Annotated in this window: 111 protein-coding genes, 1 tRNA gene and 2 pseudogenes; 60 read left to right on the top strand and 54 right to left on the bottom strand. The window is 60.7% G+C overall.

Features of this window, described 5'->3' with window-relative positions; all coding sequences use genetic code 11:
* The first annotated feature begins 190 nt into the window (after positions 1 to 190).
* From B8991_RS12230 to B8991_RS12200, 7 genes are all read left to right on the top strand, one after another.
* Positions 191 to 853 (top strand): glutathione S-transferase family protein, encoded by a 663-nt coding sequence (locus tag B8991_RS12230; protein WP_084353274.1) that lies wholly within the window; start codon positions 191 to 193, stop codon positions 851 to 853.
* Between the two features lie 51 nt (positions 854 to 904).
* On the top strand, positions 905 to 1,327 hold the full coding sequence (locus B8991_RS12225) for a VOC family protein (RefSeq protein ID WP_084353273.1): 423 nt from the start codon (positions 905 to 907) through the stop codon (positions 1,325 to 1,327).
* 84 nt (positions 1,328 to 1,411) lie between these two features.
* Positions 1,412 to 2,224 carry an alpha/beta fold hydrolase gene (locus B8991_RS12220; protein ID WP_218673223.1) on the top strand — a complete coding sequence of 271 codons (813 nt, stop codon included), beginning with the start codon at positions 1,412 to 1,414 and terminating at the stop codon, positions 2,222 to 2,224.
* Between the two features lie 62 nt (positions 2,225 to 2,286).
* Positions 2,287 to 2,769, top strand: coding sequence for a VOC family protein (locus tag B8991_RS12215; protein WP_084353271.1), 483 nt, complete (start codon positions 2,287 to 2,289; stop codon positions 2,767 to 2,769).
* Between the two features lie 4 nt (positions 2,770 to 2,773).
* The gene (locus tag B8991_RS12210) at positions 2,774 to 3,127 is read left to right on the top strand and encodes a GFA family protein (RefSeq protein WP_084353270.1); all 354 of its coding nucleotides are present in this window, start codon (positions 2,774 to 2,776) and stop codon (positions 3,125 to 3,127) included.
* Between the two features lie 24 nt (positions 3,128 to 3,151).
* Complete coding sequence (locus B8991_RS12205) at positions 3,152 to 3,529, top strand: DUF1428 domain-containing protein (protein ID WP_084353269.1); 378 nt, start codon at positions 3,152 to 3,154, stop codon at positions 3,527 to 3,529.
* Positions 3,530 to 3,681: 152 nt separating this feature from the next.
* The gene (locus B8991_RS12200; RefSeq protein WP_084353268.1) at positions 3,682 to 4,110 is read left to right on the top strand and encodes an SRPBCC family protein; all 429 of its coding nucleotides are present in this window, start codon (positions 3,682 to 3,684) and stop codon (positions 4,108 to 4,110) included.
* Between the two features lie 430 nt (positions 4,111 to 4,540).
* Here the strand turns inward: B8991_RS12200 and B8991_RS12195 are convergent.
* The 9 genes and pseudogenes from B8991_RS12195 to B8991_RS12155 form a co-directional block, all read right to left on the bottom strand.
* Positions 4,541 to 4,927, bottom strand: a pseudogene (locus tag B8991_RS12195) (transposase family protein); the annotation flags it as partial.
* A gap of 139 nt (positions 4,928 to 5,066) precedes the next feature.
* Positions 5,067 to 5,438 (bottom strand): Na+/H+ antiporter subunit G, encoded by a 372-nt coding sequence (locus B8991_RS12190; protein ID WP_179141482.1) that lies wholly within the window; start codon positions 5,436 to 5,438, stop codon positions 5,067 to 5,069.
* An 8-nt stretch (positions 5,439 to 5,446) separates the two neighbouring features.
* Positions 5,447 to 5,716, bottom strand: coding sequence for a K+/H+ antiporter subunit F (locus B8991_RS12185; protein WP_084353267.1), 270 nt, complete (start codon positions 5,714 to 5,716; stop codon positions 5,447 to 5,449).
* Entirely contained in the window at positions 5,713 to 6,204 is a 492-nt protein-coding gene (locus B8991_RS12180) for a Na+/H+ antiporter subunit E (protein ID WP_084353266.1), read from the bottom strand. Before B8991_RS12180 ends, B8991_RS12185 begins: the two co-directional genes overlap by 4 nt.
* Before the next feature lie 3 nt (positions 6,205 to 6,207).
* Complete coding sequence (locus tag B8991_RS12175; RefSeq protein ID WP_084353265.1) at positions 6,208 to 7,848, bottom strand: monovalent cation/H+ antiporter subunit D; 1,641 nt, start codon at positions 7,846 to 7,848, stop codon at positions 6,208 to 6,210.
* Positions 7,845 to 8,207, bottom strand: a complete 363-nt coding sequence (locus B8991_RS12170) for a Na+/H+ antiporter subunit C (protein WP_084353264.1) — start codon at positions 8,205 to 8,207, stop codon at positions 7,845 to 7,847. Before B8991_RS12170 ends, B8991_RS12175 begins: the two co-directional genes overlap by 4 nt.
* Before the next feature lies 1 nt (position 8,208).
* Positions 8,209 to 11,067 carry a monovalent cation/H+ antiporter subunit A gene (locus B8991_RS12165; protein ID WP_084353287.1) on the bottom strand — a complete coding sequence of 953 codons (2,859 nt, stop codon included), beginning with the start codon at positions 11,065 to 11,067 and terminating at the stop codon, positions 8,209 to 8,211.
* 567 nt (positions 11,068 to 11,634) lie between these two features.
* On the bottom strand, positions 11,635 to 12,297 hold the full coding sequence (locus tag B8991_RS12160; protein ID WP_084353263.1) for a nucleoside triphosphate hydrolase: 663 nt from the start codon (positions 12,295 to 12,297) through the stop codon (positions 11,635 to 11,637).
* Positions 12,298 to 12,468: 171 nt separating this feature from the next.
* The gene (locus B8991_RS12155) at positions 12,469 to 14,085 is read right to left on the bottom strand and encodes an alpha-glucosidase family protein (protein WP_084353262.1); all 1,617 of its coding nucleotides are present in this window, start codon (positions 14,083 to 14,085) and stop codon (positions 12,469 to 12,471) included.
* A 318-nt stretch (positions 14,086 to 14,403) separates the two neighbouring features.
* On the opposite strand from B8991_RS12155, the gene B8991_RS12150 reads away from it, so the two are divergent.
* The 7 genes from B8991_RS12150 to B8991_RS12125 all read left to right on the top strand — a co-directional run bounded on the left by B8991_RS12150 (position 14,404) and on the right by B8991_RS12125 (position 20,697).
* Positions 14,404 to 15,441 carry a TRAP transporter substrate-binding protein gene (locus B8991_RS12150; RefSeq protein ID WP_084353261.1) on the top strand — a complete coding sequence of 346 codons (1,038 nt, stop codon included), beginning with the start codon at positions 14,404 to 14,406 and terminating at the stop codon, positions 15,439 to 15,441.
* Between the two features lie 5 nt (positions 15,442 to 15,446).
* A complete protein-coding gene (locus tag B8991_RS12145) occupies positions 15,447 to 15,947 on the top strand; it encodes a TRAP transporter small permease (protein WP_084353260.1) in 501 nt (166 codons plus the stop codon).
* 10 nt (positions 15,948 to 15,957) lie between these two features.
* On the top strand, positions 15,958 to 17,313 hold the full coding sequence (locus B8991_RS12140) for a TRAP transporter large permease (RefSeq protein WP_084353259.1): 1,356 nt from the start codon (positions 15,958 to 15,960) through the stop codon (positions 17,311 to 17,313).
* Between the two features lie 2 nt (positions 17,314 to 17,315).
* Positions 17,316 to 19,013, top strand: coding sequence for a thiamine pyrophosphate-requiring protein (locus B8991_RS12135; RefSeq protein ID WP_084353258.1), 1,698 nt, complete (start codon positions 17,316 to 17,318; stop codon positions 19,011 to 19,013).
* A 23-nt stretch (positions 19,014 to 19,036) separates the two neighbouring features.
* Positions 19,037 to 19,195, top strand: coding sequence for a hypothetical protein (locus B8991_RS21920; RefSeq protein ID WP_235866616.1), 159 nt, complete (start codon positions 19,037 to 19,039; stop codon positions 19,193 to 19,195).
* A complete protein-coding gene (locus B8991_RS12130) occupies positions 19,196 to 19,729 on the top strand; it encodes a uroporphyrinogen decarboxylase/cobalamine-independent methonine synthase family protein (protein ID WP_235866615.1) in 534 nt (177 codons plus the stop codon).
* Positions 19,730 to 19,959: 230 nt separating this feature from the next.
* Entirely contained in the window at positions 19,960 to 20,697 is a 738-nt protein-coding gene (locus B8991_RS12125) for a sulfite exporter TauE/SafE family protein (RefSeq protein WP_084353286.1), read from the top strand.
* A gap of 89 nt (positions 20,698 to 20,786) precedes the next feature.
* Here B8991_RS12125 and B8991_RS12120 read toward each other — a convergent pair whose 3' ends face one another.
* The gene (locus tag B8991_RS12120) at positions 20,787 to 21,854 is read right to left on the bottom strand and encodes a metal ABC transporter solute-binding protein, Zn/Mn family (protein ID WP_084353257.1); all 1,068 of its coding nucleotides are present in this window, start codon (positions 21,852 to 21,854) and stop codon (positions 20,787 to 20,789) included.
* A 102-nt stretch (positions 21,855 to 21,956) separates the two neighbouring features.
* Between B8991_RS12120 and B8991_RS12115 the strand changes: the two genes are divergently transcribed.
* Genes B8991_RS12115 through B8991_RS12105 form a run of 3 tightly spaced genes read left to right on the top strand, consistent with a single transcriptional unit; the run spans position 21,957 to position 23,973 of the window.
* Positions 21,957 to 22,439, top strand: coding sequence for a Fur family transcriptional regulator (locus tag B8991_RS12115; protein WP_084353256.1), 483 nt, complete (start codon positions 21,957 to 21,959; stop codon positions 22,437 to 22,439).
* Positions 22,436 to 23,185, top strand: coding sequence for a metal ABC transporter ATP-binding protein (locus B8991_RS12110; RefSeq protein WP_084353255.1), 750 nt, complete (start codon positions 22,436 to 22,438; stop codon positions 23,183 to 23,185). The genes B8991_RS12115 and B8991_RS12110 overlap by 4 nt, the downstream gene beginning before the upstream one ends.
* Positions 23,185 to 23,973: a metal ABC transporter permease gene (locus tag B8991_RS12105; protein ID WP_084353254.1), complete on the top strand. Its 789-nt coding sequence runs from the start codon at positions 23,185 to 23,187 to the stop codon at positions 23,971 to 23,973. Before B8991_RS12110 ends, B8991_RS12105 begins: the two co-directional genes overlap by 1 nt.
* Positions 23,974 to 23,982: 9 nt before the next feature.
* On the opposite strand, the gene B8991_RS12100 is transcribed toward B8991_RS12105, so the two are convergent.
* Positions 23,983 to 24,450 carry a MarR family winged helix-turn-helix transcriptional regulator gene (locus B8991_RS12100; RefSeq protein WP_084353253.1) on the bottom strand — a complete coding sequence of 156 codons (468 nt, stop codon included), beginning with the start codon at positions 24,448 to 24,450 and terminating at the stop codon, positions 23,983 to 23,985.
* 144 nt (positions 24,451 to 24,594) lie between these two features.
* Between B8991_RS12100 and B8991_RS12095 the strand changes: the two genes are divergently transcribed.
* From B8991_RS12095 to B8991_RS12080, 5 genes are all read left to right on the top strand, one after another.
* Complete coding sequence (locus B8991_RS12095; RefSeq protein ID WP_235866614.1) at positions 24,595 to 26,286, top strand: AMP-binding protein; 1,692 nt, start codon at positions 24,595 to 24,597, stop codon at positions 26,284 to 26,286.
* Complete coding sequence (locus B8991_RS21915) at positions 26,286 to 26,438, top strand: hypothetical protein (protein ID WP_235866613.1); 153 nt, start codon at positions 26,286 to 26,288, stop codon at positions 26,436 to 26,438. The genes B8991_RS12095 and B8991_RS21915 overlap by 1 nt, the downstream gene beginning before the upstream one ends.
* 85 nt (positions 26,439 to 26,523) lie before the next feature.
* The gene (locus B8991_RS12090; protein WP_084353252.1) at positions 26,524 to 27,540 is read left to right on the top strand and encodes a TRAP transporter substrate-binding protein; all 1,017 of its coding nucleotides are present in this window, start codon (positions 26,524 to 26,526) and stop codon (positions 27,538 to 27,540) included.
* Between the two features lie 61 nt (positions 27,541 to 27,601).
* Entirely contained in the window at positions 27,602 to 28,141 is a 540-nt protein-coding gene (locus B8991_RS12085; RefSeq protein ID WP_084353251.1) for a TRAP transporter small permease, read from the top strand.
* Position 28,142: 1 nt separating this feature from the next.
* Positions 28,143 to 29,435, top strand: coding sequence for a TRAP transporter large permease (locus B8991_RS12080; RefSeq protein ID WP_084353285.1), 1,293 nt, complete (start codon positions 28,143 to 28,145; stop codon positions 29,433 to 29,435).
* A gap of 156 nt (positions 29,436 to 29,591) precedes the next feature.
* Here B8991_RS12080 and B8991_RS12075 read toward each other — a convergent pair whose 3' ends face one another.
* The 7 genes from B8991_RS12075 to B8991_RS12045 all read right to left on the bottom strand — a co-directional run bounded on the left by B8991_RS12075 (position 29,592) and on the right by B8991_RS12045 (position 38,383).
* On the bottom strand, positions 29,592 to 31,784 hold the full coding sequence (locus B8991_RS12075; protein ID WP_084353250.1) for a 3-hydroxyacyl-CoA dehydrogenase NAD-binding domain-containing protein: 2,193 nt from the start codon (positions 31,782 to 31,784) through the stop codon (positions 29,592 to 29,594).
* Between the two features lie 66 nt (positions 31,785 to 31,850).
* Entirely contained in the window at positions 31,851 to 33,062 is a 1,212-nt protein-coding gene (locus B8991_RS12070; RefSeq protein WP_084353249.1) for an acetyl-CoA C-acetyltransferase, read from the bottom strand.
* Positions 33,063 to 33,166: 104 nt separating this feature from the next.
* Positions 33,167 to 33,805 carry a glutathione S-transferase family protein gene (locus B8991_RS12065; RefSeq protein WP_084353248.1) on the bottom strand — a complete coding sequence of 213 codons (639 nt, stop codon included), beginning with the start codon at positions 33,803 to 33,805 and terminating at the stop codon, positions 33,167 to 33,169.
* 367 nt (positions 33,806 to 34,172) lie between these two features.
* Entirely contained in the window at positions 34,173 to 35,312 is a 1,140-nt protein-coding gene (locus B8991_RS12060) for an acyl-CoA dehydrogenase family protein (RefSeq protein ID WP_084353247.1), read from the bottom strand.
* Between the two features lie 261 nt (positions 35,313 to 35,573).
* Complete coding sequence (locus B8991_RS12055; RefSeq protein WP_084353246.1) at positions 35,574 to 37,352, bottom strand: acyl-CoA dehydrogenase C-terminal domain-containing protein; 1,779 nt, start codon at positions 37,350 to 37,352, stop codon at positions 35,574 to 35,576.
* 31 nt (positions 37,353 to 37,383) lie between these two features.
* Entirely contained in the window at positions 37,384 to 37,791 is a 408-nt protein-coding gene (locus B8991_RS12050) for a MerR family transcriptional regulator (RefSeq protein WP_084353245.1), read from the bottom strand.
* Between the two features lie 220 nt (positions 37,792 to 38,011).
* Positions 38,012 to 38,383 (bottom strand): MerR family transcriptional regulator, encoded by a 372-nt coding sequence (locus tag B8991_RS12045; RefSeq protein WP_084353244.1) that lies wholly within the window; start codon positions 38,381 to 38,383, stop codon positions 38,012 to 38,014.
* 118 nt (positions 38,384 to 38,501) lie between these two features.
* On the opposite strand from B8991_RS12045, the gene B8991_RS12040 reads away from it, so the two are divergent.
* The 3 genes from B8991_RS12040 to B8991_RS12030 are packed head-to-tail and all read left to right on the top strand — an operon-like array spanning position 38,502 to position 40,796.
* Positions 38,502 to 38,930 (top strand): PaaI family thioesterase, encoded by a 429-nt coding sequence (locus B8991_RS12040; protein ID WP_084353243.1) that lies wholly within the window; start codon positions 38,502 to 38,504, stop codon positions 38,928 to 38,930.
* The gene (locus B8991_RS12035; RefSeq protein ID WP_084353242.1) at positions 38,927 to 39,436 is read left to right on the top strand and encodes a PaaI family thioesterase; all 510 of its coding nucleotides are present in this window, start codon (positions 38,927 to 38,929) and stop codon (positions 39,434 to 39,436) included. The genes B8991_RS12040 and B8991_RS12035 overlap by 4 nt, the downstream gene beginning before the upstream one ends.
* Before the next feature lies 1 nt (position 39,437).
* Positions 39,438 to 40,796, top strand: coding sequence for an MATE family efflux transporter (locus B8991_RS12030; RefSeq protein ID WP_084353241.1), 1,359 nt, complete (start codon positions 39,438 to 39,440; stop codon positions 40,794 to 40,796).
* Here B8991_RS12030 and B8991_RS12025 read toward each other — a convergent pair.
* From B8991_RS12025 to B8991_RS12015, 3 genes are all read right to left on the bottom strand, one after another.
* A complete protein-coding gene (locus B8991_RS12025) occupies positions 40,740 to 41,927 on the bottom strand; it encodes a class I SAM-dependent methyltransferase (RefSeq protein WP_084353240.1) in 1,188 nt (395 codons plus the stop codon). The two genes, B8991_RS12030 and B8991_RS12025, sit on opposite strands and share 57 nt — an antisense overlap.
* A 66-nt stretch (positions 41,928 to 41,993) precedes the next feature.
* Positions 41,994 to 42,299: a DnaJ family domain-containing protein gene (locus tag B8991_RS12020; RefSeq protein WP_084353284.1), complete on the bottom strand. Its 306-nt coding sequence runs from the start codon at positions 42,297 to 42,299 to the stop codon at positions 41,994 to 41,996.
* Between the two features lie 179 nt (positions 42,300 to 42,478).
* Positions 42,479 to 44,038: a bifunctional metallophosphatase/5'-nucleotidase gene (locus B8991_RS12015; protein ID WP_084353283.1), complete on the bottom strand. Its 1,560-nt coding sequence runs from the start codon at positions 44,036 to 44,038 to the stop codon at positions 42,479 to 42,481.
* Between the two features lie 147 nt (positions 44,039 to 44,185).
* On the opposite strand from B8991_RS12015, the gene B8991_RS12010 reads away from it, so the two are divergent.
* From B8991_RS12010 to aroE, 5 genes are all read left to right on the top strand, one after another.
* Positions 44,186 to 44,524, top strand: a complete 339-nt coding sequence (locus B8991_RS12010) for a DUF952 domain-containing protein (RefSeq protein WP_084353239.1) — start codon at positions 44,186 to 44,188, stop codon at positions 44,522 to 44,524.
* A gap of 37 nt (positions 44,525 to 44,561) precedes the next feature.
* Complete coding sequence (locus B8991_RS12005; protein WP_084353238.1) at positions 44,562 to 45,620, top strand: quinone-dependent dihydroorotate dehydrogenase; 1,059 nt, start codon at positions 44,562 to 44,564, stop codon at positions 45,618 to 45,620.
* Complete coding sequence (gene arsC, locus B8991_RS12000) at positions 45,620 to 45,958, top strand: arsenate reductase (glutaredoxin) (RefSeq protein WP_084353237.1); 339 nt, start codon at positions 45,620 to 45,622, stop codon at positions 45,956 to 45,958. Before B8991_RS12005 ends, arsC begins: the two co-directional genes overlap by 1 nt.
* A gap of 182 nt (positions 45,959 to 46,140) precedes the next feature.
* Positions 46,141 to 46,578 carry a type II 3-dehydroquinate dehydratase gene (gene aroQ / locus B8991_RS11995; RefSeq protein WP_084353236.1) on the top strand — a complete coding sequence of 146 codons (438 nt, stop codon included), beginning with the start codon at positions 46,141 to 46,143 and terminating at the stop codon, positions 46,576 to 46,578.
* A gap of 157 nt (positions 46,579 to 46,735) precedes the next feature.
* The gene (aroE, locus tag B8991_RS11990) at positions 46,736 to 47,554 is read left to right on the top strand and encodes a shikimate dehydrogenase (protein ID WP_084353235.1); all 819 of its coding nucleotides are present in this window, start codon (positions 46,736 to 46,738) and stop codon (positions 47,552 to 47,554) included.
* Positions 47,555 to 47,645: 91 nt separating this feature from the next.
* On the opposite strand, the gene B8991_RS11985 is transcribed toward aroE, so the two are convergent.
* Positions 47,646 to 48,644, bottom strand: a complete 999-nt coding sequence (locus B8991_RS11985; RefSeq protein ID WP_143514583.1) for a hypothetical protein — start codon at positions 48,642 to 48,644, stop codon at positions 47,646 to 47,648.
* A 107-nt stretch (positions 48,645 to 48,751) separates the two neighbouring features.
* Here B8991_RS11985 and B8991_RS21470 point away from each other — a divergent pair, with 107 nt between their 5' ends.
* The 4 genes from B8991_RS21470 (at position 48,752) to B8991_RS11965 (ending at position 51,203) form a co-directional block, all read left to right on the top strand.
* Positions 48,752 to 48,946 carry a hypothetical protein gene (locus B8991_RS21470; protein WP_179141481.1) on the top strand — a complete coding sequence of 65 codons (195 nt, stop codon included), beginning with the start codon at positions 48,752 to 48,754 and terminating at the stop codon, positions 48,944 to 48,946.
* A 37-nt stretch (positions 48,947 to 48,983) separates the two neighbouring features.
* Positions 48,984 to 49,057: transfer RNA gene (locus B8991_RS11975), tRNA-Gly, on the top strand.
* 646 nt (positions 49,058 to 49,703) lie between these two features.
* Positions 49,704 to 50,129 carry a PRC-barrel domain-containing protein gene (locus B8991_RS11970; protein WP_179141480.1) on the top strand — a complete coding sequence of 142 codons (426 nt, stop codon included), beginning with the start codon at positions 49,704 to 49,706 and terminating at the stop codon, positions 50,127 to 50,129.
* Between the two features lie 15 nt (positions 50,130 to 50,144).
* Positions 50,145 to 51,203 carry an AI-2E family transporter gene (locus B8991_RS11965; RefSeq protein ID WP_084353231.1) on the top strand — a complete coding sequence of 353 codons (1,059 nt, stop codon included), beginning with the start codon at positions 50,145 to 50,147 and terminating at the stop codon, positions 51,201 to 51,203.
* 84 nt (positions 51,204 to 51,287) lie between these two features.
* On the opposite strand, the gene B8991_RS11960 is transcribed toward B8991_RS11965, so the two are convergent.
* The 3 genes from B8991_RS11960 to B8991_RS21100 are packed head-to-tail and all read right to left on the bottom strand — an operon-like array spanning position 51,288 to position 53,739.
* A complete protein-coding gene (locus tag B8991_RS11960; RefSeq protein ID WP_084353230.1) occupies positions 51,288 to 53,012 on the bottom strand; it encodes a histidine kinase dimerization/phosphoacceptor domain -containing protein in 1,725 nt (574 codons plus the stop codon).
* Positions 53,009 to 53,596, bottom strand: coding sequence for an RNA polymerase sigma factor (locus B8991_RS11955; protein WP_084353229.1), 588 nt, complete (start codon positions 53,594 to 53,596; stop codon positions 53,009 to 53,011). The genes B8991_RS11960 and B8991_RS11955 overlap by 4 nt, the downstream gene beginning before the upstream one ends.
* On the bottom strand, positions 53,593 to 53,739 hold the full coding sequence (locus tag B8991_RS21100; protein ID WP_116599386.1) for a NepR family anti-sigma factor: 147 nt from the start codon (positions 53,737 to 53,739) through the stop codon (positions 53,593 to 53,595). Before B8991_RS21100 ends, B8991_RS11955 begins: the two co-directional genes overlap by 4 nt.
* A 106-nt stretch (positions 53,740 to 53,845) precedes the next feature.
* Here B8991_RS21100 and B8991_RS11950 point away from each other — a divergent pair, with 106 nt between their 5' ends.
* On the top strand, positions 53,846 to 54,658 hold the full coding sequence (locus B8991_RS11950; RefSeq protein ID WP_084353228.1) for a response regulator: 813 nt from the start codon (positions 53,846 to 53,848) through the stop codon (positions 54,656 to 54,658).
* Positions 54,659 to 54,731: 73 nt separating this feature from the next.
* Here B8991_RS11950 and B8991_RS11945 read toward each other — a convergent pair whose 3' ends face one another.
* Positions 54,732 to 54,905 (bottom strand): DUF1328 domain-containing protein, encoded by a 174-nt coding sequence (locus B8991_RS11945; RefSeq protein WP_084353227.1) that lies wholly within the window; start codon positions 54,903 to 54,905, stop codon positions 54,732 to 54,734.
* A gap of 283 nt (positions 54,906 to 55,188) precedes the next feature.
* Here B8991_RS11945 and B8991_RS11940 point away from each other — a divergent pair, with 283 nt between their 5' ends.
* From B8991_RS11940 to B8991_RS11930, 3 genes are all read left to right on the top strand, one after another.
* Positions 55,189 to 55,674, top strand: coding sequence for an Lrp/AsnC family transcriptional regulator (locus B8991_RS11940; RefSeq protein WP_084353282.1), 486 nt, complete (start codon positions 55,189 to 55,191; stop codon positions 55,672 to 55,674).
* Positions 55,675 to 55,800: 126 nt separating this feature from the next.
* The gene (locus tag B8991_RS11935; RefSeq protein WP_084353226.1) at positions 55,801 to 57,276 is read left to right on the top strand and encodes an NAD-dependent succinate-semialdehyde dehydrogenase; all 1,476 of its coding nucleotides are present in this window, start codon (positions 55,801 to 55,803) and stop codon (positions 57,274 to 57,276) included.
* 70 nt (positions 57,277 to 57,346) lie between these two features.
* Entirely contained in the window at positions 57,347 to 58,717 is a 1,371-nt protein-coding gene (locus B8991_RS11930; RefSeq protein WP_084353225.1) for an aspartate aminotransferase family protein, read from the top strand.
* A gap of 173 nt (positions 58,718 to 58,890) precedes the next feature.
* Here the strand turns inward: B8991_RS11930 and bfr are convergent, their stop codons facing one another.
* The 6 genes from bfr to B8991_RS11905 all read right to left on the bottom strand — a co-directional run bounded on the left by bfr (position 58,891) and on the right by B8991_RS11905 (position 63,074).
* Positions 58,891 to 59,376 (bottom strand): bacterioferritin, encoded by a 486-nt coding sequence (bfr, locus tag B8991_RS11925; protein WP_084353224.1) that lies wholly within the window; start codon positions 59,374 to 59,376, stop codon positions 58,891 to 58,893.
* The gene (locus B8991_RS11920) at positions 59,343 to 59,618 is read right to left on the bottom strand and encodes a (2Fe-2S)-binding protein (protein ID WP_084353223.1); all 276 of its coding nucleotides are present in this window, start codon (positions 59,616 to 59,618) and stop codon (positions 59,343 to 59,345) included. The genes bfr and B8991_RS11920 overlap by 34 nt, the downstream gene beginning before the upstream one ends.
* 12 nt (positions 59,619 to 59,630) lie before the next feature.
* On the bottom strand, positions 59,631 to 60,104 hold the full coding sequence (locus B8991_RS11915; protein WP_084353222.1) for a hypothetical protein: 474 nt from the start codon (positions 60,102 to 60,104) through the stop codon (positions 59,631 to 59,633).
* Entirely contained in the window at positions 60,101 to 60,268 is a 168-nt protein-coding gene (gene hemP / locus B8991_RS11910; RefSeq protein WP_084353221.1) for a hemin uptake protein HemP, read from the bottom strand. The genes B8991_RS11915 and hemP overlap by 4 nt, the downstream gene beginning before the upstream one ends.
* Positions 60,265 to 60,432 carry a hypothetical protein gene (locus B8991_RS21465; protein WP_179141479.1) on the bottom strand — a complete coding sequence of 56 codons (168 nt, stop codon included), beginning with the start codon at positions 60,430 to 60,432 and terminating at the stop codon, positions 60,265 to 60,267. The genes hemP and B8991_RS21465 overlap by 4 nt, the downstream gene beginning before the upstream one ends.
* A 293-nt stretch (positions 60,433 to 60,725) precedes the next feature.
* Positions 60,726 to 63,074 carry an ATP-dependent helicase gene (locus B8991_RS11905; RefSeq protein WP_084353220.1) on the bottom strand — a complete coding sequence of 783 codons (2,349 nt, stop codon included), beginning with the start codon at positions 63,072 to 63,074 and terminating at the stop codon, positions 60,726 to 60,728.
* Positions 63,075 to 63,219: 145 nt separating this feature from the next.
* Here B8991_RS11905 and B8991_RS11900 point away from each other — a divergent pair, with 145 nt between their 5' ends.
* The 4 genes and pseudogenes from B8991_RS11900 to B8991_RS11885 form a co-directional block, all read left to right on the top strand.
* Entirely contained in the window at positions 63,220 to 64,350 is a 1,131-nt protein-coding gene (locus B8991_RS11900; RefSeq protein WP_084353281.1) for an alpha-hydroxy acid oxidase, read from the top strand.
* A 121-nt stretch (positions 64,351 to 64,471) separates the two neighbouring features.
* On the top strand, positions 64,472 to 67,915 hold the full coding sequence (locus B8991_RS11895) for a pyruvate carboxylase (RefSeq protein ID WP_084353219.1): 3,444 nt from the start codon (positions 64,472 to 64,474) through the stop codon (positions 67,913 to 67,915).
* 126 nt (positions 67,916 to 68,041) lie between these two features.
* On the top strand, positions 68,042 to 68,761 hold the full coding sequence (locus B8991_RS11890) for a TerC family protein (RefSeq protein ID WP_084353218.1): 720 nt from the start codon (positions 68,042 to 68,044) through the stop codon (positions 68,759 to 68,761).
* A gap of 55 nt (positions 68,762 to 68,816) precedes the next feature.
* A pseudogene (locus tag B8991_RS11885) lies at positions 68,817 to 68,939 on the top strand (integrase core domain-containing protein); the annotation flags it as partial.
* Between the two features lie 102 nt (positions 68,940 to 69,041).
* Here the strand turns inward: B8991_RS11885 and B8991_RS11880 are convergent.
* The 3 genes from B8991_RS11880 to B8991_RS11870 all read right to left on the bottom strand — a co-directional run bounded on the left by B8991_RS11880 (position 69,042) and on the right by B8991_RS11870 (position 71,525).
* Positions 69,042 to 69,731 carry an RES family NAD+ phosphorylase gene (locus B8991_RS11880; RefSeq protein ID WP_218673224.1) on the bottom strand — a complete coding sequence of 230 codons (690 nt, stop codon included), beginning with the start codon at positions 69,729 to 69,731 and terminating at the stop codon, positions 69,042 to 69,044.
* Positions 69,728 to 70,129, bottom strand: a complete 402-nt coding sequence (locus B8991_RS11875; protein ID WP_235866612.1) for an MbcA/ParS/Xre antitoxin family protein — start codon at positions 70,127 to 70,129, stop codon at positions 69,728 to 69,730. Before B8991_RS11875 ends, B8991_RS11880 begins: the two co-directional genes overlap by 4 nt.
* Positions 70,130 to 70,427: 298 nt before the next feature.
* A complete protein-coding gene (locus tag B8991_RS11870) occupies positions 70,428 to 71,525 on the bottom strand; it encodes a D-alanyl-D-alanine carboxypeptidase family protein (RefSeq protein ID WP_084353215.1) in 1,098 nt (365 codons plus the stop codon).
* 370 nt (positions 71,526 to 71,895) lie between these two features.
* On the opposite strand from B8991_RS11870, the gene B8991_RS11865 reads away from it, so the two are divergent.
* Together B8991_RS11865 and B8991_RS11860 are read left to right on the top strand one after the other, a co-directional pair.
* The gene (locus tag B8991_RS11865) at positions 71,896 to 72,990 is read left to right on the top strand and encodes a carboxynorspermidine decarboxylase (protein ID WP_084353280.1); all 1,095 of its coding nucleotides are present in this window, start codon (positions 71,896 to 71,898) and stop codon (positions 72,988 to 72,990) included.
* Between the two features lie 66 nt (positions 72,991 to 73,056).
* Complete coding sequence (locus B8991_RS11860; protein WP_084353214.1) at positions 73,057 to 74,292, top strand: saccharopine dehydrogenase family protein; 1,236 nt, start codon at positions 73,057 to 73,059, stop codon at positions 74,290 to 74,292.
* 291 nt (positions 74,293 to 74,583) lie between these two features.
* Here the strand turns inward: B8991_RS11860 and B8991_RS11855 are convergent, their stop codons facing one another.
* From B8991_RS11855 to B8991_RS11845, 3 genes are read right to left on the bottom strand one after another with little or no spacing between them, the layout of a single operon-like run.
* The gene (locus tag B8991_RS11855; protein WP_084353213.1) at positions 74,584 to 75,612 is read right to left on the bottom strand and encodes a DUF3618 domain-containing protein; all 1,029 of its coding nucleotides are present in this window, start codon (positions 75,610 to 75,612) and stop codon (positions 74,584 to 74,586) included.
* Positions 75,602 to 76,006: a phage holin family protein gene (locus B8991_RS11850; RefSeq protein WP_084353212.1), complete on the bottom strand. Its 405-nt coding sequence runs from the start codon at positions 76,004 to 76,006 to the stop codon at positions 75,602 to 75,604. The genes B8991_RS11855 and B8991_RS11850 overlap by 11 nt, the downstream gene beginning before the upstream one ends.
* On the bottom strand, positions 76,006 to 76,476 hold the full coding sequence (locus B8991_RS11845) for a hypothetical protein (RefSeq protein WP_143514581.1): 471 nt from the start codon (positions 76,474 to 76,476) through the stop codon (positions 76,006 to 76,008). Before B8991_RS11845 ends, B8991_RS11850 begins: the two co-directional genes overlap by 1 nt.
* A 469-nt stretch (positions 76,477 to 76,945) precedes the next feature.
* On the opposite strand from B8991_RS11845, the gene B8991_RS11840 reads away from it, so the two are divergent.
* Positions 76,946 to 78,115: a pyridoxal phosphate-dependent aminotransferase gene (locus tag B8991_RS11840; RefSeq protein ID WP_084353210.1), complete on the top strand. Its 1,170-nt coding sequence runs from the start codon at positions 76,946 to 76,948 to the stop codon at positions 78,113 to 78,115.
* 16 nt (positions 78,116 to 78,131) lie between these two features.
* Positions 78,132 to 79,079 (top strand): 2-hydroxyacid dehydrogenase, encoded by a 948-nt coding sequence (locus tag B8991_RS11835; RefSeq protein WP_084353209.1) that lies wholly within the window; start codon positions 78,132 to 78,134, stop codon positions 79,077 to 79,079.
* 308 nt (positions 79,080 to 79,387) lie between these two features.
* Here B8991_RS11835 and B8991_RS11830 read toward each other — a convergent pair whose 3' ends face one another.
* Entirely contained in the window at positions 79,388 to 80,233 is an 846-nt protein-coding gene (locus tag B8991_RS11830; RefSeq protein WP_084353208.1) for a fumarylacetoacetate hydrolase family protein, read from the bottom strand.
* Positions 80,230 to 80,940 (bottom strand): GntR family transcriptional regulator, encoded by a 711-nt coding sequence (locus tag B8991_RS11825; RefSeq protein WP_084353207.1) that lies wholly within the window; start codon positions 80,938 to 80,940, stop codon positions 80,230 to 80,232. The genes B8991_RS11830 and B8991_RS11825 overlap by 4 nt, the downstream gene beginning before the upstream one ends.
* Positions 80,941 to 81,148: 208 nt before the next feature.
* On the opposite strand from B8991_RS11825, the gene B8991_RS11820 reads away from it, so the two are divergent.
* The 7 genes from B8991_RS11820 (at position 81,149) to B8991_RS11790 (ending at position 88,901) form a co-directional block, all read left to right on the top strand.
* Positions 81,149 to 82,165 (top strand): TRAP transporter substrate-binding protein, encoded by a 1,017-nt coding sequence (locus tag B8991_RS11820; RefSeq protein WP_084353206.1) that lies wholly within the window; start codon positions 81,149 to 81,151, stop codon positions 82,163 to 82,165.
* Positions 82,166 to 82,277: 112 nt separating this feature from the next.
* The gene (locus tag B8991_RS11815) at positions 82,278 to 83,090 is read left to right on the top strand and encodes a TRAP transporter small permease subunit (RefSeq protein ID WP_084353205.1); all 813 of its coding nucleotides are present in this window, start codon (positions 82,278 to 82,280) and stop codon (positions 83,088 to 83,090) included.
* The gene (locus tag B8991_RS11810; RefSeq protein ID WP_084353204.1) at positions 83,090 to 84,685 is read left to right on the top strand and encodes a TRAP transporter large permease; all 1,596 of its coding nucleotides are present in this window, start codon (positions 83,090 to 83,092) and stop codon (positions 84,683 to 84,685) included. Before B8991_RS11815 ends, B8991_RS11810 begins: the two co-directional genes overlap by 1 nt.
* 97 nt (positions 84,686 to 84,782) lie before the next feature.
* A complete protein-coding gene (locus B8991_RS11805) occupies positions 84,783 to 86,273 on the top strand; it encodes a UxaA family hydrolase (RefSeq protein ID WP_084353203.1) in 1,491 nt (496 codons plus the stop codon).
* 99 nt (positions 86,274 to 86,372) lie between these two features.
* Complete coding sequence (locus B8991_RS11800; protein WP_084353202.1) at positions 86,373 to 87,260, top strand: NAD(P)-dependent oxidoreductase; 888 nt, start codon at positions 86,373 to 86,375, stop codon at positions 87,258 to 87,260.
* Positions 87,257 to 87,982, top strand: coding sequence for an SDR family oxidoreductase (locus tag B8991_RS11795; protein WP_084353201.1), 726 nt, complete (start codon positions 87,257 to 87,259; stop codon positions 87,980 to 87,982). Before B8991_RS11800 ends, B8991_RS11795 begins: the two co-directional genes overlap by 4 nt.
* A 7-nt stretch (positions 87,983 to 87,989) precedes the next feature.
* Positions 87,990 to 88,901, top strand: a complete 912-nt coding sequence (locus B8991_RS11790; RefSeq protein WP_084353200.1) for a DMT family transporter — start codon at positions 87,990 to 87,992, stop codon at positions 88,899 to 88,901.
* Positions 88,902 to 88,926: 25 nt separating this feature from the next.
* Here the strand turns inward: B8991_RS11790 and denD are convergent, their stop codons facing one another.
* From denD to B8991_RS11750, 8 genes are read right to left on the bottom strand one after another with little or no spacing between them, the layout of a single operon-like run.
* Positions 88,927 to 89,892, bottom strand: coding sequence for a D-erythronate dehydrogenase (denD, locus tag B8991_RS11785; protein ID WP_084353199.1), 966 nt, complete (start codon positions 89,890 to 89,892; stop codon positions 88,927 to 88,929).
* The gene (locus B8991_RS11780) at positions 89,889 to 90,815 is read right to left on the bottom strand and encodes a sugar kinase (protein ID WP_084353198.1); all 927 of its coding nucleotides are present in this window, start codon (positions 90,813 to 90,815) and stop codon (positions 89,889 to 89,891) included. The genes denD and B8991_RS11780 overlap by 4 nt, the downstream gene beginning before the upstream one ends.
* A gap of 1 nt (position 90,816) precedes the next feature.
* Complete coding sequence (locus B8991_RS11775) at positions 90,817 to 91,650, bottom strand: SMP-30/gluconolactonase/LRE family protein (protein WP_084353197.1); 834 nt, start codon at positions 91,648 to 91,650, stop codon at positions 90,817 to 90,819.
* Positions 91,647 to 92,792, bottom strand: a complete 1,146-nt coding sequence (locus B8991_RS11770) for a fumarylacetoacetate hydrolase family protein (protein ID WP_084353196.1) — start codon at positions 92,790 to 92,792, stop codon at positions 91,647 to 91,649. Before B8991_RS11770 ends, B8991_RS11775 begins: the two co-directional genes overlap by 4 nt.
* A gap of 10 nt (positions 92,793 to 92,802) precedes the next feature.
* The gene (locus B8991_RS11765; RefSeq protein WP_084353195.1) at positions 92,803 to 94,185 is read right to left on the bottom strand and encodes an FAD-binding oxidoreductase; all 1,383 of its coding nucleotides are present in this window, start codon (positions 94,183 to 94,185) and stop codon (positions 92,803 to 92,805) included.
* A gap of 4 nt (positions 94,186 to 94,189) precedes the next feature.
* Positions 94,190 to 95,107: a dihydrodipicolinate synthase family protein gene (locus B8991_RS11760; RefSeq protein WP_084353194.1), complete on the bottom strand. Its 918-nt coding sequence runs from the start codon at positions 95,105 to 95,107 to the stop codon at positions 94,190 to 94,192.
* Complete coding sequence (locus B8991_RS11755) at positions 95,104 to 96,306, bottom strand: mandelate racemase/muconate lactonizing enzyme family protein (protein ID WP_084353193.1); 1,203 nt, start codon at positions 96,304 to 96,306, stop codon at positions 95,104 to 95,106. The genes B8991_RS11760 and B8991_RS11755 overlap by 4 nt, the downstream gene beginning before the upstream one ends.
* A complete protein-coding gene (locus tag B8991_RS11750) occupies positions 96,303 to 96,533 on the bottom strand; it encodes a hypothetical protein (RefSeq protein ID WP_084353192.1) in 231 nt (76 codons plus the stop codon). The genes B8991_RS11755 and B8991_RS11750 overlap by 4 nt, the downstream gene beginning before the upstream one ends.
* Positions 96,534 to 96,764: 231 nt before the next feature.
* Between B8991_RS11750 and B8991_RS11745 the strand changes: the two genes are divergently transcribed.
* The 7 genes from B8991_RS11745 to B8991_RS11715 all read left to right on the top strand — a co-directional run bounded on the left by B8991_RS11745 (position 96,765) and on the right by B8991_RS11715 (position 105,112).
* Positions 96,765 to 97,526 (top strand): SDR family oxidoreductase, encoded by a 762-nt coding sequence (locus B8991_RS11745; RefSeq protein WP_084353191.1) that lies wholly within the window; start codon positions 96,765 to 96,767, stop codon positions 97,524 to 97,526.
* A 16-nt stretch (positions 97,527 to 97,542) separates the two neighbouring features.
* Positions 97,543 to 98,469 carry an NAD(P)-dependent oxidoreductase gene (locus B8991_RS11740; RefSeq protein ID WP_084353190.1) on the top strand — a complete coding sequence of 309 codons (927 nt, stop codon included), beginning with the start codon at positions 97,543 to 97,545 and terminating at the stop codon, positions 98,467 to 98,469.
* A 25-nt stretch (positions 98,470 to 98,494) separates the two neighbouring features.
* Complete coding sequence (locus B8991_RS11735; RefSeq protein WP_084353189.1) at positions 98,495 to 99,385, top strand: phytanoyl-CoA dioxygenase family protein; 891 nt, start codon at positions 98,495 to 98,497, stop codon at positions 99,383 to 99,385.
* A 171-nt stretch (positions 99,386 to 99,556) separates the two neighbouring features.
* On the top strand, positions 99,557 to 101,338 hold the full coding sequence (locus B8991_RS11730; protein ID WP_084353188.1) for an IlvD/Edd family dehydratase: 1,782 nt from the start codon (positions 99,557 to 99,559) through the stop codon (positions 101,336 to 101,338).
* A 12-nt stretch (positions 101,339 to 101,350) separates the two neighbouring features.
* The gene (locus tag B8991_RS11725) at positions 101,351 to 102,094 is read left to right on the top strand and encodes an SDR family oxidoreductase (RefSeq protein WP_084353187.1); all 744 of its coding nucleotides are present in this window, start codon (positions 101,351 to 101,353) and stop codon (positions 102,092 to 102,094) included.
* A 374-nt stretch (positions 102,095 to 102,468) separates the two neighbouring features.
* Positions 102,469 to 104,082, top strand: coding sequence for a BCCT family transporter (locus tag B8991_RS11720; protein ID WP_084353186.1), 1,614 nt, complete (start codon positions 102,469 to 102,471; stop codon positions 104,080 to 104,082).
* A 148-nt stretch (positions 104,083 to 104,230) separates the two neighbouring features.
* Positions 104,231 to 105,112, top strand: a complete 882-nt coding sequence (locus tag B8991_RS11715) for a glucosamine kinase nucleotide-binding domain-containing protein (protein WP_084353185.1) — start codon at positions 104,231 to 104,233, stop codon at positions 105,110 to 105,112.
* 20 nt (positions 105,113 to 105,132) lie between these two features.
* On the opposite strand, the gene B8991_RS11710 is transcribed toward B8991_RS11715, so the two are convergent.
* The 6 genes from B8991_RS11710 to B8991_RS11685 all read right to left on the bottom strand — a co-directional run bounded on the left by B8991_RS11710 (position 105,133) and on the right by B8991_RS11685 (position 112,002).
* The gene (locus B8991_RS11710; protein ID WP_084353184.1) at positions 105,133 to 106,530 is read right to left on the bottom strand and encodes a 3'-5' exonuclease; all 1,398 of its coding nucleotides are present in this window, start codon (positions 106,528 to 106,530) and stop codon (positions 105,133 to 105,135) included.
* Positions 106,531 to 106,533: 3 nt separating this feature from the next.
* The gene (locus B8991_RS11705; protein ID WP_084353183.1) at positions 106,534 to 107,040 is read right to left on the bottom strand and encodes a hypothetical protein; all 507 of its coding nucleotides are present in this window, start codon (positions 107,038 to 107,040) and stop codon (positions 106,534 to 106,536) included.
* Positions 107,041 to 107,183: 143 nt separating this feature from the next.
* A complete protein-coding gene (locus B8991_RS11700; protein ID WP_084353182.1) occupies positions 107,184 to 109,007 on the bottom strand; it encodes a DUF294 nucleotidyltransferase-like domain-containing protein in 1,824 nt (607 codons plus the stop codon).
* A gap of 109 nt (positions 109,008 to 109,116) precedes the next feature.
* Positions 109,117 to 110,901, bottom strand: coding sequence for a sodium:solute symporter family protein (locus B8991_RS11695; protein ID WP_084353181.1), 1,785 nt, complete (start codon positions 110,899 to 110,901; stop codon positions 109,117 to 109,119).
* Between the two features lie 3 nt (positions 110,902 to 110,904).
* Complete coding sequence (locus B8991_RS11690) at positions 110,905 to 111,192, bottom strand: DUF4212 domain-containing protein (RefSeq protein ID WP_084353180.1); 288 nt, start codon at positions 111,190 to 111,192, stop codon at positions 110,905 to 110,907.
* 123 nt (positions 111,193 to 111,315) lie between these two features.
* Positions 111,316 to 112,002, bottom strand: a complete 687-nt coding sequence (locus tag B8991_RS11685; RefSeq protein ID WP_143514587.1) for an adenylate kinase — start codon at positions 112,000 to 112,002, stop codon at positions 111,316 to 111,318.
* Positions 112,003 to 112,109: the final 107 nt, after the last annotated feature.

Here is a 112,109-nt window from a genome sequence, read left to right as displayed (position 1 = left end):
AGCGGCGACGAAGGCGCGGGGATCATAGTCGGCTTGACCTCCGCCAGTCTCGTCGCCCACACTCAGGCGGTGCTGCAGGGTGCCTTCATACTCGCCAAGGCACCCGCGAAATCGTGCGCGACAGTTTCGATCATCTCAAACGCGACATTGAACTGCTTTTCGCGACAGGAAGCAAAACGGAGCGCTTCTGATGGCTTTCAAATCCAAACCCACCATCACCGCTTTCCAACGCTCGCCCGATGGCGGGCGCGGCCTGGCGCGCGACATGCGTGTGCGTTGGGCGCTGGAGGAGGTCGGTCAGTCCTACAATGTCCGCCCGGTCTCATTCGCGGCGATGAAGGAACCCGCTCATCGGGCGATCCATCCGTTCGGTCAGATCCCAACTTGTGAGGAGGGCGGGCTTGCGCTCTTCGAAACGGGGGCGATCGTGTTCCACATCGCAAGTCGTTGTGAAGGTCTGCTCCCCTCTGAAACCAACGCGCGCGTGCGTGCAATTAACTGGATGTTTGCCGCCCTCAGCAGCGTCGAGCCGGTGATCGTCGAGCGGGAAGTGGTCCTCTATCGCGAACGGGACGAAAGCTGGTTCGAACAGCGCCTCCGCTTGGTCGAGGATCGAATACGCGCAAAGCTGACCGACCTGTCCCGCCGCCTTGGCAATGCCGACTGGCTGGATGGTCAGTTCAGCGCCGGCGATCTGATGACGGTTGATGTGCTGCGCCGGTTGGGTGGTTCTGGATTGCTTGAAGAATTCCCCAATCTCGCCGCGTTCGTTGCGCGTGCCGAAGCGCGGCCCGCCTTCAAGCGTGCGTTCGAGGCGCAGCACGCCTTTTTCAACGCCGGGGCCAAGGTTTGAGCGACGGCAGAGCTTGACAGAAACACTTCGACAACAGGGGAGAACGCAGAAATGGAACCGACAATCTATCTTTTCTTCAAGGGCAACTGCCTTAAGGCGATGAACCATTACGCCGAAGTTCTCGGGGGCAAGATCAGCGGCGTGTTCCGGAACGACGATGCGCCGGACCCGGAAAGCCGCATGCCGGGCGGCGATGACATGATCATGAACATGGCCATGTCGCTGGGCAGTGCGTTCGTCATGGCCTCCGACAATACCGAAGAGATGTATGAGAAGCCGCAGGGCTTTCGCATTTCGATCGCGCCGACGTCTCGCGAGGACTTCGACCGCATCTATGGCGCGCTGGCGCAGGATGCGGAGAGCGTCGAAATGGCACCGGACGAGACTTTCTGGGCCGAACGCTTCGCCATGTTCACCGACAGATACGGCACGCCGTGGATGCTCAACTACGAAGGCAACAAGGCATCCGCCTGAACGAAAATCCGCTTCAGGAAAGGAGGCACAATCATGTTTCGTGCTGTTCTAGTCACTGCGGCACTCGCAGTAGCATGTCCGGCATTGGCAGACAGCAAGCCGATAGGTGACCGCGTCGATGTCAACGGCATGCAGATGTACTACGAGGTTTCCGGGACCGGCGATCCGCTGATCGTCCTGCACGGTGCCTATATGAATATCCCGTCGATGGGCGAAATCATCCCGATGCTGGCAGAGTCGCATCAGGTCTATGCGCTGGAATTCCAGGGGCACGGCCGCACGACCGACATCGACCGGCCGATCACCTATCCGAACCTTGCAGGCGATGTGGCCGCCTTCATGGATGCGGTCGGAATCGAGACGGCCGATGTGTTCGGTTATTCGATGGGGGCCGCTGCCGGGCTCCGGCTGGCGCTCGATTATCCCGAAAAGGTTGATCAACTCGTCGCGGCCTCCGTCGCCTACGATTTCGACGGCTGGCAGCCCGCGTTCAAGGACTTCGTCCCGCAGATGAGTGTCGAGATGTTCCTGGAGATGCCGTTCGCCGCGGAGTACCGCGAGTTGGCCGCCGATCCCGACGGGTTTCCGGCTCTCGTCGAAAAGCTGATCGCGCTCGAACATGAGCCGATGGCCTGGGGCGAGGCGGTGGAGGTGATGGAAACACCGGTGCTGGTCATCACCGGCGATGCCGACGTCGCGACTCTGGAACACACGGTCTCGATGTTCCGCCTGCTTGGTGGCGGCGGCATGGGCGACATGGGCCAGCCGCTGCCGGAGTCCCGCCTCGCGGTGATGCCGGCGACGTCCCACACTGCGGTCATCAACCAGCCCGAGCTTCTGCACGCGTTCATCGAACCCTTCCTTCAGGGCGAGGCACCGAAGGGATTCTTTGAATAGCGCGGTACCAGACCCTCTGCGGGCGCAAGCCTTGGATCACTCAACACTGAGAGGAGAACCAAATGACCGATCTCTTCACCTGCCTGTGGTACGATCACGGCGAAGCCAAGAAAGCGGCCGAATTCTACGCCGCGACATTTCCCGACAGCCACGTCGACCGGGTGAATACCGCAGCCTCCGACTATCCCGGCGGAAAGCAGGGCGATGAACTGACCGTCGAATTCACTGTTCTCGGGCGCAAATTCGTCGGCCTGAACGGCGGTCCGACCTTCACTCCGAACGAGGCCGTCAGCTTTATGGTCGTCACCGAGAACCAGGAAGAGACCGATCGCTACTGGAACGCGATTGTCAGCAATGGTGGACAGGAAAGCGCCTGCGGCTGGTGCAAGGATCGCTGGGGGCACTCGTGGCAGATCACGCCGCAACTGTTGCTCGACCTGACGACAGGGGCCGACCGCGACCAGGCCAGGCGTGCCTTCGAGGCGATGCTGACCATGCACAAGATCGACACAGCCGCGCTGGAAGCGACGGCAAAAGGAGAATGACCTGATGGCAAAGCATTACAAGGGCGGCTGCCAATGCGGGGCCGTGTCCTTCGATGTCGACCTGGACCTCGATCAGTCGATCACCTGCAACTGTTCGCGCTGCCAGCCGCTCGGCGTCGTCTTGGCCTTTGCACCGCGAGATAGCTTCGTCCTGCACTCCGGCGCGGAGAACCTGACCGAGTACCGCTTTAACAAGCACGAGATCGCGAATCTCTTCTGCAAGACCTGCGGCATCCAGAGCTTCTCCTATGGCCATATGCCGGACGGAACCAAGATTGCCGCAATCAACGTGAACGCGCTCGAAGGGATTGATCCGCGGGAACTGTCCCCGACCCATGTCGACGGGCGTTCGATGTAAAGGAAACCCGAACCGGAGGTCCAAATGTCATATATAGATGGCTTCGTTATCGCGGTACCGACCGCGAACAAGCAAAAATTCATCGACCACGCCAAGCTGGGAGACAGCGTGTTCATCGACCTCGGTGCAACTCGCGTGGTCGAATGCTGGGGCGACGATGTGCAAGTCGGAAAGGTCACGGATTTCGGAAAGGCGGTTCAGGCGAAAGAGGACGAAACGGTCGTCTTTTCCTGGATCGAATGGCCCGACAAGGAAACCCGTGATGCGGCGATGAAGACGATGTTTGACTGGATGGAACATCCGGAAAAGGCCGATCCACGCATGGATCCCGAAAAGAACCCGATGCCGTTCGACGGCAAACGGCTGATCTATGGCGGCTTCGAACCAGTGGTCGAAGTCTGAAAATGCCGAAACGGCTATCTTGCGCGTAATCGACACTGCGCCGGTGTGTGACCAGCCTTTGGATGGGCATCGCTGACTGCTGATGAGTAGAACGCTGCCGTTTCCCGCCAGCGGTGAATTTTGAAACACAACCAAGGACGAAGGAAAAGAGTATGAGCACCCAGAAGGTCACGATCGAGGCCACGATCGACGCACCCGTCGAACGTGTCTGGAAAAACTACACGACGCCGGCCGACATTACGCAATGGAACTTCGCTTCCGATGATTGGTGTTGCCCGAGCGCCGAAGCCGATCTGAAGGTCGGCGGCGCCTACAAGGCGCGGATGGAAGCCAAGGACGGTAGTTTCGGCTTCGATCTCGAGGCTGTCTATGAGGAGATCGAGCCTCATGAAGCGCTGACGATGGCCATGAGCGATGGGCGCAAGGCCCGAACGACATTCGAGTCCGCTGGCGGGAAGACGACGGTCACCACCACTTTCGACGCGGAAGACCAGAACTCGATCGACATGCAGCGCGATGGCTGGCAGGCGATCCTGTACAACTTCAAACGCCATGTTGAAGCAAATCCAGTCGACGACTGAGGTGCGCGGCAAGTCGATTTGTGCCACTATGACGGCTGAGTACCTCCACCATTGAGCCATGCAACGCGCAGCGCAGGAAGTGGTACCATCGGCTTGATCGTCGCGAGCCCGACCTGGGTCCATCCCTTGGCACCCCATTTGTTGGGGACGGGCAAAAACGTATCAGGAAGGCGATCGCACCAATGTTCTTGCTCTGATGGTGTGAGATAAAGGTTTTCCGTGTCGCCATCCGATACGAAGGACGCAAAGATACGGTGCGGCTTGAAGGCCCGTCTGTCAAAATGAGCCACCTTAGCCGCGCAACTCAGCAATCCGATCCAGTTCGCGGGCCACCGTCTCGCCTGAAAAAACCACGCGAGTGCTTTTCAGTATGAGGAGAGCCATCGTGCGCTGGCAGTCTGATTCTTCAAATAGAAATCGAAGCTATTTATCAAGATCGGCTGATCCAAGGACATGTTGGCAAAAAGCGCACCCAAAGTTGGATGGACGTGATGTCTATGAAGCCAAGGAAGCTTTCGGCGGCCTTATCGTAGCGGGTGGCGGCCCGGCGGGCGTTCTTCAACTTGTTGCAGCACCGCCCGATGAGATTGCGCAAGGGAGACAGCAAATGATCCAAGCCGACGTGCAGCCTGCGTGATTTGCGCATGGGAATTTGGGTGCGCAGGTCCCGCGCCTGCATCGTTTTCCGAATGCGGTCAGCATATTAACCTCTGTCTGCCAACAGGACGCTTGGCTCTGGCAGGTTGTCGGCCATGACCAGATCGAACCCAAGGTAATCGGACGTCTGGCCTGGCGTGATCTCGGTTCTCATTGACAGCCTGGATGACGCTTTCAAATAATGTCCATTCCTCGTCCGACATCTGGTCTCGTGCCAAGTTGGTCTCCATTGCAGATACCAGCTTGACTCACGATCGGTGCCCGGTGGGAATTTCTTGTGTAAAAACGGCCTAGGGCTGTCAGCTCTTGGCGGCCGGTTCGTTCTCGGGATGGTCGAAGCTTGCCCAGGGGCGCGATGTGCCGGTGGGGGGAAGGGTGTCGGGCGTTTCGTTTCGGTGGATATGGGTCTTGGCGATGAAATGTCCGGTCACGGGGGCGGTCAGGAACAGGAACACCGTGATCATCAGCTCATGGAAGGACAGATGCCCCTCGACCAGTCCGAAATAGAGCATGGAGGCAATCAGCGCGCCGCCGACGCCCAGCGTGGTCGCCTTGGTGGGCGCGTGCAGGCGCATCATCGGGTCTGGTAGTTTGATCAGGCCGAAAGACCCGACAATGCCAAAGATACCGCTGATCACCAGCCCGACGGAGATGAGAATTTCTACGATCATGTCCAGCCTCACTCGATAATGTCGCCACGCAGCATGAAGCGCGTGTAGGAAACGGTGGAAACAAAGCCGGTCATTGCGATGATTAGAGCGGCCTCGAAATACATCGTCGTGCTTTGATGGATGCCAAACAGGGTCAACAGGGCGATGGCATTGATCACCAGCGTATCCAATGCCAAGATCCGGTCGCCGACGCCGGGGGCGATGACGATGCGGTAGATGTTCATCAACAGCGCCGCACCATAGCAGGCCAGCGCGAAAAGCAGGGCATATTCGATCATTCGAAAATCTCCTTCAGGCGGCGTTCGTAACGGTCCTTGATCTGGTCCCGCACGGCGTCGGGGTCGGGTGCATCAAGGCAATGGACCAGCAAAGCCCCGCCATCACCGGACAGATCGCTGGATACGGTGCCCGGTGTCAGGGTGATCGTGCCGGCCAGGACGGTGATCGCTTCGGGTGTGCGCAATTCCAGCGGGATGGTGATCCAGGCGGGGTGGGTGTTGGCGTTGGATTTGAACAGGATGATATAGGCGACCTCGATATTGGCGACGATGATGTCCCAGATCACGATGCAGACATATGCCACGATCCCGACAGGGTTGCGCAGCCGGGCGCGGTTCGGCCAATACGCGGCAGTCACGAAAGGAATTGTCAGGCCAAGGATCAGCCCCAGCAACAGATTGCCCGGTGTCAGCTTGTTGACCAGCATCTGCCAGACCACGATCAGGGTCAGCGTCAACAGCGGGTGGGGCAGGAGTTTGCGCAACATGGGCTAGTGCTCCTTTTCAGCGGCAGGGGTGTCGGTCACGCCATGTCCATCCGTGTCGCCATAGGCGTCAGCCCCGTGGCCCTTGTCGCCCTTGTCGCCGCCGATCCGGTCCGGTCCTGTCAGCACCGCCGAGATATAGCCTTGCCGTTCGTAAAGCTGCGCGGAAGTGGCGTTCAGATAGCCCATCACCGGTCCGGCAAAAACGGTCAACAGGATGATGCCGGCAAGCAAGGAGAAGGCTGCGGTAAAGGCAAGACCCTGCTTCGGCGCGGGGGGTGTCTCTACAGGGGCATTTTCGTCGGAAGGTTCTTCGTCCGCAGGGCGGGTCTTCCAGAATACGGCGCTGCCGCCCTGCCCAAAGCCCACGATGGCCACCAAAGACGTGATCAGGATCACGGCCCAGATTGCGGCAGCGCCCGGCAGCGGCCAGACAGCTTTCAGGATCAGCAGTTTGCCGACAAAGCCAGACAGGGGCGGCATGCCAACCATGGCGATGGCCGCAGCAAAAAAGAGCGCCGCGATCAGCCCTTGCTGGTGAAAAGCGGGCAGCGTGGCGTAGCCGTCGGAACTGCCCTGACGCCGCTCTCGTACCATGTCCACGGTCAGGAACAGCAACGCGGTCGCCAGTGTCGAATGCAGGATGTAATACAACGTCGCCGAGGTGGTTTCGGGCGTGAAGGAGGACATGGCCACAAAGACAGTGCCCATCGACGCGATCACCGAAAACGCCGCCAGCCGTCCCAGCCTGTTGGTTCCCAGAACGCCGATCATGCCGATGATGATGGTGATCAGGGCCGCGCCCATCAGCAGCGGTGTCACAACATCCGCCGTCGCCCGCAGGTCCGGCCCGAAGATCAGCGTATAGACCCGAAGGATCGAATAGGCGCCGACCTTGGTCATCACCGCAAAAAGCGCGGTCACCGGGGCAGGGGCCTCGGCATAGGTTTCGGGCAGCCAGAAATGCAGGGGCAGAAGCGCGGCTTTGATCGCGAAGACGGTCAGCAGAAGCACCGCCCCGATGCGGATCAGCGCAATGTCGGATTCAGGGATCTCGGCGACACGCACGGCCAGATCGGCCATGTTGAGCGTGCCGGTGGTGGCGTAGATCGTGCCCAAGGCGAATAGAAACAGGGTAGAGCCCAGCAGGTTGAACACCACATATTGCAGCCCCGCGCGCAGACGCCGGGTGCCGCCGGCATGGATCATCAGACCGTATGAGGCAATCAGGAGGATCTCGAAAAACACGAACAGGTTGAAGATGTCGCCGGTCAGAAAGGCCCCCATGATGCCCATGACCTGAAACTGCATGAGCGCATGGAAATGGTTGCCGCGCCGGTCCCAGTCCGTGCCCGTGGCATATAGCGTGACCACAAGCGCCAGCACCGCCGTCAACAGCACCATCATGGCCGACAGACGGTCCAGCACCAGAACGATTCCGAAAGGGGCGGGCCAGTTGCCAAGGTCGTAGACCTCTATCGTGCCGCCCGAGGACTGGACCGCCAGCCCGGCAGCGATGGCGATCAGGGCAGTCAGACCGGCAATGCTGAAGATGCGTTGCAGCAGCACATGGTGGCGCATCGACATCACGATAACGGCTGCCAGAACCGCCGGCAGCACGATGGGGGCAATGATCCAATGGGTCATTCGATGGCTCCCGGCTCTGCTTCGGGGACGGGATCGGGGTCGTCCATGTCAATCTCGTCGGTGCGCGAGGACAGGTAGGCGCCAAGCGCCAGCATCACCACCACCGCCGACATCCCGAAAGAGATCACGATGGCGGTCAGAACCAGCGCCTGCGGCAGCGGATCGGTATAGCCCGTCGCGTCATCGGTCAGGATCGGCGGCATGTTCACCACCAGCCTGCCGGACGAGAACAGGAACAGGTTCACCGCGTAGGACAGCAGCGATACACCCAGGATCACCGGAAAGCTGCGCAGCCGCAGCACAAGATACATGCCCCCGGCGGTCAGAACGCCGATTGCACTGGCCATGAGAAGCTCCATCTCAGGTCTCCTTTCCGTCGGCGGGCGGGTTTTCGCGGCCCGGATTCACATCCATCGGGAAGATGTTAACCTGTTCGCCGGTACGGCGCGACATGCTCGACAGGCTGTGCAGGGCCAGCATGACGGCCCCCACGACGGTCAGGAACACACCGGTGTCAAAAGCCATGGCGGTCGCCCATTCGAACTCCTCTATCGGGGGGATGTGAATATAGCCGTAGGACGAGCTGAGGAACTGCCGACCTGCCAGCCAGGAGCCCATGCCGGTCAGCGCGGCGAGCATCACACCGGCCGCAATCACGGCATGGTAATGAAAGCGCTGGCGCTCTTCGGCCCAGGCGAAACCGGATGCCATATACTGCATCAGCAGCGCGATGGCGACGATCAGGCCCGCGATGAACCCGCCGCCGGGCGCGTTGTGGCCCCGCAGGAAGATATAGGCACCGACCATGATCGCAATCGGCATGATCATCCGGGTGATGACCACCATCATCAGCGGGTGGCGGTCGCCTGCCTCGTCTTCGTCAGGGCCCCAGTTGACCAGCCAGCGACCACCGGGACCACGCAGCACGCCCATCGTCAGGGCGTAGATCACCAGCGCGGCGATGCCCAGGACGATGATCTCGCCGAAAGTATCGAAACCACGGAAATCCACCAGGATCACGTTGACCACATTGGTGCCGCCGCCGCCCTTGTAGGAATTGGCAAGATGATAGGCAGAGATACTCTCTGCCGCGAAATCACGCATCAGGATGGCGTAGGTCAGAACCGACACTGCCAGCCCGGTGCCGCCCGCGATCACCGCGTCACGGACACGGCGGGGCGCGCCGCTTTCGACAGGCGTGCGCCGGGGCAGAAAGTTCAATGCCAGCAGCAGCAGAATGATCGTGACGATCTCGACAGAGATCTGCGTCAGGGCAAGATCCGGCGCCGAGAAGTAGACAAAGGCCATCGACACGGCCAGACCGATCACACCCAGCAGGACCAGCGCCAGGATGCGGTTGCGGTGGAACGCGATGATACATCCGGTGGAAATCACCAAAAGCACCCAGCCAATCGCCATGATCGGATTGATCGGCAGCGCGTCGCGGGTTGTCGGCCCAATCGGGCTTTCGACCCAGGCGAAGACACCGGCTGCGGTGATGGCGGCGGCGAAGATCGCCCCGTAGCGGGTGATCGACCCGTTATGCAGCGTGTCGGTCAACCAATGCGAAGACCGTGTCGCCGCACGCGTGATGGCGTCGAAGATCACTTTCGCCTCGGGGCGCGCGGCGGCATTCCAGCCGCGTGCCAGACGGCGGTGCTGCGACAGCAGCACCGCCCCGGCTGCGACCGCGATCACCGACATCCAGAAGGCCGGAACCAGCCCATGCCAATGCGCGATATGCGCGTGCGGATGACCACCGGTCACCGCCGCCGCCGTCACATCGACCAGCGGACCGGCGATCAGGTTCGGCATCAGACCGATCAGGACGACCAGAACCACCAGCAGGGCAGGAGCCGCCCACATGCCGAAGCCCGGATCATGCGGCTTCGCGGGATAGTCGTCGCGTTTGGGACCAAGGAAGACATGCACGATCAACCGCAGCGAATAGGCGACCGAGAATACCGCCCCGAATGTCGCAAGTGCGGGCAGGATCCACGGGTTGTTCAGCCAAGCAGTATGTGACGCCTCCTCCAGCATCATTTCCTTGGACAAAAAGCCGTTGAGCGGCGGGATGCCGGCCATCGACAGCGCCGCGATGGTCACGATGACAAAGGTCACAGGCATCAGATGCCGCAGCCCGCCCAGACGCTTGATGTCGCGCGTATGCGCCTCGTGATCGACGATGCCCGCGCACATGAACAGCGATGCCTTGAACGTGGCATGGTTGATGATGTGGAAAACGGCAACCAGTGCCGCAGCCTCTGTCCCGAAGCCCAGAAGCATCGTGATCAGGCCCAGATGCGACACGGTCGAGAACGCCAGCAGCGCCTTGAGATCATCCTTGAACAGCGCGATCACCGCGCCCAGCACCATGGTGATCAGGCCGGTGGTGGCGACGATATAGAACCATTCCGGCGTGCCCGACAGAACCGGCCACATCCGCGCCATCAGGAACAGGCCCGCCTTCACCATCGTGGCGGAATGCAGATAGGCCGAAACGGGCGTCGGTGCGGCCATCGCATGCGGCAGCCAGAAATGGAACGGGAACTGCGCGGATTTGGTGAAACAGCCGATCAGGATCAGGATCAGCGCGGGCAGGTAGTAGGGGCTGGCCTGGATCAGCTCCTTGTTTTGCAGGATCACCGACAGATCGAAGCTGCCGACGATCTGGCCCAGGATCAGCATGCCTGCAATCATCGCCAGCCCGCCAAGCCCGGTGACTGTCAATGCCATGCGCGCGCCCTGACGGCCCTCGGGCAGATGCTTCCAATAGCCGATCAGCAGGAAGGACGACAGCGAGGTCAGTTCCCAGAAAACCAGCAAAAGCAGTATGTTGTCGGACAGAACAATGCCGACCATCGCGCCCTGAAACAGCAGCAGATAAGTGTAGAACTGCCCCATCGGATCTTCGCGCGACAGGTAGAAACGGGCGTAGAGGATGATCAGCATCCCGATGCCAAGGATCAACCCGGCAAACAGCAGGCCCAACCCGTCGAGCATGAAATTGACGTTCAGCCCCAGCATCGGCAGCCATTCGAGCTGGAATTGCAGAACCTCGCCGCGCATCACCGCAGGGGCTGACAGCATCAGCAGGACGAAGGCAAGCGCGCTGGCCATGAATGTGTAGGTGGCACAGGCCGTGCGTCCTGCATGGATCATCACGCCCGGTATCAGGGCTCCGACAAATGGCAAGGCGGCAATGATGGGAAGATAAATGCCGCCGGTGTCCATTCAGCCTGTCCTTTCAGTCGTCGTTTCGTCTTTCCCGAAGCTTACCTGCCCGCTTTCATACCGCGGCCGGTTCGATTCTGGCCCGGATGTTTCCGGGAAATTTCATGGCAACCTCTGCTGCCCGGTCTGGGTCGAGGTCCGCTGCGCGCCCCTCTATGTGTTCTGTGCCAGCGTCGCCGCATCTCGGGCGCTTTTGGCCTAGGTGTGGCGAACCATAGCGGTTACCCGCTCTTGTGGCCCAAGCGCCGTTTCCGCGCCGCGTCCCATACGCTTGTTCAGCAACGACACCTTTGGCGCAAGACCCTTTTCTGCGGCTAACGCGCAGGTGATGTCCACCTCCTTGCGCAACAGCGACAATTTGAAGCCGGTCGCAAATGCGCTACCATGCTGGCGGCCGTTGATCCCCCCACGACGCCAAGTCCCAAGAACGCGATCGGCATTCTGTCCCTTTCACCCACCTTCCTGTCCATCCGCAATGCAACACGCCAACGGATGCGGCGTCAAGCAGTTGAAACCGCGCAATTGATGCCGGAACGCCGTGTCATTGGGCATTCAGCCAGACGGACATTGCGAACGGTCTTGCGCGTCAAAATGTTCCACCACCAGGTCGGCGCGCCTGCTTTCGCGGATCACTGTCCGCGCATTGGGCAGATCATTGCCTTCCATTTTCGTAATCAGCTCGTCCCCTTGCAGCGCACCCCAGCGTTCTGCCAGCCGTCTTTCCAGCTCTGCAAAGGGCACCTCCAGAAAGACGGTCAGGTCAAACTGCGCGGCCAGCTCGTCCCATGGCGCTTGGTTCAGGAGAAGATAATTTCCCTCAACGATGACGTGGCGCACCGATTGCGGGATCAGCCGGGCACCCGCGCGGGCGATCTCGATAGAGCGGTCAAAGACCGGAACGGCGATTTCCGGATCGCAATTCGCCCGCATCCGCGACAGCATATGCGCAAACCCGGCCACATCGAACGTGTGCGGCGCGCCTTTTCGCGGACGCCAGCCACGAGCGTTCAGAACAGTGTCGTCATAGTGGTAGCCATCCATCGGCAGAACGGCCGCGCTTCCCGGCGTCTCGTCGTTCAGCGCCTCTGCCAGCTTATCCGCCAGAGTCGACTTGCCTGATCCCGGCGCGCCCGCGATCGCAGTCAGGTATCTTTCGGTGCCGGGCTGCGCGCGCAGTTTTTTGCAAAGCGCGTCGATGGTGATTGTCTGTGGCATGACGGGCCTCCGGTGGGCGGATTGCAATGCGTCGGTGCAGCATGGGTGCATCTCGTGCAGGTCGCAAGCGGATCCGTGCCCGAAGCGTTCCGATGGCGACAGGCCCTTTCAGCAACATCCGCCAGTCACGTCCTGCGATGTCGGGATAACGACGCAAACGGGAACTTGGGCTCAGGGCTTCAGCGTCAGATCGGGCGCGCCGGTCAGCCAGGCATGTCCGTTCGCCGGAAGGCTCAGCGACGATCCGTCAAGCTTGGCGGTTGAGGGCCCGACGAGTTCAGCAGCGCCGACCTCCAGCCTCTGCGGTTTCGGCGACAGGTTGAAGATGCAGGTCAGCGTCTGGCCATTGGCCTCTCGTGTGAAGGCAAGGATCGGTTCGGGCAGATCGATGAACCGCGTCTTGCCCGAGGCCAGCGCAGGGTTGGCCTTGCGCCACGCGATGAACTGTCGGTAGCCGTGCAACACACTGTCGTTCTGTGCCTCTTGCGCACTGACCGCGCGAGACTGATGCGGTTCCTTGACCGGCAGCCATGGCTTGACGGTGGAGAACCCGCCATTGGCGGCCTCTGCATCCCAGACCATCGGCGTCCGGCAGCCGTCACGACCCTTGTTTTCGGGCCAGAAACGCAGGCCGGGCGGGTCGGTCAGCTCGCTGTATTCCAGCTCTGCTTGCGGCAAGCCCAGTTCCTCGCCCTGATAGATGCCGATGGTGCCTTCGAAGCTGAACAGCAAGGCCGCCATCTGACGCGCCAGCGCATCGTGATCCAGCGCGTGTTTGGCCCAGCGGGTCACATGGCGCGGCACATCGTGGTTGGAAAAGGACCAGGACGGCCAGCCATCTGGCGCGCCTTTCTGGAAGCCTTCGATGGTACGGCGGAAATGCGCGGCGGTGAAGGTCGGGCCCAGCATTTCGAAGCTGTAGCACATATGCAGCCTGTCGGTGCCGCGCGTGTAATCGGCCATGATGTCAATGGCTGTCTGGCCGCCGTCACCGACCTCTCCGACCATCATGCGGGCGTCGAATTCATCCGTCAGGGCGCGCAAGCGCTTGAGAAAGGCGATATTCTCGGGGCGGTTCTTGGAATAGATATGCTGCTGCATCCCGTAGGTGTCGGTCGCCATTTCCTGATGCCCGTCCGGATTGGGCGGGTTGTCGCGCAATTGCTGATCGTGGAAATAGTAGTTCACCGTATCAAGGCGGAAGCCGTCAACGCCCCGCTCCAGCCAGAAGCGCATCGTGTCCAGCAGCGCGTCCTGCACGGCGGGCGTGTGCATGTTCAGGTCCGGCTGCTCGATCAGAAAGTTGTGGAGGTAGTATTGCCTGCGGCGCGGCTCCCATTCCCATGCCGGGCCGCCGAAAACCGAGGGCCAGTTGTTGGGCGGGGTGCCGTCAGGGTTCGGATCGGCCCAGACATACCAGTCGGCCTTGGCGTTGGTCCGGTCGGCGCGGCTTTCGGCGAACCATTCATGCTTGTCCGACGTGTGGCTGATGACCTGATCGATGATGACCTTCAGGCCAAGCTCATGCGCGCGGTCTATCAGCGCATCGAAATCCGCAAGACTGCCGAATAACGGGTCGATGTCGGTATAGTCCGACACGTCATAACCCATATCCTTCATCGGCGAGGTGAAGATCGGACTAAGCCAGATTGCATCCGCGCCCAGCCCCGCGATGTGATCCAGCCGCGAAGTGATTCCGGGAAGATCTCCGATGCCGTTCCCCGTGGCATCCTGATAGGAACGGGGATAGATCTGATAGACAATTGCGCCACGCCACCATTCAGCCATCAAAAAAACTCCTTGTGGATCGCGAGGGTTTCGCGCTCGGTGCAAGTGTCGCTGCGCGATTCGTCTATGTTAGCGATACCAGTGATCGCCTTGAAGCGCATAACGGCGCGACATCGGCATGGGCGAGCATTCGGTCAGGAATGGCCGGTTCCGGTATCAAAGGCTCTCTATGCGATAATCAAACGCGGCGCTTGCGCTTTATGCTTGTACCGAGTGCCGTATGCCGGTTTCGCTGACGTGCAAATCAGTGGTCGCTGTAGACAACTGACCCGTAGAGGCTAAGGTTTCGCAAGGGATTTCATGATCAGGGAGGATAACATGAGACGGAATTTTCTGACGACGGCCATTGCGGCCACGGTAATCGGTCTTGCGGGCACAACAGCCACGCTTGCCCAGGAATACACGTTCAAGCTGCACCATTTTCTGGGTGCCAAGGCCCCGGCGCAGACCCAGATGCTGGAGCCTTGGATAAAACAGGTCGAGGAAAACTCTGGCGGCCGGGTGAAGATCGAGATCTTTCCCGCGATGTCGCTTGGCGGCAAACCGCCAGAGCTGGTTCAGCAGGCCCGCGACGGCGTCGTGGATCTGGTCTGGACGGTCAACGGTTACACGCCGGGCCTGTTCACCCGCACCGAGGTTTTCGAACTTCCGGGCGTCTATACGAATGACCCCGTGGCCACCAACCTGGCCATGTACGATATGTTCGAGGATGACCTGAAAGAGGAATACAAGGGTCTGGAGGTCATGTGGCTGCATGTCCATGCCGGGCAGGCGATGATGATGGTCGACAAAGAGGTCCGCAGCCCGGCCGATCTGGAGGGGATGAAGATGCGCATCCCCACCCGCACCGGCGCGTGGGTGATCGAGGCGCTGGGCGCTTCTCCACTGGCGACACCGGTGCCGGAGGTGCCGACGGCGCTGTCCAAGAAGGTGATCGACGGCACGCTTCTGCCATGGGAAATCATTCCGCCGCTGAAGCTTCAGAACCAGATCGAGTATTTCATCGAAGGCCATGAAAAGACCCGTCTGGGCACGACCACGTTCCAGGTGTCGATGAATGGCGAACGCTGGAATGGCTTGCCCGACGACATCAAGAAAGCGTTCAGCGACGCGTCGGGCCGCGACTGGTGGGGACAGGTCGGCGAATACTGGCGCGCCTCGGATGACTTTGGCATCAGCCTGGCCGAGAAAGCCGGCAAGCAGCATGTCACGCTGACCAAAGAAGAAACCGACGCCTTCATGTCGCAGCTTGAACCGGTCGTTCAGAAATGGGTCGATGATGTTACCTCCAAGGGCATCGACGGCGCGGATCTGGTGGAAAAGGCGCGTAGCCTGTCCAAGCAGAATGCGATGTAATCCGCATGGCTGACATGCACCTCGCGTCGGGAACGGGGCCTTCGGGCCTCGTTTCGCGTCTGATCACGGGCTGGGCGCTGCTGGGCGGTCTTGTCCTGCTGGCAGTCGTTCTGATGAACACATGGTCGGTGATCGGCAATCAGTTCGGCACGCCGTTCCCCGGCGATTTCGAGATGACAGAGGTTGGCATCTGCGTCGCCGCCTTTGCTTTTCTGCCCTATTGCCAACTGTCCGGCGCGAATGTGACCGCCGACATCTTCACCAGCGGGGCAAGCCCGTTCTGGCTGGCGATTTTCTCGCTTGCGGCATCCGTGGTCGCGCTGGCGTTCTCGGCGCTGTTGCTGTGGCGGATGTATGCCGGGTTGCTTGATCAGAAGAATTACGAATACACGACGGCGATCCTGCAATTCCCGCATTGGCTGGCCTTCATCCCGATCCTCATTTCGCTGGCGCTTCTGGCGGTGGCCTCGATCATGACACTCGCCGCTTCGGCGCGACAACTCTGAAGGCGGCGACATGGATGCATTGATGATCGGGTTTCTGGGCCTCGGCGTGCTGGTTCTGCTGATCGGCCTGCGCATGCCGATCGCCTATTCGATGATTCTGGTGGGCGGGGTGGGCGTGACCATCCTGAACGGCCCGTCGATCTTTTTCTCGCAGCTCAAGACCTTGGCTTATGGCCAGTTCTCCATCTACGATCTGTCGGTCGTGCCGATGTTCGTGTTGATGGGCAACTTCTCGACCAAGGCGGGGCTGAGCCGGGCGTTGTTCCGCGCCGCCTCTGTCTGGCTGGGCTGGATGCGCGGCGGGGTGGCGATGGCGGCCATCGCGGCCTGTGCGGGCTTCGGCGCGGTCTGCGGCTCGTCGCTGGCCACCGCGTCCACCATGGGGCAGGTCGCCCTGCCAGAGCTGAAACGCTACAACTATTCCAACGCGCTCGGCACCGGAACGCTGGCGGCAGGCGGTGTACTGGGCATCCTGATCCCGCCCTCGGTGGTGCTGGTCATCTATGCGGTGATCGTCGAGGCGAATATCGTCACCATGTTCATGGCGGCGATGATCCCCGGCATTATCGCGGTGCTGCTGTTTCTGGTGACCATCGCCATTTATGTGCGCATCAACCCTAATGCCGGGCCTGCGGGCGAATTGGCGGACCGGGCAGAGTTCATCTCGTCGTTGGTTGATGTCATCCCGGTCGTGCTGGTCTTCGGTCTGGTGATCGGCGGCATCTATGGCGGGTTCTTCAACCCCACCCCTGCCGCGGCGGTCGGCTGTGTGCTGGTCTGGCTGTACGGTGCCGCGCGCGGTTTCATCAAGGTGAAGGAAACACGCGACGCGCTGCTGGAAACCGCACAGACGACCGGCATGATCTACCTCATCCTGCTGGGCGCGGAGATGCTCAAGATCTTCATGTCGCGTGGCGGGGTTCCGCAAGCGGTGGCAGAATGGATGGCCAATTCCGGCCTCGCGCCGATGACCATCCTGGTGATCCTTCTGGCGGCCTTGATCTTTCTGGGCATGCTGATGGACAGCCTGTCGATGATCCTTCTGGCCATTCCGTTCTTCTGGCCCGTGCTGGTGGAAATCAACGGCGGCGATTACGTCATGGCTGCGGAGGCGGGCTTTGGCATGACCTCCGAGGATCTCAAGGTCTGGTTCGGGGTCCTGGCGTTGATTGTGGTGGAGTTGGGGCTGATCACGCCCCCTGTGGGCATGAACGTCTTTGTCATATCCGCCATCGCCAAGGACGTGCCCATGCGCGAGACGTTCGCCGGCGTGATGCCCTTCTTTCTGGCAGAGCTGGTGCGCGTCGCAATCCTGTTGGCTTTCCCGGCGCTGACGCTCTGGCTGCCAACCTATCTCGGAGGATAACCATGGCCCGCATGACAGCAGGTGGCGCGATTTTCCCGCGGTTGAAGGCGCTGGGGGTGGATTATGTGTTCGCCAATTCCGGCACGGATTTCCCGCCGATCATCGAAGGCCTGGCCGAGGCTGCGGCGCAGGGCGAAGACCTGCCGCAAGCCGTGGTGATCCCGCATGAACACGCGGCGATGGGCATGGCACATGGCTATTACCTGGTCTCGGGCCGCCCGCAGGCGGTGATGATGCACACCAATGTCGGGCTCGCCAACGGCTCTATCGGGGCGATCAACGCGGCCTGCGAGAATATCCCCGTGCTGATGATGTCAGGCCGCACTCCGGTGACGGAATCGGACCGTTTCGGTGCCCGCACCGTCCCCATCGGCTGGGGGCAGGAGATGCGCGACCAGACGGCGCTGGTGCGCGAGGCGGCCAAATGGGACTACGAACTGCGTTTCCCCGAACAGATCTCGGGTCTTCTGGATCGTGCTTTTGCCATTGCCAACTCGACACCCAAGGGGCCGGTCTATCTGTCCCTCCCGCGTGAGGTTCTGTGCGAGGAAGTGGACGCAGATGCGCTGTCCGCCCCCGCCACGATCCGCCCGTCGCTGGGGGCAGGCGATCCGGCCGCCATTGCCGAGGCCGCCGCCCTGTTGGCCAATGCGCGAAACCCGTTGATCATCGCGCAGCGCGGTGTCGGCACCGATGCGGTGTTTGACGCCTTTGGGGATTGGGTCGCGCGCCACGGCATCGCGGTCGCGTCTTGGTGGGCCACGCATCTGTCGCTGCCCACCGATCATCCATGTCACATCGGCGCCGACCCCGGTGCGGCGATGGCCGAGGCCGATGTGGTGCTTGTGATAAACTCGCTGGCGCCGTGGTGGCCGGACAAACACAAGCTGGCCGACGACACCAAGGTCATCAACATCGGGCCAGATCCGATTTTCAACCGCTTTCCTGTCCGCATGTTCCCGTCGAACGTCACCATTCAGGGCGAGACGGCACTGATCCTGCCCGCTTTGATGCAGGCAGTGGATGCCGCACCTGACCATCCTGACACCGAAACGCGCCGAGTGGCCTTGGCCGAGGCGTCTGCAACGCGGTTGGCGGCAGAGCGTGCCGCCGCGTTGGGCGACACGGCCAAGGGCATCACCAAGGCTCAGGTCAGCCATGCCCTTGGCGAAGCTCTGGCCGGGCACGGGCAGGCTTTCAGCGTCTTTTCGGAACTGGGCGCGCAGCTTGGCCCGCTGGCCTGCCGCGAAAGGCTGAACTGGTTTCAGGAACCGCATTCCGGCGGGCTTGGGTGGTCCTTTCCGGCAGCGCTTGGCGCGCAATTGGCCGCGCCTGACCGGACCTGCGTCGCGACGCTGGGGGATGGCAGTTACATGTTCGCCAATCCCACCGTCTGCCACCAGATCGCCGAGGCTCTGGAGCTGCCGATTCTGGTGGTGATCCTGAACAACGCCGAATGGGGGGCGGTGCGCCAATCGGTGTCGCAGCTCTATCCCGGCGGCCATGCCGCGCGCGCCAACACCATGCCGCTGACCAGCCTGTCGCCGGTGCCGGATTTCACCCTGACCGCGCAGGCCAGCCGCGCCTGGACGCGCGACGTCACCGACCCCGCCGAGGTCGCCACCGCCATCGACGATGCCCTGCGGGTGATCCGCGAAGAGCGCCGCCTTGCGCTGCTGAACATCCGCATTCTTCCCTGAAACGGCAGCCAAAGCGGATCAAAATGAGCACTCTGAAACCGCCCTTCCGCGCCGACCATGTGGGCAGCCTGCTGCGTCCGCAGGCAATCACGGCCGCTCGCAAGAAACACCCCGAAGGGGACGGCCTGTCGCCCGCTGGTCTCAAAACGGTCGAAGATGCCGAGATCCCCGCGCTGATCTAGATGCAAGAAGAGGTCGGCCTGAAAGCCGTTACCGACGGCGAGGCGCGACGGTCCTTCTGGCATTATGATTTCATGGGAATGCTCGACGGGTTCGATCTGGTCGAACGCGAAGAGGGTGTGCAATTCGCGGGTGTCAAACTGCGGCCCATTTTCCCGACGATCTCCGGCAAGCTCGGCTTTCCCGATGACCACCCGATGCTCGTGATCTTCAACAAGAATGACGTGGACATCTACTTTATGGAGTATGACACCGACCGCGCCGGCGGGCTGGAGCCGCTGAAGCTGCTGCCCAAGGGTGCCAAGCGGGTCATGCCGGGTTTTGTCACCATCAAGACCGGTGAGCTGGAAACACTCGACGATCTCAAGGCGAAGTTCGACGAGGCTTCGAAATATGTCGATATCGACCAGTTGGGCATTGCTCCGCAATGCGGGTTTGCTTCCACCGAGGAGGGCAACTCGATCACGCCCGATGATCAGCGTCGCAAACTGGACCTGATCGTGAAGGTCGCCGAAGAGGTCTGGGGCGGAGTCTGAGGCCCAGTTCCGAAACCGACCGGCAGACGCGACAGGTTGTTGCGTCTGCCGCGTTGTAAAACCAATACGCGGCTCTGTGCCACGCAGCGGCACGTGCCCCGGCCTCGAGCCGGGGCCTTTGCTCTTTCCGCATAATAGTGCAACACACCACCAACGGGCACAGGGGTGCGGCGCAGAAAACTGCTGTCTTGCTCTGACACATGCCGAGGCGCGCAAAGGTAGACCGCAAAGTGATAGACAATAGCCTCCTGTTGATCGGATTGGCCTTCGCATTGGGCGGGATTCTGAAAGGGGCGACAGGGGCAGGGGCACCGCTGATTGCCGTGCCGCTGATCGCAATGCTCTATGACGTCCGGCTCGCGGTTGCAGTGTTCGCGCTCCCCAATGTGGTGACGAATGCCGTTCAGGTCTGGCAATTCCGCGACGCGCGCGTGCCGAAACTGTCGTTGCGGTTTGCGCTTGCCGGTGCGGTGGGGACAGGGGTGGGCACTCTGGCTCTGACCGCCCTGAACGCTGCGGCGCTGCTGCTGGTCGTGGCGGCGGTCATGTTGCTTTATATCGGGTTCCGGATGGCGCGTCCCGACTGGTCGTTGTCGTTCGCACTGGCGTCGGTCCTGGCTTGGCCGATGGGGGCTTTGTCGGGCGTCTTGTTCGGGATTTCGGGCCTGTCCGCGCCGGTCAGCCTGACCTATCTCAATGCAACCGGTTTGGATCGCCGTAACTTTATTGCGACAGTAACGTCACTGTTTCTGGCCTCGGGGTTGGTGCAGATTCCGCTGTTGTTGTGGTACGGCATCATGTCCTCACAGACTATCCTGTTGGGCCTTGCCGCCATTGCGCCGCTGCTCGCCGGGATGCCCGTGGGCGCATGGCTGGCGCGCCGCATCTCGAAACAGGTTTTCGACAAGACGATCCTGGCGCTGCTCTGCGTTCTTGCGGTCAAGCTGGTCTGGGACGCGCTGACCTGACATGCGGCGGCCTGTGGTCCGGTTCATCCGCCATTGCACGCCGCAGGCCCGGAGCGTCCAATGGCGGATCGGTTCCCCAAGACGGCCCGCTAGCGTGCGCGGCCCAAACACTCTTCGATCGTTGTGGAGAGCGCCTCAAGCAGTCCCGCATAAAGCCCGGCCCCCGCTGGCAGTTCCGCGCCCAACGGGTCAAGCACCGCATGAGCTGCGCCCTCAGGACTGACGGCCCGGATAAGGCCCGCGTTATATTGCGGCTCCGAGAACACGCACTGCACGCCGGCATCCGTCAGGCGATCGCGCAGCGCTGTCAGACGTGCGGGACCGGGTGCCGATGCATCGTTCATCGCGATGGCACCCAGAGGCGTCAGACCAAAGCGATGTTCGAAATACTGGAAGGCATCGTGATAGACGGTGAAGGATCGTTTCGACAGCGGTGAAAGCCGGTCCGCGATGTGTTGCTCCTGCACTTCGAGAGCCTCTATCGCCGTCTGGGCATTCGCGCGGTAGGTGTCGGCATTGTCCGGATCGGCATCGCCGAGCGCTTGTGCAATAGCTGCCAGCCAAACCCGTGCATTGGACGGATCGAGCCATGCATGCGGATCGGGGCCGGAATGGGTGTGGCCCGACGCCGCGTGATGGTCGTCGTCACCGTGCGCTTCATGCTCGTGACCGTGATCCGTATCGTCCTGTGCATGTTCCGACGCCGCATGGTCATCGTGAGCGTGCCCATCGTGCGATTTTTCCTCGGGTGCGTCCTCTGCGTGAACCTCATCTGCGTGGGCGTCGTCGTCATGAGGATGCTCTGCTTCAAACAGCGGCCCTTCGCGTGTCTGCAGAACTTCAGTTCCGGCGGCGTCCAGCAGCGCGACATGCAACGCCTCCCCCGACAGCGTTTCCAGCGGACCCGTCAGCCATGGCGTCAGCGCAGGACCGACCCAGAAGACCAGCTCGGCCTCTTGCAGGGCGCGGGCCTCGGTCGGGCGCAGCGCGTATCCGTGTGGAGACGCACCGGGGCGCAGCAGCACATCCGGCGTGCCCAGCCCGTCCATGACCTGCGCCGCCAGCGACTGAACGGGCAGGATGTCGGTGACCACATCGGGGACGTCGGCATTTGCAGCGCCGCAGAAAACTGTGGCGGCCAGAATGAAAGATCGCATCGTATCGGCTCCGGATTTTTCAGCTATGAGTCGGCTCTTGTTAAATGTAACAGTATAACATATCAAGCGCTGACCGCGGAGGTGACCGCAAGGAGGCAGCAGATGGCAACACTCGGATTTGAAGCGCATGACCATAAACACTGCATCACGGATGGGCTGGAAGAGCTTCGCACCCAATGTGCTGCGAAGAATCTGCAACTGACGCCGGTCCGCAAGCGGGTGATGGAGCTGCTTCTGGAAAAGCACCGTGCACTTGGGGCGTATGAAATCCTTGAACATCTGCGTGCCGAAGGGCTGGGAACGCAGCCGCCGGTGGCTTATCGGGCGCTGGATTTTCTTGTCACAAACGGGTTTGCTCACCGGATCGAGCGGCTGAATGCCTTTGTCGGCTGCGCCCATCTTGGCAAGCAGCACATCCCTGCCTTTCTGATCTGTCGCGGGTGCAACGCCGTGGCCGAATCGCCTTCGGGGCGGGTCAGCCGGGTGTTGGGACGCGCGGCCCGCGAGATCGGGTTTCAGGTCGAAAAACTGGTCGTCGAGGCTGAGGGTGTCTGTCCGTCCTGCGCCGAAAAGGCCCCTGCATGAGCCTGATCGAGGCGCGTGGGCTGGCCGTCCGGTTGGGCGCGCAAACCGTGCTGAGCGGGGTAGATTTCGACATCTCCCCACGCGAGATCGTCACCGTGGTTGGCCCCAACGGATCGGGCAAGTCCACCCTGCTGCGGGCGCTGATCGGTGCCGTGCCAATATCGGCGGGCCGAGTGACGCGGGCGCAGGGGCTGCGGCTGGGCTATGTGCCGCAAAAGCTGCAAATCGACCCGACGCTTCCCATGACGGCGCGGCGGTTTTTGAATTTGCCGGTGCGCGCGACGCCACGAAAGACGGCCGCTGCGTTGGAACGGACCGGGGCGGCCGGCCTTGAGGCTCGGCAATTGGCGGACCTTTCGGGCGGGCAGCTTCAGCGCGTGGTTCTGGCGCGCGCGCTGCTGGCCGATCCGCAGATCCTGCTGCTGGACGAGCCGACACAGGGGCTGGATCAACTGGGGTCCGCCGCCTTCTACCGGTTGATCGAGGACATCCGCACCGATCTGGGCTGCGCCATTTTGATGGTCAGTCACGAGCTGCATGTGGTGATGAGCGCCAGTGACCGGGTGATTTGTCTCAACGGACATGTATGCTGTCACGGCACGCCAGAAGTCGTGGCAAGCGCGCCGGAATACCGCGCTTTGTTCGGCAGCGGGACGCAAGGCGCATTGGCGCTGTACCGGCACGAACATTCGCACCGGCACGACCACGACCATGACCACAACCATTCGCATGAAGAGGCGCATTGATGCTGGATGATTTCATGGTGCGCGCGGCGCTGGCGGGATTGGGCGTGGCCTTGGCCGCGGCACCGCTGGGATGTTTCGTGGTCTGGCGCCGCATGGCCTATTTCGGGGACGCCACGGCCCATGCGGCGATCCTTGGTGTGGCGCTGTCATTGATGCTGTCGATCTCTGTTTTCGCCGGCGCGCTGTCGGTGGCGTTGCTGACGGCGGTGACGGTCACGGCTCTGTCGGGGCGCGGGCAGGCTGTGGATACGTTGCTGGGCGTGGTGGCGCATTCCGCGCTGGCGGTTGGCCTGGTCGCGGTCAGCCTGGTCGGCGGGCGGGTTGAGCTTTCAGCCTATCTGTTCGGTGACATCCTGGCAGTGGGGCGCGGCGACCTGGCGGTGATCTGGGGCGGCGCAGTGCTGGTGTTGGGGCTGCTGGCGTGGAAATGGTCTGACCTGCTGACTGCGACGATGGGCGCGGATCTGGCGCGCGCCAGCGGTATAGATCCGGGGCGTATCCATATGGGCATGGCGCTGGCGCTTGCCGTGGTGGTGGCCGTGGCGATCAAGGTCGTGGGCGCGCTTCTGATCGGCGCGCTTCTGATCGTGCCCGCCGCCGCCGCACGGCCGCTTGTCCGCACGCCCGAGGCGATGGCCGCCGTGGCGCTGGTGATTGCGGTGCTATCCGTCGCCGGCGGGCTTTGGGGGGCCTACCACGTCGATGCGCCCGCCGGTCCTGCCATTGTCTGCGCGGCGGCGTTGGTCTTTGTTCTGGTCAATCTCGGCAAGCTTCTGGCCCGCAAGTAAGGGGCTGGGCTATAGTTGCAAATATTTGCGCAACAGGCGGATCAGCTGCTTCGCCTCCTCATCGCTGAGCCGGTCCAGCTCATGTTCGGTATGGGTGAAAAACGCCTCTTGCCGGTCATCGACAAACCTGCGGCCTTTGGCGGTCAGGCGCAGTTCCATGCCGCGCCGGTCATTGTCAGGGACGGACCGGACGATCAGTCCGCGCTCTTCGAAATGCTGAATCAGCTTGGTCATGTGGGGCCGCTTGATCCGCAACCGGTTCGCCAACGCCCCCTGTCGGATGCCGGGGTTTTCATACAGCAGCCAAAGCACGGAAAATTCACCCGGTTTCAGCCCATATTGTGACAGGTTCTCAAAAAAAGTTTCGAACACTTCAACCTGTGCCATCCTCATCACAAAGCCGAATGACGTGCCAAGCCGTCCGAGGTCGATTTCATTCCCGTCTTTGGGTGGGTCGGGGGGCTGTTTTATACTCATGTCTCCTGCGAGTGTGCTGCCGTGGCGGCCAAGTATATGTGCAAAGTAACGCAGATCGCCTTCGTCCTTGCTTTGTGTTGCGGATTTTGTTTCGATGTGAACAAGTTTCGCCGACCGCCGTGGGAGGGTGCGATCAGCAACACCATGAACATCCGCAAACCAAAGGTATGGGCACCCGTTCTTGAAAGCAAGACGCGCGCGGATGGCAGTATTTTGATCCGCCGGGTTGATCCTCTCAGGGCGTATCCGGAGGCTATTACAGCGTGCATTGCACATTGGGCCGACGTCGCGCCGGAGCGGACCTGGATGGCAGAGCGTGGCGCGGATGGTGACTGGCTGCGGGTCAGCTACGCTGAGCTTCGCAATGTCGTGACACGCGTCGGGCAGATGCTGCTGGACGCTGATCTGTCGGTCGAGCGGCCGTTGCTGATCCTGTCGCGGAACTCGCTTGAACACGCGATCATGGCTTTGGCTGCGCAGCATGTGGGGATCGCATCGGCGGCGATCTCACCCGCCTATTCGTTGGTCTCGACCGATCACGAAAAACTGCGCGCGGTTATTGGACAAATCACGCCGGGCTTGGTGTTCACCCAGTCGGGATCCGAATATCGGACAGCAATCGAGGCTGCTGTGCCTGCTTCTATTCCGGTCGTTTGTGTGACGGACCCGTTCGCGGGGCGCGCGGTCCGCCTGTGGGACAACGTCGTCGCCACCCGCCCGACAGAGGCTGTGGCACAGGCGCATGCTGCCGTCACACCCGATACAGTGGCAAAGTTCCTGTTCACATCGGGCACGACAGGCAGTCCCAAGCCGGTGATCCGGACACATCGGATGCGGTGTGCCAATCAACAACAGGTGCGCGATTGCTTCGCCTTCATGGCGGACGAGCCGCCGGTGCTGGTGGACTGGGCACCTTGGAACCACACCGCGAGCGGCAACAAGTTGTTCAACATGCCGCTTTATAACGGCGGCACCTATTACATTGACCATGGACGCCCCAGCCCCGATGGCATGGCCGAAACGCTCCGCAACCTCAGGGAAATCGCGCCGACATGGTTCTTTAACGTACCTGCCGGGGTCGAGCTTCTGGTTCACGCAATGGAGGACGACGCCCAGTTACGCGAGAATTTCTTCAGCCGTCTGAACATGCTGATGTATGCCGGGGCGGGATTGGCGCAACACACATGGGACCGGCTTGTCGAACTGTCACAAGAGATGCGGGGCGCTCAGGTCCTGATGACCACCGGGCTGGGCGCGACCGAGACCGGGCCGTTCTCGCTTTATTGTACGCAACCCCAGGCACGGCCGGGCAATGTCGGCATTTCTGCACAAGGCGTCGAGATGAAGCTGATGCCAGCGGACGACAAGCTGGAGCTACGTCTGCGCGGCCCCAACATCACGCCCGGTTATTGGCGCAATCCGGCATTGACGGCGGCGGCATTCGACGAGGAAGGGTTTTACCGTTTGGGCGACGCGGTGCGTTATGCCGAAGCCGGTATGCCCGAACGCGGGTTCTTTTTCGATAGGCGCATTGCCGAGAATTTCAAACTGGCACCGGAACCTGGCTGGCCGTCGGTGCGCTGCGGGCAAAGCTGTTGGACCAGTTGGGGGGCGTCGTGCGCGATGCCGTCATCACCGGCGAGAACGAGGCAGAACCGGGCGCATTGCTGGTGCCGTTCTGGCTGCGGCTGCGCGCGCTTGCGCCTGACGCCGAGACCGAGGCCGAGGTCGAGGTGCTGGCGCATCCCGGAGTGCGGTCCGCAGTGGGCCGAAGGCCAGCGTCCCATGTTACGGCTTCGACCGGATCGGCGTCATGCATCACCCATGTCATCGTGATGGCCGACCCGCTGGATCTGGACAGAGGCGAAGTCACGGACAAGGGTTCCGTGAACCAGCGCGCCGTGCTGCACCACCGGCAGGATCTGCTGGCCACGCTTTACAGCGGCGATCCACAGGTCATCCGACCGGATAACGGACGCGCGGCATAAATCACTTGGCACTGCCCGGACAGCCGGGCAACGTCTGAACAAAGGCACGCCAAAAGGCGGCACATCACTTAAAGGGAGGAATTTTATGAAACTCAGAACATTGCTTGGCGCGACTGCGGCGTTGGCGGGGCTTGCTGGGGGTGCAACCGCGCAGGAAATCAACCTTCGGATTGCCAATTGGTTGCCGGCGACCCATCCGGTTCAGACGCTCGGTATCGAGCCATGGGCCCAGTCGCTGAGCGAGGCCTCGGGCGGGCGCATTGGCGTGACGATCTTTCCGTCCCAGCAACTTGGCGCGGCACCTGACCACTACGACATGACGCGCGACGGCATTGCCGATATCGGTTATGTGAACCCCGGCTATCAGGCGGGCCGTTTTCCGGTCTATAGCCTGATCGAGATTCCGTTCCACATGGACAATGCCGAGCGCGGCGCGCAGGCGATGCACGAATGGTACGCGCCGATTGCCGAGACAGAGATGGCGGATGTCAAATTCTGTCTCGCCAACCCGCATGATCCCGGCACGTTTCATTCCAAAGAGCCGATCCTTGAACCCGGTGACGTTAAGGGCCTGAACGTACGCCCCGCCCATGCCACCATGTCGCGGTTCGTGTCGATGCTGGGCGGCGGTCCGGTGCAGGTGCCTGCCCCAGAGGCGCGCGAAGCCATTGCCAACGGTACGGCCGATGCGATCACCTTCCCGTGGAACTCTATCTGGATCTTCGGGATCGACAGCGAGGCGAAGCAGCATCTCGACATGCCGTTCTACGTCTCGGCGCAACTGCTGCTGATCAACAAGAACACCTACGATTCCATGCCGGATGATTTGAAACAGGTGATGGACGATCACTGTACTCCTGAATGGTCTGCACGTTTTTCCAAAGGTTGGGCCGAGAACGAAGCCTCGGGGCGCGCCAAGGCGCTGGAAGATGACAGCCATACCGTCAACGTGCCCACCGAAGAACAGGTGACGATGTGGCAGGACGCTGCCGCGCCGCTGGTGGATCAGTGGAAAGAAGACGCGACCAAGGCGGGTGTAGATGCGCAGGCGGTCTATGACAGCTATATAAGCAAGCTCGAAGAGCACGACGCAAAGTTCTGACCCCCATTCTTTAAGGAGAGCGGGCGTTGCGCTGATCGGTGCAACGCCCCTTTTTGACCCCATGCTGAAATTTCAACACGCACTGGACCGGATCTCGCTTGGCATCGAAATGGTCGCGGGCGCATTGATGGCGCTGGTCACCGTGCTGGTGGTGATCTCCGCCATCAGCCGGTATCTTTTTGCCTATCCGCTGCCCGACGCATTTGATCTGGGCCGCCTGTTGCTGGGGGCTGCAATCATGTGGGGCTTTGCCAGCGTCGGTTATCGCGGCAGCCACATCAAGGTGGACATTTTGGCAGAGATAGCCGGACCGGGCATACGCCGTTGGATTGATGCCTTTGCCTGGACGCTGCTGCTGATTTTCACCGTGGTGCTGTGCTGGAAAATGTTCGGACGGGTCGTGGGTGCCGCCACGTCGGGCGAATCCACGATGGACCTGCGCCTGCCTGCCTGGCCGGTGATGGCCCTGATTTGGGCCGGGGTACTGGTGTCCATTCCGGCGATTGTGGCGCGGCTGATCCTCGTTGTGTCGGGGCGCGGCACGTTGGACCATTTTGACAGCGCTGATGTGGGCGATCCGGATGATAGGGGTGCTGTTTGATATGAGTTCCGACTTTCTTGCCATTGGCGGCTTCGTCGCTCTTTTCGTGATGATGATCCTGCGTGTTCCCATCGGCATCGCCATGGGGATCGTCGGCATCGGCGGCTTTGCGTCGGTCGTCGGCTGGGGGCCTGCGCTGTCAGTGCTGGCGCAATCGCCCATTCGCACGATCACCGATTTCAATCTGTCGCTGATCCCGTTCTTCGTGCTGATGGGCGTTTTGGCCACCAATTCCGGCATGAGCCGCGAGCTGTTCCGCACTGGCCAGAAATGGCTCGGCGGCTTTCGCGGTGGCATGGCCTTCTCGACCATCGGGGCCTGCGCGGGCTTCGCCGCGATCTGCGGATCATCCGTCGCCACGGCCGCCACGATGACCAAGATCGCCTTGCCGGAGATGCGCCGTGAAGGCTACCCGGATGAGGTGGCCACCGGCGTCATCGCGGCGGGTGGCACGCTTGGCATCCTGATCCCGCCCTCGGTCGTGCTGGCCGTTTACGGATTCATCACCGAACAGGATATTGGCACGCTGTTCATTGCGGGCATCGGGCCGGGGCTGCTGGCAATCGTAATGTATATGGTCGCCGTGCGCGTCGCCTATGGTCGTGTCCTGCCGCCGGGAAAGCGCTTTGATCTGGGCGAGGCGGTGCGGTCCCTATCGGGTGTGTGGGCGGTGATGCTGCTGTTTGTCGCCATCATCGGGTCCATTTACTTTGGCCTCGCCACCGCGACAGAGGCCGCCGCCGTCGGGTCCTTCCTGACAGCACTTATCGGCATCGCGAGGGGGCGGCTGAACGCACGACAATTGATGGACAGTCTGGTCGAGGCGCTGCGGACATCTGTGGCGATTTATACCATCCTGATCGGCGCCATCCTGTTTGGCTATTTCCTTGCGATCACCCAGACGCCGCAGAAGATCACCGCGTGGCTTGTGGCGATGGATATCGGCACCTATGGCACGTTGACGCTGATCCTGATTTTCTTTGTGCTGATGGGCTGTATTCTGGATGCCATGGCGATGATCATCCTGTTGGTGCCCATCGTCTATCCGGTGATTATTCAGTTGGGGTTTGATCCGATCTGGTTCGGCGTCATCATCGTGATGACGGTGGAACTTGGCCTGATCACACCGCCCGTGGGCATGAATGTCTTTGTCATCAACTCCATCGCGCGAGAGGTTTCCTTGCCCAAAATCTTCAAGGGCGTACTGCCTTTCGTGGCAGCAGACATCATCCGGCTGGTTCTGCTGATCGCTTTCCCGGCCATCGTGATGTTCCTGCCGACGACGATGAACTGATGCACTGGCGATACGTCTCCGGTGCGGAGTCGGTATAACTCTGAAGCCTTCACGCACAAAGCGGGACCAACGGCCCCGCTTTGCTGATTAGCAACGATGTTTGCTGCACAGCCCGGTTAGGCCGTGCGAAGGGGCGGTGTGCCCCATTCCGCGGTGTCAGGCCGCAGCAGGCTTCGAGCCGAACCGTCCGTAGAAGTCTTGCCCTTTGCTTGCCATCTCGCGCAGCAGGTCGGGGCAGGCGAAACGGTCGCCATGCGCGCTGGACAACTGATCGCAGCGCTCTGCCGCATAGGGTGCGCCGATGATGTCGAGCCAACTGAACGGGCCACCGGACCACGGCGCGAAACCCCAGCCAAGGATCGCGCCCACATCGCCTTCGCGGATGTCTTCCAGCACGCCTTCTTCCAGCGCGCGGACCGCTTCCAGCACCTGCGCAAACAGCAGCCTGTGTTGGACTTCGATCAACGAGGGTTGTTCGTCCGTCACGGCGTAGCGTTCCCCCAGACCGGACCACAGACCCTGACGCTTGCCCTTGTCGTCATAGGTGTAGAAACCGGCTTTGGATTTGCGGCCCAGACGACCTTCGTCTTCCATCCAGAAGATCACCTCGTCCACCGCGCCGTCGGGATAGGCATCTCCCATCGCGGCCTTGGTCGCGCGGGCAATCTTTGCACCCAGATCAATCGAGGTTTCGTCCACCAGTTGCAGCGGGCCCAGCGGCATGCCGACCATCTTGGCGGCATTCTCGATCAACGCGGGCGCGACACCCTCGGCAACCATGCGGATGCCTTCGTTGATATAGGGGATGATGCAGCGATTGGCGTAGAAGAACCGCGCATCGTTCACGACGATGGGCGTCTTGCGGATCTGGCGCACGAAATCCAGCGCCTTGGCAACGGCGCGCGTTCCTGTCTCTTTGCCTTTGATGATCTCGACCAGCATCATTTTCTCGACGGGGCTGAAGAAATGGATGCCAATATACTGTTCCGGCCGCTTGCTGGCCTTGGCCAGATCGCTGATCGGCAGGGTAGAGGTGTTGGTGGCGAAGATGCAGTCCTCGCCGATCACAGCCTCGACGGCCTGCGTGACCTCTGCCTTGATCTTGGGATCCTCGAACACCGCCTCGATGATCAGATCGCAGCCTTTCAGCGCGTCATAATCGGTGGTGGCGGTGATCCGGCCCAGCACTTCTTCCTTCTTCTCGGGCGTGGCTTTCTTTCTGGCGATGCCCTTGTCCATGTAATCGGCGGTATAGGCCCGGCCCTTGTCGGCAGCCTCTTGCTTTTGATCCAGCAGCACGACCTCTATCCCGGCCTGCGCCGACACCAGAGCGATACCCGCGCCCATCATGCCCGCGCCCAGAATGCCGACTTTCTTGACTTTCTGATCCGCGACATCGGGACGGTTCGCGCCTTTCTCCAACGCTTCCTTGTTGATGAACAGCGACCGGATCATCGCGCCGGAGGACGGGTTCAGCAGCACGTTGGTGAACCAGCGCGCTTCGATCTTCAACGCCGTATCGAAAGGAACAAGAGCGCCTTCATAGACCGCGGACAGCAGCGCCTTGGCGGCGGGGTAGACGCCCTTGGTCTTGCCGTTGACCATCGCGCTGGCACCCACGAAGGTCATGAAGCCAGCCGGATGATAAGGCGCACCGCCGGGCATTTTATAACCCTTGGCGTCCCAGGGTTTGACGATGTCGGCATCCTTGGCCTCCAGCACCCAGGCCTTTGCGGCGGCCAGTGGATCCTCGACAACCTCGTCGATCAGTCCAGCGACCTTGGCTTTCTTCGGGTCAAGCAGCTTGCCTTCCAGCAGATAGGGTGAGGCCGCCATCGCGCCCATCTTGCGCACCAGCCGGGTGGTGCCGCCAAGACCGGGGAAGATGCCGACCATGATTTCGGGCAAGCCGATCTTCGCCTTGGGATCGTCAGCGCAGAAAATGCGGTGGCAGACCAGTGGCAGCTCGTATCCGATGCCAAGTGCCGTGCCGGGCAGGGCGGCGGCGATGGGTTTGCCGCCCTTGTTCTTGTCGTCCATGCCTGCGCGCTCGATCTTGCGCAGCAGCTTGTGCTTGGCCATCGTGCCTTCGAACAGCCCGCGCGCCGGGTCGTCGCCCGCGCTTTGCTTCATCTTGGCGATGATGTTGAGATCCATGCCGCCCGCGAAGGTCGACTTGCCGGAGGTGATGACAATGCCCTTGACGGCGTCATCGGCGAGGGCGTCGTCGATCAGGCCGTCAAGCTCGTCAAAGCCTTCCAGCGACATGACGTTCATGGATTTTTCCGGAACGTCCCAAGTGATGACGGCAACGCCGTCGCTGTCTGTGGCCATCGTGAAATCGGTCATGGCAGGTCTCCGTGGATCAGTGTCTATTTGCGTAAGCATGCGTGTAAGGCCGGGCTGCAGCGGTCATCAGACGCGTTCGATGATGGTCGCGGCCCCCATGCCGGAAGCGATGCAAAGCGTCGCCAGCCCGGTGCTTTTTCCGGTGCGCTCCAACTCGTCCAGAAGCGTGCCGATGATGATCGCGCCGGTGGCCCCCAAGGGATGGCCCATGGCGATCGACCCGCCATTGACGTTGACGCGGTCGTCACTCACGTCAAACGCCTGCATGAAGCGCAGCACCACGGCGGCAAAGGCCTCGTTCACCTCGAACAGGTCGATATCCTTGATGCTCATGCCGCTGTCGGCGAGGATCTTCTCGGTCACGGGAACCGGACCGGTCAGCATGATCGTCGGATCGGTGCCGATCTTCGCCGTCGCCTTGATGCGGGCGCGGGGCGTCAGCCCATGCGCCTCGCCAAAGGCCTTGCTGCCGATCAGCACCCCGGCAGAACCATCGACGATACCGGAAGAGTTGCCCGCATGGTGAATGTGGTTGATCCGCTCCAGATGCGGGTATTTCATCAACGCCACGGCGTCGAAGCCGGGCATGACCTCGCCCATCTGCTGAAAGCTGGGATTGAGCGCCCCAAGCGATTGCATATCAGTGGCCGGGCGCATGTATTCGTCGCGATCAAGGATCGGCAGGCCGTTCTGGTCGCGCACGGTGATAATGGATTTCGCGAAACGGTCATCCTTCCACGCCTCCGCGGCGCGGCGCTGCGATTCCACCGCCAGCGCATCCGCCTGATCCCGCGTGAAGCCGTATTCGGTAGCAATGATATCGGCACTGATGCCTTGCGGGACAAAATAGCTGTCCATGGCCAGGCTGGGATCCACCGCGATGGCAGCCCCGTCAGAGCCCATGGCAACGCGGCCCATCATCTCGACCCCGCCGGCAATATAGCCGTCGCCGGCCCCGCCGCGGATCTGGTTGGCGGCAAGGTTCACCGCCTCCATACCCGATGCGCAAAAGCGGTTGATCGCCAGTCCGGGAATGGATTCGTCCAGATCCGAGGCAAGCACGGCAGACCGCGCCAGACAGCCGCCCTGTTCGCCGACTTGCGTGACATTGCCCCAGATCACGTCCTCGACGGCGTGGCCTTCAAGCCCGTTACGCTCTTTCAGAGCATTGAGAACCTGTGCGGACAGCCGCAGGCTGGTGACTTCGTGCAAAGCGCCGTCCTTGCGGCCCTTGCCGCGAGGTGTGCGCACCGTGTCGTAGATGAAAGCGTCGGTCATGGTCGTGTCGTCCTTTGCAAGGTCGGTGTCTTTACCTGACTTGGGGGTGTTGGGGGGCGCGGTTCAATGGTGACGTGGCGACGTTTTGCGTAAACTACGTTTCGTCACACCCTGTCTGCAGGGGATCCCGGCATCAAATCATAAGGGTGCTTCCAGCCCGGTTGTTGGCTGAGCCGGGTTAGCCAGGCATCGATGTGCGGCCAGTCCCCGCGAATAAATCCGAAAGGTTCGGGATAATAGAGATAACCACAGCAGCTGAGATCGGCGTTGGTGGGGCTGTCGCCGACGATCCAGTCCCGGCCCTCCAGATGTGTGTTAAGGACGTCGTAGGCCGCTTTGAGCCTGCCTTGCGCGAATGCGATGACCTCGGAGGGACGTTTGGCTTCGGGCAGGAAGTTCATCAGAAACCGGGTCATGCCAGCCTGGCTGGACAGTTTGTGATTGTCCCAGAACATCCAGCGCATGACCTCGCGCGCATCTTCCGGTGTGGTGCCTCCGAACTTGCCCGATTGTTCTGAGACATACTGCTGGATCACGCCGGATTGCGTCAGCTTGACAGGTCCATCGACCATCACCGGCACCTCGCCCATATTGTTGAGCGTATCGCGATAATCGCGCGCCCGTGTCGCCCCGTTGAAGAAATCGACATAGACCGGTTCCCAGTCCAACCCAGAAAACTGTAGTGCGAGCGCTGCTTTATAGGCATTACCGGATTCGCCAAAGCAATGCAGTTGGATGGTCATGGGGCAAGCCCTCCTGTTGTGAAGTTGGCGGAGGTTGTAGCGGGGGCTTCGCGCCCCCGGACCCTCGCAGAGTATTTGTACCAAGAAGAAGCGGTATTCGCGAGCTTGTGGTAACCGGGCATTAACGTTAATGCGCCTATCCTGTCTTTGCGGAACAGGCTGGAGAGCCGATGGCCGCCCGAGGAGAAGCCCCGCCTCGTTCCGGATGCCGCTTGGCCGGTGTTCGAGGTGGGGTGGACCGCCTGCTGCCCACGCCGAAATACGGGTTCGATGTTCGGACCTTCTTCTTGGGGAAAATACTCCACGGGGGTCCGGGGGTGTGAAACCCCCGGCTCTTCATAAGCAAGTTGCGATTCCAACTGTCGTGTCACAGAGTTCTCGCAATCAGCTCTTTCATAATCTCATTCGTGCCGCCGTAGATTCGCTGCACGCGTGCATCTGTCCACATTTCGGCCACTGCGTATTCCTGCATGTAGCCGTAGCCACCATGAAGTTGCAGACAGTCGTCCAGTACTTCGCCCTGGGTGTCGGTGAGCCAGTATTTCGCCATCGCGGCTTTTTCGACGCTCAGTTCTCCGCGCAGATGGTCCGTGATGCAGGCATCCAGGAAGGCGCGGGCGACGGTGGTCTTGGTTTGGCATTCGGCCAGCTTGAACCGGGTGTTTTGAAATTGTGTCAACGGGCCGCCAAAGGCTTCGCGCTCCTTGCAATAGGCTATCGTGCGCTCCACTGCGCCTTCCATCGCGCCGACGGCACCGCACCCGATGATCAGCCTTTCCTGTGGCAGCTGCTTCATCATCTGATAAAAGCCACGGCCATCTTCCTGACCAAGGATGTTTTCCGGCGGGATCTCGATATTGTCGAAGAAAAGCTCTGACGTGTCCGCCGCGTGGCAGCCGATTTTGTCTAGATTGCGCCCGCGTTGAAATCCCTCGGCTCCGTCCGTCTCGACAACCACCAGCGAAACACCCTTGGCACCTTCGGCAGGATCGGTCTTGGCGGCGACAACGATCAGATTGGCATGTTGGCCATTGGTTATGAACGTCTTCTGCCCGGTCAGTCGGTACGCATTGCCGTCGCGGATCGCGCGGGTCTTGATGTTTTGCACATCAGAGCCCGCCGAGGGTTGGGTCATCGCCAAAGCGCCGACAAGCTCTCCGGTTATCATCTTCGGCAGCCAGCGGTTCTTTTGCTCTTCGGTGCCATAGGCCAGCACGTAATGCGCCACGATGCCGGAATGAATGCCGTGACCCCAGCTGGCGAGGTTGGCCCGGCTGCCTTCCATCAGGATCACCGCCTCATGGCCGAAGTCGCCGCCGACACCGCCGTATTCTTCGGGGATCGAAGGGCAGAGCAGGCCCAGTTCACCGGCCTGCGCCCAGGTTTCGCGGTCCATCTGGCCTTGTTCGCGCCAGCGGTCATACTGCGGCATCCATTCATCGGTGATGAACTTCCGCGTCATCTCGGCGAGCATTCGGTGCTCGTCAGTCATCCAGTCCGACGTCATGGGCCTCCCCTCCCTTGTTGTCAGTGTTGACCGGCCCGCTTGCAAAACAGTGGCGGTCAGCGATCTACAGGCCTCGCCGTCCACCAGGTCAGGCCGAAACGTAGCAGAGGGAACGACAGCCTGTCGTCGCCGTCAAGTCAAACGCGATCAGAAAAGCCGTATTTCAAAAACAAGGTCTTGGAATGCTTGTGATTTCGGCGCGGAACACCGGAACAAGACGTGGGGCGGAAGAGGGTGGGGCGTTGGCCCCACCCGCAGTCGTCAGAAGTTTGCGGCGTCCAACGCCATGACAGTGTCGGCACCGCTTTCGATGCGCGCAAGATGCATCTTCGTGGCGGGCAGGTGACGTGCCATGTAATAGCGCCCGGTTGCCAGCTTGGTTTCGTAGAATTCCGCGTCGGAGGCACCGCCATCCAGTGCGGTTTTCGCGGCCAGACCCATGCGCGCCCACATCAGACCAAGGCAGACATGGCCGAAAAGGTGCATGAAGTCATACGACCCGGCCAGCGCGTTGTTGGGGTTCTTCATGCCTTGCTGCATGAAATACATACCCGCCGCCTGAAGATCCTTTGAGGCGGCCTTCAGCGGATCAAGGAAAGCCTTGTCGAAGGCTTCATCGCCGCCGTTATCCTTGATGAAGGTCTTGACCAATTCGAAGAACGCCATGACGTGCTTGCCGCCATCCTGTGCCAGCTTGCGGCCGACCAGATCCAGCGCCTGAATGCCATTCGCGCCTTCGTAGATCATCGCGATCCGGGCATCGCGCGCAAATTGCGACATGCCCCATTCTTCGATATAGCCGTGGCCGCCATAGACTTGCTGCGCCTGCACGGCCATCTCGAACCCCTTGTCGGTCTGGAACCCCTTGATGACAGGGGTCAGAAGCGAGACCAGCCCTTCGGCGTCCTTGTCATCCGAGCGGTGCGATTTGTCGATCAGATGCGCGCCCCAGAAGGTGAAGGCCCGCGCGCCTTCGACAAAGCTTTTCTGATCCATCAGGCTGCGGCGAATGTCCGGATGCACGATCAGCGGATCGGCGGGGCCATCGGGGTTTTCGGCACCGGTGACGGCACGGCCCTGAAGGCGGTCATTGGCGTAGATCACGGCGTTCTGATAGGCGGCTTCGGCCTGTGCATAGCCTTGCAGGCCAACGCCCAGCCGGGCCTCGTTCATCATGGTGAACATGGCGCGCATGCCTTTATGCGCCTCGCCCAACAGGAAGCCCGTGGCACCGTCGTAATTCATCACGCAGGTCGAGTTGCCGTGGATGCCCATCTTTTCTTCGATCTTGCCGCAGGTCACGCCATTTCGTGCGCCAAGGCTGCCGTCGTCATTCACCAGGAACTTTGGCACGATGAACAGCGAAACGCCCTTGATACCTTCGGGACCGCCCGGAATTTTGGCCAACACCAGATGGATGATGTTGTCGGCCAGATCATGCTCGCCTGCGGAGATGAAGATCTTCTGCCCGGTGATCTGATAGCTGCCGTCATCCTGTGGTTCCGCCTTGGTGCGCATCAGGCCCAGATCGGTGCCGCAATGTGGCTCGGTCAGGTTCATCGTGCCGGTCCATTCGCAAGTGACCAACTTGGGCAGATAGGTGGCTTTCTGGTCGTCGGTGCCATGTGTGTGGATCGCCGAATAGGCACCATGCGTCAGACCCTGATACATGTTGAACGCCATGTTCGCGCCGACGAAAATCTCGCCAACCGCAGTGTTCAGCAGGTAAGGCATGCCCTGACCCCCGAATTCCGGGTCACAGTCCAGCGCGGTCCAGCCGCCGTCCTGCATCTGCTTGAACGCTTCCTTGAAGCCCGACGGCGTGCGCACAACGCCGTTTTCCAGCACGCAGCCTTCTGTATCGCCCACCGTATTCAGCGGTGCCAGCACTTCCGTCGCCAGCTTGCCCGCCTCTTCCAGGACAGCACCGGTGAAATCGGCTTCCATCTCGTCATAGCCGGGAATGCCGGTTTCTGCGGCGTTGAGCACTTCATGCAGCACAAACTGCATGTCTTTTGTGGGAGCGATATAACTGGGCATTTGGGTCCTCCGGTAGATGGCGGGGCAGTCCCTATTCGGCCGCCCGCTTGGTCTGGTTCATCGAGGTGAGCATCTTTTCACCCCATTTTATCTGGTCGTCGAGTTCGGCGATGGCAGAGTTCAACTCGTCCCTCTGGCGGATCATGTCATCCAACCGGTCTTTTGCTATTTCGACGGTGCGCGTCAGCTGCGTCTGCTGCTGATCGCCAACATGGTAGAGATCAAGAAGCTGTCGGATCTCCTCCAGGCTGAACCCAAAACGCTTGCCGCGCAAAATAAGCTTCAGCCGGGCACGGTCACGATGGGTGAACAGGCGTTTCTGGCCTTCGCGGATCGGAAACAGCAGTTCCTTGGCTTCGTAAAACCGTAGCGCTCTGGGGGTCACGTCGAATGCGTCACACATCTCCCGTATTGTCATCGTCTCATTAACGTCATTCATCACCTAGGCCTCCACTCGTAAGGTTATATGGACTGTAGGTGGCTTTCTGAGAGCATTCATACAATGGGAATTTTGTTTGCGCAGGCGCAACGCTACGTCAAATTGCTGTTGACGTAAGATCATGTCGCGTCAGCCGGTTCGGCCTGAAACTATCTTTCAAAGCGCTTTAATTTTACCGCTTGGTAAAATGTTTGTATTGCTTACCCGAGGTCAGAGCGACTCAGTCTTTCAGCGATGCGGCGACCTCGTCGCGCAGCGCGCGCAGTTCTGCCTGCGCTTCGTCGAGCTGGCGGCGCTGTTCGTCAAGCTCGCCCAACTGGCGGGTTGCGGCCTCGACCCACAGCCGGTTCTGCGCCTCCGTGCCTTCGTTCTCATAGATCATAAGCCACTGGCGAATCTCTTCCAGTTGAAAACCGAAGCGGCGTCCCCGCATGATCAGCGTCATTCGTGCGCATTCCTTCGCGCCATAGAACCGCGAGCGGCCGTCACGCTCTGGCTGTAGAAGTTCGATATATTCGTAATAGCGCAGGGTGCGCGGCGTGACGTCGAAACGCGTGCACATTTCCTTAAAACTGAGGCGGGTGTCGGACATGCTTTGGATTCTCCTGAATCCAAGTCTAGCGTGGTCTGCGCGAAGGGCAACAGGTGGGGTTGCAGCCCGCGTGCGAAGCGGCCCATAAACGCGGGGCAGAAGCAGGACACCCAGACCGATGAGCGATAAACGAACCCGCATGGCGCGGGACTTCATTCAGGCGATCCCACATGCCAAGGCACTTGGCATGCAGCTTGGGGACATTGGTGAGGGCACAGCCGAAATCAGCATGGCGTATGATGCAAAGTTTATCGGCGACCCGGTGACCGGGGTGATCCATGGCGGTGCGGTCTCGGCACTGATGGACACCTGTTGCGGTGCCGCGGTGATGAGTCACCCGGACCTGCCATCCGTCACCGCGACCATCGACCTGCGCATCGACTACATGCGCCCGGCAACGCCGGGGCAGGCGATCACCGCGCGTGCGACCTGCTATCATGTGACCCGCTCGGTTGCCTTTGTGCGCGCGGTGGCAACAGACGAAGATGCCGAAAATCCCGTCGCGACGGCCACCGGCGCGTTTACGGTGGAGCCAGCAAAACCATGATCCGCAAAACTCCCGAACCCGTGCAGGTCGTCAAACAGCGGCGCGATACCGCCCTCAGCGCGCTGGTCGAAGGCGTGCCTTATGCGCAATTCCTTGGTATCAGCTTTGATCGGCGCGGGGACGAACTGACTGCGGTGCTGAAATATGATGAGAAATTGATCGGCAATCCGCTCCTTCCTGCTTTGCATGGCGGGGTGACGGCGGCATTTCTTGAGGTCACGGCTATCATCGGTCTTAGCTGGGCAATGCTGTGGGAAGGGATCGAGACCGGGCGTATCGACGTTGCCACGCTGGAAAAGGGTACGCTGCCGCGCCTGCCAAAGACCATCGACTTCACGACGGATTTTCTGCGATCCGGTCTGCCGCGTGATGGCTATGCGCGCGCACATGTCACCCGGTCCGGACGACGCTATGCCAGCGTGAACGCCTATGCCTGGCAGGACAATCGTGACCGGCCAATCGCTCAGGCCACGGGACACTTTCTGATGCCGCGCACCGATGTCTGAAATGACGCAGGATATTTCGCATCGCAGGGTTCTGAAAATTGCGCTGCCGATCGTGCTGGCCAACGCCACCGTGCCAATCCTCGGTGTCGTGGATACCGGCGTTGTCGGACAATTGGGTGAGGCCGCGCCGATCGGTGCCGTGGGGATCGGCGCGATCATCCTGACCGCGATCTACTGGATGTTCGGCTTTCTGCGCATGGGAACCGTCGGGTTGACCAGTCAGGCAGCCGGTGCGGGCAATACCGCCGAGGTTGCGGCCTTGCTGACCCGCGTGATCATGATTGGATTGACGGCGGGTGTCGCCCTGATCGCCCTTCAACAGTTGATTTTCGCCGGAGCTTTCCATCTGTCGCCTGCCTCGGCTGAGGTCGAGGGCATGGCCCGCGATTATCTGGCCATCCGCGTCTGGTCTGCCCCTGCCGCCATCGCGCTTTTCGGTATCAGCGGCTGGTTGATCGCACAGGAACGCACCCGCGCCGTGCTTGTGCTGCAACTCTGGATGAACGGGCTGAACGTAGTGTTGGACCTTGTTTTCGTCCTTCAGCTTGGCTGGGGTGTGAGCGGCGTCGCGATTGCCACGTTCCTTGCGGAATGGAGCGGCCTTGCCCTTGGGCTGTGGCTGTGCCGGGCAGCCTTCCGTGTGCCGGACTGGCGCGATTGGGCGCGGGTGTTCGACAAGGTACGGCTCAAGCGGATGCTGGGCGTGAACACGGATATTCTGATCAGGTCGGCGCTGTTGGAGGTGGGGTTTGTCTCCTTCCTGTTCCTTGGCGCGGATTTCGGGGATGTGACGCTGGCGGCCAATCAAGTGCTGCTGCAATTTCTGCACATCACCGCCGCCGCGATGGACGGGTTTGCCTTCTCGGCCGAGGCGCTGGTGGGGCGGGCCTTTGGCGCGGGCGTCGTGGCGCGTGTGCGCCGCAGTGCCATTGTCACCAGTATCTGGGGGCTGGTCACCAGCCTTGTCATGGTGGTGGCCTTCGCCTTGCTTGGCGGGATCATCATTGATCTGATGGCAGACGCGCCGGAAGTGCGCGCCGAGGCGCGGCTCTATCTGCCCTACATGGTACTTGCGCCACTGGCCGGTACGGCGGCGTGGATGCTGGACGGGATCTTCATCGGTGCCACCCGCAGTGCGGATATGCGCAACATGATGGCGCTCAGCTTTGTGGTCTATGTCGGCTCGGTGCTGCTGCTGGTGCCCAGCCTTGGCAATCACGGACTATGGCTGGCACAGTTGGTTTTCTTCATCGCGCGCGGCGTGTTCCTGTGGTTGCGCTATCCGGCGTTGGAGGCTGCTGCTTCAGAACCCGGAATAGACCAGCAACCCCCAGGGACGCAGGGCACCATCCACCTGTGACCAAAGCGTGCTGGCCTGCATCGGGTCCAGCCGTGCCGCGTTGAGGATTTGCGCCACGCTGTTGCGTCCGTCGATGCCTGCGATCAGCGGCGCGGCCTGTTTCGGCAGATCAAGCCTTGTCTCGACGCCGGAAACTGTCAGCTTTGGGCGTTTGCGCTGTGCGATGGCCTGCGCCAAGGGCTTTGCCCCGACGCCGCGCAGATGCGGCACGGCACTGCGGTTGCTTCCCGATGCGACGCGGACGCCACGGCCCGCAGGCGCGGCATAGCCCACATGCAGTTTGATCGTGCCGCGCAGTTTCTCGGCGGTGGCCATGGCCGCAGCGCGGTCCAGATGGCCCGGCACATCCGCGATGCGCGACAGATCATACAGCGCGGGTTGGGTGAAATCGGCCAGTTCCCATCCGGTGGATGTGAGCACAGACATCAGAGACGCGACATCGAAGGCGCGATCCTGTGAATGCAGCAGCAGGTCGTAGAAACCCGCGTCGCTTTGCCGGTGATCCACGAGATGCGGGTTCAGCCGGAACGGATGGTCTTCGGGCAATTGTTCAACCAGTTGCCGCGCCTTGGCCAGCCGTTCGGCGGGGGCAAGACCCTCCAGCAATGCGCCGAACGCCTGTTGTAGGGGATAGACGCCCGATCGTCCGTAAGGCGCATAGACCATGAAGCCAAGCCCCCCGTCCGGGGCGACGGCGGCCCGAAGGGCGGCAAAGCCCTGTGCCGGCTCGGGCAGGTGATGCAACACGCCGCAACAATCAATGTAGTCGAACGTGCCAAGGTCGGGCGCGTCGAGCAGGCTGCCGGTGTGAAAGGTGATGTTGGTCAAGCCACGCGCCTTCGCGCGGGCCTCCGCCACTCGTCGTGAGGCGGTGGACAGATCGACATAGGTGATTTGATGCGGATGACCTGCATTTGCCAGATGCTGCGCCAACATGATCAGCCCGTCGCCCGTGCCGCCGCCTGCGACCAGAACGCGGAACGGCCTGGACCAGTCGCGCTGGCCGGTGAACAGGAAATGGTCAATCTCATGCGGATGGCTGGGCGAGCCTTCGATCAGGCGTTTGGATTCGTCTGCCGGATCGCGTTCAGGATAGGGATAGGCTTCGTATTGTTCGGACACAGTGACCATTGATTGCCTTTCCTGACGCGGCGGTTGCGCGGGCAATCTGGCACGCGGATGCGGGAAAGACAAAACCTAGCGCGCGGACTTGCGCGCGATGTCGATCCGCGCCTCCATCATCGACATTTCCTTCATGATCTCGTGTCGCCTGGTGCGGTCGCCTTCGTCGCGCAATTCCGCACGCAGTCGCGCCAGTTCGCGCGACAAGGAGACGAATTCAGGAGCTGCGCCGTTTTCTTTCATCAGGCGATTGATCAGCGCATTTTCCGGATCGTCACAAGGCGGCAAGGGCTTGCCCGCGCCGGGCAGGTTGTCAAAAGCACCTTCCGCCTCTGCTGCGCGGATACGGGCGTTTACGAGGTCAATGAGCGGGTGGTCCATCTGCGGATCCTCTTGGCATCGCATAAGCATAACATCCGCGATCGGCGGTGTCATTTTCGCGCGCGTCCTCAAAAAAGCAACGGTTTTGCACGCGGACGTGTCGTGCATCGCCTGTGCTGAAACGAAACAGGCCCCGGCTTGATGCCGGAGCCTGCGCAGAATTTACAAGTCGCTCAGGGTTACTTCAGCGTGATGCGTCCATCCGTGTAGGGCGTGTAAGGGCCATTTTCCGCAAGATATTCGGCGGTCACATCGGCCAGGTCCGGGCCGAAGTCATAGGCGTTCTCGGCATTGATGAACATCTTGTAGCCATCACCGCCGTTGCGGACGTAGTTGTTGGAGACAACCCCGTACATTTTCTCGGGCTCGATCGGCGCACCGTCAACCATGACGTCGGACACGCGGCTGCCCGGCTCTGCCGACGGATCGGCTGTGAAGGTCAGGCCCGCCACCTGCGGGAAACGGCCCGCGCCTTCCTCGATCTGGCTGACACCGTTTTCAAGCGCCTCGACCACGGTCGCGCCGGACACCTGGAAGGTGGACAGCGTGTTCTGGAACGGCAGCACGGTCAGCACTTCGCCCATGGTCACTTCGCCCGCGTCGATGGAGGCGCGCAGACCGCCGGAGTTCACAAAGGCGATCTCGATGCCCTGATCCTTGACCCGTGCCAGAATGGCGTCAGCCACCAGATTGCCCATCGAACATTCCATCACGCGACAAACATCGCGGTTGCCTTCGATGGCCTCGGAAGTTTCGGCGACGACCTTGTTACGGATTTCTTCCAGCGGAGCCGCAGCTTCGGTGATGCGCGCAACTGTTGCCTCGTCCTCGGTGACGCCGCCATCAAGGATGATCGGCTCGCCCACCGCTTCCGTGATGTTGCCTTCGTCGTCGAAGGTCACGTTCAACTCGCCAAGGAATTTACCATAGGCATAGGCCTGCACGATGGCGGTGTTGCCGACCATGACGGGGTAGGGGCCTTTGGCACCTTCGATCGTGTTGGACAGCAAGGAGTTGTCATGTCCGCCCACGATGACATCGACGCCCGTGGTGTTTTCGGCCACCGTCTTGTCGACGTTCAGACCGGAATGCGACAGCACGATGATCTTGTTCACGCCCTGTTCGGTCAGCTTGTCGACCTCGCCCTGCACTGCATCGCTGGGATCGGTGAAGATGATGTTCTTGCCGGGGCTGGCAAGTTCATCCGTGTCCTGCGGTGTCAGGCCGATCAGGCCCAGCTTTTCGCCGCCCCGCTCGATCACGGTGGATTTCATCAGCACATCGGCCAGCAGTTCCTCGCCCGAGACATCGGCGTTGGACATCAGCACCGGGAAATCGACCGCATCCATGAAGCCGCGCAGAACTTCGGGGCCGTCGTCGAATTCGTGGTTGCCCACGGTCATCGCGTCATAGCCCATCTTGTTCATCATTTCGGCAGCAAGTTTACCCTTGTAGTAGGTATAGAACAGCGTGCCCTGAAACTGGTCGCCGCCATCGACGAGGATTGCGTTGTTGCTGCGCTGGCGCGCTTCCTCGATCGCCGAGACCAGACGCGCGGAGCCGCCAAAGCAGTCGCCCGCCGTGTTGTCTTCCGCCGAGCAGGGGGAATCATATTTTGAAATAGGTTCGAACCGGGCGTGGAAATCATTGGTATGAAGGATCGTCAGGGAATAATCTGCGGCGGCGGCACCTGCGGTCAACGCAAGAGCGGCGGCACCGGTCAAAAGGCGGATGGACATGTTCAGTTCCTCTCTGTCGGAAGTCTTATGCGCAGGATCGTGCCGCTTCCGTCGGGCTAAGTCAAAGCCCGTCGCAACGTCATCGGCGGTTTTTGTCACAATTGCATGACGCTTGACGATAAGCCGTCCAGAAGGCATCTCAACGTCATGCTGATCTACAAGATATTGCGCGCCGCCGAATGGCAGGCGCTGGAGGTCTCGGGCGAAACCGCCGGTGCCCCGATCGACGTGGCCGATGGCTACATTCATTTTTCAACCGCGCTGCAAGTCCGCGAGACAGCCGCCAAGCATTTCGCCGGGGAGGACGGGCTGGTTCTGGCCGCGTTCGATACCGAGACAATGGGCGATGCCCTGAAATGGGAGGTCGCGCGCGCAGGTGCCGAGTTTCCGCATCTTTATGGACCGCTGAGGCGCAAGGACATTGTGTGGTCCTGCGCCTTGCCCTTGGTGAATGGGACACATGACTTCCCGCGGGATATGGCATGAGCAACGTCGCTTGCCACCCAGATCCGGGCGTGCGGATATGAGCTTGTTTGAACAGGCCGGGCTGCGGGTTTTTCGCCATATGGATCCGGAAACCGCGCATGGGCTGGCACTGCGGGCATTGCAACTTGGCGTCGCGCCGTCCCCCGGTCTGGTGACGTCAGACAGATTGCGCTGCGAGGTGGCGGGGCTGCACCTGACCAATCCGATCGGGCTGGCGGCCGGGTTCGACAAGAACGCAACAGCACTTCTGGGCCTTGGCCGTGCGGGGTTCGGCTTTGTCGAGGTGGGGGCCGCAACACCGCGCCCGCAACCCGGCAACCCCAAGCCGCGTCTGTTCCGCCTGACCGAGGATGTTGCCGCGATCAACCGGTTCGGGTTCAACAATGACGGGATGGAGGCGATTGCCGCAAGGCTGGCGAAACGTCCCCGCGATGCGGTGATCGGCCTGAACCTTGGGGCCAACAAGGATAGCGGGGACCGGGCTGCGGATTTTGCCCGCGTGTTGGGCCATTGCGGCACATGGCTGGATTTTGCGACCGTCAACGTCTCCAGCCCCAACACCGAAAAGCTGCGCGACCTACAGGGCAAGGCAGCCTTGGCCGCGTTGCTGGCCGGGGTGATGCAGGTGCGTGACGGCATGGACCGGCGGGTGCCGGTCTTCCTGAAGATCGCGCCGGACCTGACGCCGGATGAATTGGCGGATGTGGCAGAGGTCGCGCTGTCCTCGGGCGTTGATGCGGTGATCGCCACCAATACGACGCTGGACCGCGCTGGATTGCGCAGCCGCCATGCGCCCGAAAAGGGCGGGCTGTCCGGCGCGCCCCTTTTCGAGAAGTCCACCCGCGTCCTGGCGCAACTGTCGGTGCTGACCGAAGGCCGCCTGCCGCTGATCGGGGTGGGGGGCGTCGGCTCTGCCGAACAGGCCTATGCCAAGATCCGCGCCGGGGCGAGCGCCGTGCAGCTTTATACCGCTCTGGTCTATGGCGGGCTGAGCCTTGTGGAAGAGATCGCAAGGGGCCTTGACCGGCTGTTGGCGCGGGACGGGTTCGATAATGTGGCGGATGCGGTCGGCACCGCAAGGGAGGACTGGCTTTGATGGAATATTGGCACAACCCCCGATGCAGCAAGTCCCGGCAGGGCCTGGCGCTGCTTGAGGAGAACGGCGTGGCACCGACGGTGCGCCGCTATCTTGACGACCCGCCCTCCGTGTCGGAACTGAAAGCAATGCGCGCGGCGCTGGGCCTGCCTGTGTTTGCAATGATGCGGTCCAAAGACCCGCTATTTGCAGAGCTGGGCCTGACGAAAGACAGCGATGACGCGGAACTGTTTGCTGCGATGGAAGCGCATCCAAAGCTGATCGAGCGGCCGGTGCTGATCGCAGGCGATCGCGCGGTGATCGGACGTCCGACCGAAAAACTGCTGACCCTCACCTGAAACCGACAAGGCAGCCCCTTGGCTTGTCTCCGGACGCGGTGAATTCGGACCAAACCGAAGTGCCGGTGCTGCAAGGGTACTGCCCGACCTGCCGCGTGTCCGCCGCTTGCCAAAAGGCGGGCAGGGGGGCAGATTGCTCGCCAAGCCCTGCAAGCAGGACCACCAAACCAAGGACACGCCCCGTGACCAAGACCGTCTATATTCTGAATGGCCCGAACCTGAACCTTCTGGGCAAACGCCAGCCCGAGATCTACGGCCACGATACGCTTGCCGATGTGGAGGCCGTCTGCGCCGAGCTGGGCGAAAAAATTGGCCTAAAGACGCGGCTGTTGCAGTCCAACTGGGAAGGCCAGATCATCGACTGGATTCACGAGGCGCGCGACGCGGCACAGGGCATCATCATCAATCCCGCAGCGCTGACCCATACCTCGGTCGCGGTGCTGGATGCGCTGAACACCTTCGACGGGCCGGTGCTGGAGGTCCATATTTCCAACGTCCACCAGCGCGAAAGCTTTCGCCATCATTCCTATGTCAGCCAGCGGGCTGACGGGGTGATCGCGGGCTTTGGCGTTGAAGGTTACGCGTTGGCGCTGCGGCGCATGGGTCGTCTTCTGGCATGACCGTATGCACCGGGGCCAGAGGCCTTGCGGATGGTCGCAGCGGCCGCGACAGGGCAGCGGGTGATATTGCAACAAAGCTGACCGTGCGACGTTTACATCGCGGCGTCTGTGAGGCAGGGACCGGCAAAAGTGCTCAGGCGATAAGGAAGAACAGGACGTGACGGACCGCTACGCCGTTTTCGGCAACCCCATCGGGCATTCGAAATCACCATTCATTCATCGCAGCTTTGCCGCGCAGTTTGACGACGACATGTCCTACGAGGCGGTTGAGGCACCGCAAGACGGGTTTCGCAGCCGGCTGGATCAGTTCATCTCCGAAGGAGGCCGGGGCATCAATATCACCGTCCCGTTCAAGACCGATGCCTTTGCGGCGGCGGATGAACGTTGCGAAGGCGCTGCTCTGACAGGTGCTTCCAACTGTCTGAAATTCGAGAATGGACGCATTATTGCCGAAAATTTCGACGGGGTCGGTTTGCTGCGCGATATCGCGGACAATCTGGGCCAAGCGGTCTCGGGCAAGCGTGTGCTTTTCCTTGGCGCGGGCGGGGCGACACGCGGCGCGGCGCTGCCGATCCTCAGGGCCGGGGCGGCGCAGGTGGTTGTGGCCAACCGGACCGTTGCCAAGGCGCAGGCGATTGCCGATGAATTGACCCGCTTCGGCGAGATCCGCGCGACAGGCTATGACAGTTTGAGTGCGGGGCATGACATCGTGCTGAATGCCACCTCAGCCAGCCTGTTCGATACGCGCCCACAGGTCGCGGATGCAGTGTTCGAGGGGACAGGGCTGGCCTATGATCTGGTCTATGCAAAGGGACTGACAGGGTTTTTGCGGCAGGCCCAAGGGATGGGTGTGCCGGTCCTGGCGGATGGCGTCGGGATGCTGGTTGAACAGGCGGCCGAGGCCTATGCCTGGTGGCGAGAACAACGTCCCGACACAGCCGCGTTGATACGGGATCTGACGGTGCCGCTGGTGTGAGTTATCAGCAGTCTACCGGCTGGTCGGTGAATGGTCTGGCTGTTGACCGCCGGACAATCCGACACCTTAATCCGCATAGAAAACACCGCGCCTATAGAGCTATCGGGGAAATCCCGCCCGCAAATGCAGCAAGGATCGGTGCGGTGACGGCAAAGCCAGCACGCAGGTGGTCACTGGTGCTGAATTTCAGGCCGCGTGCCTCCATCCAATCGTCGACATCGGTGCGCTCGCCCTCATCTGAAACTTGGGCGGCACTTTGGGCGAGTCTGTTGATGCGCCCATCCAGAACAAGCGCGACCGGCAGATAGAAACTGAGGATCAGCAGGCAAAAATATGTGCCGGTGAACAGCGCGGAGGCCAGAACGACGGTCCCGTAAGCGTTCCGCTCTGCCTCCATGACCAGAGGCAGCGGCCAGTACATCCAGCTTGTCGCGAAGAACATGCCGAAGGTCAGGATCAGGCTGGACAGGTAAAGCTGTCGCCGCATCCTGACCAGATTCTGCGCAAGTTGCGCCGCCTCTTCCTCGCGCGTGTTGCCGCCGCCGCGTTCCAGACACAGGATCATGCCGACGATCAGCGCGCCCACGCCAAGCCCCGCCAGCCCGTTGATGATATCCAGCACGCGGTTGAGCAGGGATATGACGGGAATCTCACCGCAACGCCCCAGCAACCACATATCCTGAGGTCCCGAACAGCCGGGCAGGTTGCCGCGGGACAAAGCGGATTCGAACAGGTCTGCGCCCAGCCGGTGATAGACGTGTGGCGCATCGGGGGATGCGTTCTGCTCGATTGTGGGTGTCATCGCCAGATAAAGAATGAACAGCAACGTGCCGATTGCCGCGATCCGGGTGGCGCGCGAGATCGGTCCCGCGATGTCCCGGATCACCAGCGCAACGGCAAGCAGGGCCAGAGCGCCAAAAAACCATGTTGCCGCAATGAACCTGAACCGGCCCGCCGCTTCCAGCCAATGCCGACCTTCTTGCAAAATGGCGCTTGGAACCGCCAGATCGGTGGCGAAAATATGGTCGGAAATTACACCGTGCATCCAGAAAATGCTGATCGGAACCAGTGCGATTGTAAAATAACGCAAGTCCACTTTGCGGATGGTCACGACCGATGCCTCAGATTGATGTAAGGTCCTGCTGCGCAGTCTAACATGAAATCTGTCAGTTGCGCATAAGGCTTGGCTATGTCGGCATGCGTTGGATTTTGCCCCGTTCAAAACCGCCCGGCGGCGTGGCATTCGTGAGATTGCGCGCCGTCGGCTGGGTGCGGTTGCGGTACACCTGTTGCTTCTTCGGGGGAGCCGAAGCTGATCATTTGCTGTTTGGTTGCCCCGAAACGCCCGGCAAAAAACCGGAGCGTTTCAACGAAACGGCTGCCAGCGCTTGACGCCGGAACAAGGCTGAAATAAGTGAAGAGTCGTCGAGCGGGCGTTGTGTAATGGTAAGACCTCAGCCTTCCAAGCTGATGATACGGGTTCGATTCCCGTCGCCCGCTCCAAGCCTTTCAGATATTATAGACGTCCGTGACAATGCCGCTTGTGGCTGTGCGTGGTTTTCGCTTGTTGCATTGGACCGATGGCCGCGCGAGATGGATATGAAAACATGCTCGCGGCGCGCGACGGTGATGCAGCTTCTCGGCGATCGTGCAGGTCAATGCAGGGCGTTGGGCCCGGGCAAGCTGGGGTGTCGAACCTTTGTATATCGTGCGAAAACCTGGCAATTCTCATCGGCGTTCAGCCTGACGGTAAATTTCTTTCAATCCGTGTGGAACCAATCAAATCTCGGAAGGTTGGATTTTCAGGCACTAAACTGCTTGTCCAATTTACGGCAGGTAGTCAGGTCGCGGCAATCTTCCTCCCTCAGATTTGCCGCGACCTGACCGGGAGCTGAATGCGCGCCTTCGGGACCCTCCCCCCGGTGGCGCAGAGCAGAGAAGAGAGCACCTGTTTACTGGCGCATCTCTGCTATCGACACGCCCATCGGGTGCGGATCCGATGGGCGTGTCAATTTTTCTCAATACCTCAATACCCGGTCGCCGGATCTCACATGATGGCCATGCTTGCACGGCAAGCGGAACAAATGGCGTTCAGCGGGCGTTGATTGCCCAGCACAGGCCGAGAATCGGTCGTAAAGGAGGACAGTCCATGCCCCGCAAGTTTTTGACCCTCAGCGCAAGCGCTGCAATCATGGCAGGTGTCGTCTTGACTGGTGCCACCGCTGTCGCGGGGCTTTGGGCCGACACCGAAATGTCAACGCCCACCGCGATCCACGCTGCGACTGACCTGCCCAGCCCTGCGGTCGTGGATTTCGATGTGTTGCACGGACTTCCGGTTTTTGACGAACAATCCGATACGGTTGGCACCGTAGCGGAAGTGCGCGTCGGGCCGGATGGTCGCGTAACCGGTGCAATCGTCGAGATTGGCGGTTTTCTGGGACTGGGCGCGCATCGCGTCGATCTTGGCCTTGATCAACTGGCGATGCGCGGATTGGACGGTGAAACGCGTGATCCGGCCGTGCAACTTCTGGTCAGCAACGCCGAACTGGACCGCTTGCCGCGGTTCGAAGGTTAAGGGCGAGCCCCGCGGATGCATTCCAACATACGCCAGCATTGGCAGCTGACAATCCTCGCTGCGGTGGCAGTCATTGCCGCGTTGTATTTTGCCAAACCCGTCTTTGCACCTTTTACGCTGGCGTTTGTGTTCGCCATCGTACTGACGCCGATTTCCGATTTCTGGCAGCGCACCGGATTGCCCGCAACAGCGTCGAGCCTAATGACACTGTTTTTATGCGTCCTGGTGATCGTCGTGCTGGCCGTGTTGCTGGAACCCGTCGCAAACGGGTTGTATGAAAAATGGCCGAGCATACGCGGTGGGATGCGCGAAATGGTATGGAGCCTGCGCGGGCTGCTGCGTGACATTGACGATGTGTCGCGCGAGGTCACAGGTGCCTTGGGATCCAATTCAACAGGTGAAGCCGGTGGCGATGCCGTCGATGAAGCAAGCAAATCGTTTCCCAGTCTGACTGAACTGATGTTTCTGGCACCTGCGCTGTTAGGCCAGGTGATGATTTTCCTCGGGGCGTTGTATTTCCTGTTGCTGTGTCGCAGTGATGTCTATCGCTGGTTGGGCAAGCTTTCGACCGTCAATTCCAAGGCCGCCGCGCTGAAGTTCTACGAGGCCGACCGGCTGGTTGCCCGCTACTCGCTGACCATAACGATCATCAATGTATGCTATGCGGTCTGCGTCGCGCTTGTGTTCAAGCTGATCGGAATGCCGGGTTATATTATCTGGGGTGCGGTTGCAGGCCTGTTGAACTTTGTCGTCTACCTTGGGCCGGCCCTTGTTGCCACGGCTGCGCTCATCGCAGGTCCAGCGGTCTTTACCGGAGGTATGGCATTTGTGCCGGCCGCTGCCTATGTGGGGCTAAACCTGATCGAGGCACAATTTGTGACGCCGACGCTGGTCGGCCGGCAAATGAATGTGAATCCGCTCTTGGTATTCCTGTCGCTGTGCCTGTTTCTCTGGCTTTGGGGGCCGCTGGGGGGTATCGTCGCGATCCCGCTCCTGGTGTGGTTCATTGCGGTCTATGATGGGCTGGCGACGCTGGCAGAGGAAGAGGCGGCGACAGGTACGCCTGCAATCTGAAACGGCCCTGCATATCAAGTCGCTGGCACATGAGATCGAACATCATGCGCCAGCGGCGTAAACTTGCATCAGAACGGTATTGCGTTACTTTTCCTTGAACTCGGCTATGGGAAAATTGATTTCCAGAACGAACATTTCGGTGTCCTCTGTGACGTCCATCGTTCCTTCAAGCTGCGCCACGAACGCCGCGATCAATTGCGATCCCAACCCCCCGCTATCGGCTGACGCACTTGCTTCGGTGACACGTTCGCCAAGCGAATTCGCGACGCGCAGCACCGCGTTGGCATCCTCGGTTTCGCGCAGGGTGACTTCCAGCCACGGCTGACCACCATTTGCGGGCTTGCCAATATATTTCAACGCATTGCTTGCAGCCTCGGAAACGGCGAGGCTAAGAGGCACGGCCTGATCGGGATAGAGGATCACGCGGTCCGCGCTTTGACGGATCTTGATCCGGCTTTCCGGCAAACTGCCCGCCGAAACCACGCGGTCAACGATGGCCTTCACCAGCTCGTCGGCCTGAACCCGGCCCTGAAGCGAGGTTTCGTAAAGGTTGCGGTGAACGGTCGCGAGGCTCATCACGCGACCCTGTACATCGCGCAATGCGACGCGCGCGTCGTCATTGGTGGATTTGCGGATCTTCATGTTGAGGATCGAAGCGATGAGCTGGAGATTGTTTTTGACCCGGTGGTGGACTTCTTTCAACAACACCGTCTTGTCATGGATCATATCTTCCAACTCGGCTTCGTCGCGCAAAACGCTGACGGCCAGCCGGTGCCAGGTCTCATCGATTTCACGCAGCTCTTTAGGGGTGATCATGTCCTGCCGTGGTGCCTGAATCGCGCGGGACCGCATGAACATCAGCATCCGTGCCCGCAGGTTTCGAGTGGGACGGATCACCAGCCGTTCGACCGCCACATAGGCGACGGCAAGGCTTGCCAGCCACATCAGCACCGGGAAGAGCAGCGGAATTGCCAAGCGGATCGCCCCGGCGGTGATCGAGTTCACCTTCGATGGCCAACTGCCAAGCGCGTATATCAATCCAGGCACAACCGGCACGACGGCAAAGACACGTTCTTCAGCCATCCGGGTGATGCCGGTAAAGCTTTGCTGTGGCTTGCCAATGAATTTCTGCAAGGGCCGTCCTGCCGGCAAACGTACCTCTACCCCGTTCATGCCGCCACTGGCCGACAGGATCTCGCCGGTGTCGTTGAACAGCACCAGGTCCAGCGGGCTGTCTTTCTTCACGTCGTTGTCGCGAGAATGCAGGTGGCCGTGGGGCAGAGACACCGAAACATGTCCGATAAATTCACCATTGTTGATGATGGGTATCGACACGACGATCACCGGCACACCGCTGACAGAGCCTGACGCTGACATGGTGACGCGTGGGCGGGGATCTTCCTTCATCGTCAAGTACAGTTTGTTGCCGGACAGGTTCAGTTGCTGCGGCGAAGAAGAACATTCGACAATGCCGTCCGAATTGATGAAGCCCGCAAAACTGTAGGTGCTGGATGTGTCCAGATAGTTCTTCAGGACCGAAGTGCATAGCGCAGGGTCATCACGAATCAACGGAACAAAGCTGGAGATTGCCTGCGCGGCACCAAAGGCGTTGCGCAGCAGGCCTTCTTCACCGCCGGCCGCAGCGGCCGTCATCGCAAGCAGGTTGGCTTCGGCATTGCGGCGGGACTTCTCAACCACCACAGCGGTTTGCGAAACCGATATCAGACCAAGCGGCAACAACGCGGCGGCCAGCATGACACCAAACCTGAAGGCGAGGCCATCGCTCGCGCCGCGAAGTCTGCGTATCACGCCGAAAATCTGCCCGGCGGAATCATGCCATTGACGACCGCCATCGTCGCTTTGTCAGTCATTTCCATGCTGTCATCGCTGTGCAAATCCAGCAATTCGGCCAATCTGGACCGTCCGCGGTTGACGCGGCTCTTGATGGTGCCGATGGCGACGCCGCAGGTTTCGGCAGCATCTTCATAGGAAAAACCTGATGCGCCCACGAGGATCAGCGCCTCGCGCTGTTCGTCTGCAAGCTTGGCAAAGGCTTCTTCGAAATCGCGCATCGCGAGACGTCCGTCGTGATGCGGCTTCTCGGACAGGGTTTCGGCAAAGGACCCATCGACATCCGCGACTTCGCGGCGGCTTTTGCGACGGTCCGAATAGAAGGTGTTGCGCAGGATGGTGAACAGCCAGGCGCGCATATTGGTACCGGGTTCGAAATGGTCGATCTTGTTCCACGCCTTGACAACCGTGTCCTGCACCAGATCATCCGCGGCAGAGCCGTTTCGCGTCAGACTCAACGCAAAGGCCCGCATCGACGGAAGGTGCTGCACGATCTCATCGCGCGGGTCGGAATGCTCTTCCGAGGCTTCTAAGTCGCTCATTTATTGGCTTCCTGTGCCTTAAGCTTTTCCAGCAACGCCTTGAACCTGTCCGGCACATCCTCTTCGACAGTTTTCTGGTAAACCTTGCGAAGGTTTTCCTCTATCTGTTCTTCTAAGCCAGACTTTCGGTTTGGTAGAGCCATCCTGTTCCCCTGCACCACTTCTATTAGCCAAAAAATTGCACAACACGGGAACCGAACGCCACAGAGGAACGTTAGGTTCCAAGAAAAACACAAGAGGTACGAAAAAATGACGGATGGTCGCTCCGCTGCGGATTTCGCGGAAACAGTTGGCAGCCTGTTGCCTTACTTGCGGCGTTACGCCCGCGCATTGACGGGTAGCCAGACCACGGGGGACAACTACGCGCTCGCCACGTTGGAGGCTTTGCTGGAGGATCGGACGATCTTTGATGCCGAGCTTGACCCCAAGGTTGCGCTGTTTCGGGCCTTTCACGTCATCTGGACCAGCGCGGGCGCGCCCGTCGCAGAGGACGAGACAGCGATTGGGCGCCGCGCTCAGGCGCATATGGCCGATCTGACGCCGAACACCCGCGAGGTTTTGTTGCTCTACACGATCGAGAGCTTCTCTCATCGCGACATCGGGTCGATCATGCAGATTTCGGCTGAAGAGGCCGAAGAGTTGCTGACGATCGCGCGCCGCGAGATGGAAACCAGCCTGTCTGGTCGTATTCTTGTGATCGAAGACGAGGCCGTGATCGCGCTGGACCTGCAAAGCATCATTGCGGATATGGGGCATGCCATCACTGGTGTCGGGCGGACCCGCGACGGTGCTGTATCGCTGGCTCAGAAAGAGCGCCCTGACCTTATCCTGTCGGATATCCAGCTTGCTGATGGGTCTTCGGGGATTGACGCGGTGAATGACATTCTGTCCGCAGCAGGAGAGATCCCGGTGGTTTTCATCACCGCCTTCCCCGAGCGCCTTTTGACCGGCGAGCGACCGGAGCCTGCATTCGTCATCACCAAGCCTTACTCGGAAGAACAGGTGCAATCCGCGATCAGTCAGGCAATGTTCTTTGCGTCGACAGAAACATTGAATGCCTGAACTATTACGCAACGGCTAAACGCGAAAGGGCGGTCACATCGACCGCCCTTTTCATGTGATCCAAGCCGTGCGGTCAGACCGGCGGTCGTCCTTTGAAAGCGCGTACGATCATCGCAATGACAAACAGCACCACGAAGATGAAGAACAGGATCTGTGCGATACCGGCAGACGCGCCGGCTATGCCACCAAAGCCGAACAACGCGGCGATCAGTGCAACTACAAGAAATGTCAGTGCCCAACCAAGCATAGGGGGCCTCCTTTCAGTGTGTTTTCGTCGCGTCGTTCTGACGCGTTGTGAGAGGAAAACGCCGAGATCGGCGGAGCGGTTCCAGAGTATTTTTGGCGATCTGATTGGAACAAAATGTCTTTAAATGCGTTGTGCAAAGTCAGGTTCGGGGGCCGTCCCGAGCCATGATGTACGAGGTTTGCGGACGCACGCGCGTCCGTGCTAGGAACAAAGCGCAGTGCAGGCGCATGTTTCCTAAGGACGTCCAGAAAGTGATCCTCCAGATTTCTCCTTTGGTTACATGATGCAGCGGCTCGACGCGCGCGATTTGCAAATCCTGACGGTGCTCAGCCGGGACGGGCGCATCACCAAGGCCGCCCTTGCCGAGGCCGTGGGATTGTCGCCCACGCCTTGCTGGGAACGTCTGCGCAAGCTGGAGCGGGCAGGCCTGATCGACGGCTACGGCGCGCAGGTCAATCTGCGCAAGCTTGGCCCGCATGTGTTCGTCTTTGTCGCCGTGGAACTTGCCGATCACACTGCCGCCACCTTCCGCGTGTTCGAGGATGCGCTGCACCGGTATGACGAGGTCACGGCCTGCTGGGCCTTGGGCGGCGGTTTTGATTATCTGATGCAGGTCGTCACCCGCGATATTGACGCCTATCAACGCCTGATTGACAGCATGCTGGAGGCCCGCATCGGCCTGGCGCGCTATTTTACCTATATTGTGACCAAACCGGTGAAGGGACCAAATCCCCCGCCTCTGGCGCTGCTTGCAGGGATAGACGAGTAAGCGGCAGAGGAATCGTCTGCCTTGACCGCTTCATATAGTCGAATTTTCTTTCGAGTCAGGTGATTTCAGCCTCAACCGCTGGACGGCGAGGGCGATACTACGGGCAACAATCCCGGAGGTGTTGCCATGTATGACGTGAAATTGCCTGACGCTCTTGCGCTTGAAGATGCCCGATTGCAACGCAGCTTTGCCTATGTTGACGGCAAATGGTGTGCTGCGGCATCCGGGGATGTTGTCGATGTGACAGACCCCGCGACGGGCCGGGTGATCGGCGAGGTTGCCAGCCTGTCCGCCACCGAAAGCGCTGGGGCCGTGGATGCCGCACAAGCCGCATTTGATGGTTGGGCGGGTCGGCTGCCTCAGGAACGGTCCGCCATTCTGCGCCGCTGGTTCGATCTGATGATCCAGCACCACGAAGATCTGGCCCGGCTGATGGTCGCCGAACAGGGCAAACCGCTGTCCGAGGCGCGCGGCGAGATCGACTATGCCGCGTCTTTCGTGGAATTTTACGCCGAAGAGGCCAAGCGCCCGAATATCGAGGGTGTCACCAGCCATCTGCCCGATGCAGAGGTTGAACTGTGGCTGGAACCTGTCGGCGTCGTGGCGCTGATTACACCGTGGAACTTTCCCGCAGCAATGCTGACCCGCAAGGCCGCGGCCGCGCTGGCGGCAGGCTGCACCGTGGTCGCCCATCCCAGCCATGAGACGCCGTTTTCCGCGCTGGCACTGGCGGAACTGGCGGAACGTGCGGGCCTGCCTGCGGGCGTGTTCAACGTCGTCACCGGGCGCGCCTCGACCGTGGTGCCGCCCTGGACGGATGACAGCCGCGTGCGGGCGCTGTCCTTCACCGGCTCGACAGAGGTGGGGCGGCTGCTGTACCGCGCCTCTGCCGACACGATCAAACGGCTGGTCATGGAATTGGGCGGGCATGCGCCGGTGATCGTATTCAAGGGCGCGGATCTCGATAAAGCCGTGGCCGAGACGATCAAGGCGAAATTCGCGACCACCGGGCAGGACTGCCTTGGCGCCAACCGCATCTATGTGGAACGCGCCATCTATGCAGAGTTCAGCGCCCGGTTTACCGAAGCCGTCAAGGCGCTGACCATCGGGCCGGGCGCTCAGGATTGTGACCTTGGGCCGCTGATGAACGAAGCCGCCATCGCCAAGCAAGAGGCGCATGTCGCGGATGCGCTGGCCAAGGGCGCGAAGCTGGTCGCAGGCGGCAAACGCCATGCGCTCGGTCCACTGTTTTATGAACCGACGGTGCTGACGGATGTGCCGGACGATGCTGCCATCATGTCCGAGGAAACCTTCGGCCCGGTGGCGCCCCTGACGCCCTTCGATACCGAAGCCGAGGTTGTGGCCCGTGCCAACGCGGGCGAATACGGTCTTGTCGCCTATGTCCACAGCCATGATCCGCGCCGAATCTACCGGGTTAGCCGGGCGCTGCAATTCGGCATGGTCGCCGTAAATCGCACCAAGGTGACGGGCGCGCCGATCCCCTTTGGCGGGGTGAAGCAGTCGGGCCTTGGTCGCGAAGGGGCGCGTCGGGGCATGGAACAGTTCATGGAAATCAAATACGTCTGTCGTGACTGGGCATGACTTTTGCGGCGTCCGGACCTGGTCAGGGATTTGAACGCCGACGCTACGAAATTACGCAAAGGAACTGACAATGCTGAAGAATGATCAACTCGAAGCCTGGGACCGGGACAATTTTTTCCACCCTTCGACACATCTTGCCGAATTCGCGCGGGGCAACGCGCCGCATCGCGTCATCACCGGCGGCGAGGGCTGTCACATTACCGACCGCGAGGGCACGCGCCTGTTGGATGCGTTTGCCGGGCTGTACTGCGTGAACGTGGGCTACGGGCAACAAAAGATCGCCGAGGCGATTGCCGGTCAGGCGCGCGAGCTGGCCTATTATCATGCCTATGTCGGCCATGGCACCGAGGCGTCGATCACCCTGTCCAAGATGATCCTTGATCGCGCGCCCGATCATATGTCCAAGGTCTATTTCGGGCTGTCAGGATCGGATGCGAACGAAACCAACGTCAAGCTGATCTGGTATTACAACAATATCTTGGGTCGTCCCGAGAAGAAGAAGATCATCAGCCGGTGGCGCGGCTATCACGGGTCCGGGCTGGTCACAGGCTCGCTGACCGGGCTGGAACTGTTCCACAAGAAATTCGATCTGCCGATGGCGCAGGTGATCCATACCGAAGCGCCCTATTACTTCCGCCGTCCCAAGCAGGAGATGACCGAGGAGGCATTCTCGGCCCATTGCGCGTCAGAGCTGGAAGAGCTGATCCAGGCCGAAGGTCCCGACACCATCGCCGCCTTCATCGGCGAGCCGGTGTTGGGCACAGGTGGCATCGTGCCACCGCCCGCTGGCTATTGGGAGGCCATTCAGGAAGTGCTGAACCGCCACGACATCCTGCTGGTCGCGGATGAGGTCGTCACCGGCTTTGGCCGTCTGGGCAGCATGTTCGGGTCCACGCATTACGGGATGACGCCGGATCTTATCACCATCGCCAAAGGGCTGACCTCGGCCTATGCGCCGCTGTCGGGTTCTATTGTCTCTGACAAGATGTGGAAGGTGCTGGAGCAGGGCACGGATGAAAACGGCCCCATCGGGCATGGCTGGACCTATTCCGCGCATCCGATCGGCGCGGCTGCGGGTGTGGCCAACCTGAAGCTGCTGGACGAGCAGAACCTGATCGAGAATGCCGGCACGGTGGGCGCATATCTCAACAAGGTCATGGCCGAGGCAGTGGGCGAACATGCCAATGTCGGTGATGTTCGGGGTGAAGGCATGTTGTGCGCCGTGGAATTCGTCAAGGACCGTGAAACGCGCGAATTTTTCGACCCATCCGCCAAGGTCGGGCCGAGCATCGCTGCCGCACTTCTGGAACGCGGCGTGATTGGTCGCGCGATGCCGCAGGGCGACATTCTGGGGCTGGCACCGCCGTTCTGCCTGACTGAAGATCAGGCGGACGAGATCGCGTCCAAGACGGCCGAGGCCGTGGCGCAGGTTCTTGGTTAACTGTACAGGGGGCGGCACCGGTCTTGGTTTCCATCGTCGGGAACGAAGATTGGTGCCGTTCGATGCCGCGAACAAAACCGGACAGCATCACTCATTCAGGCGGTTTCCAAAGCGTTTCGGGGCAGGTCGATTGACCTGCCCCGATTGCTTGCTGCCTTGTGAAAGCTCCCGCGTTACTCGGCCTCATCCATTGTCGAGGCGTTGAGTTGCGCGTATTTCTCTTCGCCGATTTTCGTCATCAGATCGAGCTGTGTTTCCAGGAAATCGACATGGCCTTCTTCGTCGGTCAGAAGTTCCTCGAAAATATTCTTGGACACGAAATCACCGACTGACTCGCAATATTTGCGGGCTTCCTTGTACATCGCGACGGAGTCAAGCTCTGCCGCCAGATCGCATTCCAGCGTTTCCTTGGCGGTCTCGCCGATGCGCAGCGGATCCAGCTTTTGCAGATTCGGATGACCACCCAGAAACAGGATGCGGGCAATCAATTTATCTGCGTGGTGCATTTCCTCGATGCTTTCCTCGCGGCTTTTCTTGGCCATGTGACCCAGCCCCCAGTCCTCTTGCAGACGGTAATGCAGCCAGTATTGGCTGACCGCTGTCAGTTCGGCCCGAAGTGCGTCGTTCAGATGTTGGATGACTTTGGTGTCGCCTTGCATGCTTGGTTTTCCTGTGTTTCTCCGCCGCGCAGGCGGCGGAGGTTCATGGGGACTTCCAGATTATCGTTCTTGCGCATCGTGCCAAGAAACAGCGACATGCAGCCGCCGCAATCAGGGGATTTGCCCAATGCGCGATAGACCTTACCCGGAGTGATCAGTGTAGTCTCATCCGCCGCGCGCATCCAGTCAATGGCTGCATCAATGTCTTGGTGGGTGATGTTCTGACAATGGCAGACGATCATGCGGCACCCCTTTCAGTGCAAGGTTTCGGCAGGTTGGCGATGAGTGGATGTAGGAACATGACGCGCCATCCTGCGCAGCGCGAGGCCAAGTGATTGGGCAAGTTCGACGATAGAGGGGGCGACGTCCGGTCGAACCAGCAAGGTTGCCATCAACATCGCGTCTTCGCGGGCACCGTCAGTGGCGGCACCGACAAAATTGGCAAAACATGCCTCGTCCGCGCCAAGACATTTGCAGGTAACATGGTGCCGCATCAGCGGACGGCGGCCGTGATCCGCGCAAAGCTGGCACAGATCCTCCAGGTTGCGCAGCGCCGAACGGCCATGCTGTGCGCCCAGACTTGTCGAGAAGTCGTTCCAGACCTGCTGCTGCGCCTCGGCACCGTCGCACCAGAGCCGCAGATAAAGGACTGCACCGGCCTCGACCGGGCCAAGTTCCGTGAGGTAGCCGACGGGCGCGCCGCCGCGATTATGTGCTGTCTGGGTCATTTGGTCAGGATCAACTTGCCGGCCTTCGTGATGCGAAGACGGTAGATCTGGTCGCCAAGGACGATTTCCGCGAGATCGCCGCCACAGGTCAGATCCGTCGCTTCATAGCGGGGCAGGGCAGGGACCGCCGCACTTGGCGTTCTGTTCGGGATTTGGGCGGTCATCTCACGGCCTCCACCCGGTCCGTGAAATGGTCGAGCAGCCATTCAAAGCTGACCCCGCCTGGTGCCCTGTTGATTTCGGCCAGGCTCCATAGCTCTGACCGGCAGGCGGGGGGTTCGGTGCTTTGAACGTGTTCATAGGTGGGTTCGTCGTAGGATTTCTGCATTGGGATACCTCCACATGATGTGGTCGGGCTTCCCCGGATGCAGGTGGGGTGGCTGGACACCCATTAGGTGACTTATTTAGTCAGATATGTCAATCCGACTCTTTCTGTCGTGTATTAAATTTCTTTGTCAGTCTTCGCCACGGGTCTGACGGATCTGCGCTGACTGTCGATGAGATCGGTAAGACAGATCATAATGGCCGAACATGCGTGCGACCAAATAAGGTGGACGCTCCGCGGTGCTGTCCTGCCGGGCGGACGCACGGGGTTCTGCAATCCAGCCCCGCAGGATCAGGTCAAAAAGGAATGTCGTCCGCGGCTGAGATATAGCTGGCCACGACCTTCTTGGTCCCGGCCTTCTCAAACGCGATTTCCAGCTTGTCACCTTCGATCCCGATGATGCTGCCATAGCCGAATTTCTGGTGAAACACGCGCTCTCCGGTCTCAAAACTTGACACGGCTTGCAGGTCGATCACGGTATTTCGGGTCTCGCGCGGCTGGCTGACAGGTCGCTGGGCAGAGCGTTCCTGCAAGCGTCGCCAGCCCGGCGAGTTGTAGACATTGGCATCGGCCGCGCGCTGTTCGATGCCCGATGATCCGCCCATGCCCGCCGCACCGTAGCCGCCACCGTAAAGGCCCGGCGGGGTCAGCACATCGACATGCTCTTCGGGCAATTCGTCGATGAAGCGCGACGGCAGGGCCGATTGCCACTGGCCGAAGACACGGCGATTCGCAGCAAAGGAAATGGTGCAGATTTCCTCGGCACGGGTGATGCCGACATAGGCGAGGCGTCGTTCTTCCTCCAGCCCTTTCACGCCGCTTTCATCCATGGATCGTTGCGAGGGAAACAGCCCGTCCTCCCAGCCTGGCAAAAACACAGCAGGAAATTCCAGCCCCTTGGCCGCGTGCAGCGTCATGATGCTGACCTTGGCACCGCCATCGTCGGTTTCATTGTCCATGATCAGGCTGACATGTTCGAGGAACCCTTGCAGGTTGTCGAAATTTTCCAGCGCCTTCACCAGTTCCTTGAGGTTTTCAAGCCGGCCCGGTGCCTCGGGCGTCTTGTCGTTCTGCCACATGCCGGTATAGCCGGATTCGTCGAGAATGATCTCGGCCAGTTCCATATGGGTCAGATCGTCGTCACCCGCCATCCGGCCCCAGCGTGCCAGATCCACGACCAGCTTGCCCAGTTCCTTGGCACCCTTGCCCTTCAGCAAACCCTGTTCGATGGCCAGCGCGGCCCCGTCGATCAGGGACACGCCGTTGGCGCGGGCTGTGGCCTGGATGGTCTGCTGGGCCTTGTCGCCAAGCCCGCGTTTGGGCGTGTTGACGATGCGCTCGAACGCCAGATCGTCATCCGGACTGACCACGCAGCGGAAATAGGCCATGGCATCGCGGATCTCCAGCCGCTCATAGAAGCGCGGGCCGCCGATCACGCGGTAGGGCAGGCCGATGGTCAGGAACCGGTCCTCGAACGCACGCATCTGATGCGAGGCGCGGACCAGAATCGCCATCTCGTCCAGCGACACGCTGCGCATCCCGCGCGTGCCCTTCTGCATCGCCTCGATTTCCTCACCGATCCAGCGAGCCTCTTCCTCGCCGTCCCAATGGCCGATCAGGCGGACCTTTTCGCCGTCCTGTGCCTCGGTCCACAGCGTCTTGCCCAGACGACCCTTGTTGCCGTCGATCACACCGGATGCAGCGGCAAGGATATGCGGGGTGGATCGGTAGTTCTGTTCCAGCCGCACCACATGCGCGCCGGGAAAATCCTTTTCAAAGCGCAGGATATTGCCCACCTCGGCCCCGCGCCAGCCATAGATCGACTGATCGTCATCGCCCACGCAGCAGATGTTCTTGTGCGACGCTGCCAGCAGCCGCAACCACATATACTGCGCGACGTTGGTATCCTGGTACTCGTCCACGAGGATGTATTTGAACCAGCGTTGATACTGTTCCAGCACGTCTGGATGCGCCTGAAAGATTGTCACGACATGCAGCAGCAGATCACCGAAATCGACCGCGTTCAACTCTCGCAAGCGGGCTTGATATTGGGCGTATAGTTCCGCGCCGCGCTGATTGTAGGCACCGGCATCCGCAGCAGGCACCTTGGAGGGCGTCAGGGCGCGGTTTTTCCAGCCGTCAATGATGCCTGCCAACTGCCGCGCGGGCCAGCGCTTGTCGTCGATGTTGGCGGCGCGGATCAACTGTTTCAACAGCCGGATCTGGTCGTCGGTGTCCAGGATGGTGAAGTTGGACTTCAGCCCGGCCAGTTCGGCATGGCGGCGCAGCAGTTTTGCGCTGATGGAATGGAAGGTGCCCATCCACCTTACTGGTCCGTTGATCTCAAACGGCGTTCTGGCCAGCCGCTGCTGCATTTCCCGCGCGGCCTTATTGGTGAACGTCACGGCGAGAATTTGATCGTGTCGTGCACGCTGCATGGTGATAAGATGAGCAACACGCGCCATAAGCGCCTTGGTTTTGCCGGTGCCGGCACCGGCAAGTATCAGCAACGGGCCGTCCAATGTTTCCACCGCCTCGCGCTGAGCGGGATTTAGATCATTCAAATACCGGCTAGGCCGCGCAGCCATGGCGCGTGCGGAAAGTGATGCGCCTTCAAAGGCGTCCATTTCGTCGAAACTGCTCATGCGCCGAACCTAGTCGAGGATATGACGGAAGGGAAGGCTCGTTCCTGCTATGTTCGTGCCGCTTTTCGGAGAAATTTCCGACTTTAGCGTTCTGCCGACCCGCGATCTGCTGGACAAGACGCGGCTTCCGTCGCACATAAGCGGCATGGATCTTCACGCTCGCTTTCCGGCAATCGCCGACCTGAAGGACCGCGCGCAGCGGCGTGTGCCGCATTTCGCATGGGAATATCTGGCCAGCGCTACCGGAACCGAGGCCACGAGGGCACGCAACCGGGCCAAGCTGGATGATGTCCTTTTCATGCCCTCGATTCTTCATGGCGAATTCACGCCCGACCTGTCCACGACGCTGTTTGGCCAAAGCTATCCCTTGCCTTTCGGTGTCAGCCCGGTGGGCATGTCCGGGCTGCTTTGGCCGGATGCCGAGCGCAGACTGGCGGCAGCGGCAACGCGCGCGGGTTTGCCCTACAGCCTGTCGACCGTCGCCACCCGCACTCCAGAGGATCTGACCCCGCATATCGACGGCAATGGCTGGTTTCAGATGTATCCACCACGGGACGAGGCCGTGCGTACCGACATGCTGCGCCGCGCCAAAGACGCGGGATTCTCGGTGCTGGTGCTGACGGTGGATGTGCCCGTGGCAAGCCGCCGCGAACGGCAGTTGCGTTCTGGTCTGACCTCACCGCCACGTCTGACGCCGCGGGTGCTGGCACAGGTGGCGCGCTGCCCGGCTTGGGCCTTGGGGACCTTGCAGCAGGGCATGCCGAGGATGCGCCTGATTGATGATTACGCCGCCAAGGTGACCGGCCTCAGCAGCACGGAACATGCAGGCTATCTTCTGCGGACGTCGCCGGGATGGGACTATCTGCGCTGGCTGCGCGATGGCTGGGACGGGCCGTTTGTCGTCAAGGGCGTGATGCGTGCCGACGACGCCGAGCGATTGGAGGCTGCGGGCGTCGACGCGCTTTGGGTGTCCAACCATGCCGGGCGCCAGTTTGACGCCGCACCGGCCAGCATCGAGGTTCTGCCGGAAATCCGCGCCGCGACCGATCTGCCTTTGATCTTCGACAGCGGCATCGAGGGCGGTCTGGACATCCTGCGCGCCGTGGCGCTGGGGGCCGATTTCGTGATGATGGCCAGCGCCTGGCATTTCGCGCTTGCGGCATTGGGCGATGACGGGCCGCCGCATCTGATTGACATGCTGACCCGCGATATGGCCGCCAATATGGGGCAAATCGGGGCAAAAAACCTCGCGGACCTTTCAAATTGCTTACGTTAGCGTGACCAGAACCATGCAATGCTGCATGTGCGAAAAACTATTCGCATCTTTGTAATCTGCCGCTACTGTAAGCGATTAAAATGACATGCCGAATGGACTTTAAGTACAGGACAACGCCACGATGACAGACTTCAACAAGATCCTCATTGCCAATCGCGGAGAAATTGCGATCCGCATCATGCGCGCCGCGAACGAGATGGGCAAACGCACGGTGGCGATCTACGCCGAAGAGGACAAGCTGGGGCTTCACCGGTTCAAGGCCGACGAGGCTTATCGTATCGGCGCGGGGATGGGGCCGGTAGCCGCCTATCTCAGCATTGACGAGATCATTCGCGTGGCGAAGGAATGCGGCGCTGACGCGATCCATCCCGGTTATGGGTTGCTGTCGGAGAACCCGGATTTTGTGGATGCCTGCACCGAGAACGGCATCACCTTCATCGGGCCCAAGGCGAAAACCATGCGCGCTCTGGGCGACAAGGCCAGCGCCCGCAAGGTGGCAATAGATGCCGGGGTCCCGGTCATCCCCGCGACCGAGGTTCTGGGCGACGATTTCGACGCCATTGCGAAAGAGGCCGAAGCGATCGGCTATCCGCTGATGCTCAAGGCCAGCTGGGGTGGGGGTGGTCGCGGTATGCGGCCTATCAACGGCCCTGACGAGCTGAAGGAAAAGGTGCTGGAAGGCCGCCGCGAGGCAGAGGCCGCGTTCGGCAATGGCGAAGGCTATCTGGAAAAGATGATCATCCGCGCCCGGCATGTCGAGGTGCAGATCCTGGGCGATAGCCACGGCAATATCTACCACCTGTATGAACGTGATTGTTCTGTCCAGCGCCGCAACCAGAAAGTCGTTGAGCGCGCGCCTGCGCCCTACCTGTCCGAGGCACAGCGAGAAGAGATCTGCGAGCTTGGCCGCAAGATCTGCGCGCATGTGAATTACGAATGTGCGGGAACGGTCGAATTCCTGATGGATATGGAGACCGGCAAGTTTTACTTCATCGAGGTGAACCCGCGCGTGCAGGTCGAACACACCGTGACCGAGGAAGTCACCGGGATCGACATCGTCCAGGCGCAGGTCCTGATTGCCGAGGGCAAATCGCTTGCCGAGGCGACCGGCAAGGCCAGTCAGTATGACATTCGGCTCAATGGTCATGCGCTGCAAACCCGGATCACCACCGAGGATCCGCAGAACAATTTCATCCCCGATTATGGACGGATCGTAGCCTACCGCGTCGCCACCGGTAACGGCGTGCGGCTGGATGGCGGCACCGCCTATTCCGGTGCGGTCATCACGCGGTTTTACGACAGCCTGCTGGAAAAGGTGACGACCTGGGCACAGACGCCGGAAAAGGCGATCTCGCGCATGGACCGTGCCTTGCGTGAATTTCGTATCCGGGGCGTCAGCACCAATATCGCCTTTGTCGAAAACCTGCTGAAGCATCCCACGTTTCTGAACAACCAGTATCATACCAAGTTCATCGACGAGACGCCCGAGCTGTTCGAGTTCTCCAAGCGGCGGGACCGGGGCACCAAGGTGCTGACCTATATCGCCGACATCTCGGTGAACGGCCATCCCGAGACGGCGGGCCGTGTGCTGCCTGCCTCGGATCTTAAACCGGCGCGTGCTCCACAAGTGCGTGGTGAGCCTGCGCCGGGCACCCGCAACCTGCTGGAAGAAAAAGGCCCGCAGGCCGTGGCCGACTGGATGGCGGCGCAAAAGCAGGTGCTGATCACCGACACTACCATGCGCGACGGGCACCAGTCCCTGCTTGCCACGCGGATGCGCTCGATCGACATGATCAATGTAGCGCCTGCCTATGCGGCCAACCTGCCGCAATTGTTCAGCGTCGAATGCTGGGGCGGTGCCACATTCGACGTGGCATACCGCTTCTTGCAGGAATGCCCGTGGCAGCGTTTGCGCGATCTGCGCACGCGGATGCCCAACCTGATGACACAAATGCTGCTGCGTGCGTCAAACGGCGTCGGTTATACCAACTACCCCGACAACGTGGTGCAGAGCTTTGTCAAACAGGCAGCCGAGACCGGCGTGGATGTGTTCCGCGTCTTCGACAGTCTGAACTGGGTCGAGAACATGCGCGTCGCGATGGATGCGGTTCTGGACAGCAACAAGGTGTGCGAAGGCACGATCTGCTACACCGGCGACATCAACGACCCGGATCGCGCCAAATATGACCTGAAATACTATGTCGCCATGGGCAAGGAGCTGAAAGCCGCAGGCGCGCATGTGCTGGGGCTGAAGGATATGGCAGGGCTGTTGAAGCCCGCCGCCGCCGGGCCGCTGATCACCGCGCTCAAGGAAGAGGTGGGCCTGCCGATCCATTTCCACACGCATGACACCAGCGGTGCCGCAATCGCCACTGTGATGGCTGCGGCGCAGGCCGGGGTTGATGCGGTGGACGCGGCAATGGACGCGCTGTCCGGAAATACCAGCCAGCCGACGCTCGGTTCTGTGATCGAGGCCTTGCGCTGGACCGAGCGCGACACCGGGCTGGACATTGGGGCGGTGCGCGAAATCTCGAACTACTGGGAGGCCGTGCGCGGCAAATACGCGGCGTTTGAAAGCAGTCTTCAGGCCCCCGCATCCGAGGTCTATCTGCACGAGATGCCCGGCGGCCAGTTCACCAACCTCAAGGCGCAGGCTCGCAGCCTGGGGCTGGAGGAACGCTGGCACGAGGTCGCCCAGACCTATGCCGATGTGAACCGGATGTTCGGCGATATCGTGAAGGTGACGCCGTCCTCGAAAGTTGTGGGCGACATGGCGTTGATGATGGTCAGCCAGAACCTGACCCGCGCCGAGGTCGAGGATCCCAAGACCGATGTGGCCTTCCCGGATTCCGTCATCGACATGATGCGCGGCAACCTTGGTCAGCCTCCGGGCGGTTTCCCGGACGGTATCCTCAAGAAGATCCTGAAAGGCGAAAAGCCCAACACAGAACGTCCCGGCAAGCATCTTGTGCCCGTTGATCTGGACGCCAAGCGCAAGGAGCTTTCGGATCTTCTGGATGGGGCAGAGGTGGATGACGAGGATCTGAACGGCTATCTCATGTATCCCAAGGTGTTTCTGGACTACATGGCGCGCCACCAGACCTATGGTCCGGTGCGGTCATTGCCGACGAGGACGTTCTTTTACGGGATGGAACCGGGCGAGGAAATCTCGGCCGAGATTGATCCCGGCAAGACTATGGAGATCCGCCTTCAGACGCTGGGCGAGACCGACGAGAACGGCGAAGTCAGGGTGTTCTTCGAACTGAACGGCCAACCCCGCGTGATCCGCGTGCCGGACCGCAAATCCAAGGCCAGCACCGCTGCACGGTCCAAGGCGGAACTGGGCAATGCCAACCATGTCGGTGCCCCGATGCCCGGTGTCGTCGCCTCTGTTGCGGCGCAGGCTGGACGTCCCGTGAAACAGGGCGACCTGCTGCTGACAATCGAGGCGATGAAGATGGAAACCGGCATCCATGCAGAGCGTGACGCGGTGGTCGCGGCCGTGCATGTCCAGCCCGGGGCCCAGATTGATGCCAAGGATCTGCTGGTCGAATACGAAGCCTAGGAAATTCGTCGCCCCGGAACCTTGCCGAACCGGGGCGGCGACACAAGTTTACGCGTGTTGAGCAATGCGTGACCCATCGGTCGGTGTGATGCTTGTGCAGCAGAAACTGTTCCGGGACGTAATAAAATGATGCATCTGCTATCTGATCCCGCCGTCTGGGCGTCCTTCCTGACGCTGACGGTGCTTGAGATCGTGCTTGGCGTGGACAACGTCATCTTCATCTCGATTGCCGCAGCAAAACTGCCGGAAGAACAGCGCCGATCCGCCCGGCTGATCGGGCTTTCGGGTGCGCTGGTTCTGCGTGTGGCGCTGCTGTTTTCAATCGCGTGGATCGTTTCGCTCAAGGATCCGCTCTTCGAGGTGTTCGGGCATCCGTTCAGCTGGCGTGACATGATCCTGCTGGCCGGTGGCCTTTTTCTGATCTGGAAAGCCTCGACCGAGATTTTCGACGAGGTCGAAGGCGTGAAACACGAAGCCAATGTGGTTGCCGCCAGCTTTGCCTCTGTTCTGGTGCAGATCATGGTGCTTGACGTGGTGTTCTCGCTTGATTCCGTCATTACCGCCGTGGGGATCGCAAATCATCTGGAGGTGATGATCGCGGCCGTGGTGATCGCGATTCTCGTGATGATGGTGGCGGCCGAGCCGATCTCCCGGTTTGTCGAGGCGCATCCATCTACCAAGATGCTGGCGCTGGCCTTTCTGGTGATGGTCGGCATGGCGCTTATGGCCGATGGATTCGGTGTGCATGTCGAGCGAGGCTTCATCTACGCCGCGATGGTGTTTGCGGGTGGGGTCGAGGGGTTGAACCTGATCCGCGCCAAACGCAGGCGCGCAGCGCGGTCGTGATGTTGAGTGCCGCCCGAGGTCAAAGCGGGACTGGTGTCGGCTGGGACTGCATCGCGCCCCCGGCGAGCCAATGCAAAACGCAGTCGTGGAAAGCGTCAATGGCCGGCTGCGAGATGCGTGTCTGAATGAACATATCTTCGCCAACCTCGCCGAAGCCCGAAAGATCGTGAGGCATTGGTCAAATCTGTTTATCAGCGAAATTCATGGGATAGTGGCGGGAGAATTCGCGAAGGGCAATTCCAGCGGTTGCGCGGTGCGGCTGTCTGCGCCCGACGAGCGGTCATCGAACCCGCATCATATCTCCGGTATCCAGCTTCTTGACGTAATCTACCGCGCTGCCATTCCAGTGGTAGGCAAAATGCGCCCCCTGTGCGGGGATCGGAATCACATCGGGCCAGAATGCGGCGATGCAGTTGCCGCCCGCAAACCGGACGCTGGGCCAGGTTATGCCGTTCGAACCCGCCGCGCGCCGTTCGGTGCCGAACACCTGAGAGGGCCCGTAGTCGTCAGGGTCCAGCAGGTCGCCGAAGCCCGACACGTCGTCCATCTCGGCGTCCACCGACCCGATCAACTCGCGGAACTGCGATGTCCAGCCAGGGGCTTCCTCCGTGGCCAGCATGGTTTTCGTGTGGTGGTAGATGGTTTCCGCGATGGCTACCTCGGTGCTGTCGGCCGCATAATACAGGCCGAACGTCCCATCGCTGAACCGCCCCGGCCGCAAAGGCGAGCAGTGAACAAAGGGGGCCATGACCCAGCTTGCGCCGGTTCCAGTGACGCGTCGGCCCACGGGGACCTTCGCGAGATCGCCGATGCTGTCGCGGATGCGCGGGTTGAACTTGGCTTCGGCCGAGGCCAGCGCTTCCCAATCGGCAGGGTCGGCAATGTCCTCGAACAGGTCAATCGGCGGATAGATCGAACGGATGATCCGGGCTGTGCGCGGCCAGATCACGCGGCGCACCGGTGCGGTCACCACGCCCCGCGCTCTGCGTCCAGATAGCTGCGCAGGTCGATCAGGTCGGTGATCTCGCCGCGCATCATGATGTCGAGCGCGCTTTGGCCGTTGAAGTCCGCGTTCGGTTTTCTGATCCAGTCATAGCCGCGCGCAGGATCGGTAAAGAGATAGCGCAGGCCCTTGTGGACCCCCATCAGGATGGCCATGCGCGCCCGCAGATCGCGGTCGATCCGGCCGATGCTGCCGTCCTTCCAGCGGGCCCAGGTGCGCTGGGCCATGTCGCCCAGCAGCGTGCGGGCCTCGATATCGCTGAGCTGCCAGGCGCGAAACAGGTTGACGGTGGTGCGCGCGAGGGCTGCGGCCTCCTCGTCCGTGATGGCGGGAAGGTCAGGGCGCGACGCGGTGGGTTCGATCATGGCAAACTGCATGGTAAATCTCCTATGGCATATATATACATAATAAATGCCATTTGGCAAGTGGTGGAGTGCGATGAGGTCGCTGCGCGCGTCAGCGCCACGGTCGCACTTTCCATTCCGACAACCACGATCAGGTGCGAGTGCACCTCGCCGACGTCATGGCGGCCCACGATTTCGTCTGAAGGCGCAACACATTCAGGGCATCACGCCCTATAAATACATCTGTAGGATCCGGACGTCAGAACCCATTCAACTCACCGTCAATTCAGTCCACCAAGTGCCGGGACGGAACACCTAGCTATCGCAGCATGGCTCCAAGACTGACACCGCCAAGGCTGGCCGCACGCAGGGCGGGGAGCGGCGCGTCTGTTGTCTTTCTGCCGGGTCTGAGCAATCCCATATTGCCCGAGGGATGCGTCAAGCGCGCTGTCTTGGGCTGGTCGAGGACCGACCCGAACCGACTGGCTTTGGGATGTAGTGTGCCATCAACTTGCGGGCCTCGCACGGGCTTGATCCCCATATGCGTGCTGACAAGAAGAGCGGCAGCTGCCGGGCGGCCAGGCAGGTCCGGTCGTGATGGGGCAGGGGGAACCCATTCGACCTGAGCTAGGGCAGCACGAAATCCCTTGTTCATCAATGCTGCGACGCGAGCGGTTCTGTCAGCGGAGGACCTCGCGCCGAATACGGTCACGATCAGACGTTTCTGTCCACGCTGCGCCGAGGCGGTCAGGTTGTATCCGGCGGCGCGCGTGTAGCCGGTCTTGATCCCGTCAGCGCCGGAATAGGCACCCAGAAACCGACGGTTGGTATGCGCGATCTTGCGTCCACCTGCCGATGCGTGAACTTTGCTGAACAGGTCGAAATATGCCGGATGATCGAAGAATAATTGGCGCGCCAGCAGCGACATGTCCCGCGCGGTCGAAAGATGGCCGTCGGCCGTCAGCCCGTGGGGGTTGCGAAAATGCGTCCGGGTCATGCCGATCCGCGCGGCCGTGGTGTTCATCCGGGCGACGAAACCTTCGGTAGTGCCCGAAATTGCCTCTGCCAGCGCGGTGGCCGCATCATTGGCGGATTTGATTGCGGTGGCGGTTACAAGGTCGCGCAGACTGATCCTTTCGCCTGTTTGCAGATGCAATGACGACCCCGTCACTGCCGCGGCTTTGGCCGATACGGTGACTTGCGCGTCAAGATCAACCTCGCCCGCGGCCGCCGCCTGAAACGCGATGTAGAGCGTCATCATCTTGGTCAGAGAGGCGGGATGCAGTTGCTTGTCGGCATCCTCGGCCAGGTAGACCTGACCGTTGCGGGTGTCCATGACCACCGCGGCTTGGGGGGCAGCACCGGCGGCGAAGGGAGACAACAGGAAAAGCAACAGGGCGAGCCGTTTCAATGCCATTCCGAAGCAGAGACATAAACGCTTTGAATATCGGTTTGCACCGCGCATGTTTCGCCCTCAAATGGTTCGGGCGATGACAGAACTGTCCCGCACCCTTCCTGCGACGGTCTTAAGGCGTCAGGGTTTATGGACAGTGAATCTTGTCCGACGCGGTGTCGGATGGGGTGGGTAGATCGTCTATGGCAGAGGATCGAAAGTGCCGGTCCGCTACATGCAATCTCCGCTCGCAACGCTTTGTCAAAAGGCACATCAGAGGAGATGCACTTGCGTCTCTGGCGAGGGTTTCCTTGCGCTCCGGTGGCTTGTTCCACCGGTCCAATTCGCCTATACCGCCAGTTCCGTGCCTGCGTATCGGAAGGCGAAAGACATGCTGCACACACCCTATTATCTGATCGACAAGTCGCGGCTGCTGCCGAACCTCGAAAAGATCGCGTGGCTGCGCGAGGCATCAGGTGCCAAGGCGCTGCTGGCGTTGAAATGTTTCGCCACCTGGTCGGTGTTTGATCTGATGAGCGAGTATATGGACGGCACCACCTCCAGTTCACTGTTCGAGGTGAAACTTGGACGCGAAAAGTTTCCGGGTGAGACACATGCCTATTCCGTCGCTTGGGCCGACCATGAGATCGATGAGGTGCTGGCCAATTCCGACAAGGTGATTTTCAACACCGCAGCACAACTGCGCCGGTTCGAAACGGTCAGCCGCGATCATGTTCGCGGGCTGCGCGTCAATCCGGGCGTGTCCACATCCGGTTTTGATCTGGCCGATCCCGCGCGCCCGTTCAGCCGTCTGGGTGAACATGATCCGGCCGATATAGAACCCGTCGCGGACCTTATCAGCGGCTTCATGTTCCACAACAATTGCGAAAACAGCGACTTTGCCCGGTTCGACGAGATGCTTGACCTGATCGAGGCGCGTTTTGGCACGTTGATCCGTCGGATGGGCTGGCTCAGCCTTGGCGGCGGCATCCATTTCACCGGCGAGGACTATCCGCTGGACAAGCTGGCCGAACGGCTGAAACGGTTCGCGGGTGAGAACGAGGTGCAAGTTTACCTTGAGCCGGGCGAGGCCGCGATCACCAACTCCACCACGCTGGAGGTCACGGTGCTGGATACGCTTTTCAACGGCAAGAACCTTGCCATCGTCGACAGTTCGATCGAGGCACATATGCTTGATCTGTTGATCTACCGCGAAAGCGCCAAGGTGGTGCCGAATGACGGGCCGGAAGAGTGGATGATCTGCGGGAAATCCTGCCTTGCGGGCGATATCTTCGGCGAGTTCCGCTTTCCTGCGCCGCTGAAGCCCGGTGACCGTTTGTCGATGCAGGACGCGGGTGGTTACACAATGGTCAAGAAAAACTGGTTCAATGGCGTGAAAATGCCCGCCATCGCGATCCGTGAGATGGACGGGACAGAGCGGCTGGTCCGCGACTTCACATATGGCGATTTTGCGGCGGCCTTGTCGTGACTCTCGCGCATGGGCGTTAAAATTAAGCGCCAGGAATACTTGCGAACGAAAAAGGGGTTCTGTCAGTTGAAAAAACACGTTCTCATCATCGGCGCCGGCGGCGTTGCTCAGGTCGTTGCGCATAAATGCGCGCAGAACAATGATGTGTTGGGCGATATTCATATCGCCAGCCGGACCTTGTCCAAATGCGAAGGGATCATCGCCTCGGTCCACGAGAAATCGGCGATGAAGCAGGACGGCGTGCTTGCCGCCCATCAGGTTGACGCGATGGACAGTGCGGCAGTGGCCACGCTGATCCGCGAGACCGGCGCGCAGATCGTGATCAATGTCGGATCGGCCTTCGTCAACATGACGGTGCTGGATGCCTGTATCGAAACCGGTGCCGCCTATATCGACACGGCGATTCACGAATACCCTGACAAGATCTGCGAAACGCCGCCCTGGTACGGCAATTACGAATGGAAAAAGCGCGACCTGTGTGCCGAAAAGGGCGTGACCGCGATCCTTGGCGCTGGATTCGATCCGGGTGTCGTCAACGCCTTCGCCCGCTTTGCCGCCGACCGGATGGACGAGGTGCACAGCATCGACATCGTCGACATCAACGCAGGGTCACACGGCAAGTATTTCGCGACCAATTTCGACCCCGAGATCAACTTCCGTGAATTCACCGGGACCGTCTATTCCTGGCAGAACGGCGCATGGCAGGAAAACGCGATGTTCGAGGTCGGCCGTGAATGGGATCTGCCCGTGGTGGGCAAACAGATGGCCTACATGTCCGGGCATGACGAGGTGCATTCGCTTTCGGCAAATTACCCGCAGGCCGATGTCCGGTTCTGGATGGGCTTTGGCGAACATTACATCAACGTGTTCACCGTTCTTCAGAACCTCGGGCTTTTGTCCGAACAACCGGTGACGACCGCCGAGGGGCAGGAGGTTGTTCCGCTGAAAGTGGTCAAGGCGGTGCTGCCCGATCCGGCCTCGCTTGCGCCGGGCTATACCGGCAAGACCTGCATTGGCGATTTTGTCAAAGGCGTGAAAGACGGCAAAGAAGTCGAACTGTTTGTCTATAACGTCGCCGATCATGCCGAAGCGTATAAGGAAGTGGGCAGCCAGGGCATCAGCTATACCGCCGGCGTGCCGCCTGTTGCTGCGGCCATACTGGTCGCTTCGGGCGAATGGGATGCCAAGGCGATGAAAAATGTCGAGGAACTGGACCCGAAACCGTTCTTCACGCTGCTCGACCGTATGGGGCTGCCCACCATGATCCGGGACGACAGCGGCGATCGGCCGTGGAACGCTTAGGGTAGGCCAAAGGTGCTGTATTGCCTTCCGCATTCTGCTGGCGCTGACTTGCGGAAGGCCAATCAATGGCTGTCGGCTGTTTGTCTGGCACAGAGCCGCGCCCAAACACGCGCTGACAGACCTTTCGACGAGATATGCGGGTCCGCTCGAATAGGCCCGCATAACTGCAAACTGCGTATTTTCGCGATGCACAGTTCTGCACATCTCGGCCCAAACCGCTCGATGTCTTTAGCGAATAACAAAAAAGCCCGGTGCGCAAGGCACCGGGCGAACTCTTTAAGAACCCTTGAACTAGTGGGTAGGCTTGCCAAGCCCCTCGTCTTTTGCCGTTGACTTGGCGGCCTGTGCGGCGCGTTTTCCGGTTTCTTCGGCTGCGTCCTTGACGTCCGCTGCCGATGCATCCCCGGTTTTTTCCTTCAGCGTCGCTTTGCCTTCTTCATAAGCGGCGCGTCCGGCGTCCAGCGCCTTGCGGCTTTCCTCTTCGAACACACGCTCTGCCTCTGAGACAAAACGGTCGGAATACCCACCGAAGGCCCGGTTTTCGCGATCGGTGCGTTGCAACAGCGCGCCCACAGCCGCGCCACCGGCGATGGCCAGCGCGCCCACCACCAAGGGGTGTTCCTCATAGAATCCACGCGCCTTCGTAGCCCCTTCACTGGCCGCATCCTGAGCGCGGCGGCTCAGCACATAAGCCTGCTCGCGTGCCTCGACCACCCGGTTGCGGGCCTCGGTGCTCAGATGGTCGGTGCCTTCGGCAAACCTTTCGCGCAACCGTTCGGCCTTTGCGACAAGCCGTGCCCGGCGGCTGGCGACCGCGTCGCTGATTTCTTCGCCCTTGGCACGGGCGTTCTCGCGCAGCTCTTCGATGCGGCTTTGCGATACCGCAGGGGTATCATGCACATCGGCCATCCACGCTGGCGACCTTCTGTTGATCATCGGTGTGGCGCGGACTGTATGCCCGGTCACGGCGCCGGCTTGAACCGTATCATCACCATCGTCTGCATGGGGTAGGCGATCACGCAGGCTGCGCCCCAGATCGCGACCCTTGTCGCCCAGACGCTCACCGCCGCGGCGGATTTGTCCGGCAGTCGGGCCGGTGTTCGACAGGGCCAACGCTACACCGACACCGACAAGGGCCAGTGCCAATGGATTGCGCTTGGCGACTTGCACGGCAGTGTGGCCCAGATCATTTGCCATTTCCGAAGCGTTTTGCAGGGCCTTTTCGGGCGACAACCTGTCGCCGAGATCTTCCAGAGTCGCACCGAGACGGGCGCGACGACGTTCGAGTTCACGTTCGAGTTCGCTTGAATCAACCGGCATGGGTTTTCTCCTTTATGACATGAGCGTCCTTGCGGACGTTATTCGCGGTACGCTCGGGTGTGAGCGACGTGTTTTTCAATCTGGCGACGGCGATCTTCACCATGATCAGCGCGATCAGCGCGAGCACCGCCCCAATCGCCAGCGCGGCAAGGCCGGGATGCAGCCCGTATTCCATCAACCCGAACACGGCGGCGGCGGCGAATGCGTGCAACGCGACCAGCGTCACCACCACACCCGCGACAACCAACCCCAGCGCTCCGCCTATGGAGGATGCCTTCTCGGACATCTCGGCCTTCAGCAGATCCACCTCGCCTCTGAACAGGCCTGACAGCTGCTCTATGAGCGACTGAAGAAGCGATGCTGTAGAGGTCTTGGGATGGTCGCTTGGGGTCATCAGCTATACTCCGGCCAATCTTCCGAAAGGTCGTCGGCACGCGACGGCGTGTGATCCGATGCTTTCAGGAACCGCGCCCCGGCAAAACCCAGCAGCGCTGCGGCCCCCAGAAACGCAACCGGCTGGCGGCGCGCATATCCGGCCATGTCGTCAACACCCTGGCGCAGATCAGCGGTGGCGATGTTGTCGGACAGGTCGGCAATGCCTTCGGCAACGCGCGACATCGCTTGCTCCTGAATCGTGCCGGCTTCAAGGTCGCGGGCCGCCTTGCGAAGTGCGCCCCCAAGACTGCCGACTTCATCAGCAACACGCTGGCGGGCAGCGTTGGCCTGATCCCCGGCAATCTTTTCTGCCTCAGAGCGCATATGGCGCGCCGCGCCTCGGGCGTCGTCACGCAGATCCTCTGCCGCCGCCTTCACGTCAGCTTTGGTGCTTTCGAAGTCTTTCTGGACGGTGTCATCTTGCGTCATCATATCCATCCTTCTGAACATTCCGCGGTTTGAATCGCGCGGTGATTGCAGCGGTCATCGCGACCGCCTATTGCTGAAAGAAGGCGCGACGACAGGCTAAAGTTCCACGATCTGCATCCAAAAAACGAAGAAGCGCATAGATTTCGGGAAAGGTCGCGAGGGTCGCTTTTTAACCGGAACCAAAGCGGCTCTGATGCGTTATACATGGTTGATCTGCACATTTTTCCGCGTTCTTGCGGTCAAACTTGGCCGGCTGCCGCGCCTTGCGGCCAAGGCCCGCAGGTCCGAAATCATATGCCCTCCGCTGTTGGTGCTTGTCTTGCAGCGATCCCCTTGCGCGGCATGTGTTTCGGCACGATTGCCGTGCCCGGATGTTTGGTATACCAAGCCCGAATAAGGTCCGAAACCTGTTCAAATCAGACATCCGGGACAGGGGCGTTCGCGCCAGCGGCAGTAGGGAGAGCCACAGATGACACAGTTGAAATTTGCCGACTCGCTGGGACGGCTGGGGACGGAATCCGCGTTCGAGGTTCTGGCGCGTGCCGCAAAGCTTTCGGGCGAGGGGCGCGACATCATCAATCTTGGCATCGGCCAGCCGGATTTTCGTACGCCCGATCACATAGTCGAGGCGGGCATCAAGGCGCTACAGGACGGCCACCACGGGTATACTCCGGCAAGCGGGTTGCTGCCCTTGCGCGAAGCGGTCACAGCCGATCTGCACCGCCGACACGGGGTTGAGGTCAATCCTGACAATGTGGTCGTCGTACCCGGCGGCAAGCCCACGATGTTCTTTGCGGTCCTGATGTTCGGGCAGCCGGGGGCCGAGATCATGTATCCCAATCCCGGCTTTCCGATCTACGAATCCGTGATCCGCTATTCCGGTGCCACGCCGGTGCCGATTGCTCTGGAGGAAAAGAACGGGTTTGCCTTCTCGGCCGAGGCGCTTTTGGCACAGATCACCGACCGCACCCGGCTGATCATCATAAACTCGCCCGCAAATCCCACCGGCGGCGTCACGCCAAAAGAGGAAATTGACAAGCTGGTGAAGGGGCTGGAGGCGCATCCTCATGTTGCGCTGATGTCCGACGAGATCTACTCCAACATGCTATACGGCGGGCGGGAACATACCAGCCTGCTGCAATATCCCGAGATCCGCGGCCGGTTGATCATGCTGGATGGCTGGTCCAAGACCTATGCGATGACCGGCTGGCGGCTGGGCTATGCGGTCTGGCCGGATGCCTGCGTCGAACATGTCACGCGGCTGTGCATCAACGATCATTCCTGCGTGAACGCGGCGACTCAATTCGCCGGGATCGCGGCGCTGAACGGCCCGCAGGACGCGGTGCGCGAGATGGTCGCGCAGTTTGACACCCGCCGTCAGGTGATCGTGGATGCGCTGAATGGCCTGCCGGGCTTTCGCTGCCCGGACGCGGCGGGGGCTTTCTATGCGTTCCCCAATATCGAAGGCACCGGAATGACCTCGCGCGAAGCGCAGGACCGGTTCCTTAACGAGGCTGGCGTTGCCACGGTTGCGGGCACCAGCTTTGGTAAATTCGGCGAGGGGTATCTGCGTTTCTCCTACGCCAACTCAACCGAGAATATACGTTCCGCGATTGAACGTATCGCCGCAATACTCTGACAATAAGAGGTTATCCATGTCTGACCCCATCCTTCTTATCTCTGGTGACAGCTTTTCCGAACAAGAACGCACCCGTCTTGAAACTGCGCTGGCATCCGCCTTCGTCGCCGGGCCGTCCGACATGGCCGCCCTGCCGGACGCTGTGCGCAGTTCGGTCCGCGCCATAGCCGTGAAAGGACACCACCCGCTTGGCGGCGCGGAAATGGATCTGTTTCCAAACCTTGGCGTGATTGCGAATTACGGCGTGGGGTATGACGCGATTGACGTCACGGCCGCGACCGAACGCGGCATCAACGTGACGAACACACCTGACGTGCTGAACGACGATGTGGCCGATCTGGCCGTTGCGATGTTAATCGCGCAATGCCGTAACATGGTGGCAGGCGATGATCTGGTTCGGTCGGGTCGTTGGTCCGCCGGTGAAAATCTGCCACTGAACCGACAGATGAGCGGCAGCACGGTCGGCATCGTCGGGCTGGGACGCATCGGACGCGAGATTGCCGACCGGCTCGCAGCCTTCAAATGCGACATCCATTACACATCGCGCAGCCGGAAAGAGACGCCGGGCTGGACCTTCCATGCCTCGCCCGAGGAAATGGCCGAAGCGGTCGACATCCTTGTCGTGGCGCTGGTTGGCGGGGTCGAGACGGAAAAGCACGTTTCCCGGCAGGTGATAGATGCGCTTGGGCCGCGCGGCATTGTCATCAATATTTCGCGCGGGAGCACGATCGACGAGGCCGCATTGCTGGATGCGTTGGAAGAAGGCCGGATCGCCGGTGCGGGACTTGATGTCTTTCTGAACGAACCGAAGATCGATCCGCGCTTTCTGAAACTCGACAATGTTCATCTGCAACCGCATCAAGGCTCCGGCAGCAGCGAGACGCGCGGCCGTATGGCAAAGCTGCAACTCGCAAATATCGAGGCGTTTCTTGCCGGTGATCCCCTGAAAACGCCGGTGAATTAAGCAGCGACCGGTCTGGAAGCCACTTAAAGAGGCGGTAGGCCGCGCATCGGTTTGCCGCCTCCGAAATGCGTCTTGAGACGATTAACCGTTGCGGCGGTAATCAGGTTCGTCAGCCTGACAGTGTTCCGATACAAACGCATGTCGTAAGGATCAGGCCGGACATCAGCGATAGCAGCTTCTCAGACTGCGTGGGCCAGAAAAGACGCGCATCTCATATCCTTCTTGCGTTCGGGGGCGCGGGGTTTAACCCCGCGCCCCCGCTCGGATCGGGCGTCAGCCTGATCCGAAATAGTCGGACAGATCTTTGTTTACTTTGCGGCGACGGTATCCTGTCGCTGCGCGCCAAGCCCTTGCACTTCGATCTCCATCACATCGCCGGGGCGCAGGAAGCGCGGCGGCTTCATGCCCATGCCAACACCGGACGGCGTGCCGGTGGCGATGATGTCCCCTGGCACCAGTTTCATGAATTGTGACATATGCGAGATACACTGCGCGACCGTGAAGATCATGTCGGAAGTGTTGGAATCCTGCACGACTTCGCCGTTGAGGGTCAGCTTCACATCCAGCTTCTGCGGATCGCCGACCTCGTCAGCGGTCACCAGCCAGGGGCCGACAGGGCCGAAGGTGGGGGCCGATTTGCCCTTGATCCACTGGCCGCCGCGTTCGATCTGGAACGATCGCTCCGACACGTCGTTGATGGTGCAATAGCCCGCAACATAGTCCAGCGCCTCGTCTTCGGAAACGTACAGACACTCGCGCCCGATCACGACGCCCAACTCGACCTCCCAATCGCCCTTTTCAGAGCCACGCGGAATGATCACAGGATCAAACGGCCCGGACAAGGCAGAGCTGGCCTTGGAAAAGATGATCGGTTCCTTGGGGGGCTTCGATCCGGTTTCTTCGGCATGTTTGGTATAGTTCAACCCGATGCAGAAGAAGTTCGGTACACTGGCGACGCAAGAGCCGATCCGACCCGGCTCTGCGACCAATGGCAGATCTGCGGGGTCAAGGGCGCGCAAGGCCTCCAACGCGTCGAGCGCCACGGTCGGCCCGGCGAAATCATCAACATGGGCGGACAGATCGCGGACGTTCCCGTCGCCATCCAGCAAGCCGGGTTTTTCCTGTCCAGCATTGCCGAATCTAAGTAGTTTCATTTTTCTTCCTTTCGGGGTTGGTCGTGTTTGTCCTTTGGCGCGGCCTCAGATGCGTCTTCCGCTGCGCGTTCTTCGAAATAGGTTTCGATATTCAACACAAGATGCTCCAGATGTCGCTCGATTTCTCCAGTGACGCGGATCACGTCTCGCGCCTCCAGTCCGGCGATGATTTCGCCATGCTGTTTCAGGACGCGGTCCCGCGCCCTGCGCCTGCGCGCTGACAGAAATCGTGCCCGCCAGAGGCGTTCAAGATAGCTGCGGTGGGTGTCGGCCAACGAAGTATTGTGCGAGGCGCTGGCGATGGCAAGGTGAAACGACATGTCGATTTCGAACAGATCAAGCGTATCGGAATGATCGTAAGCTTTGACGAAATGCTCATGGATACCGCGGATGTTTGCGATGTCTTGGTCGGTGGCGTTGCGGCAGGCCAGTTTGCCCGACAACGTCTCCAGCGCCGACAGGACGACGATTGCGTCTGTGACCTCTTTCAAAGACGGATCGGCAACCACAGGACTACGCGACGCGCGCAACATCACCAGGCCTTCCTTGGCAAGAATGCGGATCGCTTCGCGCATGGGCGTGCGGCTGACGCCCATTTCCTGCGCGCTGTCGCGTTCCTTGATCTGGGCACCGGGTGCGAGGGCTCCGCGCAGAATGTCTCGGCGCAGCGAAGTGGCGATTTTTTCGGCCAGGCTGTTGTCCGTCATGGTCTCCGCTTCACCTCCACCGTTTGAAAAGGTCTTATTTTTCAACGCGCTGCTGTTGTTGGTCGATATTGTTTTATTTGGTATACCAAAAAAGATTGATTGTCGATAACGACATCGTTAGCGTGCCACTACTGGTGGTATACCACTTGGCGCCGCGAACCAAGATCGCAGCATGCAGAAGCAGAACATGTCTTTTAGGGAGGAAAACATGAATATTGCTCAGATGATGAAAACGGCCGCAGCGGCAGCGTTGCTTGCCGGCACTGCGAACGCGCAGGACGTGACACTGCGCATCCAGACCCACTATGCAACCGAGCACCCCTCGGGCAAACTGGCGGCACAGTTCGTCGACGACGTCGAAACCATGTCCGGCGGTTCCATTGATATCGAGATGTTCTATTCTTCTTCCGTCGTCGCCACGACCGAGACATGGGACGCGGCCGTCAACGGCATTATCGATTGTGATATGACCGGCGGCGCTTATCAGACCGGCAAGAATCCGGCATTTCAGTTCGTCGGTGATATCATGGGCGGCTATGACACGCCTTACCAGCAGCTGTCGTGGCTGTATTATGGTGGCGGCTACGATGCGGCTCAGGAACTCTATAACGCCAATGAGATGCAGTTGGTGGGCTGGTGGATCTACGGTCAAGAATCCTTGGCCTCGTCCAAACCGATTGCAGGTCCAGAAGATTTGAAGGGTTGGAAATTCCGTTCGCCTCCGGGTCTGGAAACCGAGATTTTCACAGAACTCGGAGCCACTCCGATCGTGATGGATTTCACCGAGATCTTCACCGCGCTGGAAACCGGCATCATCGACGGGGCGGATGCTTCGGGCCTGGCCAACAACGTGGGCCTTGGGCTCTATGATATCGTCAAACATGCCAACTATCCCGGCTTCCACTCGATGCCGTCTGACCACCTTGCGTGCAACAAGGCCGTTTGGGACGGGCTGACCGATGCACAGCGGCGCATCATGGACACCTCGATGCAGAAGCTGGCGCTACATACTGCTATTTCGAACGAGAAGAACAATGCCGAAGCAGCGGCCATGCTGAAAGAGCAGGGCGTGACGATTCACAGTTGGTCCGACGAGGACAAGGCTGCGTTCCGTGCTGCTGCGCAAACCGCGTGGGACGGCTGGGCGGAAAAGACCCCGGAAGCCGCAGCTTTGGTAGCAAGCCACCGCGAGTACCTGACGCAGCTTGGTCTGATTGCCGAGTGATCCGTCAGCGTGTGATGCATGCCTGAAACTATGAGGCGGGCTCCTTCCGAGCCCGCCCGTTTTGTCTAAATCTCCTGCGTAGACGCATGCAGGGTGAGACTGGGAGGCAATAATGGAACGCAAGAGTGTCTGGCTCGGTCCATTGCAGGAGCCGATCCGCATCGCGATGATCGGATTTGCCGCGGCGACGGGACTGATTTTTCTCTGGATGGTGGCGATGATCTTCATCTCCGACAATGCCATCGGAATGCAGGAAATGATCCGGCCTGCCGGGCGACCCATGGTGGTACTCATGTTGTTTCTGGTGGCGGGGACGTTGCTGAGCACGTCGCTGTTTCTGTCGGACACGGTCGGAGCCATTGAAGCAAAGCCAGAGGGGTTCTTCGACTATTTCTCACTGGTTTGCGCAAGGCTGTCGATGATTGCCATCGGGCTGATCGTGTTGGTGATGTTCTATGAGGTGGTGTCGCGTTACGTCTTCAGCAAGCCGACACTCTGGGCCAATGAATTGTCACTGTGGATTGCCGCCTTGGTCTTCCTGCTTGCCGGACAATACGCCATGCAGCAACGCAGCCATATCCGGATCTATGTTGTCTACGACATCATGCCCCGCTGGATGCAGAAGACCGCCGATGTGATCTCTGTCGGGCTGATCTGCACCTTCACCTTCGCGCTGGTCTGGGGGGGCTATAATGACGCCATGCGGCGCCTTCTGCGGATGGAAACATTTGGCACCGCCTGGGATCCGCCCATTCCGGGCACGGTGAAGCCTGCGATCCTGATCATCATCGTGCTGGTGACCATTCAGGCCATATCCAATCTGATTGCCGACTGGAACAAGTCGCCGGAACATCATTCGGCCGCTGACGATATCGACGAGGTGGAGATCGAGAATATCCGCCGCACGCTTGAGGAGAACAAGTAATGGTCGATATCGGAACACTGTCCCTGATCCTGTTGCTGGGTATGTTCGCGCTGCTGGCCATTGGTATGCCGCTTGGGTTTGCCTCTGCGTTTCTGGCTGTGGTCACACTTGTGCTGAAGTTCGACGTCGACATTCTGTTCCGCACATTCGGGCAGGGGCCTTTGTCGGTGCTGGGGCAGGCGGTCTACCGGCAGATGACGAATTACGTCCTGATCTCGGTGCCGCTGTTCATCTTCATGGCGGCGCTGCTGGAAAGATCGGGCATCGCGCGGGACATGTATTCATCGCTTAACGTTTGGTTGTCGCGCACCCGTGGCGGCATTGCCTTCGTCACCTCGATCATGGCGGTCATCATGGCGGCGATGTCGGGGATCATTGGCGGCGAAGTCGTTCTGCTGGGCCTGATCGCCCTGCCACAGATGCTGCGTCTTGGCTATAACCAGAACCTCGCCATCGGCACAATCTGTGCGAGCGGGTCACTCGGGACGATGATCCCGCCGTCGATCGTGCTGATCTTCTACGGGTTGGTCACGGAAACCTCGATCAAGGCGCTGTTCACCGCGTCTTTCCTGCCGGGGTTCATGCTGGCGTCATTCTTCATCATCTACATCATCATCCGCACCCAGTTGAACCCAAGTCTGGCACCGCTTCCGCCGGACGATCCCGATGATCCGAAGGGCAAGGAAAAGGGGCTGCTCTTCCTTGGATTTCTGGCGCGTTTCGGCATGTGGGTCACCGCTGTTCTGATCCTGCGGGCACTGTTCTTCACCGTCACCAGCGCGAATATCGTCACCGAAGGGGTTGATCCGATCTTCCTTGGCATGGTGTCTGATCTGCCCTGGCTTATCGGGGCGTTCGTCCTGTTCGCGGTGGTTGTCTTTGTCATCGTCGGCAGAGAACGCACCGCCATCGGCTGGGAAATGGGCAAGGGTCTGATCGCGCCCACCGTGGTGATCGGCGTTGTCTTGGGGTCGATCTATGGCGGCATCACCGGCATTACCGAGGCCGCCGGCATGGGGGTCGTCGCGGTCTTTGTCATTGGTGCGCTGCGCCGCGAGATGAGCTTTGACATCGTCTGGGACAGCCTGATCCGGACGCTGAAGTCGACCGGCACCATCATCTGGGTGACGATCGGTGCGGCGGCGCTGGCGGCGGCCTATACGCTGGCCGGCGGGCCGACCTATGTCGCCAACCTGATCGTCGGGGCCGAGATGCCGACCATGGGGGTCATCCTCGTGATGATGTTCATCTTCCTGATCATGGGGATGTTCATGGATTGGGTGGGTATCGTGCTGCTGATCATGCCGGTTTTCCTGCCCATCGTGGTCCGGCTGCCGGCGGAAGAGATCGGGTTTCTCGGTCATGTCGACGCGCGCTTCGTCCCGATCTGGTTCGGCGTGGTGTTCTGCATGAACATGCAGGTCAGCTTTCTGTCGCCACCCTTTGGTCCGGCGGCCTTCTATCTGAAATCAGTGGCCCCGCCCGAGATTTCGCTGACCGACATCTTCAAAGGGTTCCTGCCGTTCATTGCCATTCAGTTGATCGCATTGGCGATCTTGCTGATCTGGCCGCCGATCGTCACACTCTTCTTGTAGCGCTTGAATAACCCGGCCCGGCGGCCATTGCGTCGCCGGGCCGTACAACAGACCTACCGGGCTTGCTCTAGGCCCGATTCCCGTGTGAGGACTCACCATGAAAACCGTTCGACTGTCCGCCGAGGACAATGTCGTCACTGCCATTTCCCCGCTTGCTGTCGGGGACGAAGGTGCCTCAGCGCTGATACCGCGTGGCCACAAGATGTCTGCTGTGGCGATCCCCAAGGACGCGCCGGTGATCAAATACGCTCAGGTCATCGGCTACGCTGCCGAGGATATTGCTCAGGGTGCCCATGTGCATACCCAGAACCTTGAATTTCGCAATGTGGATACGGAATACGAATTTTCGACCAACCTGCGCCCCGTTGCACCGGCCGAGACGCGTGATACCTTCATGGGCTATCGCCGCGCCAGCGGACGCGTGGGCACGCGCAACTATATCGCCGTGCTGACATCGGTGAACTGTTCGGCCACCGCCGCGCGCAAGATCGCCGCGCATTTCACCGACGAGCGTCTGGCGGAATATCCCAATGTCGATGGCGTGGTGGCCTTCGTACATGGCACCGGCTGCGGCATGGCCGGGTCCGGCGACGGGTTCGAGGCATTGCAGCGCGTCATGTGGGGCTATGCCCGCAACCCCAATGTGGCCGCCGTGCTGATGGCGGGGCTGGGCTGCGAGATGAACCAGATCGACTGGTTGATCGAGGCTTACGGTCTGGTGCCGGGGCCGTTGTTCCAGTCGATGAACATTCAGGACGTGGGCGGGCTGCGCAAAACGGTCGAACTGGGCATCAAGAAGATCGAGACGATGCTGCCGCTGGTCAATGACGTACAGCGCGAGGAATGCCCGGCGTCAGAGCTGATTGTCGCGCTGCAATGCGGCGGGTCCGACGCCTGGTCAGGCATCACCGCCAATCCGGCGCTTGGTTATGCCTGCGATCTGCTCGTGGCGCAGGGCGGCACCGGGGTGTTGGCCGAAACGCCCGAGATCTACGGTGCCGAGCACCTGCTGACCGCCCGCGCCGCTGATCGCGAAACCGGCGACAAGCTGATTGGCCTGATCCGCTGGTGGGAGGATTACACCACCCGAAATCTGGGCAGCATGGACAACAACCCAAGCCCCGGTAACAAGAAGGGCGGCCTGACCACCATCCTTGAAAAGTCGCTGGGTGCCGCGGCCAAGGGCGGCACCACCCCCCTGACCGGCGTCTATAAATACGCCGAGCCGGTGACAAAACCCGGTTTTGCCTTCATGGACAGCCCCGGCTACGATCCGGCCAGCGTGACAGGGCAGATCGCGTCCGGGTGCAACCTTGTGACCTTTACCACCGGCCGCGGATCGGCCTTCGGGGCAAAGCCGTCGCCGTCTCTGAAGATCGCAACAAATACCGAGATGTACAACCGCATGACCGAGGATATGGATATCAACGCGGGCACGATTCTGAGCGATGGTGCCAGTGTTGAGCAGGTCGGCCGACAGATCTACGAGACGCTCTTGCGTGTGGCCAGCGGAGAGAAGACAAAGTCCGAAGCACAGGGCTTGGGCGATTATGAATTCGTGCCGTGGCAGATCGGTGCCGTGATGTAGCGACGGGCAGGGCGCGGCCCGGCTGGAATGCGCCACAAGGATTGAAACACATGATTGCGGGGCCGGACGTCGTTCACGCATCAAAAAATGGAGACTCACATGAGCAAACCCAGCATTGGATTTATCGGCCTCGGCCTGATGGGCGCGGCCATGGTCGGCCGGTTGCAGGACAAGGGCTATTCCGTGACGGTCATGGCAAACAAATCGCGCCAGGCGGTAGATGCCGCTGTCGCGCGTGGTGCGGCCGAAGCCGAAACAGCCGCATCGCTCGCAGCGGTCAGCGACATCATCATGTTCTGCATGGGCACTTCTGATCAGGTGGAAAGCCGTGTTTACGGCGCGGATGGCGTATTGGAAGGGTTGCGCTCTGGCTCTGTCGTGATCGACTTCGGCACCTCGCTTCCCGACTCCACCCGCAAGATTGCCGCAGATGTGGCAGAGCGCGGCTCGGCCTATCTGGATGCGCCTCTGGGGCGCACTCCGGCCCATGCCAAGGACGGTCTGCTCAACATCATGTGCGCAGGCGACGAGGCCGCCTACGCGCGCGTAAAGCCGGTGCTGGACGATCTGGGCGAGAACGTCTTTCATCTGGGCGAGTCCGGTGCCGGGCACACGATCAAGCTGATCAACAACTTCTTCGCCATGACCACCGCCTGCGCCATGTCAGAGGCGTTTGCGATGGCTGACGCGGCCGGTATCCCCCGCGAGACAATGTATAGCGCCGTGTCCGCAGGGCCGCTGAAGTCCGGCATGATGGAATTCATCCGCAACTACGCCAAGGACGGCCAGATCGATCTGGCCTTCTCGGTCGCGAATGCCAGCAAGGATGTGGGCTATTACCGCACCATGGCCAAGGATCTGGGCGTGACCTCGCGCATGTCGGGTGCTGCCGATGCGACGCTGAACGAGGCAGTCACGGACGGGTTCGGTGACCATATGGTGCCGGAAATGGTTGATTTTCTACACGGAAAGATGAAAGCGAAATGAGGCTGCAAGGTAAACGGGCCTTCATAACGGCCGCGGGGCAAGGTATCGGACGTGCCATCGCAGAGGCCTATCTGCGCGAAGGTGCCGACGTGACCGCGACCGATCTGAACGACGGGCTGCTGGAAGGGCTGAAGGGCGCGCGCTGCTTTGCGCTGGATGTGACCGACAGGGCGGCGCTGCAATCTGCGGTGGCCGATGCGGCCCCGGACATTCTGGTAAACTGCGCGGGCGTGGTGCACGCGGGCAGCATCGCCGACGCGACGGATGACGAATTCGACTTTGCGATGAACCTGAATGTACGGGCACAGTTTCACTCCATGCAGGCAGCGCTGCCGGGCATGGTCGAACGGGGGGGCGGGTCGATCGTGAACATCGCCTCGGTCGCCTCGACCATCCTGGCCGCGCCCAATCGCTATCTTTACGCGACCTCCAAGGCGGCGGTCATCGCATCGACAAAATCGGTGGCGGTCGACTATGTGCAAAAGGGTGTGCGGGCCAATGCGATCTGCCCCGGCACGGTGGACAGTCCCAGCCTGCATGACCGGCTGCGTGCGACCGGGAATTATGAAGCGGCGCTTGAGGCCTTCATCGCCCGTCAACCCATGGGGCGCATCGGACTGCCCGAAGAGATTGCGCATCTTGCGGTCTACCTTGGCTCTGATGAAAGTGGGTTCACCACCGGACAGGCGCATGTGATCGACGGTGGTTGGGCCAACGGTTGACGGTCCCATGCGCGCGCTGAAACCAAAGGAGGACAGGGCCAGCGCCGGGCTGGCCCTGATGGCCTTGGGCGTTCTGGGCTTTACCTGTATCGACACCTCGGCCAAATGGCTGATGCTGTCGGGGCTGGGGGCGTTGCAGGTCGTGTTCATGCGCTATCTGGGGCATTTTGTGCTGGCGCTTGCGGTGTTTCTGCCAACCGAAGGCAAAGAGGCGCTGCGGTCGCAAAGCCCGCGCCTTCAGCTTGCCCGGTCAGCCTTTCTTCTGGGCAGCACCGGGCTTAATTTCGCGGCGCTGCAATTTCTGCCGATCACCGTGACGACAGCGATCATGTTCAGCATGCCGGTGACTGTGACGCTGCTTTCGGTTCTGCTTTTGGGGGAAACTGTCGGATTGCGTCGATTTCTGGCGGTGCTTGCGGGATTTAGCGGCGTGCTTGTGGTTGTGCAGCCGTGGGGCGCGGATTTTCATCCCGCGATGTTCCTGTCTCTGGGCGCGCTTTGCTGCGCATCACTGTATTTCGTCGTGACCCGGATGCTGGCCGGGCATGAATCCAACGCCACGAGCCAGATCTGGAGCAGCGGCCTGGCGGCGATCTGCATATTGCCATTCGTGATGCAAAGCTGGCAGTGGCCTGACAGCCCGCTCGGCTGGATCGTGATGGGTGTCATCGGCGCGTTCGGGTTTGGCGGGCATGCGGCAGCGACTGCGGCGCATCGGTTGGCGGATGCGTCCCTGCTGGCGCCTATGGCCTATGTCCAGTTGATCTCGGCCACTGCGGCGGGTGTGCTGGTATTCAATACCTGGCCGACGCTCTGGACGCTTGTCGGATCCCTGATCATCGTGGGGTCCGGCATCTATATCTGGTGGCGGGAGCGTCGGCTGGGACATGTTGCGAAGCCCACGCCGCCAGTGCGGTGACATCAGGACCGCGAGGCCCCGGGTCTTACGCCCGGGGCAGGTCGTCCTCCAGATAATAGCGTATATTTTCCTCAAAACTCTCGTCTGCCGAAAGTCCCAGCGACAGGGCTTTTGCAGGGTTGAGATCAAATTTCCAACCTTTGACGATTGCCTGGATTTCGGGTTGATCCTCGAACCGGATCAGGCGCGCTGGCTCTGATCCGGCAACCGCGGTCATGGCGTCGATCATCTGACCGATGGTCCAGGTGCGCCCCGGCATCATCATTGTGCGGCTGGTGCCCATCGCATCGCCGTCGATCTCGGCGCCGCAGATCAGGTTGTCCACGCAACGTCGCGGCGACAGGTAGAAATGCGCAAAGTCCCTGTCGACCGGGCAGATCGCCTCTTGTCCGTTCAGCGGTTCGCGGAAGATCGAGGACATGAAGCTGGATGCGGCAAGGTTCGGTTTGCCGGGCCTGACCGAGATTGTCGGCAGCCGAAAGGCCCGCCCGTCGATAAACCCTTTGCGGGAATAGTCGTTGACCAGAAGCTCGCCGATAGCTTTCTGGGTGCCGTAGGAAGTTTGCGGATTGGGAATGGTCCAATCCTCGATCGGGTCCGGCACGTCGCCGCCGAACACCGCCATCGAAGAGGTGAAGACCACCACCGGCGTGGTTTCCAGCGCCCGGCACCGTTCCAGCACGTTCAGCGTGCCATGCAGGTTGACCCGCATCCCGATGTCGAAATCGCTTTCGGCCTGGCCCGACACCACGGCCGCGAGCAGATAGATGACGTCGATGTCCTTGTCGATCAGTCCGGCCACAGCCTCAGGCTCGCCGATGTCGCAGCTTGCGGCGCTGATGGGAAACGGCGCGTCGGGCAGGGCTGGATCGACAATGTCGGCCAGCACCATGCCGGTGATTTCCTGCCCCCGCAACTCGCCCTTGTCGATCAATTTATGTGCCAGTTTCTGGCCAATCAGACCGCCGCCCCCGATGATAAGAATGTTCATGCCTGTGTTCCTTCGATATCCGTCATGTCCAAATCCACCAATGCGCCGCGTGCCTGCACCACCTGTGCCGCAACAGCCATTGCCAGATGCGCCGAGGCCGCGATGCCGCGTTCCATCGCGAGGCCCGCAAGAAAGCCCGCGCCAAAGCTGTCGCCTGCGGCGGTCGTGTCGATCACCGAGTCAATCTTGACCGGCTGGAATTCCTGTGTGCCTTCGGTCTTGTCCCAGATGGTCAGCGTGCCCGCGCCGTCCTTGACCGCGATGGTGGACGCACCGCAGTCGCGGTAGCGGGCAATCGTGTCTGCCGGAGTGGCATCGCCAAACAGCCCTTCTTCCTCGTCAAATGAAGGCAGGACCGTGTCGGACACCTCGGCCCCCATGCGCAGACCCGCGCGCATCGTGTCCTCGTCTTCCCAAAGCCGGGGCCGCAGGTTCGTGTCAAAGGCCACATGCGTTCCGTTTGCGCGCGCCCGCGCCAACGCGGCGCAGAGCGTATTGCGCCCTTCGGGCGACAGGATCGCCAGTGTGATGCCCGAAAATTGCGCCATGGACGCGCCGTCCAGTTGTGTTTCCAGCCAGTCGGGATCGTCGGCCAACAGCTTGGCCGCTGATTGCCTGCGCCAATAGGAAAAGCTGCGCTCGCCATTTATCAACTGGATCATGTAAAGCCCCAGCGTGCGGTCCGCGACCTTGCGAACGCCGCTGATGTCGATCCCATGGCCGCGCATCAGGTCAAGCATGTCGTCAGAGACCGCGTCCTGACCGACGGCGCTGCAATAGCCGACGGTCCAGTCCTGCGGCAGCAGGCGGCGCGCGTAATAGGCGGTGTTGAACGTGTCGCCGGCGAAGCCTTGGTGGTAAAGTTGATCGCCCGCCGGGGCAAGCTCCACCATACACTCGCCAAGTGTCAGAAAACGCTTCATCTTACAGGATCACCTCAAATTCTTGCTGGCCTTCGCCATCGGCCTCTATCTCGAATGTCTGGCCATCCTTGGGACTGGGATCGGACAGGCCTTGCGCGGCACTGGTGATGAACATCCGCGAACTTCCCTTGCCGCCAAAAGCGGGGCAGGTCACTTGACTTGCAGGCATCTGGATCTGCTGGATCAGGTTGCCCGCCTTGTCATGGCAGGTCAGCAGCCCGGTGCCGTAATTGGCACACCACAGGTTGCCATCCGTGTCGACGACCGCGCCATCGGGGCGAGGCAACAAGGCAAATTTTTCAGGATCGCCCTTTGGCCATCCATCCTTGTGGTTCAACGGCTGCCGCCAGATCTGGCGTGTCGATGTGTCAGAGAAATAGCCGCAGGATCCGTCCGGCGCAAAGCAGATCGCATTGGGAATGGTGATCTTGCCATACATCGCGCGGATCTCGCCGCGATAGAAGCGGTAGATCGTCCCCGCACCCTCTTCGGCGGATTTGCCCATCGTGCCGATCCAGAACCCGCCCCAGGGGTCGGCGCGGCCATCGTTGGATCGTGTGACCTCGTTCTCGGCCTCCAGCGGCGCGATGTCCTCGCGGTCGCCGGTGGCGGGGTCAAAGGCGAACAGCCCGGTTTCCCCGGCCACGAAAAGCCGGTTTCCCAACCGTCCGAGCGCGGAGACATGTTCGCCCATTTGCCAGAATGCGGTGTCTTCCACGCCGCGCGTCAGAATGCGACGATTGTTGATGTCGCACCAGAACAGCGCCGACAGGTCCGGATGCCACAGAGGGCCTTCGCCCAAGGAGCAGCGGGTCTCGTCATATATACCGATCATAAAAGACCCCTTTCCGACAGGCTGCGCATCAGCGCGCCTGTGCCAAACGTCCACTCGGGACATTCGGTGGACAGGCGAACGGTGTTCGTCAAGGCCCCAAGCGACGGTTCGCTGATCGTGACCACATCGCCGGTCTTGTGGGTGAACCCCTGTCCCGGCGCATCGCGGTCCTGTATCGGCGCAAACAGCGTGCCCAGAAACAGCATGAAGCCGTCCGGATATTGGTGATGCCTGCCGATGGTCTGCGAGACGATATCCTCGGGGCGGCGGCTGATCTTGGTCATGCTGGAATGCCCGTCCATGACAAAACCGTCCTCACCCTCGACCCGCAAAGTCAGTTCAGCGCGGCGGACGTCTTCCATGTCGTAGCTGTCATCGAACAACCGCAGGAACGGTCCGATCGAACAGGACGCGTTATTGTCCTTGGCCTTGCCCAGCAGTAGGGCAGAGCGCCCTTCGACATCGCGCAGGTTCACGTCGTTGCCAAGCGTCGCGCCCAGAATGCGCCCGCGGCTGTTGATGGCCAGCACGATTTCGGGCTCCGGGTTGTTCCAATGTGACATCGGGTGCAGACCGACGCTCGCGCCAAACCCTACCGAAGCCATCGGCTGGGCCTTGGTGAACACCTCGGCATCCGGGCCAATGCCGACCTCGAGATATTGCGACCAAAGGCCTTCTTTCTGTAGCACGGCCTTGACCTGCATCGCCTGTTCGCTGCCCGGTTCGATCCCCGACAGCGAGTCGCCGATGACCGATTGCACTTTCAGCCGGATTTCCTGCGCGCGGTCGGCATTGCCTGCGGCCTGTTCCTCGATCACCCGTTCGACCATCGATTCCGCGAAGGTGACACCGCTGGCCTTGATCGCCTGCAAATCGCAGGGCGGCAGCAGGCGCAGCCCTTCCGCGCCCTCGACAGAGCCAGCCACCAGATCCGTCAGCGTCGTGACCTGCGTGCCCGGCGCATTGCGCGCATAGGCCGCCGGATCGTCAAGCTCCAGCAGGTCGCGCATGGTCGGTGCCTCGGCGCTGGTGATGTCGATCACGGCGTCACCGTCGAGCCGGACCAGCGCAGGCCCAACCCCTTCGCGCCAGATACGGCCGATCAGTGTGGCATTTGCGTGGTCATTGGTTACAGGCAACATTTATGTCTCCCTATTGATTGGTGGCTGGCAGGATCTTGCCGGGATTGAGGATATTCTTGGGATCGAGCGCCAGCTTGATCGCGCGCATGGCATCCAAAGCGTCGGGCCCGTGCTCCTTCTGCATGTATTTCACCTTGCCAAGGCCGATGCCGTGTTCGCCGGTGACCGTGCCATGCAGGCGCAGCGCCATGTCGGCAAGTTCTTCGGCAAAGCCGGTGACGCGGGCCAGTTCCTCGGCATCGGTGGGATCAACCCGGCATCCGCAATGGAAATTGCCGTCGCCCACATGGCCGACGATGGTGCAGGTGATGCCCAACTCGCGGCTGCGCCTTTGTGCCGTGGTGACAGCCTCTGCCAGTTGCGAGATCGGCACGCAGACATCGGTTGCAAGGGTCTTTTTGCCGGGGTTGAGCGCATTGTTGGCGTAATGCCCGTTATGGCGCATCTTCCACAATTCATTGCGCTCTTCGGCCCGGTCGGTCCAGTTGAACCCGGTGCCGCCGAAATCCTCGGCAATGGCACCGAAGGTTTCCGCCTGTTCAGCCACGCTGGCGGGCGATCCTTGAAATTCGAGGAACAGATGCGGCGCTTCCGGCAGGTCCTTGTTCATATGCAGGTTGAAGCCGCGCACCATCATCTCATCGACCAGTTCGATCCGGGCCATGGGAATGCCGGTCTGGATCGTTGTAATGACACAGTTCACCGCATCCTCGACCGAGGCAAACCGGCAAGTGGCGGCGGATACGGCCTCTGGCTGGCCTTGCAGACGCAATGTCAGTTCCGTGATGATGCCAAGCGTCCCTTCGGAGCCGACGATTAACCGCGTCAGGTCGTAGCCCGCGCTGGATTTGCGCGCGCGAGTGCCCGTACGGATCACGCGGCCATCGGCCAGCACGACCTCCAGCGCCAGAACATTGTCCTTCATCGTGCCGAATTTCACCGCGGTCGTGCCGGAGGCCCGCGTTGCCGCCATCCCGCCCAGTGACGCATTGGCGCCGGGGTCGATGGGGAAATACAGACCCGTCGCGCGCAGGTCCACATTCAGCTCTTCGCGGGTCAGGCCGGGTTGGATCACGACATCCAGATCCTCGGCATTGACCTGCAAGACCTTGTTCATCCGGCTCATATCAAGGCTGATGCCGCCCTGAACGGCCAGATGATGACCTTCCAGCGAGGTGCCGGTCCCAAAGGCCACGACCGGGCAGCTATGCGCATGGCACAGGCGCATAAGCTCGGACACTTCCTGCGTGGTCTCGGGAAAGACCACGGCATCCGGAAGGGTCAGCGCGAAATGGCTTTCATTCGTGCCGTGCTGTTCGCGCAGCGCGTCTGACGTGGATAACCGGTCGCCGAATATCGGCGTCAATGCGTCAATGGCGGACGCGATGCTCATGCTGTCATTTCCCCCATTTAAGGACCACGGGATCAAGCGGGCGGATCAGTTCCAGCAACATCGCGCGAGTGTCCGCGTGCAACGGTACAACCGGATGGCGGCAGAAGTCGGACGCGATCACGCCACCTTCGAGCATGGCCGCCTTGGCCGCCCGAAAACCGCATTGCCGGTTTTCATGGTTCACAGCTGGCAGCACACGGGCATATCCGTCAATGGCTGCCTGTCGGTTTCCGGCAAGGAAATCGGTCAGAATGGGTTTGATCAGGTCCGGGATCATCGCGCTGGTCATCGTGCCCGTGGCACCGGCGTCCAGATCGGCCAGCAGGGTGATGGCCTCTTCACCGTCGAACGGGCCTTCAATGGCCGCGCCACCTTCGGCGATCAGGCTGCGCAGCTTGGCGGCTGCCTGTGGGCATTCGATCTTGAACAGCTTCAGCATCTCGATCTCGTTTGCCATCCGAACCAGCAGCGGCACAGGCAGATCGACGCCGGACAGGGGTGCGTCCTGCAACATGATGGGAATGCCGACCTCGCCCACGGCGGCGAACTGCTCATATGTCTGCTCGGCTGTGCCTTTCAGAAGGGCACCGTGATAGGGAGCCATGATCATCACGCTATGCGCGCCCAGATCCTTGGCAAGCTGCGCGCGCTCGACCACGATAGGGGTTGCGTAATGGCTGATGGTCACGATCACCGGCACACGTCCTGCAACATGTTCCAGGCTAAGACGGGTCAGCGTCTCGCGCTCTGCATCGGAAATTAGGAACTGTTCCGAATAATTCGCCAGGATACAGATACCGTCAACATGCTGGTCGATCATGCAATCCAGAACGCGGCGCATGCCCGGCAGATCAAGACTGCCATCGGGGTTGAAAGGGGTCGGAGCGACCGGCCAGATGCCGGAATAGGTTGCATGTGTCATCGTTCGTCTTTCGTTGAAATCCTGCGAGAGGTGTTGAAGGCTTTGTCGAGGTCGGGGTTGAGTTCTGTCCCCAGGCCGGGGCCGGGAGGGACGGTGATGGTGCCGCCGGCTATATCGGGAAGCGCGGTCAGAAGATCGCGATACCAGGTGCGGTAGTAGGCGCGCACGCTTTCCTGCACCAAGGCGTTGGACGCAGCCAGCGACAGGTGGGTAGAGGCTGTCAGTACCACCGGCCCGGTGCAATCATGCGGTGCCACGGGCAGGTGCCAGGCTTCGGCCATATGGGCGATTTTACGGGCTTCGGTCAGACCGCCGCACCAGGCGATGTCCAACATGATGATGCCCGCCACGCCGGTTTCCAGCAGGTCCCGGAAAGCGCCAAGCTCGCCCAGTGTTTCCGAGGCGCAAATCGGCGCTTCGCTGGCCTCGGCATAGCGTTTGAGCAGCGAAAGGCTGTCCATCTTGATCGGGTCTTCGTGCCAATAGGTGCGGTATGGCGCAAGCGCACGGGCGATTTTCATCGCGGGCAGCAGCTTCCACATCGAGTGGAACTCGACCATGATCTCCATCTTGTCGCCCACCGCTTTGCGGATCTTGTCGAAAGGTTCCAGCGCGGATTTCAGATCCTCGGCCATGATGTCTTGCCCGCCGGTCTTTTCGGCCGCGAAGTCGAATGGCCAGATCTTCATCGCTGTTATACCATCGTCCAGCAGCGAATGCGCCAGCTCGTCCGCGCGGTGCAAAAATCCGTTCAGGTCGTCGTATTCGCCGCCCTTGGTCAGCCCGAAATTGGCAGTCCGCTGCCCGGTATCGGTCTTCATGTATTCGGTGCCGGCACAGGTGTTGTAGGTGCGGATGCGGTCGCGCGTGAACCCGCCCAGAAGCTGCGCGACGGGTTGCCCGGTGGCCTTGCCCCAGAGGTCGTAAAGCGCGATGTCGAAGGCCGAGTTGCCGCGCACCTCGGCCCCCGAAGACCTGAAACCCAGATACCCTTTGGCGCGCTGCGACAGATGTTCGATCCGGGCGGGATCTTCGCCCAGCATCTGCGGGGCCAGCGTCTCGTGGATATAGGCCTCGACGGCCGCGGCACCACGAAAGGTTTCGCCCAGACCCGTGATGCCTTCGTCCGTATGGACCTGTAACCACAGAAGGTTTGGTCGTTCGGCAATGCGAATGGTTTCCAGCGCGGTGATCTTCATGTTGTTCCCGTGGCAAAAACAATGGCCAGCACGACAACCAACAGCATCGACGTGACCGTTTTATGGTTGATCCGGCATCGCGCTGCGCCGGACAGGTTCACGCCGTATAGCGCCCCGCCAGCATAGAGCTTTCCAAACGTAACGGACGCCCCCAAACCGGTCTTCTCCCAGACATCGGGTCTTGCGGAGTGGCGCAGGACCAAGAAAGCGGTCACAAAAGTCAGCATGCGGACGCAACATCCCGTTCGTCAAGCCGTCGCCCGGCCATGTGCCAGCGCGTCCGCTGGGCGTTTGTTGTGAAACTCGCGGTCATTGTTGTCTCCCTGCGTGCCGCCCGGTGGCCCGGTCGATCGTCGCGGCTTGCATTGCGACAGAAATGGTATACCATTTTTCGAGATCATCAAGCAGCCTTTTGGCGGTTTCATCAATGCTGTCGGATCCACAGCGAAGGAGACTACATGAAAATTTTCGATCTGACCGGTCGCAGGGCTTTGGTCACAGGATCATCCATGGGCATCGGCTTTGCGCTGGCGCGAGGATTGGCGGAGGCAGGCGCAAGCGTTGTTCTGAATGCCCGCAACGCCGAGCGGCTGGAAGAAGCCGCGCAAACACTGCGCAGCGACGGCTACACGATCGATACGCTGGTCTTTGACGTTTGCGACGCCAAGGCGGTGGCAAGCGCGATTGACGGGTTCGAAGCCGAACATGGCGCTTTCGATATTCTGGTGAATAATGCGGGCATGCAGCACCGCAGTCCGTTGGAAGACTTCCCACCCGACAGGTTTGATACGCTGATGCGGACGAACGTGAATTCGGTTTTTTATGTCGGGCAAGCCGTGGCGCGGCACATGATCGGGCGCGGGCGCGGCAAGATCGTCAACATCGCCAGTGTTCAGACAGCTTTGGCCCGGCCCGGAATTGCGCCCTACACGGCCTCCAAGGGGGCGGTGGCGAACCTGACCAAGGGCATGGCGACCGACTGGGCCAAGCACGGGCTGACCTGCAATGCCATCGCACCGGGCTATTTCGACACGCCGTTGAATGCCGCGCTTGTCGCCGATCCGGAGTTCAGTGCCTGGCTGGAAAAACGCACCCCCGCCGGCCGTTGGGGCCAGATCGACGAGTTGGTGGGCGCGTGTGTTTTCCTGTGTTCGGACGCGTCGACCTTTGTCAACGGGCATACGCTGTTCGTGGATGGCGGCATTTCCGTTTCGCTTTGACCTGAGAGGAAAGACTATGAGTGATAAACCAGTCATTGGCTTCATCGGCGTGGGCCTTATGGGGCACGGAATGGCGGCCAGTATCCTGCGCGGCGGCTATCCTCTGGTGGTGAAGGGCAACCGCAACCGCGTGCCGGTCGAAGATCTGCTTTCGAAGGGGGCGACGGAGGTCGAGACGCCTGCGGAAATGGCCGCGCAATGCGACATGATCCATCTGTGCCTGTCCAACTCGCCCCAGGTGGAGGCGATCATTCGCGGCGAAGACGGTATCCTCGCAGGCGGTTGCAAAGGCCTGATCGTGTTGGATGCGACGACTGCCGATCCGACCTCGACCACCGCCTTGGCGGCAGAACTGGCCGAGAAGGGCATGACGCTGGTCGACGCCCCATTGGGCCGCACGCCGAAAGAGGCCGAAGAGGGCACGTTGGATGCGATGATCGGTTGCGATGACGCGACCTATCGAAAGATCCTGCCGGTCGTCGAATGTTGGGCCGGGAATATCAACCATGTGGGCGAGAGCGGGTCAGCGCATCAGATGAAGCTGATTATGAATTTCATCTCGATGGGCTATGCCGCGCTGTATGCAGAGGCGGTGACGCTGGGAGCGGGCGTCGGACTGGCGCCGCAGATGATCGAACAGGTGATCGGCTCCAGCCGGTTGGGCAACGGGTTCTTCGACACGTTTATGAAATATGCCGTGGGCCGGGATCGTGATGCGCATAAATTCGCCATCGCAAACGCTTCCAAGGATGTGCGCTATGCCGCAAACATGGCCAGTGATGCTGGCGTGGCCAATATCATGGGGGCGGCGATCAAGCATTATTTCACGCTGGCCGAAGGCGCGGGCAAGGGCGATCACTACGTCCCGATGCTGGCCGACCATGTGGCAGAGATGAACGGGCTGGATCTGGCAGCCATTGTCGCGAACCACGCCAAGAGCTGAGCTTACCGCCAAGGGAGGAGAAATCATGCTAAGCGATGCACAGAAACGCGACTTTGCCGAGAATGGCTATTTGCTGGTTGAGGACGCTGTCAGCCCTGATCAGTTGGCCGAATTGCGACGCCTGACCTACGACTATATCGAAGGGTCGCGCACTGTGAGCGAAAGCAATGCGCTTTATGATCTGGATCGCGGCCACAGTGCGGCAACGCCGCGCCTGACGCGGGTGAAGGTGCCGCATAAGCAGAATCCCTATTTCTGGGATGTTCTGCGCAATTCCCGGATGACGCAGGTGCTGAACGACCTGCTGGGGCCGGATACGATGATCTTGACCTCCAAGCTGAACACCAAGGCACCGGGCGGCGGGCGCGCGGTGGAATGGCATCAGGACTGGGCATTTTATCCACATACGAATGATGACCTTCTGGCCTTTGGTCTGATGCTGGAAGATGTGACCGAGGATAACGGGCCGTTGATGGTCATCCCCGGATCGCATCGCGGACCGGTCCTCAGCCACAACCTGAACGACGTGTTCGCGGGGGCGGTCGATCCGGATGATCCGGATTTCCACCGGGATCGGGCCGTGACGCTGACCGGGAAGGCGGGCAGCATGACCGTGCATCACGTCCGTACGCTTCACGGGTCCGCGCCGAACCTCAGCGATCGCAACCGGCTGATCCTGTTCTACGAACTTGCAAGTGCTGACGCATGGCCGCTGCTGGGGTCGAATTCCTATTTTCACCGCTTGTCGCAAGCCGAATTGTGGCAAGACGTGCAGGCCCGCACGGTCACCGGCGCACCCTGTCTGACGCCTCGGCTGGAACAGGTGCCGGTCCGCCTGCCATTACCGCCTGCAAGCGATGTGTCCTCGATCTTTCGCACACAGGAAAGCGCTGGCGCGAAAAGCGCCTTCACTTGACGCGCCTCTTTTGCCGAGACTGGCTCGTAACGCCTGCCTCGGATCACAACCCGCCCCGGACCTGATCCGGGGCCTTGTACCTCGTCCAGAAAACGCCCTTGCAAATGGTATACCAAATTGACAGGGTGGACCTGAAACCAACGTATACGATCCGCAGGGAGATTCACCGACATGAGCGATACGCGTGCAAACAAGCGATTCAGGTCTCAGGAATGGTTCGACAATCCCAACAATCCCGGCATGACCGCGCTCTATGTCGAGCGGTATCAGAACCAGGCTTTCACCCGCGACGAATTGCAGGGCGAACGTCCGGTGATCGGCATTGCCCAGACCGGCAGCGACCTGACGCCGTGCAACAAGATCCACGTCTTCCTGATGGACCGGGTCAAGGCAGGCATCCGCGACGCTGGCGGCATCCCGATGGAATTTCCGGTGCATCCGATCCAGGAAACCGGCAAACGGCCGACAGCGGCGCTGGACCGCAACCTTCAATATCTCAGCCTTGTCGAGGTGCTGCACGGCTATCCGATTGACGGCGTGGTGCTGACAACCGGTTGTGACAAGACCACGCCTGCGATGCTGATGGGGGCCGCAACGGTGGACCTGCCCGCGATTGCGCTGAACGGCGGCCCGATGCTGGACGGCTGGTGGAACGGCAAACTGGCAGGGTCCGGCACGATCGTCTGGGAAAGCCGCCGCCTGCTGGCCGAAGGCAAGATCGACTACGAAGAATTCATGAGCCGGGTTTGCGCGTCCGCCCCCAGCCTTGGTCATTGCAACACGATGGGCACGGCCAGCACGATGAACGCCATGGCCGAGGCGCTGGGCATGTCCCTGACCACCTGTTCGGCGATCCCCGCACCGTTCCGCGAGCGGATGAACATGGCCTACCAAACCGGTCGCCGCATCGTCGATATGGTCTATGACGACCTCAAACCCTCGGACATCCTGACGCGCGAGGCGTTCGAAAACGCCATTGTCGTGAACTCCGCCATCGGCGGGTCCACCAACGCGCCGCCGCATTTGCAAGCCGTCGCGCGCCATGCCGGGGTGGAACTGGATGTGACCGATTGGCAGAAGATCGGCTTCGATGTGCCGCTTCTGGTCAATATGCAGCCAGCGGGCGAATATCTGGGCGAAAGCTTCTATCGCGCGGGCGGGGTGCCCGCGGTGATGGGAGAGCTTAAAAAGGCGGGCCGTCTGCACGAGGACGTCATGACCGTGACCGGCAAATCGATGAGCGAGAACCTGTCCGGCTGGGAAAGCCGCGATACGCGCGTCATCAAGACATATGATGATCCGATGCGGAAGAATGCAGGCTTTCTGGTCCTCTCCGGCAACCTGTTCGACTCTGCGTTGATGAAAACTTCGGTCATTTCGCCGGACTTCCAGAAACGGTTCCTGTCCGAACCCGGTAGCGAAGGCATCTACGAGGCGCGAGCCATCGTCTTTGAAGGCCCCGAGGATTACCATGACCGGTTGAACGACCCGTCGCTTGAGATTGACGAGAACTGCATCCTCTTCATCCGCAATGTCGGATGTGTGGGCTATCCCGGTTCTGCCGAGGTGGTGAACATGCAGCCGCCGGACGCCGTCATCAAGCGGGGTGTGCAGCACTTGCCCACCGTGGGGGATGGCCGACAGTCAGGCACTTCCGAAAGCCCCTCTATCCTGAACGCCTCGCCCGAGGCAGTGGTGGGCGGTGGTCTGGCCTATCTGAAAACCGGCGACCGCGTGCGGCTGAACCTCAACGACTCGACGCTGAACGCGCTGGTGGATGACGCCGACTGGCAGGCCCGCATCGACGCATGGCAGGCGCCCGAGATTGTCAGCCAGACCCCGTGGCAAGAGATCTACCGCACCCATGTCGGGCAGCTATCGGATGGCGGCTGTCTGGAACTGGCCACCACCTATCAACGGGTTGTTCGCAACCTGCCACGCGACAACCACTGAAGGGACCAACCCATGAGCGACCCCAAAAGCATCATCATCACAGGCGCGGGTAGCGGTATCGGACAATCCACTGCCCGCACGTTCCTGGAAGCGGGTTGGAAGGTCGGCCTTGTCGGTCGTCGCGCGCAGGCACTGGAGGAGACCGCAGGCGACTATGACAACGCTTTGGTCCTGTCAGGTGACGTGACCGTTCCGGAGGAGGTCGACGCGATCTTCGCCAAGGCGGCGGGTGAATGGGGGCGGGTGGATACCTTGTTCAACAACGCCGGTGTCAGCCTGAAGGGCGCGCCCATCGACGAGATCGCCGTCGACGACTGGATGAACCTGATGAATGTCAACCTGAACGGGTCGTTCCTGTGCGCCCGCGCGGCCTTTGGTCAGATGCGGCGGCAAGACCCGCAGGGCGGACGCATCATCAACAATGGTTCGATTTCCGCGCATGTCCCGCGGTGGGGGTCGGTGGCATATACCGCCTCAAAGCACGCGATTACCGGGCTGACGCGAACGATCTCGCTTGACGGGCGCGCGTTCAACATCGCCTGCGGGCAGATCGACATCGGCAATGCGCTGACAGAGATGGCGCGCAAGATGACCAAGGGCGTGCCGCAAGCCGATGGGTCCATCGCGGTAGAGCCGGTGATGGATGTGTCCAATGTCGGCAAATCCGTCCTGCACATGGCGTCGCTGCCGTTAGAGGCGAACGTCCAGTTCATGACGGTGATGGCCAGCGCCATGCCCTATATCGGGCGCGGTTGATAGCGCCACGCAGAGAGGCCCACGCCTCGAGCAGGTCGCATCGCGAGCGGACAAAGCAAAACTCGTGGCGGCCCAGACCGGTCGCCCGCCGCAAGCGCCGCGCCGCATGGTCGGCAGCGCCGAAAGTCTCCGTTTTTTCAATCGATCTAGCCGCACCGCGACGCGTGCCCCAATGTTCTCGTTTTCTCAGGGCATGAAGCGGCGTGCGGCAGTGAAGACCCAGCCCCGGACCACGCCCGACCCAGAGGACAAGCCAAGACGGTTACCCGTAAAACTTGCAGTGTGCAGGTGAGCGTGCAACTCTGCACCGATAGAAAAAGATGCGAGACCGTCGTGCAAAGGTACGCTGGAAACTGAACACAGCAGGAGACTCCATGGTAGATCCGGCAAGCGACAGTGGCGAAATTGAAACGGACTTTGAGGTTGGGCAAGACAATATAGACGGCAATCTTGGACCTCTGGGGTTCGATATTCACAATCCGGTATTTGTCATTTCCGGTCTCACCGCAGTCGTCTTTGTGATCCTCACACTCATCTTTCCGCAGCAGGCGGGGGTCGCATTCGCGGCGGTACGCGACTTTTCGATCACCAAACTTGACTGGTTCTTCATGATCGTCGTGAATTTCTTCGTGATATTCTGTATCGCATTGATCTTTATGCCAATGTCGAAGGTCAGGCTGGGCGGACAGGACGCCGTGCCGGAATATTCCTATCTCGCATGGTTTGCGATGCTTTTCGCGGCCGGTATGGGAATCGGCCTGCTGTTTTTCGGTGTTCTCGAACCTGTCTACCACATGAACGTCTCGGGGCCCTTGGGCGTTGCCTCCCCCATCGCGGAGGATGGCAGTATCATCGCCGAAAACGTCGAGGCCGCACGCGCCATGGGGCTGGCGGCAACCTTTTACCATTGGGGGCTGCACGGCTGGGCAGTCTACGCCATCATGGCTCTGGCGCTGGCGCTTTTCACCTATAATAAGGGTTTGCCGTTTTCCATCCGCTCTTGCTTTTACCCGATCCTGGGTGATCGCGTCTGGGGCTGGTGGGGTCATTGCATCGATATTCTGGCGGTCTTCGCTACGCTGTTCGGGCTGGCAACATCCTTGGGCCTTGGCGCACAACAGGCCAATGCAGGCTTCAACTTTGCCTTCGGGCTGGAAATCTCGACCAACGCGCAGGTTGTCATCATCATTCTTGTGACAGCGGTGGCTCTGGTGTCGGTCTATCGCGGCCTTGATGGCGGCGTGAAAGTTCTTTCTGAACTCAACATGATCCTTGCTGTCCTCTTCTTCCTCTTCGTTCTGCTTGTTGGACCGACGCTGGTTGGTCTGAACGGGTTTTGGACAGGGCTTGTCGCCTACACCAGAGAAATCATTCCGCTGTCGAACCCGTTCGGCCGTACGGACGATGCGTATCGTCAAAGCTGGACCGCGTTCTATTGGGCGTGGTGGATCTCTTGGGCACCGTTCGTCGGCATGTTCATCGCCCGCGTCTCCAGAGGCCGCACGGTGCGAGAGTTCATCATCTGCGTCTTGCTGATCCCGTCGCTTATCATCTTCATCTGGATGGGGGTGTTCGGCGGTGTTGCGATTGAGCAGATTATCACCAGCCCCGAAACGTCGCTGGTCAAAGCCAACGTGATCGACAGTTATTCGCCCGAGCTTTCACTCTTCGGGATGCTCAACGAGTTGCCATTCACCAAGATCGCATCGACCATTGCAATCTTCCTTGCGCTTGTGTTTTTCGTGACATCCTCGGATTCCGGTTCGCTTGTGGTCGATACGATCACGGCGGGTGGCAAGGTCGATGCTCCGGTGCCACAGCGCATCTTCTGGTGTGTCGTCGAAGGGTTGATCGCCATTGTGCTTTTGATCGGTGGTGGTTTGTCAGCCCTACAGGCGGGTGTTACAGCCACCGGCCTGCCATTCTCGGTCCTCATGCTGGTGATGTGCTACACGATCTTCAAGGGCCTTCGCAGCGAACCACGATAGGCAATATTTGGCGATGGTGCCCGGGCGTCATGGGGCCACGCTATCACCGCGGTCGTGCGGTGGGCCGCCTACCGCTTGATTCAGGCTTCGTGGCTGGTCTCCGCCGCCGCGTCCCCTTATCAGGGTGAGCGGCGGTGCGAGGGGCGGAATGCAGAAATCTCAGTTGTTCATTGGCGTCGATAGCGGTGGCACGCTGTGCCGGGCAATCATCGAAGGTGTGCGCGGTCGGGTCGAGGTCGCGGGGCCGGGGTGCAACTGGACCACCGATCCGGCCCGGACCATTGCTGCGATCCGCGCGGTCTTGCGATCATGTGCGGTGAAGGCCGGTCTTGCCGAGGCAGAGCTGCGCCGAGCACGCGCGCATATCGGTGCCGCCGGGATCGTCAGCAGCAGTGACGCAACCGCGTTGAGCCGGGCGCTTGAGGATCTGCTTGGCGAGGTCACGGCAAGCGAAGATCTTGATTGCGCCGTCGCCGGGGCTTTGGGACCATCGGGCGACGGGTTTGTCGCCGGGTTGGGAACAGGCTCTTTCCTCGCTGGTCGTCAGCAAGGCACGGTCCGGCGCGTGGGCGGCTGGGGGCTGGCGCTGGGGGATGAGGCGTCGGGGGCCTGGCTGGGCCGGGCGCTGCTGGCGCGTGCCCTGCATGTTCGTGACGGGCTGGCAGAACCGTCGGCGCTGGTTGCCAGGGTGATGGACAGGTTCGGCAACGACCCGGCCGAGCTTGTGCGGTTCGCGTCAACCGCCACCCCAGCGGATTTCGCGGTATTTGCCCCCTTGATCGCCGAAGCATTGGATGCCGGAGACCCGGCTGCCGCTGATCTGTTGAACACCGGGGCGGGGTGGATCGAACGCGGGCTGCACAGGCTTGGTTGGCGACCCGGTGCGCGGTTATGTCTGTTGGGGGGCTTGGGACCGCTCTATACTCGCGCTTTGCCCGCACAATTATCAGAGGCGGTTGTGCCGCCGGTCGGCACCGCGCTTGACGGTGCACTTTCGCTGGCCCGGCAGGCAGGCGCTGCACAGGGCTGAGGGCCCCGGCGAAGGCATTATTAGTTCATGTCCTGCAACAATCGTCCATGGCGGCGCGTCTCTTCGATGACCTCGCCAAAGCTGCGCATACCGCAGCCTTCAAGCATCGGCAACATCTGCACCAGCGCCTGTGCCGTGGCAGTCGCGTCGCCAAGCGCCGTGTGGCGATGCATCTCGGGGATCTCTATTTTCAACCGGGTGCAAAGCGCGTCCAGCGTATGGGTTTCGTTTGCCCCGAACAGCACCGCGGACAGCAGTACCGTGTCCAGAATGGGATGATCCCAGACCAGTCCGCATTTCTCTGCATGGCGGCGCAGAAAGGCCATGTCGAAGGGCGCGTTATGCGCCACGATCACCGAATTACGGGCAAAGTGGTGAAACCGGCCGGCTGCGTGGACAATATCGGGGGCGTCCTGCACCATCCTGTCGGATACGCCATGCACCTGCGTGGTGGAGGCAGGGATCGGAATGCCGGGATTGACCAACTGGTTGATCTCTTCGCCGGCAACAATGCGGCCATTGACGATACGCACGGCACCGATCTGGACGATCTCGTCTTTATGCGGCAACAGGCCCGTCGTTTCGGTATCAAACACTGTATAGACCAAGGACCGCAGCGGCGTTGTAGCCAGATCGCCTGTCGGGCGTTTTCCGAGAAGCTCGAAATCATAGACCAGCGGACGCGCGACGTTTGGGGACGTGTGCATGGTCTGACCCTCTATCAGAAGCATGTAATCGCCCTCATCCAGCGGTTTGAGCACGGCTTCGAAGACCAGCCCATCGTCCAGGCCTTTCAACTCGAATTTCTGTTCCAGCCCGGTCTTGTTCATCCGGTCCAGCCCGACACGCAGGCTGTCTTCGTCGAAATAATCGAAAAGCGGCGCGTTGAGACGCGGTACGCCGCCTTGGGCCAGAACTTCGGCGGCCTGTCCGTCATACAGCACGATCTGATGCGCGGCATTTGCCAGAATCGTGGCGACGGGAATTTCGGTCAGAAGGGCGGTCAGACGGGCCTTTTCCTCGGCCAGCCGAGAGGTTTCGGATGTGACGGCGCGCGCGGTCTCCATGGCGCTGTCGGAAATCCGGCGGCTGACCGCGTGAACCGCTGGGGCAAGGTCACCCAGAAAACGCGCCGAATATGTGTCCACCTCGACATCTACACCGGTATGCGCGCGTGCGCGCATGGAGGCAGCCAGTCGCTGGATCGGTTTCACCACGATTTCGTCAAAGAGCAACCAAGCCGCGACAGTAAGTGCGATCAACGCAAAGCTGCCCGAAATACCCGCCAGCACGATTGCGCCGCTCAGATCGTCAGGGTTGCGTGAGACGCCAAGCCACAAGGCACCCCATAGGATTGCCAGACCGCTTACCGCGATGAGGCAGAAGAACAGAAAGACCCGCGTCCGCAGCGAAAACATGCGCTACCCCTCTTTACAGATCGACGCGACAAAGGGATCGTCCGCGCCGACCTCACGCCAGCGCAGTTTTTGCGTTTCCAGCCCGCTTTCGCCTGGATCGGCGCGGGCGTTACGGTCGCAATCCACCATGATCTGAACGGCTTTGGTGGGCTTCCAGCGCCCGTAGAACAACAGATCGGCCAGGCGCATCTGCGGTTGTTCGGCATTGGCCTGCACCCCGGCGCGGTCCAGGGCGATGAAACGGTTTGTATATGGCACGACATAGGTCCAGGGACGGTACGCAGCACGGCTTTCGACGGTTTCGATCACCTCAAGCCGGTCTGGCATGTTCTGCGTCGTGCGCCCGTACCACGCATATTCGCTGGAGATGGTCATGGTCAGCATCGCCGCCCCGGCCGCGACCGGGACCAGCCAGCGGGGTAAACGGTTACCGGTTATCCGGTTGAGCAGCATCATGATGCCTGCGCCCGCAATGCCGGCCACGAATGTGGCGATCAGTTCCAGAAACATCGCTTACTCTTCCCTTTAATGGTCTTTTCCGGCAAGGCCCAAGGCGTAGCAGCCCATGGTTGCCGCTCCAAAGCCGGCCCGTATTGGTGACTCTCCCCCGAAACGACAGGAAAGCAATGCTATTTTTGGCCGACGCGCCAGCGCTATCCCAGCATTCCGCGGCCATGCCCGATGGCAGATTGCATCGTCTTGACCACGACAAAGGCGTTACGCAGGTGGCTGCGTTCAAAATCCGACAAATCCGAAGGCGACAGATAGTTGTTCGGCGCGGACCCTCTGCGAACCCGAGCGGCCTGATGCGCCAGCCGTCGCTCGGCAATCAGATCGTAAGCGTCCAGAAGGTCTTGCCCACCTGATGCCGACAACACCCCCGCCGCAATCGCAGATGCCAGTCGGGCGCGGGTATTGACCTGTGTAAGCTGCCCCCGAAGGGCGTAGATCCGCCCAAGATCGACCACCGGCACGACTCCGTTATGCTTCAGATCAACATGGTTCTTGTGCTCGCCCGAGCGGATTGTGGCGAAACCGCGCAGCAGCCCCAGGGGTGGCGCGTGTTTCAGCGAGTTGGTCACCATATGCGCCACGAAGATCGAGTTGTCGGAGGCGGCTTTCAGCGTCTCAGTTTGCAGCCCGTCAAACAGCGAGGTGGTTCCGCCGATCGGGCGCAGGTCAAACATCACGCTGGCCAGCATCTGTGCCTCTGGATCGGGGCGTTTGATCCAACCTTGAAAATACCCCTGCCAGACCTTCAGTGGCTGACACCAGCGGGGGTTGCTGGCCATCATGTCGCCAGGACAATAGACATAGCCGCAGGTGTTCAGCCCGTCGCAGACAAACTGCGCGAGTTCGTGAAAATAGCCCATTTGCGCTTTGGTCACCGCATCGTCGATGATCAGGCAATTGTCCTGATCGCTGACGCCTGTCTGTTCCTGCCGCCCCTGACTGCCGCACGCCAGCCACAGATAGGGCACCGGCGCGGGGCCAATCGCTTGCTCTGCCAGGATGAGCAGGCGCCGTGTGGCCGTATCAGCAATGTCGGTGATCAGGCGAGTGACAACCTCGTGCCGGTTGCCGCCTGCCACCAGCTGCACCAGAAGGCGCGGGATGCGGGCGGTAATCTCGGCCATGCGCGCGGCGTCATCGGCGCTGGAAACCTCTGCCACCAATTCGGCGGAACTGATCGCCTGAAACCGGGTCAGGTCGGTCTGGGTGACGATGCCGACCAACAGACCCGCCTCTGTCACCGGCACATGGCCGATGCGCCGTTCAAGCATCATGTGCAGAACGTCCGATCCGATGGAGGAGGGCGACAATGTCACGGGGTCCGGCGTCATCACTTGTGCCACAGGCGTGGTGGCGGGCAATCCCTCGGCCACCACCTTTTCCGCCAGATCGCGCGAGGTGACGATGCCGGTCAATCTGCTGGCGTCGGTTACGCAGACAGACGAGGTGTGTGCCCTGCGCATTTGCCGGGCGACATCTTGCACCGTGGCGGTAGAGGTGCAGGTGACGGGCTGACGCGCCATCAGTGTGTCGACCATGGTGGTGGCAAGATCATGGCGGCGTGGACGGACGGGACCCTTCCTGTTGAAGAATCGTGCGGCAGTGTCACTGTCGTCGATTAACTGCACCAGAACATCGCGCGGCAGCACCAGAAGCAGGCTGTCGGTGACCGCGCGAGCCTGTGTCACTGCCACTCCGCCGCGCAGCAAGCCACGCTCGCCAAAAGAATTTCTTGGGCCGAGCAGGGACACCTGAACGCCATTTGCGTCCTGGATCTCTACCTCGCCCTGATGAATGATATAAAGGCCCTGAAGGTCATCGCCCAATTCGTAGATCGAGGTTCCGACCGATGCCGTTTCCTGCCGAATTTCGGGCAGGATCGCTTCTAGTCGGGGGGCGGGCAGGGTGTCGTAAGGATGGACGCCGTCGAGAAAGCGTTTCAGCTCGTCCGGTGTGAGGGTCATGGGTCTGGCCGTCCCGTCATTTCAAAGAAACTCCTGCCCGAACGAGTCCGGACAGGAGCGGAAGCTTGGGGTGTAGACCGGGACCGGTATGGTCCCGGCCTGTCCACGATCAGTGGTCCTGGGCCGTGCCGGCACCACGGGGGAACCGGACGCTTTCGACCAGATCCTTGATCTCCTGCGGGGTTTCCTTGGTCATGCCGGAGACGACATAGGCCACGACGAAGTTGATCATTGCCCCTACCGCGCCGAAGGATGTCGACTGGATGGTGCCCAACAGCGGATCAGCATCGGTGAAGCTGTTCGTGTCGGGGATGAAAAACCAGCCCTTGTGCAGGAAGATGTAGACCAGCGTCACAACCAGACCTGCCAGCATCCCGGCCACGGCACCCACGTTGTTCACCTTCTTCGAGAAGATGCCCATCATCAGCGCCGGGAAGATCGAAGCCGCAGCAAGACCAAAGGCGAGCGCCACGGTTTGCGCGGCAAAGCCCGGAGGATTGAGGCCCAGATACGTGGCCACAACAATGGCAACCGCCATGGCGATACGCGCCGACAACAGCTCGCCCTTTTCCGAAATCGACGGGTTCAGCTGACCCTTTATCAGGTCGTGGCTGACAGCCGAGGAAATCGCCAGAAGCAGACCGGCAGCCGTGGACAGAGCAGCCGCAAGACCACCCGCCGCAACAAGGCCGATCACCCAACCCGGCAGGTTGGCAATTTCAGGGTTCGCAAGCACCAGAATGTCACGGTTGAAGTTGGTCAGCTCATTGCCTTCCCAGCCGTTTTCTGCCGCTTTGGCCTGCATTTCCGGGTTGGCATCGTTGTAATACTGGATGCGGCCGTCACCGTTCTTGTCCTCAAAGCCGAGAAGACCGGTTTTCTGCCAAGTGGCCATCCAGTCATACTCGTCATCTTCGGCAATCATCTGCACCGAAACGGCTTCGCCATCCGTGCCGTTGGGCCACATCAGCTCTGTGATGTTCAGACGAGCCATTGCGCCGACAGCCGGGGCCGTCAGATACAGCAGCGCGATGAACACCAGCGCCCAACCGGCCGACCAGCGGGCATCAGCCACGCGGGGAACGGTGAAGAAACGCATGATGACATGAGGCAGACCGGCAGTACCGATCATCAGGCTCAGCGTGAACAGCACCATGTTAAGCGTGTCGGTGTGATGGGCGGTATATTCGCTGAAACCCAGTTCACGAACGATCTGGTCAAGCTTTGTCAGCAGCGGTTCGCCACTTGCGACGTGATCGCCAAACAGCCCCAGCGCCGGGATCGGGTTGCCGGTCAGCTGCAGCGAGATGAAGATCGCCGGGATGGTGTAGGCCAGGATCAGCACGCAGTATTGCGCCACCTGCGTGTAGGTCACACCTTTCATGCCGCCGAAAACAGCATAGGCAAACACGATGACCGCACCGACCAGCAGGCCGGTTGTGTTGGACACTTCAAGGAAACGGCCAAAGGCCACGCCCACGCCGGTCATCTGTCCGATCACATACGTGGTCGAGGCGATGATGAGACAGGCAACCGCAACCATGCGGGCGGTCGGGCTGTAGAACCGGTCGCCGATGAATTCGGAGACAGTGAACTTGCCGAACTTGCGCAGATAGGGTGCCAGAAGCAGCGCCAGAAGCACATAGCCGCCGGTCCAGCCCATCAGGTAGGTGGAGTTGTCATAACCCACAAACGCGATAAGACCTGCCATGGAGATGAAAGAAGCCGCCGACATCCAGTCGGCCGCCGTGGCCATGCCGTTGGTGACCGGGTGCACGCCGCGGCCCGCGGCGTAGAATTCCGAGGTGGACCCGGCGCGGGCCCAGACCGCGATGCCGATGTAAAGCGCGAAGCTTGCGCCCACAAAGATCAGGTTGATGGTAAATTGATCCATGTATTATTCCTCCTCGACGCCGAATTCACGGTCGAGCTTGTTCATGCGCCAGGCGTAGAAGAAGATCAGCGCCAGAAAGACGATGATCGAGCCTTGTTGCGCGAACCAAAAGCCCAGGTCGGAACCGCCGACCGAGATGCCCGACAGGGCAGGGCGCAACAGAATGCCGAACCCGAAAGATACGATTGCCCAGATGATCAGGCTGATGATGATGATGCGTACATTCGCCGCCCAATAGCCTTTGTCGGCTTCGGTCGCTGATGCAGCACTTTGCGGTGTTTTATCCGCCATGATGTGAGTCCTCCTCTTCCTCATGAATGCCCGTAAAACGGACATGTTTCGCAATGCCCGCTGCCGGGCGTTGTAGGGCCCGCCCGTTTCCGGGCGGGAATTCTGTCCGGCTGACCGCGCGCCTCAGCCGGTAGCTTTGGACACGACCTTGGCCAGATCTGCCGAGATTTCGTCGATCGCACCCATCGCTGGAATACCGTGCAGCGCCCCCTTTTCGTCGTAATAGGTGATCAGCGGCGCGGTCTGCGCATGGTAGGCTTCCAGCCTGCTGGCAACGGTTTCGGCATTGTCGTCGGCGCGGCGTTTCATATCCGTGCCGCCGCATTTGTCGCAGGTCTCGGTCTTGGCCGGTGCCTTGAACGTGTCGTGATAGCCCTCGCCGCAGGTGCCGCAGGTGAACCGGCCCGAGATCCGGGTAACCATTTCCGCGTCGTTCACCTCCAGGCTGATGGCTGCGTTGATCTGCTGGCCGCTTTCCGCCAGCAACGCGTCAAGCGCCTCGGCCTGCACCGTGGTGCGCGGAAAGCCGTCCAGGATCACGCCCTTGGCGCAGTCCGCTTCGGTCAGACGGTCGCGCAGGATCGCGATGACGATGTCATCGCTGACCAGATCGCCCGCTTCCATCACAGCCTTGGCGCGCTTGCCCGCATCCGTGCCTGCGGCGACGGCTGCGCGGAGCAAATCGCCGGTGGACAGTTGCACGAGACCAAACCTGTCTTCGAGGATCCTGGCCTGGGTGCCTTTTCCGGCCCCCGGAGGGCCAAGCAGGATCAGAACCGGGGCGGTTGCGGGGGTGTTCGCGCCATCCATCGCCATCACGCCCGGTTCATTCTGTTATCGATGAGGTCGTTGACGACGGTTGGGTCTGCGAGGGTTGATGTGTCGCCGAGGGATCCGTAGTCGTTTTCGGCGATTTT

This window comes from Primorskyibacter flagellatus, assembly GCF_900176485.1.
Classification (GTDB): domain Bacteria; phylum Pseudomonadota; class Alphaproteobacteria; order Rhodobacterales; family Rhodobacteraceae; genus Primorskyibacter; species Primorskyibacter flagellatus.
This window is presented reverse-complemented; position numbering and strand designations above follow the sequence as displayed.

Excerpts from the sequence above, each read along its gene's own strand:
- B8991_RS12230 (WP_084353274.1), top strand. The coding sequence starts at position 191 with ATGGCTTTCAAATCCAAACCCACCATCACCGCTTTCCAACGCTCGCCC.
- B8991_RS12225 (WP_084353273.1), top strand. The coding sequence starts at position 905 with ATGGAACCGACAATCTATCTTTTCTTCAAGGGCAACTGCCTTAAGGCG.
- B8991_RS12215 (WP_084353271.1), top strand. The coding sequence starts at position 2,287 with ATGACCGATCTCTTCACCTGCCTGTGGTACGATCACGGCGAAGCCAAG.
- B8991_RS12210 (WP_084353270.1), top strand. The coding sequence starts at position 2,774 with ATGGCAAAGCATTACAAGGGCGGCTGCCAATGCGGGGCCGTGTCCTTC.
- B8991_RS12205 (WP_084353269.1), top strand. The coding sequence starts at position 3,152 with ATGTCATATATAGATGGCTTCGTTATCGCGGTACCGACCGCGAACAAG.
- B8991_RS12200 (WP_084353268.1), top strand. The coding sequence starts at position 3,682 with ATGAGCACCCAGAAGGTCACGATCGAGGCCACGATCGACGCACCCGTC.
- B8991_RS12190 (WP_179141482.1), bottom strand. The coding sequence starts at position 5,438 with ATGATCGTAGAAATTCTCATCTCCGTCGGGCTGGTGATCAGCGGTATC.
- B8991_RS12185 (WP_084353267.1), bottom strand. The coding sequence starts at position 5,716 with ATGATCGAATATGCCCTGCTTTTCGCGCTGGCCTGCTATGGTGCGGCG.
- B8991_RS12180 (WP_084353266.1), bottom strand. The coding sequence starts at position 6,204 with ATGTTGCGCAAACTCCTGCCCCACCCGCTGTTGACGCTGACCCTGATC.
- B8991_RS12175 (WP_084353265.1), bottom strand. The coding sequence starts at position 7,848 with ATGACCCATTGGATCATTGCCCCCATCGTGCTGCCGGCGGTTCTGGCA.
- B8991_RS12170 (WP_084353264.1), bottom strand. The coding sequence starts at position 8,207 with ATGGAGCTTCTCATGGCCAGTGCAATCGGCGTTCTGACCGCCGGGGGC.
- B8991_RS12160 (WP_084353263.1), bottom strand. The coding sequence starts at position 12,297 with ATGCCACAGACAATCACCATCGACGCGCTTTGCAAAAAACTGCGCGCG.
- B8991_RS12155 (WP_084353262.1), bottom strand. The coding sequence starts at position 14,085 with ATGGCTGAATGGTGGCGTGGCGCAATTGTCTATCAGATCTATCCCCGT.
- B8991_RS12150 (WP_084353261.1), top strand. The coding sequence starts at position 14,404 with ATGAGACGGAATTTTCTGACGACGGCCATTGCGGCCACGGTAATCGGT.
- B8991_RS12145 (WP_084353260.1), top strand. The coding sequence starts at position 15,447 with ATGGCTGACATGCACCTCGCGTCGGGAACGGGGCCTTCGGGCCTCGTT.
- B8991_RS12140 (WP_084353259.1), top strand. The coding sequence starts at position 15,958 with ATGGATGCATTGATGATCGGGTTTCTGGGCCTCGGCGTGCTGGTTCTG.
- B8991_RS12135 (WP_084353258.1), top strand. The coding sequence starts at position 17,316 with ATGGCCCGCATGACAGCAGGTGGCGCGATTTTCCCGCGGTTGAAGGCG.
- B8991_RS21920 (WP_235866616.1), top strand. The coding sequence starts at position 19,037 with ATGAGCACTCTGAAACCGCCCTTCCGCGCCGACCATGTGGGCAGCCTG.
- B8991_RS12130 (WP_235866615.1), top strand. The coding sequence starts at position 19,196 with ATGCAAGAAGAGGTCGGCCTGAAAGCCGTTACCGACGGCGAGGCGCGA.
- B8991_RS12120 (WP_084353257.1), bottom strand. The coding sequence starts at position 21,854 with ATGCGATCTTTCATTCTGGCCGCCACAGTTTTCTGCGGCGCTGCAAAT.
- B8991_RS12115 (WP_084353256.1), top strand. The coding sequence starts at position 21,957 with ATGGCAACACTCGGATTTGAAGCGCATGACCATAAACACTGCATCACG.
- B8991_RS12110 (WP_084353255.1), top strand. The coding sequence starts at position 22,436 with ATGAGCCTGATCGAGGCGCGTGGGCTGGCCGTCCGGTTGGGCGCGCAA.
- B8991_RS12105 (WP_084353254.1), top strand. The coding sequence starts at position 23,185 with ATGCTGGATGATTTCATGGTGCGCGCGGCGCTGGCGGGATTGGGCGTG.
- B8991_RS12100 (WP_084353253.1), bottom strand. The coding sequence starts at position 24,450 with ATGAGTATAAAACAGCCCCCCGACCCACCCAAAGACGGGAATGAAATC.
- B8991_RS12095 (WP_235866614.1), top strand. The coding sequence starts at position 24,595 with ATGAACATCCGCAAACCAAAGGTATGGGCACCCGTTCTTGAAAGCAAG.
- B8991_RS21915 (WP_235866613.1), top strand. The coding sequence starts at position 26,286 with ATGGCCGACCCGCTGGATCTGGACAGAGGCGAAGTCACGGACAAGGGT.
- B8991_RS12090 (WP_084353252.1), top strand. The coding sequence starts at position 26,524 with ATGAAACTCAGAACATTGCTTGGCGCGACTGCGGCGTTGGCGGGGCTT.
- B8991_RS12085 (WP_084353251.1), top strand. The coding sequence starts at position 27,602 with ATGCTGAAATTTCAACACGCACTGGACCGGATCTCGCTTGGCATCGAA.
- B8991_RS12080 (WP_084353285.1), top strand. The coding sequence starts at position 28,143 with ATGAGTTCCGACTTTCTTGCCATTGGCGGCTTCGTCGCTCTTTTCGTG.
- B8991_RS12075 (WP_084353250.1), bottom strand. The coding sequence starts at position 31,784 with ATGACCGATTTCACGATGGCCACAGACAGCGACGGCGTTGCCGTCATC.
- B8991_RS12070 (WP_084353249.1), bottom strand. The coding sequence starts at position 33,062 with ATGACCGACGCTTTCATCTACGACACGGTGCGCACACCTCGCGGCAAG.
- B8991_RS12065 (WP_084353248.1), bottom strand. The coding sequence starts at position 33,805 with ATGACCATCCAACTGCATTGCTTTGGCGAATCCGGTAATGCCTATAAA.
- B8991_RS12060 (WP_084353247.1), bottom strand. The coding sequence starts at position 35,312 with ATGACGTCGGACTGGATGACTGACGAGCACCGAATGCTCGCCGAGATG.
- B8991_RS12055 (WP_084353246.1), bottom strand. The coding sequence starts at position 37,352 with ATGCCCAGTTATATCGCTCCCACAAAAGACATGCAGTTTGTGCTGCAT.
- B8991_RS12050 (WP_084353245.1), bottom strand. The coding sequence starts at position 37,791 with ATGAATGACGTTAATGAGACGATGACAATACGGGAGATGTGTGACGCA.
- B8991_RS12045 (WP_084353244.1), bottom strand. The coding sequence starts at position 38,383 with ATGTCCGACACCCGCCTCAGTTTTAAGGAAATGTGCACGCGTTTCGAC.
- B8991_RS12040 (WP_084353243.1), top strand. The coding sequence starts at position 38,502 with ATGAGCGATAAACGAACCCGCATGGCGCGGGACTTCATTCAGGCGATC.
- B8991_RS12035 (WP_084353242.1), top strand. The coding sequence starts at position 38,927 with ATGATCCGCAAAACTCCCGAACCCGTGCAGGTCGTCAAACAGCGGCGC.
- B8991_RS12030 (WP_084353241.1), top strand. The coding sequence starts at position 39,438 with ATGACGCAGGATATTTCGCATCGCAGGGTTCTGAAAATTGCGCTGCCG.
- B8991_RS12025 (WP_084353240.1), bottom strand. The coding sequence starts at position 41,927 with ATGGTCACTGTGTCCGAACAATACGAAGCCTATCCCTATCCTGAACGC.
- B8991_RS12020 (WP_084353284.1), bottom strand. The coding sequence starts at position 42,299 with ATGGACCACCCGCTCATTGACCTCGTAAACGCCCGTATCCGCGCAGCA.
- B8991_RS12015 (WP_084353283.1), bottom strand. The coding sequence starts at position 44,038 with ATGTCCATCCGCCTTTTGACCGGTGCCGCCGCTCTTGCGTTGACCGCA.
- B8991_RS12010 (WP_084353239.1), top strand. The coding sequence starts at position 44,186 with ATGCTGATCTACAAGATATTGCGCGCCGCCGAATGGCAGGCGCTGGAG.
- B8991_RS12005 (WP_084353238.1), top strand. The coding sequence starts at position 44,562 with ATGAGCTTGTTTGAACAGGCCGGGCTGCGGGTTTTTCGCCATATGGAT.
- arsC (WP_084353237.1), top strand. The coding sequence starts at position 45,620 with ATGGAATATTGGCACAACCCCCGATGCAGCAAGTCCCGGCAGGGCCTG.
- B8991_RS21470 (WP_179141481.1), top strand. The coding sequence starts at position 48,752 with ATGCGTTGGATTTTGCCCCGTTCAAAACCGCCCGGCGGCGTGGCATTC.
- B8991_RS11970 (WP_179141480.1), top strand. The coding sequence starts at position 49,704 with ATGCCCCGCAAGTTTTTGACCCTCAGCGCAAGCGCTGCAATCATGGCA.
- B8991_RS11965 (WP_084353231.1), top strand. The coding sequence starts at position 50,145 with ATGCATTCCAACATACGCCAGCATTGGCAGCTGACAATCCTCGCTGCG.
- B8991_RS11955 (WP_084353229.1), bottom strand. The coding sequence starts at position 53,596 with ATGAGCGACTTAGAAGCCTCGGAAGAGCATTCCGACCCGCGCGATGAG.
- B8991_RS21100 (WP_116599386.1), bottom strand. The coding sequence starts at position 53,739 with ATGGCTCTACCAAACCGAAAGTCTGGCTTAGAAGAACAGATAGAGGAA.
- B8991_RS11950 (WP_084353228.1), top strand. The coding sequence starts at position 53,846 with ATGACGGATGGTCGCTCCGCTGCGGATTTCGCGGAAACAGTTGGCAGC.
- B8991_RS11945 (WP_084353227.1), bottom strand. The coding sequence starts at position 54,905 with ATGCTTGGTTGGGCACTGACATTTCTTGTAGTTGCACTGATCGCCGCG.
- B8991_RS11940 (WP_084353282.1), top strand. The coding sequence starts at position 55,189 with ATGCAGCGGCTCGACGCGCGCGATTTGCAAATCCTGACGGTGCTCAGC.
- B8991_RS11935 (WP_084353226.1), top strand. The coding sequence starts at position 55,801 with ATGTATGACGTGAAATTGCCTGACGCTCTTGCGCTTGAAGATGCCCGA.
- B8991_RS11930 (WP_084353225.1), top strand. The coding sequence starts at position 57,347 with ATGCTGAAGAATGATCAACTCGAAGCCTGGGACCGGGACAATTTTTTC.
- bfr (WP_084353224.1), bottom strand. The coding sequence starts at position 59,376 with ATGCAAGGCGACACCAAAGTCATCCAACATCTGAACGACGCACTTCGG.
- B8991_RS11920 (WP_084353223.1), bottom strand. The coding sequence starts at position 59,618 with ATGATCGTCTGCCATTGTCAGAACATCACCCACCAAGACATTGATGCA.
- B8991_RS11915 (WP_084353222.1), bottom strand. The coding sequence starts at position 60,104 with ATGACCCAGACAGCACATAATCGCGGCGGCGCGCCCGTCGGCTACCTC.
- hemP (WP_084353221.1), bottom strand. The coding sequence starts at position 60,268 with ATGACCGCCCAAATCCCGAACAGAACGCCAAGTGCGGCGGTCCCTGCC.
- B8991_RS21465 (WP_179141479.1), bottom strand. The coding sequence starts at position 60,432 with ATGCAGAAATCCTACGACGAACCCACCTATGAACACGTTCAAAGCACC.
- B8991_RS11905 (WP_084353220.1), bottom strand. The coding sequence starts at position 63,074 with ATGAGCAGTTTCGACGAAATGGACGCCTTTGAAGGCGCATCACTTTCC.
- B8991_RS11900 (WP_084353281.1), top strand. The coding sequence starts at position 63,220 with ATGGATCTTCACGCTCGCTTTCCGGCAATCGCCGACCTGAAGGACCGC.
- B8991_RS11895 (WP_084353219.1), top strand. The coding sequence starts at position 64,472 with ATGACAGACTTCAACAAGATCCTCATTGCCAATCGCGGAGAAATTGCG.
- B8991_RS11890 (WP_084353218.1), top strand. The coding sequence starts at position 68,042 with ATGATGCATCTGCTATCTGATCCCGCCGTCTGGGCGTCCTTCCTGACG.
- B8991_RS11875 (WP_235866612.1), bottom strand. The coding sequence starts at position 70,129 with ATGATCGAACCCACCGCGTCGCGCCCTGACCTTCCCGCCATCACGGAC.
- B8991_RS11870 (WP_084353215.1), bottom strand. The coding sequence starts at position 71,525 with ATGGCATTGAAACGGCTCGCCCTGTTGCTTTTCCTGTTGTCTCCCTTC.
- B8991_RS11855 (WP_084353213.1), bottom strand. The coding sequence starts at position 75,612 with ATGCCGGTTGATTCAAGCGAACTCGAACGTGAACTCGAACGTCGTCGC.
- B8991_RS11850 (WP_084353212.1), bottom strand. The coding sequence starts at position 76,006 with ATGACCCCAAGCGACCATCCCAAGACCTCTACAGCATCGCTTCTTCAG.
- B8991_RS11845 (WP_143514581.1), bottom strand. The coding sequence starts at position 76,476 with ATGACGCAAGATGACACCGTCCAGAAAGACTTCGAAAGCACCAAAGCT.
- B8991_RS11840 (WP_084353210.1), top strand. The coding sequence starts at position 76,946 with ATGACACAGTTGAAATTTGCCGACTCGCTGGGACGGCTGGGGACGGAA.
- B8991_RS11835 (WP_084353209.1), top strand. The coding sequence starts at position 78,132 with ATGTCTGACCCCATCCTTCTTATCTCTGGTGACAGCTTTTCCGAACAA.
- B8991_RS11830 (WP_084353208.1), bottom strand. The coding sequence starts at position 80,233 with ATGAAACTACTTAGATTCGGCAATGCTGGACAGGAAAAACCCGGCTTG.
- B8991_RS11825 (WP_084353207.1), bottom strand. The coding sequence starts at position 80,940 with ATGACGGACAACAGCCTGGCCGAAAAAATCGCCACTTCGCTGCGCCGA.
- B8991_RS11820 (WP_084353206.1), top strand. The coding sequence starts at position 81,149 with ATGAATATTGCTCAGATGATGAAAACGGCCGCAGCGGCAGCGTTGCTT.
- B8991_RS11815 (WP_084353205.1), top strand. The coding sequence starts at position 82,278 with ATGGAACGCAAGAGTGTCTGGCTCGGTCCATTGCAGGAGCCGATCCGC.
- B8991_RS11810 (WP_084353204.1), top strand. The coding sequence starts at position 83,090 with ATGGTCGATATCGGAACACTGTCCCTGATCCTGTTGCTGGGTATGTTC.
- B8991_RS11805 (WP_084353203.1), top strand. The coding sequence starts at position 84,783 with ATGAAAACCGTTCGACTGTCCGCCGAGGACAATGTCGTCACTGCCATT.
- B8991_RS11800 (WP_084353202.1), top strand. The coding sequence starts at position 86,373 with ATGAGCAAACCCAGCATTGGATTTATCGGCCTCGGCCTGATGGGCGCG.
- B8991_RS11795 (WP_084353201.1), top strand. The coding sequence starts at position 87,257 with ATGAGGCTGCAAGGTAAACGGGCCTTCATAACGGCCGCGGGGCAAGGT.
- B8991_RS11790 (WP_084353200.1), top strand. The coding sequence starts at position 87,990 with ATGCGCGCGCTGAAACCAAAGGAGGACAGGGCCAGCGCCGGGCTGGCC.
- denD (WP_084353199.1), bottom strand. The coding sequence starts at position 89,892 with ATGAACATTCTTATCATCGGGGGCGGCGGTCTGATTGGCCAGAAACTG.
- B8991_RS11780 (WP_084353198.1), bottom strand. The coding sequence starts at position 90,815 with ATGAAGCGTTTTCTGACACTTGGCGAGTGTATGGTGGAGCTTGCCCCG.
- B8991_RS11775 (WP_084353197.1), bottom strand. The coding sequence starts at position 91,650 with ATGATCGGTATATATGACGAGACCCGCTGCTCCTTGGGCGAAGGCCCT.
- B8991_RS11770 (WP_084353196.1), bottom strand. The coding sequence starts at position 92,792 with ATGTTGCCTGTAACCAATGACCACGCAAATGCCACACTGATCGGCCGT.
- B8991_RS11765 (WP_084353195.1), bottom strand. The coding sequence starts at position 94,185 with ATGAGCATCGCGTCCGCCATTGACGCATTGACGCCGATATTCGGCGAC.
- B8991_RS11760 (WP_084353194.1), bottom strand. The coding sequence starts at position 95,107 with ATGACACATGCAACCTATTCCGGCATCTGGCCGGTCGCTCCGACCCCT.
- B8991_RS11755 (WP_084353193.1), bottom strand. The coding sequence starts at position 96,306 with ATGAAGATCACCGCGCTGGAAACCATTCGCATTGCCGAACGACCAAAC.
- B8991_RS11750 (WP_084353192.1), bottom strand. The coding sequence starts at position 96,533 with ATGCTGACTTTTGTGACCGCTTTCTTGGTCCTGCGCCACTCCGCAAGA.
- B8991_RS11745 (WP_084353191.1), top strand. The coding sequence starts at position 96,765 with ATGAAAATTTTCGATCTGACCGGTCGCAGGGCTTTGGTCACAGGATCA.
- B8991_RS11740 (WP_084353190.1), top strand. The coding sequence starts at position 97,543 with ATGAGTGATAAACCAGTCATTGGCTTCATCGGCGTGGGCCTTATGGGG.
- B8991_RS11735 (WP_084353189.1), top strand. The coding sequence starts at position 98,495 with ATGCTAAGCGATGCACAGAAACGCGACTTTGCCGAGAATGGCTATTTG.
- B8991_RS11730 (WP_084353188.1), top strand. The coding sequence starts at position 99,557 with ATGAGCGATACGCGTGCAAACAAGCGATTCAGGTCTCAGGAATGGTTC.
- B8991_RS11725 (WP_084353187.1), top strand. The coding sequence starts at position 101,351 with ATGAGCGACCCCAAAAGCATCATCATCACAGGCGCGGGTAGCGGTATC.
- B8991_RS11720 (WP_084353186.1), top strand. The coding sequence starts at position 102,469 with ATGGTAGATCCGGCAAGCGACAGTGGCGAAATTGAAACGGACTTTGAG.
- B8991_RS11715 (WP_084353185.1), top strand. The coding sequence starts at position 104,231 with ATGCAGAAATCTCAGTTGTTCATTGGCGTCGATAGCGGTGGCACGCTG.
- B8991_RS11710 (WP_084353184.1), bottom strand. The coding sequence starts at position 106,530 with ATGTTTTCGCTGCGGACGCGGGTCTTTCTGTTCTTCTGCCTCATCGCG.
- B8991_RS11705 (WP_084353183.1), bottom strand. The coding sequence starts at position 107,040 with ATGTTTCTGGAACTGATCGCCACATTCGTGGCCGGCATTGCGGGCGCA.
- B8991_RS11700 (WP_084353182.1), bottom strand. The coding sequence starts at position 109,007 with ATGACCCTCACACCGGACGAGCTGAAACGCTTTCTCGACGGCGTCCAT.
- B8991_RS11695 (WP_084353181.1), bottom strand. The coding sequence starts at position 110,901 with ATGGATCAATTTACCATCAACCTGATCTTTGTGGGCGCAAGCTTCGCG.
- B8991_RS11690 (WP_084353180.1), bottom strand. The coding sequence starts at position 111,192 with ATGGCGGATAAAACACCGCAAAGTGCTGCATCAGCGACCGAAGCCGAC.
- B8991_RS11685 (WP_143514587.1), bottom strand. The coding sequence starts at position 112,002 with ATGGATGGCGCGAACACCCCCGCAACCGCCCCGGTTCTGATCCTGCTT.